This is a genomic window from Arthrobacter sp. P2b (assembly GCF_900168295.1).
Classification (GTDB): Bacteria; Actinomycetota; Actinomycetes; order Actinomycetales; family Micrococcaceae; genus Arthrobacter.
Genome location: NZ_FVZL01000003.1, coordinates 171930 through 287272, shown reverse-complemented (window position 1 = coordinate 287272; position 115343 = coordinate 171930). Strand labels below are relative to the sequence as shown.

General features: G+C 62.6%; 81 protein-coding genes and 3 tRNA genes (2 of these 84 cut by a window edge). 32 read left to right on the top strand and 52 right to left on the bottom strand.

The window, feature by feature from the left end; translation table 11 throughout:
- Positions 1-1083, top strand: the 3' portion of a protein-coding gene (gene asd / locus B5520_RS08450) for an aspartate-semialdehyde dehydrogenase (RefSeq protein ID WP_079596631.1). 48 nt of this gene lie to the left of the window's left edge; only the last 1083 of its 1131 coding nucleotides appear in the window; its start codon lies beyond the left edge, outside the window; the stop codon is at positions 1081-1083.
- Between the two features lie 67 nt (positions 1084-1150).
- On the opposite strand, the gene B5520_RS08445 is transcribed toward asd, so the two are convergent.
- Together B5520_RS08445 and B5520_RS08440 are read right to left on the bottom strand one after the other, a co-directional pair.
- Positions 1151-2119 (bottom strand): type IV toxin-antitoxin system AbiEi family antitoxin domain-containing protein, encoded by a 969-nt coding sequence (locus B5520_RS08445; RefSeq protein ID WP_079596630.1) that lies wholly within the window; start codon positions 2117-2119, stop codon positions 1151-1153.
- Between the two features lie 169 nt (positions 2120-2288).
- A complete protein-coding gene (locus tag B5520_RS08440) occupies positions 2289-3401 on the bottom strand; it encodes a winged helix DNA-binding domain-containing protein (protein ID WP_079596629.1) in 1113 nt (370 codons plus the stop codon).
- A 54-nt stretch (positions 3402-3455) separates the two neighbouring features.
- Between B5520_RS08440 and B5520_RS08435 the strand changes: the two genes are divergently transcribed.
- Positions 3456-3947: a hypothetical protein gene (locus B5520_RS08435; RefSeq protein ID WP_139386231.1), complete on the top strand. Its 492-nt coding sequence runs from the start codon at positions 3456-3458 to the stop codon at positions 3945-3947.
- On the opposite strand, the gene B5520_RS08430 is transcribed toward B5520_RS08435, so the two are convergent.
- The 9 genes from B5520_RS08430 to B5520_RS08390 all read right to left on the bottom strand — a co-directional run bounded on the left by B5520_RS08430 (position 3928) and on the right by B5520_RS08390 (position 12202).
- Positions 3928-4995, bottom strand: coding sequence for a UDP-N-acetylmuramate dehydrogenase (locus tag B5520_RS08430; RefSeq protein WP_079596627.1), 1068 nt, complete (start codon positions 4993-4995; stop codon positions 3928-3930). The genes B5520_RS08435 and B5520_RS08430 overlap by 20 nt on opposite strands.
- A gap of 50 nt (positions 4996-5045) precedes the next feature.
- Positions 5046-6323 carry an MFS transporter gene (locus B5520_RS08425; RefSeq protein ID WP_079596626.1) on the bottom strand — a complete coding sequence of 426 codons (1278 nt, stop codon included), beginning with the start codon at positions 6321-6323 and terminating at the stop codon, positions 5046-5048.
- Positions 6324-6330: 7 nt separating this feature from the next.
- Positions 6331-6768, bottom strand: coding sequence for a MaoC family dehydratase (locus B5520_RS08420; RefSeq protein WP_079596625.1), 438 nt, complete (start codon positions 6766-6768; stop codon positions 6331-6333).
- A gap of 2 nt (positions 6769-6770) precedes the next feature.
- Complete coding sequence (locus B5520_RS08415) at positions 6771-7232, bottom strand: FAS1-like dehydratase domain-containing protein (RefSeq protein WP_079596624.1); 462 nt, start codon at positions 7230-7232, stop codon at positions 6771-6773.
- A gap of 53 nt (positions 7233-7285) precedes the next feature.
- A complete protein-coding gene (locus tag B5520_RS08410; protein ID WP_079596623.1) occupies positions 7286-7510 on the bottom strand; it encodes a DUF3188 domain-containing protein in 225 nt (74 codons plus the stop codon).
- Between the two features lie 20 nt (positions 7511-7530).
- Complete coding sequence (locus B5520_RS08405; protein WP_079596622.1) at positions 7531-8472, bottom strand: DUF2797 domain-containing protein; 942 nt, start codon at positions 8470-8472, stop codon at positions 7531-7533.
- Positions 8473-8501: 29 nt separating this feature from the next.
- Complete coding sequence (locus B5520_RS08400) at positions 8502-9365, bottom strand: HpcH/HpaI aldolase/citrate lyase family protein (RefSeq protein WP_079596621.1); 864 nt, start codon at positions 9363-9365, stop codon at positions 8502-8504.
- A 166-nt stretch (positions 9366-9531) separates the two neighbouring features.
- On the bottom strand, positions 9532-10473 hold the full coding sequence (locus B5520_RS08395; RefSeq protein ID WP_079596620.1) for an aldo/keto reductase: 942 nt from the start codon (positions 10471-10473) through the stop codon (positions 9532-9534).
- Between the two features lie 16 nt (positions 10474-10489).
- Positions 10490-12202, bottom strand: coding sequence for a glycoside hydrolase family 13 protein (locus B5520_RS08390; protein ID WP_079596619.1), 1713 nt, complete (start codon positions 12200-12202; stop codon positions 10490-10492).
- A gap of 98 nt (positions 12203-12300) precedes the next feature.
- On the opposite strand from B5520_RS08390, the gene B5520_RS08385 reads away from it, so the two are divergent.
- Positions 12301-13506, top strand: a complete 1206-nt coding sequence (locus B5520_RS08385; RefSeq protein ID WP_079596618.1) for an ROK family protein — start codon at positions 12301-12303, stop codon at positions 13504-13506.
- On the opposite strand, the gene B5520_RS08380 is transcribed toward B5520_RS08385, so the two are convergent.
- The 5 genes from B5520_RS08380 to B5520_RS08360 form a co-directional block, all read right to left on the bottom strand.
- Complete coding sequence (locus B5520_RS08380; protein ID WP_079596617.1) at positions 13499-14158, bottom strand: SDR family oxidoreductase; 660 nt, start codon at positions 14156-14158, stop codon at positions 13499-13501. The two genes, B5520_RS08385 and B5520_RS08380, sit on opposite strands and share 8 nt — an antisense overlap.
- A 16-nt stretch (positions 14159-14174) precedes the next feature.
- Positions 14175-14732, bottom strand: coding sequence for a dihydrofolate reductase family protein (locus tag B5520_RS08375; protein ID WP_079596616.1), 558 nt, complete (start codon positions 14730-14732; stop codon positions 14175-14177).
- Positions 14725-15540: a membrane protein insertase YidC gene (yidC, locus tag B5520_RS08370; RefSeq protein ID WP_079596615.1), complete on the bottom strand. Its 816-nt coding sequence runs from the start codon at positions 15538-15540 to the stop codon at positions 14725-14727. Before yidC ends, B5520_RS08375 begins: the two co-directional genes overlap by 8 nt.
- A gap of 138 nt (positions 15541-15678) precedes the next feature.
- On the bottom strand, positions 15679-16626 hold the full coding sequence (locus B5520_RS08365; RefSeq protein ID WP_139386230.1) for a hypothetical protein: 948 nt from the start codon (positions 16624-16626) through the stop codon (positions 15679-15681).
- 439 nt (positions 16627-17065) lie between these two features.
- Entirely contained in the window at positions 17066-18208 is a 1143-nt protein-coding gene (locus B5520_RS08360; RefSeq protein WP_079596613.1) for a site-specific integrase, read from the bottom strand.
- A 325-nt stretch (positions 18209-18533) separates the two neighbouring features.
- On the opposite strand from B5520_RS08360, the gene B5520_RS22730 reads away from it, so the two are divergent.
- The 7 genes from B5520_RS22730 to B5520_RS08325 all read left to right on the top strand — a co-directional run bounded on the left by B5520_RS22730 (position 18534) and on the right by B5520_RS08325 (position 23831).
- Positions 18534-18692: a hypothetical protein gene (locus B5520_RS22730; protein WP_176156821.1), complete on the top strand. Its 159-nt coding sequence runs from the start codon at positions 18534-18536 to the stop codon at positions 18690-18692.
- Positions 18693-18944: 252 nt separating this feature from the next.
- On the top strand, positions 18945-19340 hold the full coding sequence (locus B5520_RS08350; protein ID WP_079596611.1) for a hypothetical protein: 396 nt from the start codon (positions 18945-18947) through the stop codon (positions 19338-19340).
- 410 nt (positions 19341-19750) lie between these two features.
- Positions 19751-19894 (top strand): hypothetical protein, encoded by a 144-nt coding sequence (locus tag B5520_RS22725; RefSeq protein WP_176156820.1) that lies wholly within the window; start codon positions 19751-19753, stop codon positions 19892-19894.
- An 8-nt stretch (positions 19895-19902) separates the two neighbouring features.
- Positions 19903-20187: a hypothetical protein gene (locus B5520_RS08345; RefSeq protein ID WP_139386229.1), complete on the top strand. Its 285-nt coding sequence runs from the start codon at positions 19903-19905 to the stop codon at positions 20185-20187.
- A gap of 531 nt (positions 20188-20718) precedes the next feature.
- Entirely contained in the window at positions 20719-21114 is a 396-nt protein-coding gene (locus tag B5520_RS08340; protein ID WP_079596609.1) for a hypothetical protein, read from the top strand.
- The gene (locus B5520_RS08335; protein WP_079596608.1) at positions 21081-21500 is read left to right on the top strand and encodes a helix-turn-helix domain-containing protein; all 420 of its coding nucleotides are present in this window, start codon (positions 21081-21083) and stop codon (positions 21498-21500) included. Before B5520_RS08340 ends, B5520_RS08335 begins: the two co-directional genes overlap by 34 nt.
- A 2073-nt stretch (positions 21501-23573) precedes the next feature.
- Positions 23574-23831 carry an HNH endonuclease gene (locus B5520_RS08325; protein ID WP_079596606.1) on the top strand — a complete coding sequence of 86 codons (258 nt, stop codon included), beginning with the start codon at positions 23574-23576 and terminating at the stop codon, positions 23829-23831.
- A 249-nt stretch (positions 23832-24080) separates the two neighbouring features.
- Here B5520_RS08325 and B5520_RS22720 read toward each other — a convergent pair whose 3' ends face one another.
- Positions 24081-24257: a hypothetical protein gene (locus B5520_RS22720; protein WP_176156818.1), complete on the bottom strand. Its 177-nt coding sequence runs from the start codon at positions 24255-24257 to the stop codon at positions 24081-24083.
- Between the two features lie 1269 nt (positions 24258-25526).
- On the opposite strand from B5520_RS22720, the gene B5520_RS08320 reads away from it, so the two are divergent.
- Entirely contained in the window at positions 25527-26408 is an 882-nt protein-coding gene (locus B5520_RS08320) for a hypothetical protein (RefSeq protein WP_139386228.1), read from the top strand.
- A gap of 804 nt (positions 26409-27212) precedes the next feature.
- Here B5520_RS08320 and B5520_RS08315 read toward each other — a convergent pair.
- The 3 genes from B5520_RS08315 to B5520_RS08295 form a co-directional block, all read right to left on the bottom strand.
- Positions 27213-30995: a Tc toxin subunit A-related protein gene (locus B5520_RS08315; RefSeq protein ID WP_217700323.1), complete on the bottom strand. Its 3783-nt coding sequence runs from the start codon at positions 30993-30995 to the stop codon at positions 27213-27215.
- Between the two features lie 18 nt (positions 30996-31013).
- On the bottom strand, positions 31014-39290 hold the full coding sequence (locus B5520_RS08310; RefSeq protein WP_079596604.1) for a neuraminidase-like domain-containing protein: 8277 nt from the start codon (positions 39288-39290) through the stop codon (positions 31014-31016).
- Positions 39291-40724: 1434 nt separating this feature from the next.
- Positions 40725-48632 carry a SpvB/TcaC N-terminal domain-containing protein gene (locus B5520_RS08295; RefSeq protein WP_079596601.1) on the bottom strand — a complete coding sequence of 2636 codons (7908 nt, stop codon included), beginning with the start codon at positions 48630-48632 and terminating at the stop codon, positions 40725-40727.
- A gap of 456 nt (positions 48633-49088) precedes the next feature.
- Here B5520_RS08295 and B5520_RS08290 point away from each other — a divergent pair, with 456 nt between their 5' ends.
- Positions 49089-50960, top strand: coding sequence for a CHAT domain-containing protein (locus B5520_RS08290; protein WP_079596600.1), 1872 nt, complete (start codon positions 49089-49091; stop codon positions 50958-50960).
- Between the two features lie 244 nt (positions 50961-51204).
- Positions 51205-55158 (top strand): CHAT domain-containing protein, encoded by a 3954-nt coding sequence (locus B5520_RS08285; protein ID WP_079596599.1) that lies wholly within the window; start codon positions 51205-51207, stop codon positions 55156-55158.
- A 91-nt stretch (positions 55159-55249) separates the two neighbouring features.
- On the opposite strand, the gene B5520_RS08280 is transcribed toward B5520_RS08285, so the two are convergent.
- Entirely contained in the window at positions 55250-55489 is a 240-nt protein-coding gene (locus B5520_RS08280; protein ID WP_079596598.1) for a hypothetical protein, read from the bottom strand.
- Positions 55490-56503: 1014 nt separating this feature from the next.
- Positions 56504-58036 carry an RNA-guided endonuclease InsQ/TnpB family protein gene (locus tag B5520_RS08275; RefSeq protein ID WP_217700322.1) on the bottom strand — a complete coding sequence of 511 codons (1533 nt, stop codon included), beginning with the start codon at positions 58034-58036 and terminating at the stop codon, positions 56504-56506.
- Positions 58037-58042: 6 nt separating this feature from the next.
- On the opposite strand from B5520_RS08275, the gene B5520_RS23245 reads away from it, so the two are divergent.
- A complete protein-coding gene (locus B5520_RS23245; RefSeq protein WP_079596597.1) occupies positions 58043-58354 on the top strand; it encodes a helix-turn-helix domain-containing protein in 312 nt (103 codons plus the stop codon).
- A 231-nt stretch (positions 58355-58585) separates the two neighbouring features.
- Here B5520_RS23245 and B5520_RS22910 read toward each other — a convergent pair whose 3' ends face one another.
- Complete coding sequence (locus B5520_RS22910; protein ID WP_217700321.1) at positions 58586-59020, bottom strand: hypothetical protein; 435 nt, start codon at positions 59018-59020, stop codon at positions 58586-58588.
- 453 nt (positions 59021-59473) lie between these two features.
- On the opposite strand from B5520_RS22910, the gene B5520_RS08260 reads away from it, so the two are divergent.
- Positions 59474-60151: a hypothetical protein gene (locus B5520_RS08260; RefSeq protein WP_079596596.1), complete on the top strand. Its 678-nt coding sequence runs from the start codon at positions 59474-59476 to the stop codon at positions 60149-60151.
- 1025 nt (positions 60152-61176) lie between these two features.
- Here the strand turns inward: B5520_RS08260 and B5520_RS22375 are convergent.
- From B5520_RS22375 to B5520_RS08245, 3 genes are all read right to left on the bottom strand, one after another.
- Positions 61177-61710 carry a hypothetical protein gene (locus B5520_RS22375; RefSeq protein WP_139386227.1) on the bottom strand — a complete coding sequence of 178 codons (534 nt, stop codon included), beginning with the start codon at positions 61708-61710 and terminating at the stop codon, positions 61177-61179.
- A gap of 384 nt (positions 61711-62094) precedes the next feature.
- Positions 62095-63093: a hypothetical protein gene (locus B5520_RS08250; protein WP_079596594.1), complete on the bottom strand. Its 999-nt coding sequence runs from the start codon at positions 63091-63093 to the stop codon at positions 62095-62097.
- A gap of 673 nt (positions 63094-63766) precedes the next feature.
- Positions 63767-67153, bottom strand: coding sequence for an nSTAND1 domain-containing NTPase (locus B5520_RS08245; RefSeq protein ID WP_079596593.1), 3387 nt, complete (start codon positions 67151-67153; stop codon positions 63767-63769).
- 153 nt (positions 67154-67306) lie between these two features.
- Between B5520_RS08245 and B5520_RS08240 the strand changes: the two genes are divergently transcribed.
- The 3 genes from B5520_RS08240 to B5520_RS08230 all read left to right on the top strand — a co-directional run bounded on the left by B5520_RS08240 (position 67307) and on the right by B5520_RS08230 (position 73612).
- A complete protein-coding gene (locus B5520_RS08240; RefSeq protein ID WP_079596592.1) occupies positions 67307-68047 on the top strand; it encodes a hypothetical protein in 741 nt (246 codons plus the stop codon).
- Between the two features lie 206 nt (positions 68048-68253).
- A complete protein-coding gene (locus B5520_RS08235) occupies positions 68254-69279 on the top strand; it encodes an ATP-dependent DNA ligase (protein WP_079596591.1) in 1026 nt (341 codons plus the stop codon).
- Between the two features lie 1390 nt (positions 69280-70669).
- Positions 70670-73612 (top strand): tetratricopeptide repeat protein, encoded by a 2943-nt coding sequence (locus B5520_RS08230; protein ID WP_254865525.1) that lies wholly within the window; start codon positions 70670-70672, stop codon positions 73610-73612.
- Positions 73613-73926: 314 nt separating this feature from the next.
- Here the strand turns inward: B5520_RS08230 and B5520_RS23240 are convergent, their stop codons facing one another.
- The 8 genes from B5520_RS23240 to B5520_RS08195 all read right to left on the bottom strand — a co-directional run bounded on the left by B5520_RS23240 (position 73927) and on the right by B5520_RS08195 (position 86262).
- Positions 73927-74154 carry an ApeA N-terminal domain 1-containing protein gene (locus B5520_RS23240; RefSeq protein WP_368483720.1) on the bottom strand — a complete coding sequence of 76 codons (228 nt, stop codon included), beginning with the start codon at positions 74152-74154 and terminating at the stop codon, positions 73927-73929.
- Positions 74147-77818, bottom strand: coding sequence for a YobI family P-loop NTPase (locus tag B5520_RS08225; RefSeq protein WP_139386225.1), 3672 nt, complete (start codon positions 77816-77818; stop codon positions 74147-74149). Before B5520_RS08225 ends, B5520_RS23240 begins: the two co-directional genes overlap by 8 nt.
- Positions 77819-77948: 130 nt before the next feature.
- A complete protein-coding gene (locus B5520_RS08220) occupies positions 77949-81152 on the bottom strand; it encodes a type ISP restriction/modification enzyme (protein ID WP_176156817.1) in 3204 nt (1067 codons plus the stop codon).
- 465 nt (positions 81153-81617) lie between these two features.
- Complete coding sequence (locus tag B5520_RS08215) at positions 81618-81845, bottom strand: hypothetical protein (protein ID WP_104443458.1); 228 nt, start codon at positions 81843-81845, stop codon at positions 81618-81620.
- Between the two features lie 588 nt (positions 81846-82433).
- A tRNA-Met gene (locus B5520_RS08210) sits at positions 82434-82507 on the bottom strand.
- 61 nt (positions 82508-82568) lie between these two features.
- Positions 82569-82640: transfer RNA gene (locus tag B5520_RS08205), tRNA-Thr, on the bottom strand.
- A gap of 437 nt (positions 82641-83077) precedes the next feature.
- Positions 83078-85201, bottom strand: coding sequence for a DEAD/DEAH box helicase (locus tag B5520_RS08200; RefSeq protein ID WP_079596586.1), 2124 nt, complete (start codon positions 85199-85201; stop codon positions 83078-83080).
- 404 nt (positions 85202-85605) lie between these two features.
- Positions 85606-86262 (bottom strand): MOSC domain-containing protein, encoded by a 657-nt coding sequence (locus tag B5520_RS08195; protein ID WP_079596585.1) that lies wholly within the window; start codon positions 86260-86262, stop codon positions 85606-85608.
- Positions 86263-86423: 161 nt separating this feature from the next.
- Between B5520_RS08195 and B5520_RS08190 the strand changes: the two genes are divergently transcribed.
- From B5520_RS08190 to B5520_RS08175, 4 genes are read left to right on the top strand one after another with little or no spacing between them, the layout of a single operon-like run.
- Positions 86424-87032: a Tat pathway signal protein gene (locus tag B5520_RS08190; protein ID WP_079596584.1), complete on the top strand. Its 609-nt coding sequence runs from the start codon at positions 86424-86426 to the stop codon at positions 87030-87032.
- Positions 87033-87034: 2 nt separating this feature from the next.
- Positions 87035-88246, top strand: a complete 1212-nt coding sequence (locus B5520_RS08185; RefSeq protein WP_079596583.1) for a glutathionylspermidine synthase family protein — start codon at positions 87035-87037, stop codon at positions 88244-88246.
- A complete protein-coding gene (locus B5520_RS08180) occupies positions 88243-89766 on the top strand; it encodes an APC family permease (protein WP_079596582.1) in 1524 nt (507 codons plus the stop codon). The genes B5520_RS08185 and B5520_RS08180 overlap by 4 nt, the downstream gene beginning before the upstream one ends.
- A gap of 7 nt (positions 89767-89773) precedes the next feature.
- Positions 89774-90973: an acyl-CoA dehydrogenase family protein gene (locus B5520_RS08175; RefSeq protein ID WP_079596581.1), complete on the top strand. Its 1200-nt coding sequence runs from the start codon at positions 89774-89776 to the stop codon at positions 90971-90973.
- Positions 90974-91072: 99 nt separating this feature from the next.
- On the opposite strand, the gene B5520_RS08170 is transcribed toward B5520_RS08175, so the two are convergent.
- The 6 genes from B5520_RS08170 to B5520_RS08145 all read right to left on the bottom strand — a co-directional run bounded on the left by B5520_RS08170 (position 91073) and on the right by B5520_RS08145 (position 96863).
- Positions 91073-91843, bottom strand: coding sequence for an SDR family oxidoreductase (locus B5520_RS08170; RefSeq protein WP_079596725.1), 771 nt, complete (start codon positions 91841-91843; stop codon positions 91073-91075).
- Positions 91844-91868: 25 nt separating this feature from the next.
- Positions 91869-93215 carry an MFS transporter gene (locus B5520_RS08165; RefSeq protein WP_079596580.1) on the bottom strand — a complete coding sequence of 449 codons (1347 nt, stop codon included), beginning with the start codon at positions 93213-93215 and terminating at the stop codon, positions 91869-91871.
- Positions 93212-93721 carry a winged helix-turn-helix transcriptional regulator gene (locus B5520_RS08160; protein WP_079596579.1) on the bottom strand — a complete coding sequence of 170 codons (510 nt, stop codon included), beginning with the start codon at positions 93719-93721 and terminating at the stop codon, positions 93212-93214. Before B5520_RS08160 ends, B5520_RS08165 begins: the two co-directional genes overlap by 4 nt.
- Before the next feature lie 117 nt (positions 93722-93838).
- Positions 93839-95002, bottom strand: a complete 1164-nt coding sequence (locus tag B5520_RS08155) for a cystathionine gamma-synthase (RefSeq protein ID WP_079596578.1) — start codon at positions 95000-95002, stop codon at positions 93839-93841.
- Positions 95003-95040: 38 nt separating this feature from the next.
- Entirely contained in the window at positions 95041-96426 is a 1386-nt protein-coding gene (locus B5520_RS08150) for a cystathionine beta-synthase (RefSeq protein WP_079596577.1), read from the bottom strand.
- Positions 96427-96443: 17 nt separating this feature from the next.
- Positions 96444-96863, bottom strand: coding sequence for a VOC family protein (locus B5520_RS08145; protein ID WP_176156827.1), 420 nt, complete (start codon positions 96861-96863; stop codon positions 96444-96446).
- A 151-nt stretch (positions 96864-97014) separates the two neighbouring features.
- Between B5520_RS08145 and B5520_RS08140 the strand changes: the two genes are divergently transcribed.
- The 3 genes from B5520_RS08140 to B5520_RS08130 all read left to right on the top strand — a co-directional run bounded on the left by B5520_RS08140 (position 97015) and on the right by B5520_RS08130 (position 99901).
- Entirely contained in the window at positions 97015-98013 is a 999-nt protein-coding gene (locus tag B5520_RS08140; RefSeq protein ID WP_079596575.1) for a DNA-3-methyladenine glycosylase family protein, read from the top strand.
- 113 nt (positions 98014-98126) lie between these two features.
- Positions 98127-99095, top strand: coding sequence for an ATP-binding cassette domain-containing protein (locus B5520_RS08135; RefSeq protein WP_079596574.1), 969 nt, complete (start codon positions 98127-98129; stop codon positions 99093-99095).
- Entirely contained in the window at positions 99095-99901 is an 807-nt protein-coding gene (locus B5520_RS08130) for an ABC transporter permease (protein WP_079596573.1), read from the top strand. Before B5520_RS08135 ends, B5520_RS08130 begins: the two co-directional genes overlap by 1 nt.
- A 70-nt stretch (positions 99902-99971) precedes the next feature.
- Here B5520_RS08130 and B5520_RS08125 read toward each other — a convergent pair whose 3' ends face one another.
- Positions 99972-101651: an AMP-binding protein gene (locus B5520_RS08125; RefSeq protein ID WP_079596572.1), complete on the bottom strand. Its 1680-nt coding sequence runs from the start codon at positions 101649-101651 to the stop codon at positions 99972-99974.
- Between the two features lie 99 nt (positions 101652-101750).
- On the opposite strand from B5520_RS08125, the gene B5520_RS08120 reads away from it, so the two are divergent.
- Positions 101751-102029 (top strand): putative quinol monooxygenase, encoded by a 279-nt coding sequence (locus B5520_RS08120; RefSeq protein ID WP_079596724.1) that lies wholly within the window; start codon positions 101751-101753, stop codon positions 102027-102029.
- Positions 102030-102094: 65 nt separating this feature from the next.
- Here B5520_RS08120 and B5520_RS08115 read toward each other — a convergent pair whose 3' ends face one another.
- Together B5520_RS08115 and B5520_RS08110 are read right to left on the bottom strand one after the other, a co-directional pair.
- Positions 102095-102517 carry a thioredoxin family protein gene (locus tag B5520_RS08115; RefSeq protein ID WP_079596571.1) on the bottom strand — a complete coding sequence of 141 codons (423 nt, stop codon included), beginning with the start codon at positions 102515-102517 and terminating at the stop codon, positions 102095-102097.
- Between the two features lie 102 nt (positions 102518-102619).
- Complete coding sequence (locus B5520_RS08110; RefSeq protein ID WP_079596570.1) at positions 102620-103174, bottom strand: acyl-CoA thioesterase; 555 nt, start codon at positions 103172-103174, stop codon at positions 102620-102622.
- Between the two features lie 67 nt (positions 103175-103241).
- Here B5520_RS08110 and B5520_RS08105 point away from each other — a divergent pair, with 67 nt between their 5' ends.
- The gene (locus tag B5520_RS08105; RefSeq protein ID WP_079596569.1) at positions 103242-103976 is read left to right on the top strand and encodes a potassium channel family protein; all 735 of its coding nucleotides are present in this window, start codon (positions 103242-103244) and stop codon (positions 103974-103976) included.
- A 364-nt stretch (positions 103977-104340) separates the two neighbouring features.
- On the top strand, positions 104341-105342 hold the full coding sequence (locus tag B5520_RS08100) for a LysM peptidoglycan-binding domain-containing protein (protein ID WP_079596568.1): 1002 nt from the start codon (positions 104341-104343) through the stop codon (positions 105340-105342).
- Between the two features lie 101 nt (positions 105343-105443).
- Here B5520_RS08100 and B5520_RS08095 read toward each other — a convergent pair whose 3' ends face one another.
- The 3 genes from B5520_RS08095 to B5520_RS08085 form a co-directional block, all read right to left on the bottom strand.
- Positions 105444-105869 carry a CBS domain-containing protein gene (locus B5520_RS08095; RefSeq protein ID WP_079596567.1) on the bottom strand — a complete coding sequence of 142 codons (426 nt, stop codon included), beginning with the start codon at positions 105867-105869 and terminating at the stop codon, positions 105444-105446.
- 314 nt (positions 105870-106183) lie between these two features.
- Positions 106184-106265: transfer RNA gene (locus B5520_RS08090), tRNA-Tyr, on the bottom strand.
- Positions 106266-106433: 168 nt separating this feature from the next.
- The gene (locus B5520_RS08085; protein WP_079596723.1) at positions 106434-106688 is read right to left on the bottom strand and encodes a hypothetical protein; all 255 of its coding nucleotides are present in this window, start codon (positions 106686-106688) and stop codon (positions 106434-106436) included.
- Between the two features lie 185 nt (positions 106689-106873).
- Here B5520_RS08085 and B5520_RS08080 point away from each other — a divergent pair, with 185 nt between their 5' ends.
- On the top strand, positions 106874-107365 hold the full coding sequence (locus tag B5520_RS08080) for a YajQ family cyclic di-GMP-binding protein (RefSeq protein ID WP_079596566.1): 492 nt from the start codon (positions 106874-106876) through the stop codon (positions 107363-107365).
- Between the two features lie 161 nt (positions 107366-107526).
- Here the strand turns inward: B5520_RS08080 and htpX are convergent, their stop codons facing one another.
- Positions 107527-108393 (bottom strand): zinc metalloprotease HtpX, encoded by an 867-nt coding sequence (gene htpX, locus B5520_RS08075; protein ID WP_079596565.1) that lies wholly within the window; start codon positions 108391-108393, stop codon positions 107527-107529.
- 131 nt (positions 108394-108524) lie between these two features.
- On the opposite strand from htpX, the gene B5520_RS08070 reads away from it, so the two are divergent.
- The 3 genes from B5520_RS08070 to B5520_RS08060 all read left to right on the top strand — a co-directional run bounded on the left by B5520_RS08070 (position 108525) and on the right by B5520_RS08060 (position 111258).
- Complete coding sequence (locus tag B5520_RS08070; RefSeq protein WP_079596564.1) at positions 108525-109010, top strand: Fur family transcriptional regulator; 486 nt, start codon at positions 108525-108527, stop codon at positions 109008-109010.
- Positions 109011-109017: 7 nt separating this feature from the next.
- A complete protein-coding gene (locus B5520_RS08065) occupies positions 109018-110499 on the top strand; it encodes a catalase (RefSeq protein WP_079596563.1) in 1482 nt (493 codons plus the stop codon).
- A gap of 123 nt (positions 110500-110622) precedes the next feature.
- Positions 110623-111258, top strand: coding sequence for a DUF2461 domain-containing protein (locus tag B5520_RS08060; protein WP_079596562.1), 636 nt, complete (start codon positions 110623-110625; stop codon positions 111256-111258).
- A gap of 37 nt (positions 111259-111295) precedes the next feature.
- Here the strand turns inward: B5520_RS08060 and B5520_RS08055 are convergent, their stop codons facing one another.
- The 5 genes from B5520_RS08055 to B5520_RS08035 form a co-directional block, all read right to left on the bottom strand.
- Positions 111296-111898 carry a TetR/AcrR family transcriptional regulator gene (locus B5520_RS08055; RefSeq protein ID WP_079596561.1) on the bottom strand — a complete coding sequence of 201 codons (603 nt, stop codon included), beginning with the start codon at positions 111896-111898 and terminating at the stop codon, positions 111296-111298.
- A gap of 72 nt (positions 111899-111970) precedes the next feature.
- Positions 111971-113536 (bottom strand): amino acid permease, encoded by a 1566-nt coding sequence (locus B5520_RS08050; protein ID WP_079596560.1) that lies wholly within the window; start codon positions 113534-113536, stop codon positions 111971-111973.
- A 175-nt stretch (positions 113537-113711) separates the two neighbouring features.
- Positions 113712-114119 carry a DUF779 domain-containing protein gene (locus B5520_RS08045; RefSeq protein ID WP_079596559.1) on the bottom strand — a complete coding sequence of 136 codons (408 nt, stop codon included), beginning with the start codon at positions 114117-114119 and terminating at the stop codon, positions 113712-113714.
- Positions 114119-115141, bottom strand: a complete 1023-nt coding sequence (gene adhP, locus B5520_RS08040; protein WP_176156816.1) for an alcohol dehydrogenase AdhP — start codon at positions 115139-115141, stop codon at positions 114119-114121. Before adhP ends, B5520_RS08045 begins: the two co-directional genes overlap by 1 nt.
- 43 nt (positions 115142-115184) lie before the next feature.
- On the bottom strand, positions 115185-115343 hold the end of the coding sequence (locus tag B5520_RS08035; RefSeq protein WP_079596722.1) for an acetaldehyde dehydrogenase ExaC. Its footprint extends 1368 nt past the window's final position; only the last 159 of its 1527 coding nucleotides appear in the window; its start codon lies beyond the right edge, outside the window — the gene reads right to left on this strand; its stop codon occupies positions 115185-115187.

Genomic DNA, 115343 nt, shown 5'->3' with positions numbered 1-115343 from the left:
ATGGTCGGTTCCGTCCTCATGCAGCGCATGCAGGACGAGGGCGACTTCGCCAACATCAACCCGGTGTTCTTCTCCACCTCCAACGCGGGAGGTGCCGCGCCGTCCTTCGCTGACGGTGCCGGCAAGCTCGAGAACGCGTTTGACATCGACACCCTCGCGAAGCTGCCCATTATTGTCACCGCCCAGGGCGGCGACTACACCAAGCAGGTCCACGGCGAACTCCGCAGCCGCGGCTGGGACGGCCTCTGGATCGACGCCGCATCCACCCTGCGCATGAACGACGACTCGATCATCGTCCTGGACCCGATCAACCGCGACGTCATCGACAAGGGCCTGGTCAACGGCACCAAGGACTTCATCGGCGGCAACTGCACCGTGTCCTGCATGCTGATGGGCCTCGGCGGCTTGTTCAAGAACAACTTGGTGGAGTGGGGCACCTCCATGACCTACCAGGCGGCCTCCGGCGGCGGCGCCCGGCACATGCGCGAGCTGCTCAGCCAGTTCGGCACGCTCAACTCCCAGGTCAGCACGGAACTGGACGACCCGGCGTCGGCCATCCTGGACATCGACCGCAAGGTCCTCGCCCACCAGCGCACGGACATCGACGCCACCCAGTTCGGCGTGCCGCTGGCCGGTTCCCTGATCCCCTGGATCGACGCTGACCTGGGCAACGGCCAGTCCAAGGAAGAGTGGAAGGCCGGGGTTGAGACCAACAAGATCCTGGGCACCTCCGAGGAAAACCGCGTGATCATGGATGGCCTTTGCGTCCGCATCGGCGCCATGCGCTCCCACTCCCAGGCCCTCACCCTCAAGCTCCGTGAGGACCTGTCCGTCGCCGAGATCGAGAAGCTCCTGGCCGAGGACAACGAATGGGCCAAGGTGGTTCCCAACACCAAGGAAGCCTCCATGGCCGAGCTCACGCCCGTCGCAGCCTCCGGCACCCTGGACATCCCGGTGGGCCGCATCCGGAAGATGGAGATGGGCCCGCAGTACATCAGCGCCTTCACCGTGGGCGACCAGCTCCTCTGGGGCGCCGCCGAGCCGCTGCGCCGCATGCTCAACATCGCCACCGGCAACCTGTAACACTCCAGCAGCCTCACAAGCGGCCCTGACCCGCATAACCGGTGCTGTCCAGCACCGCTCATGCGGGTCAGGGCCGCTTTTGCATGCCGGGCGTTCGGTCGAGGAAAGTGATCAGGCGCTCATTGAGCTCTCTCGGCCGGTCCAAGTGCTTCCAGTGCAGCCGGAGTACGCGCCACCCGGTTTCCACCAGGGCGTTTTCCCGCCGGCGCTCTGCGAGCAACACTTCTTCTGCTGGTTTGTAATCCGTGTACTTGGCTGTGCCATCGAACTCGATGATCACTCGGGACTCCGGATCGGCGAAGTCCGCCCGGAAGAGCCCTTCAGAAGTCGGAACCTCAACCTGCGGGGTAAAAGTCTGCAGGCCAAATGAATGCAGCATCAGCCTGGTCCGGGTTTCCCCCGCTGATTCCGACCGGCCGTCCAACACATTCAGCAGGTCGAGTGCTCGGCGGCTCCCCCGCTTGGCTGGGGTCTCGGACAGGAGTCTGTGCATCGCGTGCACCGAAGCTCCTTTGCGCAGCGCATGATCACCTATAACCGCGGCCTGGTCCAGCGGCAAAATGCGGGCACAGTCCAGCACCGTCCTCTCCAAACTGGTGGTGAGCATATCCCGGCCATCGGGCGTCCGGATCGTGGTCAATTCCCTGTCAGTCAGAGGAAGCCGATGAGCCTTGACGTCGCTTCCTGCGCTGCCCGGCGAATTCGCGTACTGGGTTGTCACATGGACCATCGGCCCTGCGTTCCACAGATAACAGGAGTGCAGCCGTGCGGCGCTGATGTGGCTGTACCGGGCCTGGCCGCCGGTCGATTCATAGTGCGCCGTAATCAGCAGCCGATCCCGGTCCCACGGCTTGAGGGTGTTCCAATACGCTCGTTGAACATATGCTCCGCGCCGTAGCCGGAGCAACATGCCGCTGCGCACACCCGCAGTCATTACGCGCTCATCGATTCCTGCCCTGGCCAATTGCAGAGTGGAGGCCACGGCCGTACCGGGCCACCGCTCGTCAATCAGGGCCTTCAATTTCTTGGGTTCCATGCTCCACAGATTGCCGGGACGCTTGGACCCTCGTCAGCGTCGGGATTGCCTATGTGGACAGCGTTAGATGCATGAGCGGCTCCACCCCGCACAACCGGCGCTGGACAGCACCGCTTGTGCGGGGCAGAGCCGGTTTTGCGTTGGTGAGCTCTTGCGTTGCGGCGTGCGTTCAGGTGTTGAGGAACTCCAGGTAGCGCTGGGCGGCTTTGGCGAAGGCAGCCTGGGCTGCCGGGCCGAGCGGCCGGGACGGGTCAAAGAGTTGGGGTACGACGGCGGCGCGCTGGCCTTTGCCCTCAACGGCCCAGGTGCCAATCACCTCTCCCCCGGCCACCAGCGTTTTCTTGAACACGCCGTTCCCGCCCGGAACGATCTTGTTGGCATGCTCCGGCGGGAGGACCAGGCTCCGGTCCGTGTACCCGAGCAGGAACTCGTCGAAACCGGGCAGCAGCAGGACCGAGCGCGAGCCCGGGACGCCGGTATCCAGCAGACCCGCCGTCTCATGCGACATCCAGTAGCTGGCACCCTCGAACTCGAGTTCCACCAGCCCGCCCCGGATCGTTTCGAGGGCAGCCCGGACCTCGGTCAGCGGAATCTGCGTCCACCAGGCGAAGTCACGGACAGTCGCCGGTCCGTGGCTCCGGAAGTAGCGGAGCAGGAATTCCGCGACAGCCTCCGCCCGGTTAAGACGGCGCGAAACGGGAATCCAGTCGTCGAAGGCCACGATCAGCTGCTGGTTCCCGGCCAGCGGTCCCTGCACCAGCCACCCGTGCCGGCACAGCGTTCCCAGGATGTGAATGCCCCGCTGCCCCTGGGTGGGCTGCCCGCCGTCGTCGAACACCTTGAACAAACCGCTGCGGCTGACCGGGCCTTCAGTGGAGATCGCGGCCAGGGCGATGTCACGGCACTTCTCAACGTCGGCCCACGTGATTCCCAATTCGCGGTGCCGGGCGGCGATGCCCTTGGTAAGGCGGTCCGCAGTCAGCTCCAGCATCCAGCGCAGGTCCTCCGGTGCCACCAGGTGCAGCGTGCCCCGCATCGGCCACGAACGCACGATCGTCCCCGCATTGATGGCAGCCCGCACGTCGCTGACACCGGAACCGGTGAGCCGCACGCCCATCGCCCACAGGGCCGCCTGCAGATCCTGCGCCTGCATCGCCGTCATCCAGCGCACCACGCCGCCTGCCGAGTCCGGCCGTTCCCCCGCACCAAGAAGCCCCTGCGAGGCCAGGCGCAGCCTGCCCAACACCTTGCGGTCAAGACGCTTCCCCACCTGTGCAGCCATGCCCTCATCCTAGGGTCGGGGCGGGGTCCGCAAAACGGCGGTTAGGGTAGGAGCATGACTTTGGGGAGTTTGTGGCAGTTGCTCGCGCGTAAAACCAGAACGTGGATGATCGGCGGGACCGTCTGCGTCCTGGCAGGAACCGCGGTGGGCCTGCTCTCCCTCGCGGCGTTCCTGGACAGCGGCCAGTCCGAGCCCCTGCTGCTGCTCCCCGCGCTCACGCTGAGCCTGGGCGGCGGATATGCAGTACTGTTCCCCGGCATCGGTGTCAGCCCCGGGGGCGTCCGCATCCACCGCGACTGGCGCCAGCACCCCCGTGCAGGCCAGGTCCTCTGGGTCCTGTCACTGGCCGTAGCCGTGGCGGGCCTGGTGACCTGCATCGTTTCGGGTGCATCCAATCCCCTGGCGCCAGGGCTGCTGGTCGGGCTTTTCATGGGGATCTACCTGGTCCTCACCGGGTGGGCCTCGGCCCTCATGGGAGCAGCCGAGGTCCTGCGGCAAAAGGAAGCCCCGGACAAGCCACTGGAGGCTACAGCTGCAGGCCGATAAGCAGCGGTTCCGGATGCAGCTCGATGCCGAAGCGGCGTACGACGCCGGCACGCACCTCGCGTGCAACGGCCACCACGTCCGCGGCGCTGGCTGAGCCGCGGTTGGTGATGGCGAGCGTGTGCTTGGTGGACAGCGAAGCCCGCCCCCCGGACACACTGTCCGCCGCCAGGCCAAAGCCCTTGGCGAAGCCGGCCTGGTCAATCAGCCATGCTGCGGAAAGCTTCACCAGCCCGTCAACACCCGCCGGGTACCGCGGCGCGGACTCCGGCAGCGCCTCGGCCACCTCGGCCGGAACGATGGGGTTGGTGAAGAACGAGCCCGTGGAGTAGGTGTCCCTGTCCGCGGAATCCCACACCATGCCTTTGGAGGCGCGCAGCCTCAAGACCTCGCGGCGCACGTCATTGGCGTAGGCGCGTTTTCCGGGCTCCACACCCAGCGAGCGTGCCAGCTCCGCATAGCGGATGGGGGCACTCATCCGGCCCAGGGGAAGCTGGAACTCCACGGTCAGCACCACGTAGCGGGGCGAGCCGTTGACGGTGGTCTGCTTAAGGATGGAATCCCGGTACCCGAACTTGAGCTCGGAGTTGGTGAACGTCTTCACCGCATTCCGCTCGCGGTCCCACGTGCGCACCGCGGCGATGGTCTGGGAAACATCGGCACCATAGGCACCAACGTTCTGCACGGGTGTGGCACCGGTGGAACCCGGGATGCCGGCCAGCGCTTCAATCCCGGACCAGGCGTGCAGCACCGCATGCTCAACCAGCTTGTCCCAGTTATGGCCCGCCTGGACTACCACGGCCACGCCGCCGCAGGAGTCCTCCGCATTCACGGTGAACCCTTCGGAGGCGATCTTCACGACTGTACCGGGGAACCCGTCGTCGGAAATCAGGAGGTTGGACCCGCCGCTGATGATCAGGACCTGTTCGCCTGCCGCATCAGCCGTGCGGACGGCGTCGATGATTTCGGCCTCGGTGCGCGCCTCGATGAAGGAGCCGGCAGGGCCTCCGACGGCGGACGTGGTCAGGGAGGAGAGCAGGGTGGAATTCACCGGAACTACAGTACTTGAAAATACTTATCTAACGCAGCACCTTTAAGTACCTAGGCAAGCTTCCGGGCCACCGGCGAGAGCAGGAAGCTCACCACCAGCATCACCATCACGGCCAGCAGGGAATGCAGGATGCCCACATGTTCTGCGAGCAGGCCCAACAGCGGCGGCCCGCAGAGGAACGCCCCGTACCCGATGGTGGACACCACCGACACCCGGGCAGCGGCCTTGGCGGGATCATCCGCCGCAGCGGACATGCCTACCGGGAAACCGAGGGACGCCCCCAGGCCCCACACCGCGAGTCCGGCAAAAGCCAGCCAGGGAACCGGCGCGAAGACAAAAACGCCGAGCCCGAACACGGCAAGGGCGGCGCACCAGCGCATCACCGGCACCCGGCCGAAGCGGTCCAGGACCAGGGTCCCGGCAAAGCGCCCGATGGTCATGAACGTGACGAAGAGGCCATAACCGGCAGCGCCGGCGGCGTCGGTCTGGCCGTGCCCGTCAGCCAGGGCCAGCGCCACCCAGTCCCCCGCCGCGCCTTCCGCCAGGGCGAGGCCCAGCACCAGCACACCCAGGAGCAGGGTCCGCCGGTCCCGCCAGGCCTGGGCGATCTTGCGTTTGTTGTCCAGCGGAGCGTCTTCCGGGCCAGCGCCTGCCGGAATTACGGGGATGGGGCCGGTGGTCGGATCCTCGAAGTTGTCCGGGGCGTAGGTCCGCTCCCCTGCCACGGGGGTGACGTCCGCGCGGAACCAGGCTGCCGCCGTCGCCACCGAGACGGCGACCACCACCCCGGCTGCGCCCAGATGCCAGGACACGGGAACGGACAGCGCGGCGGCTCCCGCGCCCAGTCCTGCCCCGGCCACTGTCCCCAGGCTGAAGGCGCCGTGCAGCCGGGGCATGATGTGCCGGCCAACGGCCCGCTCCACCGCGGCGCCCTCAACGTTGGACGCCGTGTTCCAGCTGCCGGTCCCCAGTCCGATGACGGCCAGTCCGATAGCAGTTGCCACCGGGCTGGCCAGGACCGAGGTGCCAAGCCCGGCCAGCAGCAGGCCGGTCCCCACCAGGATGCTGCCGGTCCTGATGGTCCTCTTGGATCCCAGCCGGAGCACGATCAACCCGGACGCGGAGACGGAGGCAAACGACCCCAGGGTCATGCACAGCAGGAGGACCCCGATGTTGCCCGGGGTGAGGTCCAGCGCGTCACGGATGGCCGGCAGCCGGGAGACCCATGAGGCAAACGCCAGGCCGCTGGCAGCGTAGGCCACCACCACGGCGTTGCGCCAGTGCGTCACTTCGGCGGTGGTGGCCCCTGTTGTTGCCCGTGAGGTCAAGGGGCGCTCAGGAAAGCTTGACGACGGCCTGGGCCTTCATCAGGACTTTTTGCCCGGCCGAGACCACGGTGAGGTCAACGCGGGCGGTGCCGGCATCGGCGTCGAGCTTGCCGATGGTGCCGCTGACCTCGATGGTGGCCCCCGGTTCTTTGGTCCCGGTGGTGTCGGTGACCAGGACGGGCTTGGTGAAGCGGGTCTGGAAGTCGACGACGGCGGCCGGGTCGCCGGCCCAGTCAGTGACCAGCTGGACGGCCGAGCCCATGGTGAACATGCCGTGGGCGATGACGCCGGGCAGTTCCACGCCGGTGGCGAAGGCCTCGTTCCAGTGAATGGGGTTGAAGTCGCCGGAGGCACCGGCGTACTTGACCAGGTCCGTCCTGGTGACCTCGATGGTGCGGCTGCCGATCTCCTGGCCGGCACTGAGTTCGTGGAAACTGGGGCTCATGGCTACTGTCCCTCTCCGCGGACCAGGATGGATGACGTGGTGGTGGTGACCGGTTCTTTGGAATCGTCGGCCGCCAGGGCAAAGATTTCGGAGCGGGTGGTGATCATCGCACCGCCGCCCATGGCCCGCACGCCGTCCACGTGCAGTTCGGCCACGAGCCGGTCGCCGGCGACGATGGGCCGGTGGTGGGTGAAGCGCTGGTCCGCGTGGACCACGCGGGAGAAGTCGATGCCGGCGTCCGGATCCTCGATGAGCTGCGCGTCGGCGCGCTGGGCGATGATGATCGCGAAGGTGGGCGGGGCCACCAGGTCGGTGTGGCCCAGGGCCTTGGCTGCATCCACGTCGAAGTGTGCAGGGTGGGTGGCTTTGACGGCGCGGGCAAACTCGCGGATTTTCTCGCGGCCAACGTCGTACACCTCTGCGGCAGGGTAGCTTCGGCCCTGCAGATCCGGATTGATAGTCATGGCTTCAACCCTATCGCCCGCCTGTCAGGGGGCAGAAAACCGGGTAGAAACAGCTACCGGCGCAGGTTCTTGCGGATGGCCTGGCCGCGGACCACGATGCCGGCGATGTGCAGGAGCAGGCCCAGCCCGATCAGCGGCAGCGAGGCGGTGGCCATTCCCTGGTTGCCGCTGGTGTTGCCCACCAGGTTCAGGATGATGCCGACGGCGATCAGGCCCATCGCGCTGAAGACCAGGACTTTGTAGCGGGTTGGCGCGGTGGCCCAGAATTCGTTCAGCACCGTCCCAGTTTACCGGCTGCCTAGAACAGGGCTTCCTGCACGGCCGGCACGTCCGAGGCGAAGTCGCCCAGGACGATGGTGCGTGCCGCCAGTTGGCCCAGGTTCACCACGAACTCAGCATCGGTCCCGTCCAGCCGGGCCAGCGCGTTGGGTCCGCTGAGCGCCGCAATATGGAAGCCGTGCCGCCCGCTGTCCAGCGGATACGGGTAGGCGTGGCGGGCCGCGGGGACGCAAAGGCGGGAGGCCTGTGCCGGACGCACCCACTGCTCGTCCACAACGGCAAAGCCCTCGACGGCGGCGCGCGCCAGCAGGCCGCGGACCCCGCCGGCATGCCGGGCGTTGAGGGCGTCCAGTTCGGCTGGCGCGAGCGGCTGCAGCAGCGCCTCCGACTTCGCGGCGGACCGCACCTGCTGCGCCAGCCCGGCTTCGGCCGTCACCAGGTCCTCCAGGATCCGCACCACGCGGCCGTCCTGTGCCCTGGCCACGTACCTGGCCGTCACGGCGCCCTGCTCTGCGAGCCGGTGCCATTTCCGGGGCCCGGACGCCGTTCCCACCTTGCTGCTGCCGCCGGCGAAGGTGGCCACATACAGCCAGTGCTCCTGCATCAGGTAGTCCCGCAAGCCGGGGGTGACGCGGCCGCCGCGGTGAAAGTCGTGGATCAGCCGGGACTCGTCGAGCATGAAGCAGCGTTCGCACTGCTTGCCCCTGGCCGCCGGGGCGCCGGCCGTACACAGGATATGGTCACGGCGCGTGGACGAGTGGACGCGAAGGTGCCCCAGGCAGGACCTGCCGTGCTCAATGACGTGGAAGCCGAGCCGGGCACCCGGGTGGAGGCTGAGCTGCCGGAAGTCTCCGGAAGGTGACTGAAGGCGCAGAACCGGGGCGCCGCCGTCGTACTCCGTTGCTGAAGCCGGCGCCCCATCCCAAAAGACCCCGTGGACCAGATAGCGGGTATCGGTCACGGGGTCTCCTGGAGTGAATAGCGGGGCGGCTACAGCGCCGGCTGCACGCCGAAGGCTACCGCGAGCTTCATGATCTTTTCGGCGCGGCCCAGGCGGGGCAGGTCGGAGCCGTCGCGGATGACGCGGCCGTTGGCTTCGAAGTCGGCCATGAAGTCGGTGGCCCAGGCGACGTCGGACGGCGTGGGGCTGATGACCTCGTTGATGACGGGGGTCTGGTCGATGGCCAGGCAGAGCTTGCCGGTCATGCCCATCATCACCGTGATGCCGGTCTGCTCGCGCAGGATGGGGTGGTTGGTGCCGACGGTGGGACCGTCGATGGGGCCCGGCAGGTTGCCGACGCGGCTGGCGACGACAAGCTTGGCGCGGGGGTAGGCCATGGCCTCGGCGGTGGCGGCCATGCCGGTGTCGCGGCGGAAGTCGCCGGAGCCGAAGGCCAGGCGGAAGGCGCCCTGGGCCTTGGCGATGTGGTTGGCTTCCTCGATGCCCAGGGCGGACTCCACCAGCGGGATGACGGGGGTCTTGCCGTCCATGCGGTGGAAGCTCTCGGTCACCTGGTCCGCCGATTCGGTCTTGGCGAGCATGACCCCCAGCAGGCCGGGCGTGCCGCGCAGGCCGGCGAGGTCGTCAGCCCAGAAGCGGCTGGTGGCATCGTTGATGCGGACCCAGGCCTTGCCGCCGGCCGTGAGCCAGTCCACCACGTTGTTGCGCGCCTGGTCCTTCTGCGACGGGTCCACGGCATCTTCAATATCCAGGATGATCGAGTCGGCGCGAGAGACTGCCGACTGGTCGAAGAGCTCGGGCTTCATGGCATTGACCAGGAGCCAGGAGCGGGCGATCTCTGCGGGGATATTGCGTTCGGGCCGTACAGTTTCGGCGGCGATGGTAGACGTCATGTATCTACCGTATCCGCCCGGCAAGCAGCACGTCGAAGAAAACGGCCGGCATGTGAGGTTCAATACGAACTAAACCCCATATGACTCAATCCTGATGAAAGGCAGGTAGCGGCAAGTGTCGTTATGGGGTTCCATAACGACACGTGCTGCCACCCGGTTGGGGAGGTCAGGGGATGTTGCTGCCCCGCGCCGTCACCCAGAGCCGGTACCAGTCGGCGCGCGTCAGCTCCCGGGCCACCCGGGAAGCGTCGGCACAGGCACGGATGCGCGCCGGGTTGACCGTCCCGATCACCGGGGCGATGCCCGCCGGGTGCTTCATCAGCCAGCCGAGCAGCACGGCCTCCCCGGAGGTGCCATGCTCCCCCGCCAGCCGGGCCACCAACTCGGAGGTGGCGGACTCCGCCGAGGTGGGGCTCTCCGGTTCCGCGCCGGTATAGAGCCCGCGGGCCAGCGAGCCGTACGCCTGCAGGGTAATGGAGTTGCGGGTGCAGTACTCCAGCGTGCCGTGCGGAAAGCTGTAGTCCAGGTGCTCGGGATGGTTGACCAGCACCTGGCTTTCCAGCCAGGCCCGCTTGAGCAGGCTCATCTCCAGCTGGTTTGCCACCACGGGCGTCTCCAGCCGGTCCTGCAGCACCTCGATCTGCACACCGGACATGTTGGACACACCCAGCTGCCGGACCTTACCTTCAGCCATGAGCTGCCCGACGGCGGACGCCACCTCCGCCGGGTCCGCCAGCGGATCCGGGCGGTGCAGCAGGAGGATGTCCACGTAGTCCGTCCGCAGCCGTTCCAGGCTCCCGTTGACGCGTTCAAGGATGGCGCCACGGCTCAGGTCGTAGTGCGTCTGCAGCCCGCGTTCGTTCAGCCGGATTCCGCATTTGGTCTGGAGCCTGATCCGGTCCCGCAGCCCCGAAGTGCCGGCCAGCACTTCACCGAAGACCGCCTCGGACTTGCCGCTGCGGTAAATGTCCGCATGGTCGAAAAGCGTGATGCCGGCGTCCAGGGCCGCGTGGACGGCGGCAGCGGCCTCATCCACATGGCTGCTCCCATGCGGCTCGTCGGACCAGCTGCCGCCCAGGCCCATGCAGCCATAAATCAGCTCCTGCAACGGATGACTTCCCGCATCAGCGCAGCCACGCGGTGGTGTTGGCCGGCAGCTTGCCGTCCTCGAGCGGGGCACTGCTGACCAGCACGGTTCCGGCAGGAAGGTCGACGGCGGTGTCCCCGAAGTTGGTCACTGACTGCCAGCCGTTCGGGCGGCGGAAGTGCAGGACCTCCGGGTTGCCGGCCTCGACCCATTCGAGTTCCTCGTCCGTCTGCAGTTCATGGCGCAGCTTCAGCGCGGTGCGGTACAGCTCCAGGGTGGAGCCTTCCGTCCCGTCCTGTGCCTCGACCGCGTACTTGCTGAACCAGTCCGGCTGGGGCAGGTGCGAGCCGCCCTCGCCGAACCCGAACGAGGTGCCCTCCACCTTCCAGGGCAGCGGCACGCGGCAGCCGTCGCGGCCGATTTCCACTCCCTTGTTGCGGAAGAAGGACGGGTCCTGGCGCTCCGATTCCGGGATGTCCGCCACTTCCTGCAGCCCGAGCTCCTCGCCCTGGTACAGGTACGCGGATCCCGGGACGGCGAGCATCAGCAGTGTGGCCGCGCGGGCCCGGCGTTCGCCGAGTTCAATGTCCAACTCCTCCGCGGGTCCGCCGGCGAGCAGCCAGTCCTTGCCGTCCTGGCCCTTGGTGCGCCCCTTGCCCTTGGACACCTGCGGCAGCCCGTAGCGGGTGGCGTGGCGGACAACGTCGTGGTTGGAGAACACCCAGGTGGACGAGGCGCCGGTCGCGGCCGCTTCTGCGAGGTTGCGGGTGATGATCTCCTGGTATTCGGCGGCATCGAAATCGGCCTGCAGCAGGTCGAAGTTGAACGCCTGGCCCAGGCCCTGCGGGCTGGCGTAGCGGGCGCGCCGGGTGGCGTGGACCCAGGCTTCCGCGACGGCCGTGCGGGGCGGGTTGTACTCGTTGAACACCTCGCGCCATTCGGCGTAGATTTCGTGGACTTCGTCGCGGTCCCAGAACGGGTGGGTGCCGTCGTCGAACCCGTCCACGCCGGTGTTGGCTGCACTCAGTTCGAGCTTGGAGAGCAGCGGCTCGGTGAGGTCCTTAGTGAGGGCGTGGGCCACGTCCACGCGGAAGCCGTCCACGCCGCGGTCCGACCAGAAGCGCAGGGTCTTGAGGAAGTCGTCCCGGATCTCCCGGTTGGACCAGTTCAGGTCCGGCTGCTCCTTGGCGAAAATGTGCATGTACCACTGGCCGGGGGTGCCGTCCGGCTCGGTGATGCGCTCCCACGCCGGTCCGCCGAACACCGAGTCCCAGTCCGACGGCGGGAACTCGCCGTTGGGGCCCTTCCCGTCACGGAAGATGTAGCGGTCGCGGGCCGGGGAACCCTTCGGGGACGCGAGGGCTTCCTGGAACCACTGGTGCCGGTCCGAGGAGTGGTTGGGCACGATGTCCGCGATCAGCTTGATGCCGGCGTCGTGCAGGGCCTTGGCCATCTCGTCGAAGTCGTCCAGGGTACCGAGCTTGGGATCCACATCGCGGTAGTCGTCAACGTCGTAGCCGCCGTCGGCGAGCGCTGACGGGTAGAAGGGGCTCAGCCACACGGCATCGATCCCCAGCGACTTCAGGTACGGGACCTTGGACGTGATGCCCTTCAGGTCGCCGATGCCGTCACCGTTCGAATCGGCGAAGCTGCGCGGATAGATCTGGTAGACGGACGCCTGGCGCCACCAGTTGGGATCGGCCGGACGGTCGGAGTCGGACAGGGTTGCCAGGGTGGCAGTGGTGGACAAGGGGTGATCCTTTTCTTCTGGTTCGGCGTATATTTATTTTGACTCTAAATTTACTTCCTCGAATATTATCTGGTGTGGTCCGCAGAAAGGTCAACAGCATGCCTGAAATGCCCCTTGCCACTCCCAGCCTGCTGCGGCGGGTCAGTGCCGGCGCCGTGCTGGAGTTCATGCGCCTCTCCGGCGCGGTGACGGTTACGGAGGTCATGGACGCGACCGGCCTAACGAGGGCAACGGCCATTTCCGTGTGCGAGGACCTGAAGGACCGAGGGTGGATCCGCGAGCTGGAAAACCAGCGGGCCTTCGGGGACTACCAGAAGGGGCGGCCGGCCCGCAGGTTTGAACTGAACCACCGCGCCGGCGTGGTCCTGGGCCTGGACATCGGCTATTCCAAGGTGACGGCGGTTGTTGCGGACTTGCGGGGCAAGACCGTGGCCAGGTTCAGCCGGCGTTTTGATGTCGCCGACCTTACTGCCGTCCAGCGCATCAGCTTTATCGACCAGGTGGCCATGACGGCGCTGGAGAGCGCTGCTGCCGGGCCGGAGGAAGTCCTCGCTGTCTGCGCAGGTGTTGCCGCCCCCGTGGACCGGCACGGCGACGTCCTCGCAACGCAGAAATTCTGGGGCCTGTTCGATATCGACCTGCGGGCGTCCCTGAAGGACCTTCGGGGCTGGACGGTGCTGCTGGAGAACGACGCCAACCTGGCGGCGCTCGGGGACCGCTGGCTGGGCGCGGCCGCCGGCGTGGATGACGTGGTGGTCATCCTCGCCAGCGAACGCCTGGGCTCTGGGGTCATCGACGGCGGCCGGCTGCTGCACGGCAGCCGCGGCAGCGCCGGTGAGCTGGCCTTCCTGGACCTGGTTCAGGGTGTGGGCGACACCTATGGCATCGCCCACCTAGCACGGACCTGGGCAGCGGAAGCCGTGACCGGCGCGGCAAGGACGTCCCTGCGCGCCCACGCCCGCGATGGCGCCGAGGCAGAACAGGTCTTCGCGGCCGCGGCATCCGGCGATGCCGTGGCACAGGACATCCTGGAGCGCCTGGCAGACAGGATGGCCCGCGTCATTGGCACCGTGGCCACCATGTACAACCCGGAGCTTGTGGTCATTGGCGGCGCGGTGGCCAACTCGGCCGGTGTGCTGCTGGACCCTATCGCCGCACGGCTGCCGGAATTCACGGCCACTCCCCCGCGCATCGCCGTCTCCCCGCTGGGCGACGCCATGGTGACTGTCGGAGCGGTCCGCGCGGCGCTGGACTACGTGGAGAAAAATTCCCTCGACCTGGAACTGTCCACAACGGTCAGTTAAGCGACTCCAGGGCGGCAGCAACCGGCAGCGAGCCGTCGCAGAACTCGATCGTCCGGCCCGCCGTCTCCGGCAGGTCCAGCACGGCTGCGGCCACGATGGCCGTGTTGCTGCGCGACGTTCCCCGTCCGTCCTCCCCCGCAGAGGGGTTGACCTTGATCATGCCCGTGCCGGGTTTATCGGTCAGGGTGCCCGGCCCCAGGATTGTCCACGCGAGGTCCGTCGCGCGCAGGTACTCATCAGCCGCGGCTTTCGCCTCGGCGTAAGCAAAAAAGCCGTTGTCCTCCGGCACCCCATGGTCCTTGCGCGCCCCGAGGTAGGACACCATCACGTAGCGGTTCACGCCGGCCTGCGCTGCGGCGTCCATCGACCGGATGGCCGCGTCCCTGTCCACGGCATAGGTCCGCGAAGGGTTGCCGCCGCCGGCACCGGCAGACCACACCACGGCGTCGTGGCCCTGCAGCGCGGCCGCGATGTCCGCCGTCGTGGCGTTTTCAATGTCAAGGACCGACGGCGATGCACCGGATTCCGCGACATCGGACGCATGGTCCGGGTTGCGGATGAACGAGGTGACGCTGTGGCCTTCCTCCGCGAGGAGGGTGGACAGGTGGAGGGCCACTTTGCCGTGGCCGCCGATGATTGCGATTCGGGTCATGGACCCATTCTGCCCCTCAAGCCAGGCAGCGGTAGCGCAGGTAGACCACGCCGTTCCGGAACGTGCGCTCATCCATGAGTTCCAGCCGGAGGTTCAGGCCGTCGGGCAGGAACCGCAGGCCCCCGCCCACCGATACCGGGTTGAGGAAGATCCGGCACTCATCCACCAGCCCGGCCCGGAGCGCGGCGGCGGCCAGGGTGGACCCGCCGATGCCGATGCTGCCTTCCGTCTTCTCCTTCAGGTTCCGGACGGCACCGGCATCGAAGGAGCGCTCGACCCGCGTCCTCGGAGCCGGCGGCGCGTCCAAAGTTTCCGAGTAGATAATCTTGTCCGCGTGGCGCCAGATGCGGGCGTAGTCCTGGATCACGGGCGGATCGTCGCTGCCGCCAAGGGTTTCCCAGACGGCCATGACCTCGTACATGCGCCGCCCCAGCAGGTACGTGGTGATCTCGCGTTCCAGATCGTTGACGAAGGCGTGCACTTCCTCATCCGGGGCGCTCCAGTCGAAGTTGCCGCTGCTGTCTGCGACGTAGCCGTCCAGGGAGGCGATGCCGGTGTAGATGAGCTCAGCCATGCGCCCCATTCTGCCCCGCCTGCCGGTCACTGACGAGGAACTGCTGCACCATGGTCCAGAGATTGGTGACCGTCCAGTAGACCAGGACACCGATGGGAAACAGGACGCCGCCCACAGCGAAGACGACGGGCAGCGCGTAAAGCAGCATCTTTTGCTGCTTCACAAGGGGGCTTTCAGGAGCCCCCGGGACCGCCGTCCGGGCCATGATCCTTCGTTGCGTCAAAAACTGCGCAGCGACCATCACCAGGATCATCAGGACGGTCAGCAGCGCAACGGCGGCCGGGTCACCGGCACCGCCATGAAGCACCGACGCGGTCAGGGACGCCCCGAAGATGCTGGATTGGTCAAACTGCACCACGTGGCCGGCGCTCATCGCCCCGATCCCCTCCCCCTGCCGCGCCCGTGTACTGATGCCGGAGAGGACCTGGAACAGTCCCAGGAAGAACGGGACCTGGACCAGCACGGGAAGGCAGGCCGAAAACGGGTTGGTCCCGTGCTCCCGGTACAGCGCCATCTGCTCCTGCGCCATTGCCTGGCGGGACAGCGGGTCCGTTTTGCCCTGGTATTTTTCCTGGAGCTTCTTCAGGTCCGGCTGCAGGAGCCGCATCCGGCGCTGGGCATCGAGCTGCTTCAGGAACACGGGAATCAGCGCCGCGCGGATCAGCAGCACCAGCCCGATGATGGACAGCGTCCAGGTCCAGCCGCTGGCTGCCGGCATGCCGGCAGCGCTCAGCCCGTCGTGGATTCCGACCATAATGACGGACACAAGCCACTGGAACGGAGCCATGATTTCGTCAAGAACGTCCATGCGGCGGTCCCCCAATGTCTGATGCCGCAAAGCTACGGCGAAACGGGGAACTTGTCACGCAACGAAAAAGCGGGGGCCGGCGAATATCGCCGGCCCCCGCAGGGCCACCAGTTGACGCTGGTGGCCATGTCCGTTTGGTTACTGCTGTACGAGCGTGTTGCCGTAGCCGGCATCGCACTTGCCGTCGTGGATGACTCCTGCCCCCGGTGCCACAACGTAGTTGCTGGCCGGGTTGAAGACGGCGGTGTTGACGTTGGTCACCTTGCTGGCGCAGGCGTTGGCGCCGTCGGCGCTCATGCTCTGGCCGCCGATCCACATGTCGATCCAGATGGTGGAGTTGGTGCCATGGACGTTGACGCCCTGGTGGCACGGGCCGCCCTGGGGATCGTTGCCGTCACCGCAGGTGTCTTCGACGATGAAGTAGCGGCGGACGTCCGGAAGGTAGATCCGCGTGCCGGCCGGGAAGTCGAGGACGTCCTCGCCGGTGGCGAGCGAGTGGCCCACGGCAATGGTGATGGGGTCTTCGTAGGTGCCGGTGCCTCCGGCGGTCTTGTGCAGGACCGGGTGGCTGATGGCGGACGAGCCTGCCGGGGTGTTGTCGTACCAGGTGTACGCCGTGGTGTAGGCGGTGGTGACGATCCGTTCGGAGGACGACGCCGGCAGGACAGGCGCGGGGGCCGCGGCAGGGGCTGCCGGTGCCGGGACAGCCGAGGGCACCGAGCGCACGGCCTGCAGCTTTTCAGCTGCCTTCTGGGCGGTTGCCGCTGCAGCCGCCTGAACCTTCTCGGCCTCTGCTTTTTCGGCTGCGGCCTTGGCGGCCTTCTCGGCTTCGGCTGCTGCCTGGGCCTTCTCGGCTACGGCAGCTTCCTCGGCCTTCTTGGCAGCAGCGGCCTTTTCGGCGGCAGCGCGCTGGGAGGCCCCCACCTCTGCGGACGACTTGTCGTGGACGGTGCTGGAGCTGGCTTCAATACCGGCGTTCGCCGAGGACTGTGCGGATGAGTTTGCGTCGCTGCTTACGCCGCTGCACGCCGACGTGGCGAGCAGGACCGAGAGCATGCCGACGGCCAGCAGATTGTTTCTGCGCATGGAAAACAAAGCCTCTTCATGGGAGTGCGGAACGGGCAGTCCCAGGGGGATCCTGCCCGGAGTTGGGTGCGGCTGCGGAACGCAAGGGCGCTGCCACCTGGGGGCTTACCACACGCAAGCATCAAGGACGCTCTTTGGGAGGCGTGTGCGCCAGCCGGTGACCTAAACGTTACCTTGGCCGCCGGGCAGGAAGCCAATCGGCGACACGCCGCCCCCGGGACCTGCACCGGGGGCAACCTATGAGGGAATTAAACAGGAAAACCCCTGGAATCACGGGGATTCCAGGGGTTTAGCCTGTAGCGGTGGGGAGGCTCGATCTCCCGACCTCACGATTATGAGTCGTGCAGTAGTGGCGCGTAGCAACAACGAATTTTTGTCACTTAACAGCCATTTAGCAGCCACACGCGTGGGCGCCTTGCCAACAGGCGACGCCAAAGGGCTACCCCCCGGCAGGATGTAATAGCGCGTCAACAGCCCTTGCAGACTCGTGGGCGTCATCTGCGAACAGCTGGGCATAGACATCAAGCGTAGTCACCGCCGAGCTGTGACCAGCGATCTGCTGGACCACTTTCACGTGTGCGCCGGTACTTATCGCCAGCGTGACAGCCGTCCTCCGCAGGTCATGGAAGACCATGCTGGGAAATGTCGGATCGGCTTTTTGACATATCTCTACGGCAGGCTGGAAGACGCGGCGAGTGAAATTTGACGAACGCAGGGCGGCTCCTGTTGGTGACGCGAACACATAGCCTCCCGAGTGATATCGTTCCAGGTACTCTTCGAGCAGCACTGCTACCGACCTGGGGATCGGAACGGTGCGAGGCTTGCGGGATTTGGTCGTCTCTTGAAAATGAAGACGCCCATCAACCGGTACCAACGTTGACCGAACGATGACTTGGGGCCGATCACCGAATGACAGGGCGTCGGGCAGAAGGCCCGCGATTTCTGACCACCGGAGGCCAGTTGTGCCAGCGAAGAGGATCAGAAGCCTGTAAACGTCATGTGATGCCTGGGCGTACCGCCCGCCCTTCGCAGCCTCGTCGGCGAGCGCATGGAGTTGCGCCACTGTCAACGCTGCGGGATCCCGGGTCGGTTCAGGATCGGGGACGTGATTGATGATTGCGTTGCGGGCTGGGTTTGTGGGTAGATACCCCCTTCCAACTGCATACTCGAGCATGCGCCCCAACTGCCGGTACGACCGTTGCCGCGCATCGTCCGTGGCAAACGTTTCGAGCCAGTCGTTGATGACCGTCAGTGTGATCGTGGCAAGAGCGCGGTACTCCAAGTGCGACCTCATGTGTGATTCGTAGATTCGCCGGTACCCCGCAACCGTGACGGGCGACGAAGGACGGGCACCCCGCGCGCCCACTTTTTCAATACGGGCTATCCACTCTTCGTACAGATCGTGAAACCTGATCTTGCCGCCCTTGCGGGTATCGATGAGGGTGCCGCCTGCCTTTGCCGTATTGATCTGCAGCTCATGGGCTTGTGCTTCAGCCTTTGTCCTGAAGCGCTTATACCGGCGCTTGCCGTCGACGCGGTAGTCGTGCTCGTACTTCCCGTTCGAAAGCTTCCTGATCGCCATGCCGCAAGACTAGCCTGTCAGTCGTATGTTCGCGAGGCCCATTTCACGGTGCACCGCACACAATGGTGGTATCGGGCCTTCTCCAAGACCCCCGGAGAATCCCTAAGCCACCGGAAGCCCGCCCGCAAGGCGTATTCCGGAGGCCTCGTCCCCTCATCGACCCTTCATATATGCGTTCGCGCCCTGATTGGTTGCGATACGCAATTCGAGCGGCTTTCAGTTTTGCCAACCTGCACCCTTACGACCTGGAGGTCCTTTGTCCGCTACCCCTGTGTGCACCAGCGCCACTGTTGAGCAGGCCCAACAAATTTCCAACTCTTTGTACATGAACCGCCGCACTACCGCAGCCTTCATGGGAGTTAGCGAGAAATTCCTTGCCACCCACCTGGTCGACGGCCCCAAGCGACTGCGCGTCGGATCCAAGATTGTCTACCGGCTGTCCGATGTCGAGGATTGGATGCGGCAGCAGGAAATGACCCGCTAAGGAGACTGCGTTCCGCCCAGCCGGACCAGCACTGGCCGGACGTCGGTATTGGCTACAGCACCGACACCACGCTCTACTACTCGACTGAATAGCGACCTATGGGGCCGTCCAACGGCTCATTACAGCGAGCCTGTTTGCAACCCAATGCCCCACTTCAAGGCAGCAGCGCACCCGCTCAGTCATCTTTTCAACATACCCATTAAGCACTTTCCTGCCTTTGTTGTGCTCTTTTACCAATTCTGGAGATATTCAATGACCCACCCGACCGCCCCTTCGTCGGCTCCAGTCCATGCTGTGAAGCAGACGGGCGAATCCCCGATTGCGGAAGAGATCGCCCACAGCCCAGCGTTCGCAGCGATCAACTCGATGAACCTGTTCTTGGTCCGCTGGCTCCACAGCATCGCCAGCGACGGCAGTTTGCCGCTGGAAGCGCTTGCGGTGGCAACTGTCATGGCGCATTCCGCCGGCATCGGCCGAGTGGCCTTCACGGACTGGCAGCGGATCAACGCCGCTCTCGGGCGCAATAGGAGGGATCTCGCCGTGTTCGAGACCATGTCAGAAATCGCGTTGGAGGGATACGTGGAGCGCGATGCCGACGATCTGTTTGTCTATGGCTGGACGCTCCTGATTCCGGAGGACGAGCTGTAAGCGTAAACCGGAGCCAGGGCATCGCGTCCTTTACTGGGGGTAGCAATTCGGAAGTCCCAGTTGCCGTCCGGAGTCAGGGCGCGTTGCTGGGCTTGGCGATTGCCACCTTTGCTCACAAGGACGCTGGAACGGCATGTTCCTTTGTCCGAAAGCGCGCGAGGCTCTCCGGTTGTCCCAACATCGTTTCCAAGTTTGGTTCGCGATGCCGTTACCGGCGCGACCATGTCATGAGCTGGACCCGCCCGCGGCGGCGAGCAAGAAGCTGCTCCCTAGCCGATTTCACCGAGGGCAAGTCCCGAAGGCTTCCGGTAACTCAACTTCCCGATAGTCCATGCAACCGCTAGGCGGAAGTTGACCGTCCAGTTCATCCCACCCCATGCCCTTTAGGGCAACCAAAATGAAGGAGATCCATGCATTCATTCATTCCAACGCACAAGTTGCGTCCAGAGCCCGAGTCGCCCCGGATGGCATCGAACCACATCAATTCCCGCCAGGAAAGCGGGCCCATCACGCAGCCGCTGCTCTGCGGCATTGCCGGCGCGGAGGCACTGTGAATCTGGCGATGAACACATACAGGGATGACTGGCTTAAGGCAGTCATCGCAGACAAGGCAGTGAGCGGCGGGACGTGGTTGGTGGCATCGGCCATTGCTTGCGCCATGGGCCCTGGGCGCCTCGCCACCACCGATTGGCAGACGCTGAACGCCTCGTTGAGGCGCGACAGGAGCAACCCGGCAATGCTCGCCAGCATTAAGGAGCTTGAGGATGCCGGGTACGTGGAGCGCTATCTGGGCGACGGCAGGGCCTCCACGCAGGGGTGGCGGCTGACGCGGCCCGGGAAGGAGTAGGAATGATTTCCGTTCCGGGTGTGCCGTCCCAGCCTTTGCAGTATCTGACGGCCGCCGTTGCCAACGCGGGCAAACGTCTTCAAGCACATTGCACGCGCTCAGGCCGCGGGGTATCTGCAGATGCACATCAGTCGCGCGATTAGCATCCCCGCGTTCTCATAGTCTGCGCGGCGGGGCCGACTTCTCTTCCCAGTCCACTCCGGGGTGGGTCAGAAGCGGCCCGGTGCGGCCAATGTCCGACAACGGCACTGAGCATGGCATCAAGGAAGCCTATGTCGCCTGGCAGCGTCAATCGATGCCCCTGAGCGCTGCGAGTAACCAAGCGAAGGGGTCGAGCCCGGCACTCCTGTGGCGTGGGATGAAAAGGTCCACCCCGGCCGGGATGAGCCAGCCGGATCACGGCGTGCAGTCCCCATCGCGAGTCCCTTCCCCTGACCAGAAAAGCTCACCGCCTAATCATCTCGATTCAACCCGACAGGGCACTGTCCTGCCTTTGTCGCGCCCTTTTTGACCGAACAAATGGAGGTATTCATGATTCCACTGACCGGACCGTCGGCTAAGGCCGTTCCTGAGAAGCAGGCGGGTGACCCGCCGAAAGCCGACGATCAAGGCGGCAACCGCTCCGCGCTCGTGGCAGCGAATCCGTTCCTGGCCGACTGGCTCGATGCAATCGCCAGCGACGGCAGTCTCCCGCCTGAAGCCCTCGGGGTGGCCCGGGTGATGGCCCTTTCTGTTGGGATCGGCCGCGCGTCCTTTACGGACTGGCAGCGGGTTAACGCCTCGCTTGGGCGGGACAGGAGGGACCTGACGGCATTGGAGATCATGTCAGAACTTGTGTTGAAGGGTTACCTTGACCGTAATTTTTACGACGGCATCGGCCGCCGCCGGTACGGATGGACCCTGCTGATTCCGGAGGAAGAGCTGTGAGCGTAGTACCGAGCCAACCGTCGCGTCCTTTGCAGTACGGGGTAGCTATCCGGGAGTCCAATCTGCCATCGGGAGTCAAGGCGACTTGTTGGGCGATCGCTACCTTCGCCAACAACAAGACAGGCCTGGCCTACTTAACTGTAAAAACGATCGCGAGGGCCGTGGGTCTCACCGAGGCAACCGTCTCGAAGCACACAGGGCTTGCCGAGGCAAGGGGATACCTGCGCAAGGAACGAAAGTTCAACAGCTCGATCGACTACTACATCACCGTCCCTGCTCCCGTCCTGGAAGAACCCCCGGCGCCACCGATCACCAGTACCGCGGAGGAGGCGCCGGCGTGGCCACTGCACTTTGAGATCTGGAGCGCAGACCCCGATTCTTACTAGACGCCCTTATCGGACAGCCCCAAAAATCACGGAGGTCGGCACCCCGGTTAAGGCTATGTAGGGATGGCCAGAAGCCCCGGGGGGCTACCCCAATAAAGTCGTCTTCCGGTACCCCTGGTTTTCTTTCCCGGGACCTTGGAAAAACCACTCCCTAACTACCTCACCAATAACTACCTCAGGTAGAACGACCTCAAGGAGTTCTACCTCAACAGCAACTACCTCTACCGGTCCGGCACTGTGCGGGCTGAATCCTTGGTGCCCCTTGCCCAAAACAAGGGGCACCCTTCCCGAAGGAAGGGAGAACCAGGCAACTCCATCCCTGGCCACCTATTTCTTGGCCAAGGAACGGGATGCCCCTTGCCTCGAGGGCAAGGTCATCCGCCCCGGTCCGCAACCGAACCATCGATTCGGCCGTGAAGGCCAGCGGAGCGCCGCGCAGCCCGGAGGGCGGAGCAAGCTCCGCGTAACTCAACGATTCCAAGCACTGCTCAGCGTCAATGCAACCAACCCGACAAACAAGAACCCGAGGTCACCATGAAAGCTTCCACGTCCCTCTGCGCCCAGGACCGGGTTGAAACACTCCGGCAGACAAGGACCTTTGATTCCACAAAGACCCACTATGTAGGTCTCGGGCTTTGCCGTGCTTGCGCCGCGCAGGCCGCTTGGGGACACCAACTGGGGTTCTCCAGGGTCACCAAGCAGCCCTGCGACGAGTGCCAGCCGATCGTTGATAGGTTTCCTCGCGCCAGGCCAGGAAAGTGGCGCTCCTACTCAATGCGTAACGGGGCAAAGTTCTCGCTCGGTGTCCCTCCGGCATGAGTCAGTAGCGGCCTTGTACGGGGAAATTCTGACAACGGTAGCCATGCACGGCTCCCACGACCCCGTCCCCGCCTGACAGCGTGAATAGAAACGCACAGGGACCCGGCGTTGAACAGTTGCAAAACGAAGGACTGGGCCGATGTTGTTCGGGCCCTTCGGGCCGTGTCCCTTCCCACATGATAGTGGCGAGCCACGATTCCGAGCATGCCGTCGCGCTCCAACGGCACAATAACAATGTTGCCGTTGGCGAAGCGGCTTCCAGGGATGCCTGGCTTGGTGGGGCCGGAAGGGATACATGTGCAGAGCCTCCAGCCAGGGGTGTCGGAGCCGCCCACCTGGCAGTGCCCGGACCCTCCTCCTGCGATCTCGTCAGAATCACACGCGCCAGACCGTGTGCGGCGCATCTCTGACACCGCTACTGGTCCATGGCAGCACGAGTCCGGCCTCGCTTGACGGCGTCATCAAAAGCGCCGCTGGGCGAGCTATTTATACGGGAAGCCGGACGGTTGCACGACCGGGGCCCTTGTCCATGCTGGGACGGTGCCAGGGCCTCTTCGTAAATACCGCGGTTAACTAACACGTTATTGGAAAGAAAGCTCCGTACGTTTCCCTCCAGCAGGCGACTACCGTATTGCCCATACAGGTCTGCCAGGACACTACCTGGAATCGATGGCCGATGACGATACGACGGCCAGGGCCGCAGCCCATGAGTCCGACAATTTACTGCCCCCTCAGTGGCGGTGATACCCACCATGATGTCTCCGCACCCTAAGGGTGCAGGCACATCCGACCTAGGCCCAACCCCAATCTGCCAGCTGAGCCGATCGGGAGCGCTTGGGTTGGCAAGCTCCGGCCGGCTACCTCCGCCGCTGTCCCTTTTTCCTTTTCACGTTTGAGGGTTCATCCCGCTTCGTGCGAAGAGCTGCGATGGCAGTAATCAAGCCGGCTACAGAAGTGATCAAACCAGAAACGGCTGTCACGATCCCAATCGCAGCAGGCGTAGTGGCAGAACCCTCGCCCTCCGCAGGATCCAACAAATAGTTGGGTTGCAGGACCATTAGGACCAGTCCTAACAGCAGAAGCGCTAGCCCCAAGATGAAAAGCCGCAAGCCCCATCGACGTCGTGGACGAGACGAAGTCATCTCGGTGTCATCCATTGCAGCCTCCGGAAGAGACGGGCACGAATAGTCCGCTCACCTTACAGCCATCCGATTCCTCTTCATAGGTACGAGCTCAACCGTCGAATGCGAGAACATGGCCACCTCACCCACTGGCACATCCCAGTACAAAAAGGCCCGCAAGAGACGGCTCCATCAAGCCAGGGCCCAGGGTACCGAGCGCTGCCCATGCTGCAAGGTCAAGCTCGACTACGACGTAAGCCTCAAGTCCAACAACGCCGAAACAGACCACGTCATCGCGTACGCAAGAGGCGGGCAAGACCACGTGGACAACCTCGCAGCGTGCTGCAGAGGATGCAACCAATCCAAAGGCGATAGACCAAGACGTCCATAATCCTCCCAGCTAAACCCGCGAAGACGAGCCGTCGATGGTGACTAAAGGAGGTGCCTCGCTATGCCAGGCACATACGAGCAGCAGCTCCCTGAGGATATCGCTTCGTGGGAGAGCCCTGGCTGGGCGTCGTGCGCGACAATCAAGGTTACAATAAATCATATTTAATTCCTTTGAAACCCGTACGCGACCCCGGGCGCTATGACGGCCGGGCGGAAGGCCCAAACCGGTTGGGGTCTACTCCCACCTCTTTTAATAGAGTCGCCGTCTCGGCTCCCGGTTGATTTCAAAAGACCCATGCGATCCCGAGAACCGCTCCGGGTACTTCGCTCTGTTCTCCCGGTTCCAGCGGCGAACCAGCGCCGCACACAGAATGACTAACGCCACGCCGACCATTGCCAGTACGATACCTGCTGTTACGGCGTCCATGATTCTCTTCCTCTCAACAGTTGTACCGGCTGATGCAATCGACAGGGCGGCTGATGACCTGCCCATCTATATCTACGTGCTGGCTATTCGCATCCTGGTATGGGTCATCCCAAACGACGATCCCGTTGGTCCTGCCGAATGCTACGCCCATTCCCAGCCTCATTGTTCGTGATTGAAACACCGGTTGTCTTAGTTGGAACGTGGCCACGTGCTTCCCGGGAAGCTGAGTTCTACACGGCAAAGGCCGCCGTCGCTGGGCTACCGACCCTGTGATGATGTCGAAACGAACATCGCGAGACTCCTGGCTGTACGAAGCCGCGGGGCGATATGTTCCTCGCGCGTAGGAGGCGGTCCGTGATGGTCGCGCCGAGTCACCCGCGTTGCCGCACACTCTTGGAAGTACCCCTTGGTCCCTGCTGGGAAGCCCTGTAATGCAAATTTTTGACCGCGCCGTGCTACATGAGCCCCAGGAAGCCGCGCCCCGTTCCCACGGCGTCATTTTTCCCGTCCATAGCAGCGTGACCCCAGGCTGGAAGACGCGCCGACACCAGAGATTTAATGGTTATCGCTCGGGACTACATAGGAAGTAGCGACATCGTCTTGCAAGATGCGGAGGTGCATCCACCACGAGCCTTCCGTTTGCGCAAGATACGGAGGTGAATACACGACGAGCCGAGCTTCCCCTCGCACAAGACGGGGAAGTGAAATACATATCAAGCCATGAAGGCACCCGAGAGGCAGGGTGAACTCCGACCGCCCGTTAGATCATAAGAGACGCGCGCGTTTGCTACCGTGAGGGTCCAAGATGTGTAGGAAAGTTTCGACCCACGTGCATCCCCAAGAGACACAGGTGCGCCGGATCCTCTATCGCATAGTGGCAAGAGACGCAGGTGCAAGAGCCACAGGTGTACGGGCCGGTCCACATGACCTACCATCCGCTGTTACTAGGTCAGCATATTTATCGGCCGGACCGATTTACCTAGACTAGCCGAATACCCGTGCCACAACCTTTTGAGTCTGTAACGCCGTAGTAACGCAGACGGGAGGATCCTCAGCGGATCAGGAAGTCAGTTTAGTAGAGGAGAACAGCGCGGTGGCCGACCGATTTCTTCCAGGTTCTATACTCGCTGTTGGGGAGCAGTTGGCTTCCAGTAACGGACGGTTTTTCCTTGCGATTCCAGGGGACGGAAACCTTGTTTTATGCCAAACGGGTGACGTACCAAAGCCATACTGGGCCACTAGATTAGCATCGCGCCTCGGGTTGCTGACATGACCGCAAATCTCTCTACTAGCACACGAGCGCATACTCATTTTGGCTGGCCGATTTTCTTTGCGGTGTACGACATCCTGTTGCTTGCATTTCTCTTGAGCCTCGCCCTTCCAGTATGGGACTGGTGGGATCTATTACGTGACATTAAGGGCCAAGAGGCTTTTGCCGGTTTCATCCCGCTGATCGCGCCATGGGGCGGCGCCTTGGGTGGTGTGATGATTAGTCTTGTTGGCGCCGCTGACCATTTTCACGACTGGAATAATAAGTGGAACGTTTGGCATTTCGCCAGGCCCTTCCTTGGCGCAACTTCCGGATTGATGGCGTTGGTAATTGTAGCCTTAGTGCTTAAGGTCGCCGAGACGGACGCTGTTTCGCAGGCTGGCGGAACTGCGGCGACGAGCCAATCGCTGTCACGCGAACCCGAGGCAATGGCGCTGTATTTCATCATAGGATTCGCAGTGGGATTCCGGGACTCAGTCTTTTTGGAACTAGTTTCCCGTGTCTTGAAAGTTATTTTTGCCAGTGGTGCTGCCGATAAAGACCTTTCCACTTGGAACGCCGACCCCAAAGAAGTCGAATTCCGCGGCGAGAACGGGAATTATGCTGTTCAGATGGTTAGGATAACTTTTGCAGACGCGTCTCTTGCGCCATCGCTGACGGAAGCTTCGGCCTACATTACGGAGCCTAAGACATCAAATCCTTTCCGCGTCGCGATTGTTCCGACCGAGGCGCAAAATCCGAACTATCGCGATGTAAAAATCTCTTATTTGCCTAGTACGCCCGGTTGGAAAGCAGCGTCAGATCCAACGAAGCCTGATGGGATATTGAGGCTCTCCATCGTGGGCAGGGAATCGGATATTCCCTTGAAGGTAATCCCGTGACTCGTCCCGTTTTTGGCGCTCACCTCGGATAGGAATGAGTCAGTGAAAGTTATGACGGTTGATGAAGTTGAGGGAAAAACGCCGCCTCATGTTGGGCATCTCATCGGTCCGCCTGCACGGAGTTAGTCGGAAGCCTTTGCAAGGTTTTGCTCGGCGCGTGAGCCCCTGCTAGTCACAACAAAAGCCAGGAAAAGGGTCCCTCAATTGCTCGGCATATTTCATCCTTTCCAATAGCGTCCTACGCGGTGCTCGGTCAATCATCGCCAAGGTGGTCCACAACCGCGGCGTCTCCCAGGCGCTGGGTTGATTATCAGTGCTAGTGGCCAGAGCCGTTGGCAGCACATCTTCGCCGAGAAAGTCGTGCAAATAGGGGTTCCTCGGGCACTAGTGCGGCAGTGCGAATAACAAGACCCCGCAAACGGCCACGCCCAGCAGCCACCTTGAGAACTCGAGGCCACACATTTTCCATGCCCCCTGCCAGTCGATCCACCCCGGCCTGGTTCCGCGGGAATCAACCAAATTGAGCGCCTTTTGCGGATGACCAATCCAGTTCCGTAAGCCGCGTGACGAGCAACTGTGCGTGCGGATGCTCAAGTTAAAACGAAGCATTTAAAAGACCTATTACAGTGCTACTCCCGCCGCAATGGGCGCGGAGTTGCAAAGGTGGAAATAAAAGTGACAAGCTCCGCCATTGCTAGCACCCCGGGCCAGCCCACAAGTTTACCGAATTCGGTAGAGGCACGGCTTCCTGCAGTTTCCCGGAACGCCACCGGATGAATCCAATTTGGGATTTCGGCTGGTCTATCACCCGCTCCATGTCACCGCCAGCCAGAGGTCATCGAGGTCCTTGTTGTCAAAGAAGAGCCGCAGGTCAGCCGTAGGTGTCGCTGGCAAGCTTATTTCTGTGAACTTTCCGATAAGCAGATTTCCCAGACTTGAATCCTTGGTGAGAGTATCGTGCTTCGTCGTGCCGTCTGTCTTATCTAGCCCGTCAAAAACATCAGTGGTCGCAGGCGCCGTCCCTTTGCTGCTACGAGCGATGACCTCTACCTTGGTCACGTTGTTCAGGCGACCTGTGCTCCAAAACGGGTAGTGTTCTTCCCGGAGCCCCAGTACGAGTGCAAAACGTTCATTGGCGCCGGGAACCTGCGCTTGGAACTTCGACCACTCGTTTGGAAACTCGTCTCGAACAGAAAACAGCCGAACGGACCCAGCCGCCTTCGCATCGCCGATCAGCGTTGTCAGATTGCCGATGGCTCCTTGCCGTAATAATGACCCGCCCTCGCGCGCCGTGTAGCGGATGTGTAGTACGACGTCGCTGATCGTTCCGTAGTCGAATTGGATGGGATCGCCCTTGCTCGGATTCCCAGGCAGTTCAAGCTGCCACTCACTGATGGCTCCTGCGTTCTCGAACGGCAGGTAGCGCTCGTCGCGCAGATTCGTCTCGAAAAGACCCCCATCGCCTTGCGCCGCGCTCGTTACGATTGATTGCAAACTCCCAAAGTAGTCTTCAAATCGGTCGTCCTCCGCATCCTCGCGCGCGTATGCGCCGTCGCGAAGCACCGGCGTTTTACGAATCCCGCTCTTGAGCAGGCTCACCGTGCAGTTGACACTCGCATACGGACCACTTAGGCAGGGAATGCTCAGGGCGACCGATCTGATGCGGCGGAAGTAATGCCCCGGGCCGTCCATGTCGAAGAGGGATTCAGGAAGTGTTACTGTGCAGCGCCCAGTCCGCCGCAGACTGAGCAGCGCGAACGGAGCCACCTGCAGCAGGCTCACGTGCTTGGTCATCTCGTATTCGCGCTGGTTCAGCTCTTGGTATGCAACCTCCATCCGCTTAACGTCAAGGTAGAGCTTCTCCCCCGCGAGGAGGCCTTCCTTCCCGGCGAGGTAACCGAACTGGAGGTACGTCAGCTCCCTGTTGCCGAGCTCATGCTGCAGCGCGCGCTCGGCTCGTTTGGACACGTCAAACGCAAACTGAAAGCACTGGGCGTATAGGCTTTTCACCTCCCGCTTCATCCATGTGTAGAGCGCTTTGTTCGTCTTTTTGCCGGGTTTCTGCGTTCCTTCCTCGTTCAGGAAAAGTTCAATCTCCGCCGCGTGGTCCATCTGCTTCCGGTGGCTCTTCAACTCCTGTTCCGCAATCGCCTCACGAAGCTGAGCAGCCCGGAGTTGCTTGAAGACTTGGGTGATTTCTCCGGCTGCCAAGTTGCTCTGGAACGCCCAGTCTTGTTCGCGACGACTGTATGTTCCAACGCGAGCAGTGGTGCCCGACTCGTAAGTCCGTTGCTCGGCGTTAGCTCGAGCAAAGCCGGCCCAGAACGACATCGCCCGCGACAATGCAGAGCCTCCGAAACTCAAGTTCCCGCCAATTCCCCAGAACTCAAACGCGACACCGAGTTCAGGCAACAAGCTTAGCCCTGCGCCGATCCTCTCCTTGCTGGAAGCCCCTTCGTTCAAGTCTCGGGCTTCTGCCAGCTTTGCAATTTCAGTACGCTCATGGCTGCTGACGATCCTGCCCCCGGAGTCATCGAGATCCCGGGCGATATCGATCTCGATATCACGCAGGGATATCTCGGGTTCCGTCATCGCGAACTTCATCTTCTCGAGAGTCTCCGCGTCCAAGTCTCCGGGCGCCTGAATCGCCTTCTCGATGTCGTCGGTTGTCTTCCCCAGCTGCCGTTCGAAGTAGGTATATCGCTGTACCGCGAGCGCGAGCGATTTGAGCAGTCCCTCCTTGGACTTGATTGCCTCCTGGAGCTGCGCGTACTTCACGTGCTCAGCCATTTCCATGATCAAGCGTTCATGCTTGGACCGGAGGATGGCGAGCGCCTCGCCATCCTCTTTCTCCATAGCGGACAGTAAATTGTTACCGAGTGACTTGACCTCCTGGACGATTTCACCGGCCTTTTGCACGAGGACTTGGAAGCGCACGAGCGGCAGCGGCTGATTAAGTCCGGTGACAATTGCTCCTACGTCCAAGCCCGCAGCAGCGGCTCGTGCCAGCATCGCCGGGTCAATGGGCGGCTCGAAGAGCGCCAGTTGCCGGAAAATGCCTTGGATGTTGAGACTGTTGCGAATCTTGAAGAGGCGGTCGGCGACTGTGTCCCAGTACCCGAGTAGCTTGTCGTTGCGTGGAACTCCGAAGTACAGAGCCTTGCCCAAGCTGCGCACTGTGGCCAAACGATGGCTCTGCGCGGAGGGCTCTCCCGGGAACGGCAGTAGGTCGAATGGTACATCCGCTTCGACGTCCCGCATGACCGTCCCGAATTGCTGGAGATCGCTTCTCAGATTCGCGTACGTCTGAGGACGGACAGCACCCTTTTTCGGGACCGCCTCGGGACGGGGTCCGAGGATGTTGGCAGCAAGCACGTAAAGCATCAGCGCCTCATCGATGGCCTCACCTGTGTCCTGACGGAACAATGAGTCGCCCCAGGCGATCAGGTTGTCTAGGTACGCCATTACGGTCTTGTACATGTACGCCTGCTGGCGGTACCTCGCGATGACGTGGGGTCGGAAGGGGGTGTCCTTCCAGGCATCGATGCTTTGTATGGTCTCGTTTCGAAGCGCCTCGTCGCCGCCGGTCGCGAGGTTCACAAGGATATCCTCGATCTGCTTCACGTCCGTATGTTGGAAGGGCCGAACCTTCCAGAAGCGTTCGGGTGTGGGACCGTCGCTATCGTCGGTGGGGTCGAATAGGAAGTGAAACCAATGTTGCGCCTCTGCGAATCGCTGGTTCTTGCTCAAATGGATGGCAATAGTAAGCGGGACGTGAAAGAAAAGCTCCCAGTTGTAGAGCGAATAGGCGCCGCTCGAAGTAAAGTCCAGGTCCTTGACAGGGTAGGGCTGCGTGACGAGCGCTGAGGGGTTGTAGCTCGTCGGCGAGAAGATGCCGGTGTAGAGAACCGGCAGTGGCCTGCTCCTGACGAGGGTGGCCGGTGTCCCATTTGCAATGATGAGCTGCGCAGCGTTGGACAGGACGACGGAGGTGCCGGCGGGAAGCGTCGCTGAGCTCCCGTCATGAAGCTCGATTTTCGTGGCTAAGTGCAGATTTATCTGCGCGTCACCGAGGAGCACGGCTGCCTCGTCCTGCGACACTGTGAAGGATGAGCCCGGGAGCGGTGTCGCGCTCATCCCGTCGACGAGCGTCGCTGTCGATCCGTCGGGCAGGGCCACGGACGCGACATCAGCAAGCTCAAGTTGCATGTCGGCGGAAAGTGTGACAAGTCCTCCAGCAGTTTGGACCTCAACATCGGCGCGCAGAGAGATGCCGGAGCCAGCCGCTACAGTGATGGTGGTGCTCTTCGCCAGCGCAATTTCGACGCTGCCCGGGAGAGACACGCTGCCGGCCACGTACTCTGTGTCCGCCGCCTGAAGACCGGGAGTACCCTTGCCAAGCAGCCTTTGGGCGAGCTGCCCGACGTAGGGGTGGAAATGTGGGTAGAAGCGATAGTTCACCTCGCGCTCCTGGATTACGAAGTACTTCGTCTCCTCCGTGTTGGTGGGGCGTCGGGGGATAAACACGGTCTCGATGTCGAGGTATCCGTGAAACTTCTGGATCTGGGCGGTGGTCGTGAGTTTCATGGCTGTATCTCCAGCAGTTCAGCGGCCGATGGGGCCAGCACCGATAGTGTTCGGGTTCCCGGCGAAGCCGGAACGGGCGAGTGCGTCGACGTTCTGTACGAGGGTCGAGTTCAGGCCTGAACCGCCGATGACGTTTAGCCCGCCCTGAACCTGCTTCAGACCAGCCTGCTCGACGCTGCCGGTGCTGAGTAGGACGGAGGTGGATCCCGAGCCGATGCTGCTTCCCGGATGGACATCGACCGTCAAGCCGCCATCGGCGAGGGCAGTTCCGACGTCGGCGGCCGATAGAATTGTCGCGTCCACCCGGCCTCCTGGTCCGACCAGCTCTCCGCCGAACATGAGGACCGTTGCGGGGTTGACCAGCCAGTCTTCGCCAGTTCTCACTTTCACGAGCGATGCGGGATCGATGCGATCAAACCAGGGCGGGTTGCCTGGTCCGGCCGGCAACTTCCTGGGAATCTCCGCCTTGACCGGTATCTCCTTCCACCATTGGGAGTCGGTCCATCCCCGTTCTGGTTGAGGCGACCGAGTGATCCACTCCTGCCACTCCTCAATCGTCCGTTCGATTACATTCGGCTCGACGAAGAGCGTGTGCCTGTTGTCTTGGTAGAAAAGCGGCTTGCTCAGCGATGCAATTTCAGCGAGCCCGCTCTCGATCGAGGCTTTGACCGCCGCCGGGTCGCTGGCAGCGATGGAGCCGACGTCGGGGGCGCCGAAGGTGATGTTGTTGTTGCACGGCAGGATCGTGTACGAGCCAGCGTTCTGGTCGAGGATGCTTGGCGTTTCGGGGCTGGGGCTTGAACCTGATTGGCCCGTTGTGATCCGCCTGTTGAAGGTGACCTTGAGCCGCCCGCTTCCGGCGTATTGGGTGGCATTCACGGTGCTCGCGCTATACGGATTTGCTGGGGCTGAACTGAACGTGGCCTTCACAGGAATGCTGTTCCGGCCGGCGAGATAGAAGGCTTGGTTGAAAGGCCCGCTCAGATGCACGTATACGCCGCGCTCTTCGCCGTTCTCGTAGGGCTCCTTTGAGACGTGGACGAACACCGTCCTCGGGTCCGTCGACCTGGCCTTGAGCCTCTGCATATCCGGCGGGTTCAGGGGCCCAGACTCCCGCGTGGTCCATTCGCCCTGAAGGTATTCGCTCCAGTGTAATTGGGCTTCAAGTTCGGACTCCGCAGCCGCAACGCTCACTGGGTCCTCAACTTTGATAGTTCTCGCTTCGCCGCCGGTCTGCTTCGGCTTTTCGAGGAATGTCACCCAGAAGATGTATAGACGGTCGCGCCACACTATAGGAGCGAGATGGTCCCCTTCAACATCCGCGGTGATCGGCTCCCAAGCTGTCCAGATACGGTGTACATAGCGGCGGTAGAAGTATTTGTGCGGTTCGGCGTGTGTTCGGCCGATGACGTGCAGCGTGTTCTTCGCCGGGTCCGTTTTGTCCTCGAAGTGCATGGCCACGATGTCCAGCCGAGCGAGCTCCTCGAGCTTTCTCAGGTATGTGAGGAACGCGTCCTCGACGAGGTCGTTGGAGACGTCGCCTTGGAGCAGCGCGCCTTCCAGTTCGGTGAACAGGTGAGACTTGTCGTCGCGGAACTCGGGCTCCAGCCAATTTTCGGGGAACAAGAAAATTTTTCGGTTCGCTTCCCAGACTCGGTAGCGCTTCATCCACTCCCATTGCCCTGCATTGATAATCGCAGCCGGCGGGACGTTTGGTTCGAGGTTGAGCAAACACCGCTGGATGAACAGTTGCACGGATCCGATCGCCAACCGGATTCGCGATGTCTGCACAACCGGCTCCATGCCGGGGTCGATGAGGAAGTACTCGTAGAGCTGCTCCACGCGGGCAAAGCCGTGCTGATGCTTCACGTGGTTTACCAGGGCGTCACGTTGGCGTTGGCGAAGCTTGTCGAAGATCGGCTGTGCCACGCGCTGCCACGTCCCGGGCTCGAAGCGCGCTTTGACGGCTTCCTTCAGGTCCCGCGCGATCGTAAAGCGCTGCGTAGGGCTCGCCCCAGCACCGACAATCCGCGTCCAGCTAGCCACTGACGCCACCGGGACGCCGAACCGCTCGATCACCTCGAGAGCGTCCCACAAGCGGCTGAGGGGGGCATCGCTGGAGAAAGCGGGAGCGGTGGCAATGGCCTTCGCAGTGGCCTTGACGGTGCCTTCATCCCGGCGGGTGAGCTTTGCGATCGCCGAGTAAACCTTGTCCTTGTTGATGCCGATGGCCTGATTAGTCTCGAACACGCCAATAAGGTCATCTGTTCCTTCGGCTATCGCACTCCTGACCCTCACGTAGTCGTGCAGCCGAACGAACTGCGCGAAGAGGACAGTAGCCCCAGCCAGAGAGTCATCTTCCACGCCAGTGGGCAGCATCTTGAGGTCCAATTCGCCGAAGTCACTGGCGTGGGTCAGCAGGTAGCGCAGTTCACGATCACTCAGATTAAGGCGCTGCGCGAGAGCCACGCCCTTCGTAAGCAACGTCACCGCGCGCTCCGCCCCGCTGAGCGTAGTGAGCGGGTAGAGCACAAGCTGGGACAGCCTGTCCTTCGGGTTAGCTTCCCCCTGCGCGAGAATCCGCGCGTCGCCGCCTCCCAGATTCCGCAGCTTGACGCTGAATCGGTATAGGACGCCTGGCTTGAGATCGATGTACTCATTTGGCTTGTCACCCAAGACCGTATGATCTGCGGGGGCCTCGCCGCTCCAGAATAGGCCCCCGGGTAGTTGCTCGAAATGGACCTCGGCCGCTGCGTTCTGTTTGTCAAGCGCTACGAAGAAGCGGTATGCACCAGCGGCAGGCACTTCAAGGTAGCCGTCGAATGTCGCGCTCCTTGCCGCCTGGGGGCGAATCAAAGTGTTGTTCATATCCCTTAGCCCGGTATCGGCGTCTGCAAAGACTAGCGAAGCGAGGACTGCTCCGGTCCCGTCGGTCGAGGCGAAGAAGTCCGCGCTTAAACCGCGGTCGCCGGACGCAGCCAGAGCAGCGAGTAGGGACTGGGTAGTGCCGCCTCCCGAGGGAATCAGACCGAGAAGGCGCACGTCTGTCAGCAGCGATTCGGCTAGCACCGGATCGGCTGCCGTGTGCGCGGTCAGCGTCTGAACCACGAGCTGTCGGATCAACTGCTCCTGCAAGAACGGCAAGAAGGCGTTCGCAAGCCGCGTGCGTTGTTGCCGAACCCGGTCTTGCTGCTGCGCCTCAGTCGAACCGGCTGGTGCCGGTGCGAACAGCAATGGAAAATCCGCAGCATTGAGGAATCCGGTCGCGGGCTGAACGTTTGCGGCCTGCTTTTGGAGGTGCTTTTCGAAGAAGGCGCGGGCCTGCTCCTGCACGTCGTCCAGCAGGTCGCTGAGAACCGCAGACGCTACGTGCGGGTTCGGCGGCACGGGTTTTGGCAGCCGGTCCAGCAGCGCTGCCTTCTCGTCGGGATCGAGCAGCACGCCGCGATATGTGAGCTTCTGCTCTTGCCGCGCTGCGCTGTAGACGAGCTCTTTGAACGCAGATTCGCCACTAAATTCCTCGGCCTTGAGCTGATCGGCGGGTGCCACTGACGACTTCGAGGCTGTGAACTCAGCGGTGCCGTTCATCATCGCCAGGAAGCGTTCAACTACATCGGGGGGCCGGACGAGGCCGAGTTTCTGTCGCAGCACGTCCTCGCCCAAGGCGCCGGGGTCAGCGGGAAGCGCATTTTCTGAACGTATAGTTCGGATGCCGTCAGAGAGCCTCTTGAGTAGCGTCAGTGTGCTTTCCCGGTTGGGGCGGTACTTGCCGGTCTCGTCGAAGCGGTGCCTGAGCAGGTATTCGAGATCCTCCAACGTGAACGTCGTGGCCTTGACCTTCTCAGCGACCTCTACGAACCGCAGGGTTTGGGTGAAGGGGTAGTCCTCCTCCAGCTTCGTCAGCGGATCGGGGTGCAGGGTCTTGAATGGGTCAAGGCCGGAGAGTTGTTTAAGGGCAATCAGCTCTCCCACCGAGAGCTTTAGTCCTTTGGCGAGAAACCCATAACGGTAGAGAAGCGAAACGTGGTCGAGCGAGAGCGCAGCTGTGTCCAGTGACTTCCCAATATCTTCAAGAATGCGTCGCACGTCATCTGCGGTGAGTCCCAGCCCGCCCTGTAGCGCCAATAGGTGCCCCTTGATGAGCGTGAACTCCTCGCCCTTCGTCTGCACGGCATCGAGCAACCTGGGGAGAACGGGGTTCGGCGACAACGCGATCAGCACCGCCTTCTCGTCTTCGGTGAGCACACCTTGGAGTGACAGGTGCTGAACCTCGTTCAGGGCGTCGTAGGACATCTTTAATCTCGGCTCACCTGCGAAAGGTGCCGGATCGATCTCATCCACCGCTTTGACGTTTTCGAGTTGTACTTCGAAGTGCCGCTTCTGCGCTGCCGCGGCGATCCAAGCCGGGGACAGGTAGTGCCCGAGCGGATGATCGAACACGTCGTCCGTCTGCAGAACGGCGCGGTTCAGGAACAGTTGTTCGTAGAGCGACTTCTTGCCGGTCGTGGGTAGATTCCCCCACAAGGTCGCGAGCTTCACTCGGCTCTGCTTGCCGACGCGGATTCTCTCATCTAGCGTCTTCAGATGTGCGAGGTAAATCAGCGCCGTAAGGAGAGGGCGCTTTCCGAGCCCGGCTTTCTGAAAGGGTGCGTTCGCTGGGACGAAAGCATGAAGGGCGCAATCGGTCTCCTCGATGGTCCACCCAAGCTTGCGCCAAAGTCTCACGATCAGGTTGAGCTTCAGGAAGGCGATGTCGTCCGCCGCCTGACCGTCTGAGTAGCGCAAAATCGTGGAATTGAAGTCGCAACCGGCGTCCGGGTCCGCCAGCACCAATATCTGCTCAAATGGGATGCCTTGCAACTCCGCGTTAATCTGCGCGAGGGGCAGAGCGAACTTCTTGCTGAACTCGTCAAGTCGACCCTCGAAAGCCTCGATCTCGTTGATCGTCTGCCAGTCGTCCCCCGACAAGGCGTCGAAGCGCGCCTGATCGCCAGCGGACAGCGCGGCCCGCTCTCTGGGGAGCCGATGCCCGAGCGGCAACGCGGGATCGAGCAGATCTTGGTTCTGATCGTAGAGAACTTTGTTCTGCGCGTCACGGCAGAACCGGACGCTAGTGATGCTGACGCCAAGCTTCTGCAGGATCGAGAGCTGATTCAGCTTCGGGTTGACGAAGGCCGTCTGCACTAGTTCGACGAGTTGCTTGTACGTCACCCCCAGCCGGCGCGACAAGGCCTTGGCCGAGTTGAGGTCGATCCGCTGCTTCGTGCTGGCATCGGTTGCTGTCGTAGTCGCCTCAGCCTCATTCGTGAATCCGTAGAGCTCGTACCACTTGGCGAGAGGATCAGGACTCGCGAACAGACCGATCTCGGTAGGCGATAGCCGCAACGATTCCAGGAAAACAGCAGAGCGGTCGTAGATTTGCGCTGGCGAAAACAGTTCGTCGCTCGCGCGGAGCACCTCGAGCACTCGCGACAGAGGCGCGTCGAAGTAATCACAGAACGCACGCACCGTTTCGATCCACAGATCGAAGGGCAGCGTGAGCGGATACCGCGCATCGCGGACCTTGTCGTACGCTTCCCGAAGGATATTCTGCGGCTCAGCAAGGAGCTCTGGCGTGGTCGCTTCCCCGGTGTCGTGCGCCGCGGCGGCTGCCAGCTTGTCGTGGGCAACGTAGTACTCGAGGATCTCATTGACGAGATCGATATACGGGAGCGCGGTGTTTGTATTCTCACAGGTGAGTGGGATGCTTTGGATGTCGGGCCGACGTTCCATCAGCGCGTCGTACGGCTTCTTGTACTTCGCCGTGTAGTCCTGACCACCGTGCGTGCTCTTCCATCGTTCCAGAAAGTTCTTCCACACCTCCGGCTCGACATCGACGAATTGAAGAAGATCCACGAGATATGCGGCAGGACTCAGGACGGAGCGGCAATGCTCGCATTCGCAGAAATCCATCGAGCCGAACAGCGACTCCATTGTCGGAAAATGCCGGATCAACTCGTTCATGGCGGTCTCGCGCACCAGCGCCGGTGCGGACATGCCGAACACCGGCAGTTCGCTGTCGAGCTTCCTGGCGATGCTGAACAGGTTGTAGGTCACGCTGCTTACCTGCGTCGCCTTCCGATAAACAAGCCGAGACAACCCTTGCGTAGGCAGTACTTTGTAAAGCTCCAGATATTTGGCATCGAAGAGCTCCATGAACTCCGATTCGGCGAAGGCCATCACGTCGTAGGCCGAAGTCATATCCAATGCCCAGAGAACGGCCATCGCTTCATTGTCAGGCGTGACCTGGTAGACGCGCTGGAGCGCAGTGACGTGCTTCTCGACGATGCCGAACTCGGGATCGGTCAGGCCCGCCCGCGCTCCAGGGTGCGTCTTGAAGAACGACGTGACGGGTGTCTGCCCCAGCCGGAAGCCCTGCGATGCGGCGCTCTTGAGGAGCTTCACAGTGTTGTCCCGCGCGGTGCCGAGATTGAATGCATCGTTCCCGTCGCGCTGGATCGTACGCGCGACCACTTGGGTCGGGTAAGCTACACGCACCTTGCGAGCCATGTCCTCCGCCCAAAGATTGCGTCGTGCTTCGACGGTAGGAGCGGCGAACGCGGGCGGAATCAACGCCTCGAGCTGCTGCATCTCGGCCTGGGTCAGGAGGTTGTCGCGACGGTTGGCGGGGATCCCCGCGGCAGCGTGTATCTCATCGATCCACGCGCTAGAGCGATCGAGATCCTTCTCGGCGAGCTGAGCCGGATCGCTCTTGTCCAAAGCTTGCTGTATACGAGTCATGAGCTTTTCACTGCTGCCCGTGAGAAACGACACTTTGCCCTGGAGCTGGAGCTTACGGACTTGCACGTCATTCAGACCGGCCTGGTGTACGCTCTTCCAGAGGTCGCCAGGCGAGCCTCGATGGTCAAGATATGCAGTTGCGAACTTGGCTTGATCTTGGTCGTTGAGCCCGGATGCCTTGAGCATCTCCTTGTACGTTGACTTCGACCCAGGCACTGCCACGGACAGGCGCACCTTGTCCGCGAAACTGGTGAACTGCTGCTTGAACTGCGCCACCGCCTGGTCATCAAGCGATACGATTCCGGCATCGCGAACCGTCTTGAGCGCAGCCTCAGCTACGTCGGGAGCCACGTAGGCGAGCTGCATCTTGTCCGACGGCAGGCCTGCGCGGAGGAGCCCATAGAGAGCCTCCACTGGCAGACCCACGTCTCCGTCCGCTCCCAGCCGCTGTGCCGTAGCGGCGCAGGCCAGCAAGCGCGCGTCCCAGCCAGTGGCACGGTTCAGAACCGTGAGGTCCTGTCGCTGAGCATTCTCTTCTGCATTGGCGAGCTTCTGCAGGTCGCCAACCAAAGGCGTTACATCCTCAGTGAGCCGCTTGTACTCCGGTTCCAACGGCTGCAGGGCATCGGGTGCCGCTAGATTCAATGCTGGCCGAGCCACTCCCAGGAGATCGTTCACAGGTCTTGAGAGCGGTACCTCGTTGCCGGCGTCATCGACCGTGCGGACTTCGAGACTCAGCACCTTTCCCCCGGAATCGTACGAGAACGCGAAACGACCCCCCGCAACAGTTGTAGTTTCGGCAACCTTGGTAGCGGCGCCTCCGAAATCGCGCCGGTAAAGAACGAGAGGCAGCTTCTCTGCGGGGCGGCCACTCTCGAACACGACCCGGCCCCCAAGTGGTGGGGAGGAAGAAGGCGCCGCGATGGGCACTACGATATCGATGATCTCTAAACGCTTCGGCCCTCTTACGACATCGGTGCCTGCGAGCATATTGCCGTCTTCACCGATCGCCCAGACTCGCAATTCGAGGCGACGAAGCTCTGGGAGGAGGTCGTAGCGAATCGTGTAGCGACCATCGCCGTCCGTTGTATCGTCCCCTAGACGAACGGCGTGACCGTCGATATCGTGAACAGCTCGGACTCGGACACGCCGCAAGGGCACGCCGTCCTCCCGACGGACCTCACCGCTAACAACGTGAGTCGTAAGTCCGTTTCCCTGGTCGAGCACCCCCCAGGCGCTCAGGACAGCATTCAGGGCGCCAGCCGTCGCGGCATCGACGACGCCGCTTGCCTCGATGCGCCTCGCTTTCTGGAAAAGAGCAACGACCTTGCCTGTGGCGTCTCCGAAGGTTTGCGTCTCCTGCTCTCGCTGCAGGGCGGTCGCGAGGTCCCGGCGAGCCCGTTCATCATCACCAAGAACTGCGCCTCGCTCTAGAAGCAGCCCTAGCGCCTCTTGAAGATCGGCCACGTCGGGACCCTGCATTTGCGGCTCTAAAGGAAATTTAACAATGTTCATGACTTGGTCGCTCCTCTCGGAAGCTCTCGCGCTGCTCGCACTCGCAGCAGGTAGTGCAGTCCGTTCCCCTGAATGTTCTTCTTTTCGTCGTGCAAATCGAGCGGCCGCTCCGCGCGAAGAAGCCCTCTGGCAGAGACAGTTCGCAACCCTGCATGGCGAGCGCAACGGGGGTCGCGGATGCCGTCAGGGCTGCGCGCACGTCTCCCGCTGCGCCCACGGGAATGCCAGCAGCCTGGAGAGCCCTTGGTTGTCGCGGTGTCGAAGTCGGCTTGCCAGACCTTTGTGCCGTCAGCTGGCTGTAGGAGTTCCAGGACGATCTTGGTTCTAAACTCGTCAACGAAGTCTGCGCTCCAAAGCACGGTCTCAATGCGCCTTTCAGCAGCACAAGAAACTCGCAAACATCGGCGAGGGTGTTCCGATCCGGCTGCCGGTATTCGAAGACCTCCACTTGCGGTAGTACAGGACGTAGGAGAGGTCAACTGCCCAACCACGAGCCAAGCGCCAGCAAACGCGCGCGCCGTGAGCTTGTCCTGGTCCCGGCTGGAGGTCACCTGGCTGGTGGGTGGGTACTTCATGGATCGCTCCTGCTTATCAGCGAGGACTTGGAGGTTATATGGATCGGTGGCGATCGGGGTGGAGGCCGTGTCGAGGAGACCCGAGAAAAGGGCCCGGTAGACCACGCGGGCTCCGCCGGGCGCACGAAGAAAGGCTGCGCGGTGCGCACCGTTGTCGCCGTACCTCTGGCGGTGCGCGTCGAATGTACGTCCGCGTTTAGCATGGTCGCAGGAATCGCGGGGATTCACGACGGCTTGATCTCTTAATTGCCCTGAGCTCTTCACCAACACGCGCGCGAAGCCTCCCGTTAGGTGGCGGATCGCCTGATTGATCTGCCGTCGCTGCTGAAGCTTGGCGAGCACGAGGGTCCACCGCTGCTTGCCAGTGGCGCGGGTCTGGGCACCGCATAATACGAGAGAAGCGTGATCGATCGTGTCGCGGCTGTCGCGGGCGAGATGTCTATCGCCGACCATCGCCCATTTCGCACTGACGGGATCGAAAAGGACTAGCTTGCCGAGGCAGGGTGCCGCTACATCCAGTACCGGGAGACGGCTGTTCGCTAAGGCTGCGTAGGAGTAAAAGATTTGGCGGTCCATAATAGTGCCGATGATGTTTGAACGATTATTGCGGAGCGTAAAGCGCGTTCAGCGGTTCGTGGATTTCGCCTTCCAGAATAAGTTCGCCTGTCATCATCCCGGAAAGCAGATCGGTGCCCCTCCCATACGTCACTATTCCTACGACTTTGACCTTGGCGCCACCTGTACTAGACGTCTCGAGAGCGTCACCTAAGTTCACATCCAAGTAGGCTCGGCCTGCGACACACCAGTGCCCATCATCCGTTCTTTTGATTGACACAACCTCAAAAGCCTGTTCGCACATTTATCTCCCTCCAGCGATGACGCGGGCTTCTTTAATAAACAGGGTGATCTCCTCATCAGTCAGTCTGGCTGTGGTTCCCAAAGTGTGAGTCACTCCGGCCGGTCCTCTGATTTGCGCCGGCAGTGCGTGGCCCATTCGTTCAAGAATTCCTCGAGCTTCGGCTGCGCCGATCTGGACGCCGGCGCGCTCAGCGAACTGGAACGGCGCAATCTCAACAGCCACTTCCCTCTCCAAGGCCGCGAGGTAATTTCCCTCTGAAATTGCGACACCTTCGAGATCTGCACGCGTGGCGATCTGTACCACGCCCCGACCGTAGCTTTCCGATTCCGTGGCAAAGACCGTTGCGACCAAGGGATCCTGTGATGCAGGCGTGACGCCAACTCGTTGAAGACCTGGGCTCCCTGCAAACCCCTCCGAGGTGCCGCGGAACAAGGCTCCAGAAAGATCATCTCCAGCCTGAGCAACACCTTCCGCAGCGATCCTTGGGCCAGCGCGACCGAGTGCACCGACGGTAGCGGGGCCGACGGACATCAACACGTCTGCGCCGACCCCAACCCAGTTCGCGGTTTGCGGCGAGGCGCCAGCGCTCGCCGCGACGGCAGCAGCGGTGTCATGAGTCACCGTGTGGGTGACTTCCCCAGTGTAGAGAGTGCGCGCCCCGGCCTGAAGCGTGTCCAAGCCATGAGCGCCGAGAACGGCTCCTCCCGCTTTGGTGGCCATTGTTGGCTCCGGCGTAGCAAGCAATGCTCCGGCACCGACGAGTTCAAGAACACCACCAATAGCCTGAACTGTCCCCGCTACACGTGGAATCGCCAGCACCCGCATTGCCAACCTGCCAAGTTCACGATTTCCCTCGTGAACTTGGCGCGCGCCTTCTACCGTGGCGAATTGCCGATCTAGGTACCGGGTATATACGGTGTCTTGCTCCCCGTCGAGGTCCACGAAGGCCAGAGGATTACCCGCCATCGCCGTGAAGGGATTGACTAGGACCCGGATGTTGCGGCGAGTTCCAGGTTCTTCTCGGAATAAGCGCCATAAAGCTGGGTCAGGCTGAGTCCAGCGAGCCAGCGAAGCGGAGTAGTACCTAGCCCCGTGGTAGGACAGACCGGTCTCGTCATCGCGCTCTTTGCCCGTATATCGATAGCGCTTCAGGCTCACCTCGGCAGCACTGCGTCCGGTTTGGAATGACGTCGTTCCGTGCGGGTGGTACTCCTCGTACGCGATCAGGGCGCCGCCCTCGTCGAGCTCAACACTGGATGACCCGAGATGGTTTCCGAGTTGGTACCGTTGCTGCGGCACCGGACCGTTGATTGCGTTTCCGTTGTGGATGGTTTGAGTCTCGACCAACGCGATGCGCTGCTGATCGTCGAGGACGTGCAGCGATTCGCGCTCGAGAGTGATGCCGGCGCGATTGTATTCGCGATAGATCTCAAACCCACCGAGGTACAGCCGCTCCTTCTGTCGCGCGCCATGTTGCGACTCGATGACTTTGCGTAAGCGCTGACCAGCGCCGTCATAGACGTAGTAAGCAGTACCGCCGCCTCCGAGATCGGCACGTTGCAGCTCGTCCTTGAAGTCCCAGAACACCGCCGCGAGATGGGGCATGGAGGTCATGTTGCCGTGGACGTCGTGTGTATAGGGCTCGACGTGGTTGAGCCCGTTGCCCACGGTCGTTCTCGTCAGCTGATTGTTCTTCTTTCCGGTCTCGAGCATGCTGCTCTCTTCATACTCGTAGTGGCGTGTCCAACCAGCGCCATTGAAGCGGTGGGCGAGCGCTTCGAAATTTCCGACCACATCGTATTGGTACCGCTCCGTGTAATTGCGGATCGCCTGCAGGTCATTGGGATGGGCGCGATGGCCGAAGAATGGAATGTCGCGGTAGTTGCCATTCGGCGGATCGAAGTCGAACCCGTTCTGTCCGATGTGCTCGCGCCCCAACGCTTCGATGAGGCGGTAGATGGCATCGTATGTATACCCGTTCACAGGCTCGACTTTCTGCCCGCTCCGGATGATTGACTTGAGCGCTAGGTCTTCGATGCGCGTGATATTTCCGATTGGATCGTACGAGTAGCGCAGGTCCTGTACGACCAAAGGGTCTTTGAAGAGCTGCGATGCTGTCACGTCGGTGATGGCGGACCGGGTCGTCTGCATACGCGAGAGGCGAAAGGTGAGCGGGTCGTACTCGTACTTAGTGGTAGCCCCATTCTTGTATTCGATCTTCTCGCGCCGCCCTTTAGCGTCATAGTCGACGTTCGTCACGAAGGCCGTGGCTGCGCCAGCACCGCGAAGCTCTACTTCAATCTTGTCGAGATGGTTGGCCTCATTGAAGGCGGGCCGATAGACGCTGTCGTCTGGTGACGTGACCGTGAGCGGGCGGTTCAGCGCATCGAATGTGGTGCTGTTCGTGAAGTTGCCGTCGCTAGCCGCGGGGTTCTGCAGCCAGTTCACCATGACCTTGTAGTCGGGCAGAAACTCGCGCCGCTGCGCCAGCAGATTTCCCTTAAAATCGTAAGCAACGTAAGTGATCACGCCGGCGCCGTCGTAGCGCTGAAAGATCCTGCCGCGGTGGTTGGAGGCGTCTCCCTGGCCTTCGCCGTAGACCATCCGCTCAGCAAGCCGCTCGTCGCCGTTCTCTATGACGAAGAGGCCCGTCCGTCGGCGGAGCTCGTCGTACGCTAGACGCCGCAAAACGAACCGGCTGTCCCAAGCACGAATGGGCTTTCCAAGTGCGTCGCTCAGCATCCAGCGCTCACCGGCCTCCATGCTGGCCTGATGTATGCGGTTGCCGAGCAGATCGTAGTCGTATCGCATGACGATGCGTCCGAGCTCGTCGACCATTTCGCTGCCTTGTGCGTCGGTCATTCGCTTGACTGCGTCTCGCACCGCACGCTGGTTACCCTCGATATCGAGTTCTACTCGAGTCGCAATCCGTTCTTCGCTGCCGTCCAGTGCGTGACCGGGACAGACCGTCTTGTTGTGCCCGAGCGTGATGAAAACCCGGCCGAGCACATCCAAGTGTGCCGTGGTTGGCGTGTTTGCGTGCGCTTCCGCTTTCTTGGCCGCGTCCCGCTCACCAGGGTCCAGGGTGTTGCCGCTTCGCTGTGCGTGCCAGGTATCCCAGTTTACGGGCTGGCTCTTGAAGTACTCATGGACGTAACCCGCGATATCGGGATCCGTCCGTGGATCGCCGGTCTGGTTTCGCGTTGCGAATGCGGGCTTGCCCTGTGCTGCGGCGACCGTATCGTTTACGTCGAAAATCGTTTGCGTCCAGGAGTCGAAGATCACTTTCTCGTATGTATGATTCGGATGCAGCGTGGCGATAACCCGTTCGACCGGGTCGTAGAAGAGCACAGGGCTGACACCGGTATCCGTAACCTCGCGCTCGCTTTCGTGAAGGTGCGTCGCGCTGAAGAAAGGCTCGTATTGCTTGACGGGCTTGCCCTTGTTGTTGAAGACCGTCCGACCCGACCCGACCCATCGCTGAGGGGCATTTGCTACTCCCGGCTCAAGCTTGCCGGGGCCAATGTCGCCCGAGGGCAACGGCACGGCGTTCTGACGCTTGCGGGCTATCCCAGGCTCCGCTTGAATCTTTCTCTGGATCTCACGACCGAACCCGTCTGAAAAAGTGAAGGTGAGCTGCATCTTGGTCTGACCGTCGCGGCCCGGCTCAAAGTGCGTCTCACGCGCAAGCGTGGCGACGAACGGTGGTTGAGCCGCTCGCTTGTAGCGATCCAGATCGTAAATAATTCGGGTCGTCGCCTTGCCCAGGAGCGATGCCGCTCGGCTCTGAGGATCTGCGGTAAACGCACGGAGTTCGAACAATGTCGGATCTGCGGTATGACCCTCCAGCAAGTCACCCAGCGGCTCCCCCTGCTTTCCCATCACAGCGGTCGCGACCACCATCCCGAGCGCGTCGAAAGACGACCCCGAGCGATTGCCGTTTGGATCCGTGACCTCTCGGGGCTGGAGAACGCGGTAGTCGTTCGTTGCCGCGACTGAGTTGCCGAGTGGGTCGGTCGTGTGCATAACGAGCAGGTCATGGTCGTCGTAATCGATAGCCGTGGTGTTACCGAAGGCGTCCTCAACCTTCCGCGGAACGAAAAAGTGCGCGCGTGCTGTGCCTACTTCGTTGGCGGCCGTGATCGCCGGATTGCTTGTGTTTGCTGCTTGATCGAAGAAGACCTTGCCGGACGGTACCCACCAGTTGCCGTCCCAAAGGACGTAACCACCTTCATCGTTTCCCTTTTTTTCGAGCAGCGCGCTGGGGTCGGCTAACAGAGCCTCGTCCGGCTGACCCGCTTGCTTTCGCATGAAGACTTGAGCAAGGAGCGAAGGCGTCAGCGCTAACGTGTAAGCCTCGCCCGGCAGCGCCTGGGACTCAACCTTGCCAAGCGGCGACAAGGTGCTCATATCGTCCTTGCGATAGAGCGTGCGCACATCCTCGATGAGTCGCCTCTGCATCTTGGTGACGTTGGCCTGGACCTCATATGGAATCTCCAGAGCCGACGCGAGCAGCGCAAAGTCACTCCGTGACCATTCCGCAAAGCTGAACCGGGCACCCTTCTCGGGGGTAAAGCCCGTCAACTCGTAGCTTCGAGCCTCGGCGGGGATTGGTACGCGGTGATGCCCGGTTGCCAGAACAGCCGGAGCAATCTCGTTTTGCGTATAACTGTTCTCGGTGAAGGTAATCAGCGGCTGTGATTGCTTTGCTTTGTCTTCCGCTGTTAGCGCCGGATCAGTCGAAGGGTTGCGACGGCCATAGGCAACAGCGAGAGACTTCAGGACGTTGCCGAAGGGGTCAACGTCCAGCATGAGGGTGTGGCCGATCCGCGAGTCGGCTGGATTGCGCTCAAGATGGTTGCTGAGCACCTCGCGGGGATGAGCAAAGAAGACTGCATGGCGATTGTTTAGCCGCGGCTGTAGTCGCTGGATTGTGAAGTTCTGCTCGACGACAGTGTAAGGAGTGGCAGCCCGCTTCTTGACTTCGGGTGATGAGGTTCCGGTTGCGTCAAGAGCGTACACCTCCTGGCGCAGCATCATGCCCTTGAGCGCGCGGCATGCCTCGCGCTCTTCCTCGAGGGTCAGCCCGTCGGGGAGAACCGTGTCCGGAAGCAGTCGCTCCCTTGCCTGATCATCGGTGAGCCCAGGTTCTCGGTAGTACTCGCCAACGTCCGTATCATTCAGTAAGCCCGCAAAGAAGTCGGAGACATGGTCGCGAGCGATGTATTTACCAGTATGGAACCACGTTTTCGTCAGCACAGGCGGCACGTGCGATGCCGCATCAACGTTGGTGGTCCCGGCGGGTGCTCCGGCGGCGAATGCAGCAAGCTCCTCACTGTCCCGTTGCTCGACCATTCCGAAGCCGCGGAACTCGCGCTCGACACCGTCGAAATGGCCATGATGGTACGTGTACGAGCTGACAAAGCGGTTGCCGCTTATGCGATCCAGTGTCGTCACCCGCCCAACGACGTGCACCGGAAATGGCAGCCGCGTAATCCACGGCTTGCCCGCGTCTCTGTCTTCGAAGTAGAACTTCGTGGAAGCCACATAATCCACTTCGGTCTCGGCACCGAGGTTGTTCGTGGAACGAACGAGCAAGTGGGGCTTTTGTCCTCCCATCAAGTTGATGTAGCGGATGGGACGTGCTGAGTCGGCAGGTAGCGGAGACGACCAGACGAGGCATGCGGTGCCATTTCCGAGCAGATCGGCTGTCGACACAGACGACAGATTGTCGATGCGTGGGAATGTCGGAAGCTTGCGCGGATTGCTCAAACGGTTGCCCGACTGATTGAAGTAGATGCACACGCCGTCACGATGCAGGTAGATGACGTCGGTCGTTCCCGAGCCGTCGATATCGGCTAACCGAATCCGCCGCTGTTCGAACTGGTCAGGGTTGTCGAACCATGGCGCGTTATCCATGTTGATCTTGGCGCCAAAGCGGCCATAGCCCAAGTTCGGCCAGTAACAAACTTCGCCGTTCCTAATTCGAACCAGATCGGTAAGGCCGTCACCGCAAAGATCGGCAAGATAAACGGACTGCGTCTGGTCAGAGAGCACCAGGCGGGGCCCTCGCTCCTCGTCGCGCGGCTGATGGACTTTGCGCGCTAAGCTAAACCCATCTTCCCCGATAGATGAATACCAAGTGAAAACGTTGTCCTCGGTGATGATGACGTCGGAGTGGCCGTCGCCATCCAGATCTATAAAGCGAACGTTGGGGTCGCTCCAGCGGATGTTCGGTAGCTTGCGGAATGTGCGGAAGGTCTCCCAGCTCTTGTCTTGAGTCCGCTCGTAAAAGCCCGGCGTTGGACCGTCGAAGGAGACGACGTCGAGTTGGCCGTCACCGGAAAGGTCGAGGAGCTGCGTCGCGCCGGTCGCCATCGCTGACAGTGCCGGCTTGGTGCGAACGACCTGCAGCGGTCCGAAACGCCCTTCTCCGAGATTGGGCTTGTAAAACCACGTGCCCGCTTGTTCCGTGAGGATTCCTGAGGCGCCTTCGCCCTCCAGATCCACCCATTTGTACGTGGATCCGTCTACGCCCGCGGGCACATCCTCTGCAACGGCACTGAGGTGGAGGACCTCATCTTGGATCTTGACCTTGCTGTACTCGAATTCGAGCGGCGGAAGAGCCCGCCTCAAGTAAGCGATGTATTTCACTTCGCCCCGGTCATCGACTGCTTGGCCGTCATCACGTGTGAAACCGGATTGGGTGATGGACTGGATGAAGGACGCAAACCGAGTGCTTCCTTGGTGGCCGAGTTCGATCTCGATCGGCGGAGTTATCGAGTAGTCGAGATCCTTGTACGAAAATTCAACGGTGCGAACCAGGTATGGCTCGTCACCGAGCTCCCCAACGCGGTCCTGGTTCAACTCTGGGAAGCGGTGAAACATCAGGACGCGACGGCATCTGCGATAAATACGAATTTCGAAGCCGGCTCGATGCGAGGAGAAGGCATCAGGCCTCACTGTCCAGATGCCGTCCGTCTTCCAAGCGGCACGAACGTGTTGGTGTTGCGTGTCTTCCGGTTGGGCGAGAGGAACTTCCTGATAGTGGCCCTCGTCGTAGTCGAACACCACCTCGAAAAGCCAGTTCGCAAGGGAGAGGTCTGGCTGAACGAGGCGCGAGACGCGATTGCCATATTTGACACGCTTCAGATAGCGATTGGCCGTGCGGGTGCGATTGCGCTCGTTGGCCAGCGTTCGGTCGATTCCCACGTCGTTCTCGGACGCGTACTCGTAGAGGATCGCGTTGCCCCGGTCGTCGTAGCTCTCGCAGATGAGCCATGAGAAGATGCGCGTTGGATGCGCTGGATCGGGGCCCGACGGATCGAATATACGAGAGTTGTTGTCTCGGCCATAGACGCTCGTAACGTTGTCGCGTGATATTGAGCGCCAATGGATTTCTTGGGTTGCTCGGTTGGTCCATCGCTCGATGCGCGCGAAGAGTCCCTCAATCCTCGGGCGATAGCGATGGATCGTGAATCCATTAGCGCTAACGTCGTCCTTACTTCGGCTGCCGTCCGCTTCTAGAACGGGCACGAGATCTTCGGCTCCGGAGAGGACGTAGACGTCAGATTCGGCAACGTCATCGTACTGGGGCAGGCCCCTGTCGGTCTTGCGCCTGACAGACGGGAGAGAGAGCGACCAGCCGAAACCAAAGGGACCGTTGCCGGCCCCGGAGTCGTACGAGAGGGAGAGCTGCGGCGCGAATCCCGCGCGGCCAGGGGGCATCGGAAACGGCACCGTCATCGACCCTGTGCCGCTGACGGGATTGGCGGCGAATTTCTCTCCCATGCCTTGGATGGCTCCGCCACCTTTGGGCAGATTGAGTACAGGGACGAGGTTGGACGAGGGTTGCGAATCTAAGGCATTATCAGACTCAGATTGCGCCGAGCCGCGCGCTTCGAACATTTCCGCGCCTCCCAATTATTCACGCGTATGCAACAGGAAGTTATGCCGATACAAAAAGCGGCCGCATAAACAAAAGTCCGCAAGGGAGCAAGCCCGGGGGCAGGTGCATCTAGGACGGATCCACGGGTTCCTCGGCCAGCGCATTTATTGTCACTGCCTCACCGAAAGATTACTGCCGCCTCTTCAAACTGTCTCTACCTAATCTGACCAACCATGGCTGAAGTAAACGCTAAGTTACGTCGCGGGCCTGTTTTCGGCGAGTTCCTATTGGGCTGACCAAGGCTATACGAACACGGAACCTATAGCGAGAATTCGCCATAGTAACGCACGAGTAACGCGTGAGTAACGCGCTCGTGCTTCACTACTACCACCGACGCTGCAGCCGGCATCCCTGTGTAGCGGAACAACTTTCTCGACCAACATCAAGCGGCTGTCTCCACCAATTAAGGTCGACCAATGAATTTAGAGTCTATTGCTTCAACTGATTTCGTACTATTGCAAGCGGACTGGCCCGTCGATCAAGCACGCGATCTCGTGGAGGCCTTGCTGCCGGCCCGAGTCATTGTTCAGCGACGGGAGGGCAACGAGGAATACTTTTACCTGCGATCACGCGATGAGACACTCGCGCTGCTACAGCCATCAACAGGGGTGAGCGTGCGGGAGGCGATGGGCCTCCACGAGGGGGGGGCTGTTCCGGCAATTGACGCGTTGAGCAGTGCTGATAAAGCGCCAGACTATTGCGTTCTACTCGTAGCCAATCAGGTTGTTGGCTATTTTGACGTCGACGAGCATGTTCCATCACGGACACGTGGTGGAACCATACCGGGTACTACTACGGCGACACCGGAAGAGCCTTCCGAGCGTTCAATTGAGGCGGAGTTTCCGAACACCATCCGGCTGAATGAAATGGCATCCTTGACCGTCTCGGTTGTGGACAGTGCCAGCGCGGACTCCGCCTCAGGCGACCGTATACCGTTGGCGCTATCGGCTGGCTCGCTGATCGACATCTTAGTTCAACCCAAGCGCGGCTTCGTCGTTGAAGGCCCGGCTGAGCGAAGTCTCACGATTTCGGGCGCGGCAGAAACGCTGCCAGTTCAGTTTAGGTTGCGCGCGACGGAGTCTGGAGCGGGTCAGATACGCGTGCTCGCCTTCAACGGTGGTATTGCTCTCGGTGCGCTCACCCTTGTGCCGACAGTTGTAGAGCCAGACCAGGAGACAGGGCCCTCGGGACGGGAGGCGCATGCGACAGCTCTCGCTCCGATCAGCGTCCGCCTTCCCGACCTGTCGGTGCTAATTGAAGAAACACGCGTTGACGGGGTTCGCGGCTTCTCCATGCGCATCACAGCTTCCAATGCAAGCACGAATCTCAACTACAAGAGATACGGTCCAATCTTTTTCCAAACGGATCCAGGAACGTATTTCGAAAAACTCTACACGGATATTGAGAGATATTCCCTAAAAACCCAGACGGACCGAGCGATCGCAGTCCGACAGTTGGCCGCGAAAGGCTCCCATCTCTTCGAGACTATTGTGCCTATTGAGGCACGCCAGAAGTTGTGGGAATTACGGAACAGTATCTCGACAGTGATTATACAGTCTGAAGAACCGTGGATTCCGTGGGAGCTGTGCAAACTTGTTGGCGAAGAGCAAGGGGCGGTGGTAGAAGGTCCCTTCCTGTGCGAAGCATTTGCTCTGACTCGCTGGATCCCCGGAACCGGGCTTAAGCCATCTCTGACGCTTAACAACATTGCCCTCGTAGTACCGCGCGACAGTGGGCTTCCGTATGCAGTCCAAGAAGGTGACTTCATAAAGTCCCTTGCCACAGGCGGTCACGAAGTAACGTCAATATCAGCCGATTTTCTTAAGCTGCACGAGGCCTTGGCCTCGGGTGAGTACGATGCATGGCACTTCACAGGGCATGGCGGATACCGAGACCCTGATCCAAATAGGTCGGTAATGATTTTGGAAGACAGTAAGACGTTTAGCCCTTACAACATCGCGGGAGTTGTCAAGAATCTGGGAAAGGCCCGACCGCTGGTATTTCTTAATGCTTGCCAAATCGGCAGAGGAGGAATGACACTCACCGATATTGGCGGATGGGCCAAGCAATTTCTGCTCGCCGGTGCCGGAGCCTTCATCGGCGCCTACTGGTCGGTGTACGACGAGCCCGCCTATAACTTCTCGCGAGGACTATATCAGCGACTGCTGGATGGCAAACCAATCGCTCAAGCAGCCAAAGAGGCCCGATTGGCAATTAGGAGTTCAGGTGATCCTACATGGCTCGCGTACACGATCTTCGCCGATCCACTCGCGACAGTCCAAACCTGAATTAGCCCGCAAGCCGCCTAACGCCAATACGAGGTGCGGCTGGCCAACCTCCACGCGATAGCCGAGATTCACGACCTGCTTGTGCCCCCTTTCGCGGCGTAGTCCGTCGTCGGAAGGCAACGGCTGCCGAGCGCAGTGCTGGCAACTCAAGGAGGCCAGCACGGGTTTCGGGACGCAACAGTCGTCAAGTCCGGGCCAGCATCACTGTTTTGTATTCGGCCATAGGAACAGAGATGAGGAGATCATGACAAACTCTTCAGCGGAACGTATAGAGAAGCAGTGCCCGACGTGTGGTGCGACGGCCGTCGCAGATGTCTGGCTTATTGTCGATGAGAGTGAGCGGCCAGATCTAGTCCGATCTCTCCGCGATGATGTCCTGCATGGCGTTAGCTGTACGAACTGCGGTTCGGACGTCGGCCAGATCGATGCGCCTGTTGTTCTATATCGCCCGCAGCGGGAACCCGCAGTGCTGTTTTTCCCAGCCAAGCAAACGAGCGCCGAGGAGGACCACGAGAATGCGTTCTTCCTGCTGACCAAACTACGCGACGCGCTCGGCGACACGTGGCGGGACGAATGGCTTCAACCGCTCAATTCCGTTTCTCAGGAGATGGCCAGGTTCATCCTTTCGGAGGCGGCCGAGTCGCTTCATCCGACGGAGGTGGGGGCGCTCTTCCACACAGTGCTCCAATTCACAAATACGAAATCGTGGAACGATGCCCGCGCACTGATCCAAGAGCACCCGGCCCTGCTGAGTCCCCTCGCCGACGTGATTCTCGCCAAACTGGCATCGGATCAACCCGACCCTCTGGCTCGGATCCATAGCGACGACGATCGTGCCTTCCTCGAGCGGTGCAGAGCGGTCGGGCTGGACCAGGCCCTCACCGAGCGGACCGGCGTGGATCGCGCACAACTATGGCCGGATGAGCTGTTTGAGACCCTGAGGATGTTCCTTGACTCGCCGACGTGGAGCGGAAGCCGCGACGTGCTGGAGGCGAATTCCGCCGTCCTGCTCAGCCCCATAAGCGACCTTGCAATAGCCCGCACCATGGACGGGCTCACCAAAGATCCTGCCGGGTTGGACTTCGTTTCGCGCCACCGCCAGGTGCTTGACTTGGCCCGTCGATCCGGAATCGACGCGGCGTTCGAGGGTTTGAGCGGACTGAAGGTCGCAGCCGATCAGTCTTATCAGATGACTAAGCGGCAACCTTCGGAGGTGGGAGGGCGGGTGGACGGTCCTTCAGCGATAGGGCAGGAGCAAGCGTTGCTGCATCACATTACAAAGACGGATCCCGACGGACTCGTCGCCCAAGCCATGAAACTCCTGTCTCGCTCCCGCGCAACAGATGCTATAAATGCAGCCGACCGAGTCGACGTGATGGACAGGGCCCGACACCTGATCGACAGGGATAGGCTTCCGATGGTATGGCAGGCGGTGACCTTGGCTGGCGCGGAGGCCCTCGTTTACCAGTCACGCGCTGATTTGACCACCAGTGTCGAAAAGGCAATAGCGCTGTGTGAGGAGGTCGAGCAGATCGCTGACCGGGACCAATCACCGAAGCTGTGGGGCTTGCTGCGTAGTATCCAGGGCGAGGCTTACCGCCACCGTGCGCTCGGCGACCGTGCGGACAACCTCGAACGGGCAATCGCATACGCAGACCAGGCCCTGCAGGTCCGCACACTCGATGCCGCACCGGAGCAATGGACGGCAACTGAGCACAACCGGGGAATCGCCTACCTCGAAAGGGTGCGTGGCGAGCACGCTGACAACGTCGAGACGACCATCACCTGCCTTCGACGGGCGCTACAGATCCGGACACGTGACCGTTACCCGGCTGCGTGGGCCGACACTCAGGTGGTCCTCGGCAACGCTTACCTGGACCGGGTCCATGGCAGCGAGGCGGAGAACGTCGAACAGGCCATCGTTTGTTACGGTCGGGCACTGGAAGCGGTGGGCAGACAGTCCGAGGCTGATATCTGGGCGCAGGGGATGCACGGTCTCGGCATTGCCTATCGAAGCCGGATCTTCGGTGAGCCGGCCGAGAATCTCGCTTTTGCGATGAACTGCCTTCAACAGGCCCTGCAGGTGTGGACGCACGAGGACTACCCGAGGAACTGGGCCATGGCTCAGATGAATCTAGGAAATGCGTTACAGTCGGCCCTCGACCACGATGGCCGCCAACGGATCGAGGAGGCGATTGCGTGCTATCGCAATGCCTTGCAGGAATACACGAGGGACCGCGCCCCGGATAGATGGGCGGTGGTTCAGATCAACCTCGCCACTGCTTGGCTTGACCGCATCGACGGTGACAGCCACGACAATCGGCGGCTGGCCGTCGCCGCACTCGAGTCAGCGCAAACTGTATATACCCGCGACGCATACCCTGAGCGATGGGCAAGCATCGAAAGAAACCTCGCCGCGGCGTACACCCAAGACGATGAAACTGACGAATCGTTGGCCGCCGTGGATCACCTCCGGCAGGCCCTCACCGTTTATACGGTCGATGCTTTTCCTGCCGTTCATCGCATGATCTCAGGCAAGCTCGGCGGCTTGCATTTCGACGCGGGCCGCTTCGACGAAGCGCATGCCGTGTACAACACGGCCATCGCCGCCGGTGAGGCCGCATATCAGGCTTCCGACACCACAATCGCGGGCCAGACAGAGTTGGCTGAGTTTGGCCAAGCCGTGCCGAATGACGCGTATTGCCTGGCCCAGTCTGGCCGGTTCGCGGCAGCGGTTGAGCGGCTTGAGGGCGGCCGGGCCCGTGCCCTCGCCGAGGCGCTGGCCTTCGAACGAGTCAGCATGGACGCTGTCGTGGCAGGAGACCGTCGCGCGCTCGGTGCGGCACGCGAGCGGATCCGCGCATTGGAGTCAGCTGCTCGCACGGCCGCAATGGGGCCCAATAATGCTGGAACAGGCAGCTTTCCGGGCTATGTCGCTGCCTTGCGCGCGGCCCGAGGAGAACTGGCTGCGGTCGTAGACAGGATCCGGGGATATGTTCCTGATTTCATGCCGGTCGGGACCGGGATTGACGTGATCGCCACGTCAGCCGAGCCGCTGGTGTATATAATCACGACTCGGCGGGGTAGCCTGGCGTTGATCGTGCCGCCGGGGGTGACCAATCTTGACCAAAGTCATTGTGTGTGGCTGGACGGATTCCGGTCCGCTGATCTTATGCAGCTGTTAGGCATAGACCTCGCGCCCGGGTCTGGTAAGGGGTACCTGGTCGGTCAACTTACCGGTGAGCCGGAGACGCTTCGAGCGTCCCTCGACCGAGCATTGCCGGTGCTCACCACCTTGCTTATGAGTCCGCTGGTCAAGCGGCTGGCGGACCTTGACATCATCCAAGCCACGGTGATAGCCGGCGGACTTCTAGCGCTCCTGCCATTGCATGCCGCGGTCGGAGACGCGGTCACGCTGACGTATGCCCCGTCGGCCCTCGTACAGCACGCGGCGCGGGGCGTGGCTGAGCGGCGCGCCGGCCTGCCGCTGCGGCTGGTCGGGGTTGCCGACCCCCGTCCGGGTCCGCGGGCGTTGCCTTTCGCGCACCTGGAAGTCACGGCCATTGCCGCATCAGTGCACGGAACCTCGCCGCGCTTACTCAGCGGCAAGCACGCGACGCGCGCGGCAACGATGAGGGCCATCGTAGACGCGACCCACCTGCATTTCGCTTGTCATGGGCTGTACAAGTTCGATCAACCCCTGGCGTCGGGCTTGCTGCTGGCCGGCGATCAGATGCTGACCCTGGCGACGCTGATCGACGAGGTTAGCCTGACGAACGCGAAGCTCGCCGTGCTATCGGCGTGCCAAACCGCAATCACAGACATGCGTCACGTGCCGGACGAGGCGATCGGGCTACCGGCGGGCTTCCTGCAAGCGGGAGTGCCGGGCGTGATCAGCAGCCTGTGGTCGGTCGAAGATCTGTCGACCGCCCTGCTGATGGAGCGTTTCTACCAGCTGCACTTGAATGGCGATGGTGGCCCCCCGCTTCAAGCAGCGTCTGCCCTGCAGCGGGCGCAGTGTTGGCTACGCGATGCCAGCGCAGGGGAACTTGCCGAACGATGCCAGGGGATCACTCGTATCACTGGGATGAACCACCCGTTCATCTACCGCACGATCAGATACTTCCGGGCGCACCCGGACGATTTTCCGTTTGCTCATCCCTATTACTGGGCGGCGTTCACCTTCTCAGGAGCCTAAAGCTGAGTTACATCTGGGCCAATGGGCATAGCGGATCTGGAAAAACGCTATCTGGCCCGAGAGGCTGACAAGCCGCATCCACCCCCAGGGGTCAGTGCTCGCCTGACGTGAGCCGCCGTCGCTTGCGTTGGAGTACCTTCCACCCAATGACCAAGGCGCATGCCGTGAGACCCGTTATTCCTGCGCCTATTGGGGTGATGCTATTGGTGAAGACAAGCACCGCAAAGACGAGCATCAGCACCACGTAAAGCACTTGGAGTGTTGTTATCGCGTAGTCGATCACCGAACCGTGCAATTCAATCACCTGCCAATCCGGTTCGACTTGCTGCACGCTGCATCGTCCTGCCAAACGGTCCTGTTCGGCCTGCCCATATGCTACGCCAGCTCCCAACCTTCTGGCCCGTGATTGAAATCCCGGTTGTTCTAGTTGTGAAGCGTTCCAGGGCACTCCCGGAAGCACGCTTGTGCGGCGACCGGCCAAAAGCGCCGTCGCTGGAAGTGGCGGTGCGTGATGGAGCGACACGGACATCGCGAGACCCTGTATGTACGTAAGCCTGAGGGCAGTATGTCCGTTACGCAAGGCTTAGCTGGTCCGTGATGAGTCGGCCAAACAGCTGTCCGTGCCGCACACAGTGAGAGAAGGCCCCCTCCCTGCTGGAGGCCCTGTGATGCAAGTTCTTGACGACGCCGGGTCACACCAGGCCCGGAAGCTGCCCCCCCCCCCCCACGGTGTCATTTTTCCTGCCGTAGCAGCGTAATCCCAGGCTGGGAGACGGACCAGTGCCATAGATGTGAATGCTTGAATGCTTCAGATATATATGGCAATGCCGGATATCGCTCTGCAGGAGCCCGCCGGTGAACCAACAGCGAGCCTTGTGCGCGCGCAAGACGCGGAGGTTACCCGTAACGACCTTGTCTTTAGGTCGGGTGAGCCAGCTAGCAGGTGGCGCGGGACACGCGAATGTCTCCTTGCGCCATGCCGCATGCACGAATTCACCCTGTTGACCTCGTACTGCGATAGGGCCTGCTGCAGCGCCCGCACGGGTGCCGCATGCTGCGCCCTGTTGACCCCTTCCCGGTGAGGTCGCCTCTGTTTGGCCACCTCACCGGTGCAGCGGTGCTGTATGCGACTTCACTAATGCGGCCCTGGCACCCCGCCAAGCCGTGCACGTTGATTTTTCGACAACGCCTCGCATTACCTCGGCCCCATGTCGGGCAGGTTCCCAGCGTGAAATTTCCGCATGCCAGCAGAGGCGGTCAAAAGGCCTGTGGGCACGATGCCCTCCCATGAAGGAGAGAGGCCGTTGATCCGAGTGCACCAGGACACCAAGGTGAACGCTTCCTTCTAAATGGCGTGTATTTCAATGAACAGAAGCACAGGATGTGGCCGATCACTATGGGCCGGATACTCATACACAGGATGCGGACGTGGTTCGCGACGAGCGAGGAGGTACGGCTGCTCGGTAGAAAGAAAGAGAGGTCGATCTGCTTGTAGTGGCCTAGCCTCGTGAGGTCTTACGGCGAGGCCTTCCCGCTGTGACTTCGCCGTAATTCGGCTTCTCGTGACCACGGCTTGCGTCGCGTCCCGCAGGGCCAGCCCGGCCCTTAGTATGTTGATCGCCGCGTTGATGTCGGCGTCGTCCCGGTGCCAGCACGAAAGGCAGACAAACATCTTGCCGCTCCGGTTGGTCGCATCCCTATATCCGCAGGCGCTGCAGGTTTGGGAGGTGTAGGTCGGGTCGACTTGAATGAACTCACGCCCGGCGCTTTCAGCCTTGGCTCGGATCACATCCAAGAAGTGTCCCCATCCCGCATCGAGTATGGACTGGTTCAGGCCAGTCTTTGCGCTCCCTCCGTTTGGTTTGTAGCCTCCGGTCCCATCGGGCCGGGGTGCGGGGCGCCGGACCAGGCCGGCGGTGTTGAGCTTTTCCGCCACGATCACGTCGTAGCGTGAGACTAGGCGCTTTGCTGCCTTGTGCAGGTAGTCCTGCCGCTGATTGCGGACCTTGCGGTGGACGTTGGTGACCCGATCCCTGGCCTTGTTTCGTCGTTTAGATCCCCTTTGGCAGCGAGCTAGCGCCCGTCTGGCATCTGCTAACCGTGACCTTGAAGCCTTGCCGTAGGCCGGGTTGTCTATCCGCTCTCCGAGGGAGGTATAAGCAAGTCCGTTGGAGCCAGTGGCAAGGTCAATCCCGATCATGGTTCCGGTCTTGGGTAGCGGTGATGGCAGTTCCTGTTCTGCGGCCAATACCACGAACCAGCGCGCCCGGCCCTCGCGTTTGATGGCGACAGTCTTGACTCTGCCTGTTACAGGGCGGTGCTGCCTAACCTTGATGTGGCCGATGCCCATGATGTAAACCTTGGTCACCACCGAGTGCGGGATAGTGCCCCACTTGGCACCGTTCCCGTTGCGGTGAATGACCGTGTCAAAGTGGCCCACCCCCTTGAACCGCGGGTAGCCCGGTTTCCCTGCGCCAGCCCTAACCCGACGGAAGAAGGCCTGAAAGGCCGCTTCCAGCCGGCGAAGTGTCCATGCTAGGCCGTCGTATGACCAGCGCGCATAGTCCGATTCGTCGGCCCGGACGTCCTTTAGCTGGGAAGACTGGGTAGCAAAGCTAATTCCAGTCCGTGCACGCTTCCACGCTTCTCTACGCTCCTGCAAAGCAGCGTTGTAGAGGAGCCGATGATCGTCCAGCATCGCCCGGAGCAGGTCTTCCTGCTTCGACGTCGGATACAAGCGGAACTTGTACGACCGGATCATGGTATCCAGTGGCGAGGTTCCAAAGTCCGCACCGCCAGTCCTTCTGTCTTCGGGATGCATCTTGCAATTGCATGTATCACTAGTAGAGCAGACAAAACTGCTCATGTCAGCTGACATGGATCAATGCCAACCCGCCCGCACCAGTCCTCCGAGGAGCAGACTCGCCGCTGGGCTGAACGCAGGGCATCTGTCGGGGCGCGAATACGCGAGCTGCGCCTCGAGCAAGCGCTCTCACAGGAAGCGTTGGCTTTAGAGTCGGGACTAAGCCGGAACATGATCATCGGGATCGAGTGGGGCAAGAAGAGCGTCGCTTACGAGCGACTCTGGGATATCGCCGACGTGCTTGAAGTGCCTGTGAGTCAGCTTTTGCTTCCGCCAGGTTCGGCGGCAGGAAGCTCGCCCTACCGAGGCGGCCGGCGACCCATGGGCGCGTAGCCCAGGTTCCTTACCCGCCAAGGAAATCGAAGCGGCCCTGGCCTGCTCAACTTGATCGACGCACACCTGACAGGTTGCTGTGCTACCCACCCGTTGGGAGACCTTATGGCGCACGTCCCAAGGCGAGGCGCCGGATGACTGCTTCTCGGGAATTGCGCGAAGATCCCGGTACCGCTGTAGGAAGCCTTTAGTGTGCTAGTTGCCAGTCGGTAGGCGGAATCTCGCGTACAACTAAATAAATATCTCGAGGTTTGGCTTCGTCAGTGCCAAGCTGGAAAGGTGTCTCTTCAGCCTCGCGCACATCGCGGAATAGGTTACCCAAGTAAGGCCGCCGGATAGGGCGGCACCCACGAAAGGGACGAACTTAGCGATTCCTGCGGCAAACACCTGCTTGGTCATGTCAACACCGAGGCGGGTCGCCACCGTCTTCACGACTGGGTAGACAACGCCCTTGGTAAGCGCCTGCTGCGGCAGCTTGCGGAGAACCTGACTGGCCACCAAATCAGCGACCTTCGCGACGCCGTTGTTTGCTGCCTGCGTGCCAAACATCACGCCAATAAAGAGAGTCAACACTCCCTTGGTCGCATCGTCCATTTCATCGCCATCACTGGAGAACAGATCCGGCCAGCTATACAAGTAGGCGAGCTTTTGCGCTATTCGGATCATGTGGGCAAAGCACCATGTCCGCGGGGACGGTGCCCAGCACGGCTAGACCACCGGGTATTCCCGCAGCAGCAGAGAGCGCAGCGACCTTGGCGGTTTCGTACTTGATGGAATCAGCCGCCACCTCGTCAAGGACTTCGAGAGGGACACCCGCTGCTGCCGGAGTCTCTTCCAGTGCTCTGCGTATCTGTTCATCCGAGCAGTGCCGCGCCAGCGCTGCCCGGAGATATGGGTTTCTATCGATGCGCACCAAAGGAACTCTTGCAGCACTACCCAGCACTCCATTGAAGAATGCTTCAGGGTTCTCGGTCACCGCGCTAATTGCCATAGTGGGACCAACAGTACCCTGCGTGCTTTTCTCTCCCGAGTCATTGCATGCTCAGAGGTCGGAAGCCGTAAAGGCTCCCGCCGGCACGTCCCGTCATCGAGGCGGCCGTTTTCAGCGATGATGGACCCGTGACCAGCGCTGAGCAACCAACTTTCAGGGTAGTTACGGTACCGGACTCCGCAGACGCCCGACTGTTTGTCGAGCTGTCGAGTTATGGGGCGGATCTCGCTGAGGCTCGTCATGCCCTCGATCTCGCGATCGAATCCCGCGGCGAGGGCTCTCCACTCGAGGACGCAACAGCCTATCTGATCGCCTTCGCCGTCGTCGCATACTGCCGCACGTATTTTCCATCGAACATCAGAAAGCCGTTGACCGACCACATAGACATCCCCGACGAACTCTCGGAAATACACCAGCTGGTAGGGGCATTTCGGAACACCACCATTGCGCACTCCCAATCCAAACTCGCGACAACCTTCCCGTTGGGAGTCCTCGATGGCGAGACGCTTCGCGTGCGGGATGTGACGGCAGCGACTATCTCGCAGACGCTGCCTCCCCCGCTGGTCGATCGTTTCCATAAGTTGGTCACAGCAGCGGACGACCTCCTTTACGAGGCGACCGAGCAAATCCGGCAGAGTCTTATCGAGGACTTGAGAGGATCCGACATAGAGACGATGGTCAGGCAGGGCGCACAGCTACAGACAGTCGATGCCATGGATGCAGACTTTAATCCACGGACCAGGCGACCGCCCTATCCGACCTCACACACCGTTTACTGGTCGTCGACTTCGCTGCCAGGCGACTGACCGGCGGGTGCTACATGACGGTTGCACGATGCCATGAGGAATCCACCCAGGCGCTGAAGTTCAAAGTGCTCGAATGGCAGCAAAGAGTCCTGGATTTGGGCGACCCGTGCCCAGCTCTTGGTTCGCGCCGAAGCAAAGTACTCCCCGCTATCATCCCGGCTTCCCGGGCTACTAGCGTAAATCCGGGCCTCGCCGCAACATGTTCATTGGTTTAATCGGGACAGCGGCGTGAAACACGATTGTGGCTTTGCTAGGGCTTGACGGTAACAAGCAGAACGGTCTATCTGTTTCTAAGGCCTCTCGGAAGCCAGAATCGAGCACTGGCGCCGCCGCTTTGACTGCGGGGTGAGCCCTGCGTTCCCATCGACTCACCCCTAATATTGCAGGGCTCCTACATTCACGGGTCATTCACTGGGACGCCCCGCCATGTACAGTGTCAGCGTCCACGTCGCCACTCAAACTGCTTGGATTTCTTGGACAGGGTTCTGTGGAGGGGCGTCGTCCTCACCGTCAAAATCCGGAGCCGAGGAACTGCGAGTCTTAGCGGCTTGGTGGATGTTTCAGGAATTTTCCCGAGTGTGAAATTGCCGCTGACACAGGGTCGGGCCGGCGAGTGCGAAGGAGAACGCTCAGTAAGCCCTAGAAACGCCTCAGCGTGTGCATAGCTTAGGGCCATGGACCACACAGCCGGGCTACCGGCCGGACTCGCCCCGCCCGTGAAAGCCGCGCTGGCCCGCGCCATCCCAAAAATGCCACGCGGTGACGCATCGCACGGAACCCTGCTGTTTGAACCCAAATGGAACGGGTATATTCACTGAACGCTGTCAACCCGAGCGAAATAAGAGCCCATTCTGCGTGCAGCGTTTAGGGCACCTTCACGGGGCAGTTTTGCGGGCGGGGTATACGGGCACCTCAAACTTCACCCCTTCAAAACTGCACTGTCAGTTTCCGAAGTCGGCTGCACAGAATGTCCAAAGCCGTCTGCGCAGCCGCCCGCTCTCGGCGTCGACCGGAGCCTGACTGGCTCAGGCCAGTTCGGCGCAGATATCCCTGCTCGTTCCGGTGGTATCCAGTGATTCGAACGTGGAGCCGTCGGCGGCCAGGGTGTACACGAGACGGCCGTAGTACTGGGTGCTGCTCGGTCCTTCGGGCGTGTCGCCGGGAAACAGTATGATACCGGCTGTCCCGGTATCGGTGACAGTGAAAGTTCCATCTGCGTTTTCGACAATACGGCGATTGGAGCCGGTGGGACGAATGGTCACGGATTCCAAGGTCAGCAGGTTGGTGTACGTCAGGGTGTAGCCCCTGCCAGTCTGGAGAATGCGCACCACCTCGCCTTTTTTGTCTTTGAATATTCTGACGGTCGCATTCGAATCGGTTCCCTCAATCCGCAGAGGAAAGTCTTCACAGGCTTCTCCTGCGGGCAAGTCAAATGGCCCGAGATCCGGAACAGGGTCGCCCTTCTCCGGAGGGACCGCAATTGCTGCCGGAGATAGGGCCAGCAGCGCAGCGGTGAGCAGAACGGACGGTGTGATTCGACGGGTTGTGGCGAGTTTCATGGGTATCTCCCCAAGTGATTGTCGGCCGTTTTTGGCCGCGGGGTAGTACGGAAAGATGCGTACCAAAGAGGTCCGCTTTTCGTCGTGCGTTGCGGCCGCTGTACTTCTTCGCGGGCCGTAAGAAGAACTAAATTACAGGGCGGTCTTTCGAATGAAAAGGTCATGAGCCCCCCTTTTATTTACTGCCCTTCACATGGTGTTGTTTCTTGTCCTTTAGGGAACTTCGCACCCGACGCTGAGTAGCCAGGTAACTCACGGCAGGTGGCGCTTTGTGCAGGGGAGTTAAACGCCAGACGTCCCAACCGAATGCACAACTCCCGTACTTTCGGGGCAGTTTGTTCAGTCGACTTGGGAAAAGGACAGGCGCCTATATGTAAAGCTGGGTCAACGGTAGTTCAAGGCGTAGTTGTGGCTGGCCGGGTCAAACTCGTGCCCTTCGTCGCCGCGAGAAGAGCACCGACCCAAAATTGGACCGTGCTCAAAGAACAGCCCGTAACAGGCGTCGCATATACGCCACGAGTCCTGCTGACGCAGGGCTAGCTGGCTATGGTTGCGGTAGGGCACCAAGTAGCCCAAGCGATCGCCGCTATGCCCGCCTCCCCCAGGGCAGGCACCCTTCTGCGGGCTCCCGTCATAGAACAAAGCGAAGCACTTGGTGCAGCGGCACCACGGAGCCGTTTGATTGTTGTTCGGCGGGGGGCCGACGGTGGCACTGTGGGAGAGGAAGTATTCGAAGCCTTCCGCTCTATGCCCGAGCGATCCCGGTATTGGTTTTCCTCCACCTGGTCCCCGTTTTAATCCTCCACCGGGGCCAGTGATTATGCGCTCCATAAGCCTGGCTGGGCACGAACCTTTGTCAGCGACTCCGTCAAAGTACAACGTTTGGCAGTCCCGGCAGCTGCGCCAGGACCCTTCTTCAGGGATCTGAAAAACAGTGTATTCGAATTGCGCCTTTTCATTGCCGGCGCCAGCGACCGTCCACTCCCGGTATCGTCCGGTTGAACTGTGAATGGCGGTGACCGAGGAGTTTTCCCCTGCCCAGGGGTTGTTCCAGTCAAAAAAGGCGGTGAGACCGTCGCCCTCATAGTGGACGGTGCCGACCGCGCCAGTGAAAAGCGCGCCTGAGCGGCTCTGGGATCCGAAGACCCCACCACTTCTCGGAGCGATAACCTGCGGCGGAGGGGGCCAGAAGTCACCGCTTTCGTGCTCTTGAAAGCTAGCAGTCAACGTAAGATCTGTATTGTTAATAATTCTCGCTGCCACGGACCGAGCAGTGTTGAGCTGGTCGAGGATTGCCTTCAGGTCGCCCAAAGTCTTCCTGATAGTCTCGACCTGTTTCTGAATATCGACCGTCAGTCCCTTGCTTTCCTTATCGTCCGCCATGCTCCTCGCTTTCTGTTCTACAAGAGGCAACATACCGACTACTTTTCGAGTCATTGTTAGTCCGTCGCGGAGGACTCTAAGCACGTTGTCATTTACTTTCACGCCAGTACATCGGCGTTCCCGTTACTGATGCGTTACTGCATAACGACGTATCGGAGCATGAGACAGTTTGAGCGCAATGCCAGCGCCGAGGAACCTCACGCTCACGCTTCTCAGCCGAACTAGGCTCGGCTGGCCACGGTTTCTTGCCGCCGAAACCTCGCCGGCAGGCTACTGGCACAGACGAGGGTGAGTGGCAAGGGAGGATGTAGGCATGAGTTCACAAATGCCGGTTGCCATCCGAGCCGCTGTCTCATGGAAGAGGCGCCGTTCGTTGAAGAGCCGTTACCGCAGTATTCGGTATGACGCGTGCTTCGCCGACGGACGCGAGGAGCACGGCGTCGAACTGAACGCCATTCTTCAGGGAGCTCGCTTCCCCGCAGACTACTGGTCCAGCTGAATCGGTGCCGACCGTGTATGCCCAGAAGAAGGAACTGGGCCATGGGTGGACTACCCCTACGGCCGGCCGCTCTAGTCTCGAAACCTTTGCGCCTCGAAACTCTAGGGTTTTGAGCGGCACTGTCACCCTGACACTGATTCGATCGTATGGGGCGTCTCGAACGGACAGCCGCGGTCACTCCCGGCATGCCGGGGCATAGGGCCGAGCCCCTAAGAGCTCCCCCCACTCCTGCTGGGTCAGTATTCGTCCCGCGATCCGACACGCGCGCTCCTCCCACGCCCTCGGCTCGGCGACGATCACTTGAGTGTTCCCGTCAGTCTGTTCGAGCAGGAGCCTGCCCTCGTCCTCCTCTTCGAGGAACGTGCCTTTGCTGGTGAAAGTGTCGGTGCGAAAATTCGCCGACCAATCGCCGAGGTCCCACGTCACCATCGCGCCGTCTGCTCCGGCCGTCACCAGCTCACCGGTCGACCGGTACTCGGCTGCGGTGACCCCGCCCTCGTGAGTGCGAAGATTCTCCGCGACGTTGCCAGTCCCGGTGTTCACGACCACCACGCGGGTGCCGGCTGGGATGGCGATTTGATGGCCGTCAGGACTGAAGTCCGCCACGGTTGGAGTCGCTGGCAATGGGACCGTGATAGGTGGCGTTGCCCCGGAAACATCGACGATGCGGACCGCGAGTAAGCCGTCCCGGAGTGCAATCCGACGGCCGTCCGGGCTGACGGCCAGAAGCCCGTTGCCGGCTATCTGGTCGATCGCCTTTCCCGAGGACGTATCAAACACCATGGTGGGTCCTAATCGGCTGGCATACAGCCGCGAGCCGTCCGGCGCAAACTTGACCGCGCCGAACTGTCCGACCCACCCGGAGGGGCCGGGGTCAGAGCTGTTCACGTCCAGGTCCAGTAGCATCGGGTCCCCAGCGCCGGCACGCCAGAGGGCGACGCTCCCGGACGATTCAATCCAGGATGTCGCCTCAAGCGCTGCAAAGAGAAATCCGTCGGTGGAGTATTCAACGTCTGCCGCCGCCTCAGCCAAGCCCTGGTAGGTCTTCAAGCCGGCGCGACCCCCGTTAGCCAGATCGAGCGTTCCCGTTCGTCCACGATCGCAGGGGAGGGCGTTGCAGAGTCCCAATGTCTGGCTGAATGCAACAGTGCCCGAGACAGGGTCAACGGCGGTTGCCGCCACCATTCCTCCGAAGGGTGAGTATTCGCCGAGCTGGGATCGATTGGCGAGATCGAATAGCCGTAAATCGTCGTCACTGTCGATCACTGATGCTCGGGTTCCGTTCTTTGCGAGCGACATGCTCGCAGGCGTCACTCCGTCTTCCTGGATGCGGGTGATGCTCGTGACCCGGGGTGCCCGCGCGAACACCCGCACGAGGTTGGTACGTGTTTCGGTGCTGTCCCAGATCTGGATGGCCTCCACCGCGAGCAGCAGCGCTCGATCGAAGTCCGGATCCTCCAGCGCGGTCGCGGCAACGCGCCGTGCCTCTGCGACCGTTGCACGCTCGCCGGCGAGATTTGCCTGGAACCCTGCCACAAGACTCGTCGTGATAGCAACGATCGTGAGAGCCGCTGCGCCGGCCGACACCCAGGACAGTCGGCGCACCATGCTGCGCTCCTTACTCAGCTGTCTCTGGGTGGCCGCCAGTCCTGCGGTTTCAGCCGCTGCGCAGGCTTCTAGGAACTCTCGCTCAACCACTGTGAGCGCGGGCTTGACTGCATCCCGCCACTGCTGGGCCGCCGTTTGGCGGCCGCCGCGATAGAGCTCGCCGTTTGGGCGTCCCATCGCATCCCAGGCGGTGGCTGCGGAGCCAAGATGCCGCATGATCCGTTGACCCTCGATATCATCGGCGAGCCACTCCTTCAACCGTGGCCATTCCCGTGCAACCGCTTCGTGGGATAGCTGAACCGACTCCTCATCGGTGGTGAGCAGGCGGGCATCGACCAGTCGATCGACGATCTTGGCATGGTCCTCGTCGATTGCGATCCGCGTACGCTCGATCCGACGGGAAATCACCACACCGTCTGCAGATGCTTCGACGAGACGGAGAAGGATGTCGCGCAGCAGCCGCGCGCCCTCCGGGGAGAGCGCGCCGAAGACCTCTTCCGCGGTCTTCGCGACGGCACCGTCGATCTCACCGGATGCCCGATACCCGTCGACGGTCATGACGCGGCCCTCGCGCCGTAACCACACTTGGTGCAGGGCGTGGGACAACAGTGGAAGGTTTCGCCCGTCGGCGTCGCGGATAAGGATCTCGACGAGGCCTGGTTCCAGTATGAGTCCAGCCTGCTCTGCAGGCTTCTCGATCACGGCACGGAGTCCGTCGGGGCTCAGCGCGGTGAGCATGAGCATGTGCGATTGGATGATGTCGGCGAAGCCTTTGTGTTCAGCCAGGTCTCCCAGACGGTCCGCGCGGATGGTGACGACGAGCATCCCGCGGAAAACCTCTCGCGACAGAGCGTCGAAGAACTTCATGATCTCGGCGGGGTCGTCCGCGGCGAACGCCTGTTCGCATTGATCGACGATGAGCAGCGAATCCCCGGGGCGTCGAACTACGTCTCGAAGGGCCTCGAGAGGACGCTGGCCGGGCGTTACTATGACGACCTGCGTGCCGCGTGCGGTGAACTGGGCGCCTATCCCGGCCCTAACGAATGAAGACTTGCCGACGCCCGACGCGCCGGCGATGAGGAGCACGCCGTGTTCATCAAGCGCCCGCAGTGCTCCGGTCAGCTCCTGCTCGCGACCGAAGTACCACTCGGCATCCGTAACGCCCGCGGGAGGCAGGCCGAAGTACGGACACTCGGGGCTCCCGGCCCGGAATACCTGGTCGGACAGTAATGAGGGATCCTGCCTGAGAATGGCCTGCTCCAGCTCGGCGAGCTCTGTGCACGGATCCAGTCCAAGATCGGCAACAAGGAGTCCCCGCGCCCTGCGCACCGTGGCTATCGCCTCCGCTTGCCGGCCCTGGCGGTACTGCGCCACGCTCAGCATGACCCATCGCCGCTCGCGCAGCGGAGCTTCGGCGACGCGGGTGCGCGCTAAGACGGCGACCTCCTGAACCTCGCCGGCTTGCAGCCGTGCATCGAGGAGTAGCTCCTCGGCCCCCAGGCGGATCTCCTCAAGACGGCCGGAGGCGATCTGAGCCGGCCCCCAGTCGATGAGTTCGACGAACGCCTCACCCCTCCACAGCGCGAGGGCCTCCGAGTATGAGTGCGCGGCACGTTCCGGCTCACCAAGCTTCAGCTGTTGGGAACCCCGACTGACGAGCCGCTCGAACTGGTCGGCGTCGACCTCAATGTGGTCCGCGGTCAGCCGATACCCGAACGGGGTCGTTTCGATCCGTGCAGGCGCGATGAGCCGACGCAACCGCATGATGCAGCCCGGAATCACCTTCGACCATGAAGCCGGCAGATCATCGCCCCAGAGCGCCTCGGCGAGGGATTCGACCGACAAAGATGAGCCCAAGCGAACCATGAGCGCACCCAACACCACACGATCGCGCGGTGCCAACGGAATCCGATCGTCATCGAGCGTCAGCGCTCCAAGAACGCGAACCTCCATGAGGCCACCTTCCGCCCTGACCCCACATCCGTCAAGACGGCTGATATCGGGACGATACCGCGTTTTTGGGCGCCGGTATCCTGCTGATACCGGCGTGTTCTTCACTGGTGGAACAGCCACGGCGCTGCATGGATCGAAAGTAAAGGACTTGACATGTGGACTTCAAACCGGCGCTCCCGCGCCACTCACGGCGGGCGCTCACACCCGATCGGTGTCGCCGTCGCAGTGCTGGCGTGCAGTGGCCTCTCGGCGTGCACCGCCGCCGAGGCGCCGTCCCCCGCATCGACTACGGAGGCTCGCACGGTCGCACCGTTCCCGGAGAGCGGCGTCATCGACGCCGGCACCTACCTCGTGACCGGCTACCCGGTGCCCTTCGAGATCACCGTCCCAGACGGCTGGGTGACGTACGACGGTTCGGGCCTGGGCAAGGACGACCCGGATCTCCCGGATGAATGGGATGTCGCCGTGACTTTTTGGCCCGCCACCCATGTCCCGACGGACGCGTGCGCCTGGAGAGGCGCGCTCGTCCAGGTCGATCCGACGGCCGAGGCGTTCGTCGATGCGATGACGGCGCAGGCGTCAACGGTAATCACCCCTCCCGTCAAGGTCATGGTGGGCGACTACTCCGGCTTCGAGTTCGACCACGCCGTCGAGAGCGACGTCGACATCACCGACTGCGACGGCGGCAAGTTATGCATCAACTCGAATTTGGCGCAGGACTGCGACGGACGCGGGTACCGAAATGTGGGCGAGCGCGAAACCTACCGGGTGGTCGACCTGAACGGTGAGCGCGCCGTGATCACGATGGGCCAACCCCACGAATCGATCGATCCGGCACTGACGAGAGAGGCACGCGCCATCTTCGACTCGATCGTGTTCAGGTCCGGCGAGTGACCGGCTGATGCGATAGGCGATCCCGCCTGCGGGCGTCGGCTCCTTCTCTGAACCCACCTGGTGTCTCATAGCCTCGGTGTTTCGAAACGCTAAGGTTGTGAGATTCCTACTCCAATCGGAGCAAGCACACACGACGATGAATTGAGCAGCGTTCAGGTTCGTCGGGGTGCCCCTTGCATACTTACAAAGAGGCCTATTCTGGGGGCATGGCAGAGCCCGGTGAGCTGATTCCTCCGTCGCTTCAACCGCCGCTGGAGGTGATCTTGGCTAAGGCTGTGAAGGGCGTTCCTCCGCCTGCAGCGTTGCCTGGTCAGATGCTTTTCGAGCCGAAGTTCGACGGCTACCGGGTCCTGATTTTTCGGGACCACGACCGGGTGAGCATATGGTCTCGCCAAGGCAAAGAGCTGACACGATATTTTCCGGATTTAGCGGAGGCGGCAGCGTCCATGATTCCTCCAGGTTGCGTGATCGATGGCGAAGCTGTGGTGTGGTCAGATGGCAGACTGAATTTTGAGGCTCTGCAACGGAGACTGTCCGGGGGCAAGGAGCGACTGCGGACCATCGCCCTGGCACAGCCCGCGAGCTTCGTCGGCTTCGACGTCCTGGGAGTCGCCGGCCAGGACGCAAGGGACATGCCCCTCTCACAACGCCGGGCCTTGCTGGAAGAGTTGGCCACGATCTGGGCTCCCCCACTCTCCCTGTCCCCTCAGACGACCGACCGGGACCTCGCACAGCAATGGTTCGAGGGCCTCGCCGGAGCCGGGATGGAAGGGCTCATGGCCAAGAGCAGCACCCAAACCTATACGGGTGGAAAGAGGATCTGGCTTAAGTCCAAGCACATCTCTGAACTGGACGTCATCTGCGGAGCCGTGATCGGTCCGATAGAACGGCCGACCGAAATTGTTGCAGGGCTGCCCATTGACCATGAGCTGCGCATTGTTGGCCGCAGTTCCCCCCTGAAAGCCGCGGACAGCAGAGCCCTCGCCCGCTGGCTAACGTCTCCTACAACGATCCACCCCTGGCCAACCATGGTGAAAGGAACCACCCTGGACCGATTCAACCGCGACGCCTCACCAACCCAGCTGACACTCGTTGACCCTGTCGTCATTGAAGTCCTGACAGATGCAGCCTGGTCAGGCCAGTCGTTCCGACACTCCTTACGCTTTCGCAGAGTCCGTCCTGAACTCGAGCCAGCCGACGTCGAGGTCCCGCCACGCCTGACCCGCAACTGACAAGGAACGCTGACCGCAGTTTGCTTCGCCAACGCCGCCCCGCCACGACACATGACCAATCCACCCTGAAGCCGCGCTTGGTGACGCACCGCCTTAATGCAGATAAGGATGAAGCTCAAGCACCGGGAACCCTGGACATCATCTGCGGCGCAGTGATCGGGCCCATCACCCAACCCTCAGAGGTCGTCGCCGGTCTCATCCCGGGCGGCGACCTGCGGATCGTTGGCCGATCCATGCCATTGAAAACGAGGGAAGGCCGGGAACTGGCGCGATGGCTTCAGCCCCCCACTGGGTGAGCATCCTTGGCCAGCTATCGTGAAAGGCGCATCAGGTCGAATTCCAGTCAGACCTCTCGCCACGGTACGGTGTCGAGCAATTCGAGAACCGCGAGTGAAACGTTGACGAGAGCAGCCAAACCAAGCACTTCGAAGGAAATAGGGCTTGCTCCTCAATCAGGTTCTTCTCATCAAAAAACCGATGAAACCTGTCGCGACGCCCGAACGGCAACCTTTCGGCGACTTCATCCTCCAGTTTTGCCGCTTCGATAGAAAACGCCTAGGGCTGTCCAGTTGCATGCGTTCGAACCTTGTTTTCGTCTCAGGTGCGGCATCGACGCCGCATCTAACAGTCGTTCCGCGCGGCGCTCACCCAAGCATCTGCCGCATCAACCGTCAACGGAATCGGGATCACCCTGTTATGTGCACACCCATGAGGACCCATCAAGTGTTTCTTTCGCATTTTTCGGCCTAGATATTTCCCCAGACGATTACACGTAAGGCTGCCGACGGAGCAGACGATGTGCCAATCGGATGGCGAGACACAGTAGCCCACGAGTAGCGGTCATTGATCAGGCTGCTCCTGCAGTCGCTCAATTCAATTCCTCATTTCCGCGCTAGGACACCACGTCCCGGGCCAGTGACCCACCCTTTGGGTTCCGCGCACACGACGGACGCCCATGACAGTTCACTGTTCAAGATCGGTGTTGCGTCGCCTAGCCCGTTTGGACAGCGCGAAAACGGCTCCGACGACAATCAGCACACCGGCTGCCAAGGCAAGGACGACCGTCCTCGCTGTTATCGGGCAGCGGCGGGATCAAGGTTGGGGCCGGTGTCGCCTGGCAGCAGAAGTCGCAGCGGAGTTAAATTGGGACGGAAGTCACGGGTTCAGCAGTTGAGGCCATCGCGGCTGCTGCCTGTTGGGCGAGGTCTTGGACGGTAGCCTCATGCCACTTAGACGTCGTGGTCTGACGGTAGACGGGACACCGGGCGGGCGTTGAGATTCAGGGCCTCGATGGCTGCCCAAGAAAGTAAGTTGTTTTCCTCATTCCTGTATCAGGAACTTTGTGCAAAGGTAGCCATATTCTGCCGTACAGCATGATGGGGTGGACGGGATGACAAATGGCGATACACAGCAACGGCAAACCTTGTGGGCTGTACTTCTGAAGAAGTGGCCTCGGCAGTCGTTTGGGCGGTGGTCTGTTTACATTCCTGGGATCGTAGTGTTACTGATCCCGGTTTTCATGGACAAGGCCTCGCCTGAAGCCCTGCGGTTATCCTCCGCGTTTGGGATCTTAGCTTTGCTTCTGCCTGCTTGGATGGCCCGCCACGTCGCTTCGAAAGACAAACATGAGTCCCTGCTGAAAACACGTGATGACGTACTGGATACCAGCCTCAAGCTCGATCCACCAAAGACACCTTCCCTCGATTGGTTGGCGCCCCGTTATTCTCAGTCCATTGTTTATGCGCGCCAAAATGTGGATAGAAGGTTGGATGCATGGCTGAAGTCTTCCGAGCCAATCATGATCATTGACGGCGGGCCGCTGGTAGGCAAAAAGAGGATGGCGCTTGAATGGGCCGACAGCTTGGGCCCGGAGTGGGAGAGGGGATGGCTCAAGGACCACAAAGGCTCCGAAGCAGTAGAACGTATTGCCGGGTACGGCAAGGACACCGTCGTGGTGGTGGACGGGGCTTCGTCCCATTTCGCAGACCTCGTACTTGACGTAGACCGCCACAAAACACCGCCGCAGATACGGGTGCTGATGACCGTGCGTGATGTGCAGGGGCTTCGCATCGCGGACCGATATGCAGCAGCAGTAATTAAGGACGTGAAACCCCTCCATCTGAAGCCGACCGGGGACACTGGGGACCGTGAGCGCTGGTTTGAGGAATTGTGCAGGCATTATGCGGACAGGATGGGGGTCCCTGTTCCTTCTCATCCTCCCGGGTTTATTCGGGAACTGGGTGTTGTTCCGATCGGGGTGCTGCATGCAGCAGCATTTGCCGCTGCCCGGGCAGGAACCGTGCCACTCCGTAGTAGAGAAGTTGAAGAGATCATGTATGAACTGTGGCAGGAAGAACTGGAGTCGTGGCGGGACATGCCGGGTGTTCCTAGCTCAGGACGTGAAGGAGTGGGCGATGCTCAGCTTGAACGGCTGGGACATGCCGTGGTGGCGCTGTCTCTGCTGAAGCCCGCCAACCCGGAGATAGCCGTCAAAGTACTGGAAAGAATTCCGACCCTGAGCGGGACAGACGCAGGAACACAGAGGGACATAATCGCTTGGGCCACTAGAATGTTCCGTCCTCCCGGCGACACCGCAGGTGGTCCCTCCGTACCGGAATTCAGTCCGGGCATCATTGCGGTCGCCGCGTTTTTGCACACTGCGGGCAACGACTCCAACTTTGGACACAAGCTGCTAAGTTTCCTAACTGACGTGGAGGCCTTTGCCGTATTGAGGCGGTTAGTAGAAGCAGCGCCGCTGCTTCCTTCCGCCGGAGCCTGGGCAGGAGTCGTCATCGGCAGCAATTTCACGAGGCTTACGAACGCCGTTGAAATAACGCTGGCCACAAGTCCGGCCAATGGCGCCCTAGACAGGGAATTGGCCCGCTGCGCCAGCGGATGCGACCTTGATGAAGAGCGAACTCTTTTGCTACTTGAGCTCATCCCACCGGGATTACTGCCGACGATGAAGGTGGCACTTGCGGAATTGAGGGTTAAGCAACTGCGGGACCGGGTCCAAGAGAACGCCGGGAAATACGAACAGGACCTGGCCAGGGCACTATGTACCCTTTCTACACGGCTCGGTGGAGTCGGGGGCCGCAGCGCCGAAGCCCTAGACGCCACTCAGGAGGGTGTGGCCATGTTCAGGCGGTTGGCTACCGAGAACCCGGGATTGTACGAACCTGACCTCGCCGTGGCGCTGAACAATCTAGCCGTTGACCTCGGTAAATTCGGTGGCCGCGATGCCGACGCCGTAGGCGCAGTACAGGAATCCGTTACCCTCTACCGGAGATTGGCCGCCAATTACCCCGTACAACATGAGCCTGACCTCGCCCGGGCGCTGAACACGCTCGCAGAACGTCTCGGAGATACCGGGGGCCATAGCAACGATGCCTTGCGCGCTGCCCAGGAATCCGTCATTATCTACCGGCGGTTGGCCGCCGAAAACCCCACGCAGTACGAATCCGACCTTGCCCTTGCGTTGAATAACTTGGCAACCCGTCTCGGTAATGCTGGAGGCCGCGGTGCCGAGGCTGTAAACGCCGCCCAGGAAGCTGTCACTATCTATCGGCGGCTAACAGCCGATAACCCCGCACTTCACGAGCCCGCCCTCGCCTCGGCACTGGACACCCTGTCCGTCCAGCTAGGTGAGGCTGAAGGGCGTGGCGCCAAGGCCGTCGATGTCGCCCAAGAATCGGTTGACATATATAGGCTGTTGGCCGCCCAGAACCCTGCTCTATACGAACCAAAACTTGCCCGGGCGCTGAACAACCTAGCCGTCAGCCTCGGTGATACCGGGGGGCGCGGGGCCCAAGCCTTAAACGCTGCCCAAGAATCCGTCACTATTTACAGGCGCCTAGCCGCCGCTAACCCCGCACTGCACGAACCCGACCTCGCTGCTGGGCTAAACAACCTTGCTATCCGGCTCGCTGCGGCCGGGGCACACCGAGCTCAAGCCTTAAAAGCTACTAAGGAATCCATCAGTATTCATCGGCGGCTAGCCGCCGATAATCCCGCACCATACGAACCCGCCCTCGCCGCGGCACTGCACAACCTAGCCATCGACCTCGGTGAGGCCGGAGGACACGGCGCTCAGGCCGTAGAGGCGGCGCAAGAATCCGTCACAATCTACAGGCGTCTGTCCTCTGGGAACCCCGCTTTATACCAACCCCGCCTTGCCTTGGCGTTGAACGCCCTGGCCGCTAACCTCGATAGGGCTGGTATGCAAACAGAAGCCAGCGTGGCTTGGAGAGAACTAGTACATGTTTATGAAGGGCTGGCCCGTCAGGATCCACAATACAAAGCGGCTTTAGCCCGCGTACAACATTCTCGATAGACGCTGCTTGTCGCCGCCCGGATTGTGTCGGTGGCGCAGGTGACCTGTAGCCGTCCTCGAGGTTGGCCACGGTGCAGTTCACCGTAAACCCCTGCGCGAGAGGAATCAGGGAGTTCCGCCAGTTCCGTCGTTGGGACTCCGGAACTCGCCCTGCCTTCGGTCTCACCAAGAGATCCTTTATCAAGGCCGGGCGAGAGCTCGTCGTCAAATATTTCCGGAGCTCTAGCTTCCTGCCACCGTTCCGCACGCAGCCTAGGAGGCTGATCTCACGCTGTTCTGCCACGCCGTGGATCACGTCCCATGTGCGGCTTCCTTCATGGAGCGTGGTGACACCCGGGCGTCTCCGACATGATGCGATCCTCAAACGCCCCGATCATCGAAACCGTCAAACCGTTATCCGGCTCGTATCGCAGTACACCGGGGATTTGATCCCCCGGGGCGTCCGGCAGCCACCATATTTCCGCCCCATTTCTCCTACCTCGTCGAGGTTCAACAGGCCACCCATTGCCACGCTCGCGCTTCTCCGCCCGGGTCTCATACAAGGTTTCGGACCTTCCTTCCGCGCCCGATGAGCTTCTGGACGATCGCAATCCTTCCGCCGGCTTCAAGACGCCTGAACAGCGTCTCGTTCGACGATCCTTTAGGCAGGTCAAATTCTGTTCCTGGACCTGCCACCAGCATGTCGTATGGGTGGCCGAGCAATGCGAGGATATCGACCAGGTCGCTTGGACTGACGTCTCTAGCCTGCACCAGCTGGGGCAGGACTGCCTTCGGAGCCCGCGTGACCCGAGCGATGCGACGAACCTCCCGAAGGGGCAGCCAGACCCGGTTGTCGCTGGCGAATCGTCCCGCGGCACGAAGGGCTCTCGCGTCGTCACCGGGCACGTAATCGCCAATACTGTCCACCACGATCCGTCGCAGCGCTTCGGGGGTCCGCTGGCCCTCCAGGAACTCTCCCACGAAACCTGTCACGAGCTCTGGCGCCATGAATTCCGAAGCGTTCCCGGACACCGCGAACGCCTCCGAGACAGCTTGCCAACCGCCCTTCGCGAAATGGGCGAACGTTTTGAAGGTATCCGGCAAGAGCTTCGCCTCCAGCGCTCTGGCGAGGACCTGGTCGGGGCTCGGAGTCACCTGCGTCAGCTCGATCGCGGACTCGAGATTCAGCTGCTTGACGAGCTGGACCCGGGCGTGCGCCGTAAGATGCGTTGAAGCGTTCAGCAAGCGGACCGCGAGAACGTTTCGGTCCTCATCCGCGACCTTCTCGACGTCCCGCAGCTCGACCGCATCGACCCCGTCCGCGGCCAGAAAACCAGACAGATGTTCGTCCACCCCATGAGCCTGCACATAAGCCCATACGTTGGAAACCGTCGGAACCATGAGACTCGCACCCACGATCATGTGCCAGGTGGACTCCGGGACGTCCTCAATGTCCTCGATCGCGGCGGAAGCGGCGCTCCCATCGAGGACGTCGCTCAGCTCGTCCTCCGTCCATGACTCATGCTGCTCGCTGATAACCTCGACCAGCGCCGACTCCGTGAGCACAATCCGCCCAGTCGGATCGGCGGCCCGCATCGCAGCGAAATACTCAGCGATGTGCGTCCTACAAAACTCCCACACGCTTGGCTTCTTGCGCACCTCGTCAAGCGTCGGGGCGACGTTGGCTTCAAGTGCCAGCCGCAGATTCAGCTCGCTGATCTTGTACATGTGCGCAGCTACCACCTGGCCTCGGAGCGGCTCACTCAGATCACCGAGGTCAGTGATGATCAGCTCCGCGGCCTCCATGATTGAGAAGATCCGGCCAGTCTGCAACGGAGCCTGGTACTCGCTGACGGCAGTTAGTTGCTGGTACGACGACTCAAGCAGGGCCCTCGAGGACTCGCCGATCTCGTAGGCGTCAGCCTCAAGCGTGTTGAGAAGCGCTGCGTCGAACAACCTAAGTCGAATGTCTTCGTCCGGGACACCAGGGTGACCTGCCACGTATTCGAACACGTCACGCCACGGATGCATCGTCAGTTGCTGGACGAGGAGCTCGCGCGGAGCATCGGGCGTATTGAGGAAGGCATCAATGAACGCCTGGACGTCCTTGCTGTCGTGATTGACGGCGTACGCGACGAGTCGCTTCGCATCCGCGGGCCTGTCAACGAGCAGATAGGAGGCGACCTGGACGTTCAGCGCGCTCACTGTGCTTGTGAAGTCTGCAGGGACTTGCTCGAGCAAGTTGCTAATCGCGTTCTCGGAAGTGAACTCGTAGTCGAGGTACATCTCGTTCGGCTGGACGCTGTGGTTGTAGAAGAACGCGACGTCGACACCGACGAATTTGCCGTAGAAGATCGCGGAGTACTCGGCATAGTTGCTTGTGATGAAGCCTCGCCGCACGAGATCACGTGCCAGCTCTGACTCGAGCACGTCGGTGATGCGCTGGTCGAACCTTATCCGGCCCTTCGGCACTCGCTCGTAGCGGGCCAGCCCGGCGAAGTCCGTACCCCTCAGTGTCGCGATGTCCTGGTCGTACTCCTGAAGCAGTCGCGCGAGCTCGGCGGAAGTAGGTTCATGCCACTGCTCCGACTCGACCTCCGGGAAGATACGAATGAACTGGGCCTCGGTTGGCGTGACCGTGCCCTGGCTGTACTGCTGGACGAGAGAGATCGACTTCGTCCTGGCGACGCGCTCCCAGAATTCCACCGTGCCAACGGCATTGAACGCAAAGCTTTGGCCGTCGACCGTGACGGAGACGTATGAATAGCCGTTCGAGGGAGGGAACATGTCCTTGATGTCGCGGAGCCTGTTGCCCAGCTCCACCGCGGTGGCCTCTTTCCGCTTGCGTTGCTCCTCGGTCCTCAACCGTTTGCGTCGCTGCGCCTGCAGGCCCTCGATCAGGCTCCTGACCTCGTCGCGATGGAGCCGCTCGAGTTCATCGAGTGTGCTCGTGCGCTGCGAGATGGCTTCGAAATCTGCGAGGTGGAAGTTCTTGTACGCGACGAGTGCGAAGAGATGGTCCGCTGTCATGCCGGGCGCAGGGTTCTCCGTCCACAGCAGGTGCTCTGCGAATACCGCGAACTCGTTGCAGATGTTTTTCATCAGGCGCATATCTGTGGTGTGGCGAGCGATTAGATCGAGCAGCGGCCGCGACACGAAGTCCTCGGCAAAGCCTAGCGACACCATTGCCTCGACGAGGTGGTCGCGCGCGTTGCGGTGCGATATGAACGGGACCATAGGAATGACCAGTTCGAAAAACTTGGTCCGGTTCGCGCGACGGACTGCTGCAACAGCCACATCGAGCCGCGGCTTCGCGCCCTCCCTGGAACCGCCTTGAACCCCCTTGTCTCCGGCCTCTTCACCCTCGGATTTGGCCTCCGCGCCGAGCTGCTCGAACAGGCTGTCCTTGATGGCGTAGATAAATCGAAGCGGCTCCTCTTTGGCCTGCCAATGCGAAGAGGCATTGACGAGTGTGTTGAGCTCGCGGAGCGAGTCGAAAATCTGTGGGTCATCGAAGCGGTCCAGATCCTCAAAGATCAAGTACTTGGGCTCGACTGCGTCGAAAAATGCGACGATCTCGTCGAGGAAGCTGTCGAAGTAGGTGGTCGGTCCCTCGCCCAGCGCGATCTTGGTGCCGGCCGTCGTAACTTCCGAGACGATCCGATCCCCGATGACCCAGCGGACCGCCCAGAGGGAAAGCAGGACTAGGACGAAGAAAAGCACCGCCCAACCGACAAAAGCGGCCGTGTCCGCGGCCGGGTCCGGCCAGCCGGCCCCGGGGCGCACCCCGAGCAACCACAGGAGGCCCAGTCCGACCACGCTCGCCCCAAGAGCCTGAACGAATGCCCTTCCTTGGGTCAGCGGCTTGGGTCTAGCGAATCTGGATCGACGGATTTGGCCCGGCTTCAGTCGGTAGACGAGTTGCTTGACCAGTTCCTTTTGGATCCGGTTGGTCAGGTCCTCGTCGTCCTTAGCGGGACCAAGGGTGTTGATGCTGATGCGGACCGTCGATTGCGGGTGCTTCTTCTCGAAGTCATCCAGCACGCTGGATTTGCCGGCACCGTAGCGGCCGGTAAGAGCGATGTTGCGGTTCTTCTTGTTTTGGACAGCGTCTTCGAGATGCCCCACATAGATGCTGTGGTGGGCTTTGACATACTCAGGCCCAAGTGAGCGAAGGTAGATACGCCGCCCCAGTGGCGCTTGCTGTTCCGGATCTTCCTCGGCCACGTTCACTTTTCCCCCAACAAGTCCTCGACGTGATCAGTGTTTAGCTTCAGAGGCTCCGATAGAGCGCTCGGGTCCATAGGACATGTCTGAGGCCTCGGCCTACTTTATCCCTTGATTTACAGTGGTTAGATCAATCGAACAGCCCGCCGCTTAGGGGGTATCGAACCGAGCGAGAGGTGCTCCCCTTCGCGTCTATCGGCCAGTCGACTCCCAGAAGCGAAAGCTCCTCCATGCTGAAAAGCTCCGAGGAAGCGATGTCATCCAAGAGCTTAGCCTGTAACTCTTGAGCCTCCACGAGCTGGGTCAGAGCGCTGAGCACTTGCAAAAGATGCTCAGTCCATTCTGACTCCCAGCGATCCGGGACGATCTTGTCTAGTTCCGAAGTGATCTTGCCGTTCGGATTTTGCTTGCGGTAACCGAACCACTGCCTGAGGACGTTGACGCCACCAACCTGATACTCGTACACGTCCTTGGAGACCCCTCCGAACCTGCCTGTCCCTACTTTGAGCACATTCGCTTCATCGTCATGATCCATGACATCTGGCATTCCCTTCACTGTCTCCAGATACGTCGGATGGCTGAGGCCACTTCGCTGGCGGATATCGGCACCGCGGTCCTTATCGACGTCCACGAACCTGCTGCCAAAAGTGTGCAGCCATAGAATCTCCTCGCCCAGTTCCACCGCATTCACCCAGAGACCGGCGTCCTTCGTTAGGGGGACACGAATGCCCGGCGTCCGCAAATCCTCGCTGTAAAGCTCGATGAAGTGCGGGTTCGCGGTAACCCCGGCGATGTAGCTGAGCAGTTCTGAAGCTGACACTTCGCGCTTAAGCACCTTTGCGAGTGCGGCAAGTAGGCCCGGTGCGGCATTGGGGCTGCCGTCGGGATGAAACAGTGGCAGCGTCCTCCCCCCACGATTGTTGAACGAGTGCTGATCCGGCATGAGGTTTGAGAACACCATGCCGGGGCCTGCGCCAGGATGATGGCTGTGCTGCTCAATGGCGAAAATTTGCCCATCAACGCTCCGAGCATGCCAGAGTGAAGGACGCGGACGATCCAGCAGACGGGCATCAGCAATGACGTACTGACGGTCAAAGGACCGGTATGCCAGCAGCACCTTCTTGGCCTCCGCGGCCATGATCACGTTAGTCAACGGCACATTCGTCGCTTGCTCAGTGTCCGAGACTCCGTTCACCACGAGCGCAGGGAAAGGTGCCTTGGTCTTGTGGATGGTGGATGTGTCCGTGGTCTTCAGCAGGTCCGCTTTAGTCTTGGCGTCTGGCTCTTGGGTCAACCGCTTGAACCGCTCATCAAGCGTGGACGCTGACGGGCTGTAAACCCATCCGCGGTTGGAGGTTACGCCGGTTATATACCAGGGCATTAGGTCGCTGATCGCAGGATAGGAGTCCCAAGTCCCCGCTGGGGCTGGAGTGAAGGGTGCCGTCCACGCGTCCCTCACGGGCGTCCATCTGGCATCATCCAACGTCAGAGTGGACAGTGTTGCCATTTTCTCCGGGTATGTCCCTTGCAGGGTTGTGTGCTGAATGACCGCCGGAGTGGTTGTGTCTGTCCCGCTGGTGCGGATGAACATGGCTATGACTACGGGAGTCTCGATGTTGAAGACTGCATTTCCCCGTGGGGGCCTTTTACCTTCTGGGCTGACGTCGATAATCCATCCATGGGAGCAGGTTTCCCGCAGATATTTCCGCATACCGCGGAAGCCGGGTCCTGTGAGATATCCGTTAGCTGAGATGTAGCAGATGATTCCTTCATCGCCGTCAGGCATTTCTGCAACAGATGGCGTGGACTCGAAAACCTTCCACATCGCCCAACGCCAGAAATACACATAGAGATTCTTCAGCGCCATGCCCTCGTGCCGTCCGTTGCCGGGCAGCTTGAAGTCGTCCAATGGGACAAAATCGAAGTTATGAGCCAGGTCGCCCTTTTCAATCCACCCACCCATACCGGCCGCCCGCTCCTCGTACGGAGGATTGCTTATGACGACCTGAACGTTGCGTTCGCGCTTCATAGCGTTTGCACGCTGGCGCTGCACGGCGATCAGCTGTTCCGTGAAAGAGAGCTGGTCTGCTGAAGCTGACCAAGGGGACTCCAGAGTATCTGCGACGAACAGGTTCAACCCCGTTGCAGGAAGGTCTGCTCCAGCCTTCTTCAGTTCCCCGGTGATCCGTAGTTCGGCGACAGAGAACGGCCCGGACTGCAGTTCGAGGCCATAGATCCGGTTGGCTAGCGAAGTGAGGGCCTCCGGCACGGCGCCCGGTCCGTATTCCGCTCTCGCTTGGTCACCCGCCCGTTTCAATACTTCGAGGGGGTACGTCCCCGTTCCCATGGAACCATCCACAACCGCCACGGACGGATCGCGGAAAGCCCTGGTCTTGCCGAAGTAGCTCCGCAGCGCTTCCTCAGTTAGACGGACCATGTCCTCTACCACTTCGGGCGGGGTGTAGTAGCTTCCTGTCTTTTCCCGCAGCTCCGGATCATAGTTTTCTAGGAAGTCCTCGTAGAGGTGGAGGTAAACGTCTTTGCTTCCCTTGGACAGAGTGTCCCATTCGACGGACGAAATAACCCTCGTAAGCAGGTCAATGGCGGTGCTCACCGGCCCTGTTGCATGTTTTGTGAGCAGCTCAAGAGCCCTACCCATCAGGGAATGAGTTGAATCCAGCAGTTCACTAATGTCATGAAGCTTCGCTTTTCGCAACTCGAGCCCTTCTGCCCGGGCCAGTAAGAGAGCGAAGGTGACAGTCTGGGCGTAGCCGTCAGCGAATTGGTCATCGCGGGCCGCGGGCATCAGTAGTCGACGCCAGGACTGGGCAGCCCCGAGAAAAGGCTGGAGATTCTTATCGGCCCCAGAACTGATGGCCCGGCGTTCGGCTCGCAGTGCTTCGGCGACTTCTTCCCGCAGCACGCGTGCCAAAGGTGCAACCTGATCGACCAATTTCTTTACACTGGTGATCGGAGCCGGCTTCCAGCTTAGGAAGTCCCGAATCATGGCATCAAAGGAAGCGCTGGCCGTAAGGGCCTTCCCAGCGGAGACAATGGACGAGGCGCCTAGATAAACGTCGTGCTTGAGCTCTCCGCTCCTCCATAAGCGCCACTGAAGACCGTTGGTGTGAAGAAGATTGGGAAGCTCTTTCAGCCGCTGCCACTGAAGATAGTTGTGAGTCGACTTGCCGTATGTTTCCGGATCGAGGGAGACGCCGGGTGCTTTCAACTCGATGTGCCCAGACAACTCGCTGTTGATGGAAATGGCGAAGTCTGCACGTAAGGCCCCTTCCATCTCACGGACTTCGTCGTGCGCCGTTACGACCAGGTCCATTGAGTGCCCTAGAGCAGTCAGCAAGTTACTTACCGGCCCGGAAAGAAGAGCCTCTCGTTCTCCTGGGCCGGCCAGCTTGAGTTTGCATTGCGCCCCAAAATCGGCAATGTGGTCCCCGAACTCAGACCCGCCGGCAGCTGCCCCCATAGTTACTACTCCCCTATTAATTGCCTTAGTGCTTCCCTGAGACTACCCAGTAACCACAGTGCCCAAAAACGGAGTGGACAACGCGGCCGAGAACCACGCCCGTGCTATGAGTTGTTCGCATGGCCGCTGCTGGGTTGCTCTGGCGGTGGCTGCAGTGGCCGTAGTTATGACTTCTGCGGGAAAGACGCATTTATCAGTCACTGCATCTTTTCCAGCCGCGGGTCGACTTCGACGGAAGACTCGGTCTGTGCTTGTTCCTCCGACGTTGCCGCGTCGGCCACGAGTTGGTCGATGCGTGCAGAGTCAGCTTTTGCGGCTTTAGTGCGTCGACGTGTTGGACGGTGCCGCTAGGGCTTTCTCTGCCTGTTCAGTTGGCGGGCAAGTGTTGAGGCCCTCGATCCCGGTAGCCTGCAGCAGGTCCGGGCGCAGGTAGCGCTGCACGACGTATTTTTCCGTCAATGAGTTGGCGATGGGTGTTGCCGCGGCTCCGGTGATCACGCCCTGTCCTTCGCTTTCGCACAGGAACCCGACCTTAGGTGGAGGCATCCCCCTCCGGGAAGTTTGGAGGCCAGCTTGAGTCGCCGTCCACAAGCGTTTCCAACGCCCTACCTACCAAGGGAATACCAAGGGTCCGTACCAAAACCAGGCTGATCCAAGCTGATTTATGCAAAACTGCCCGACTGGCGAAACAACGAAAGAACCCCGCCGTTCCCCTTGTAAACACTGGGAACTACGGGGTTCTAGCTGGTGGCTCCGACCGGCGTCGATCCGGTGACCTTTCGATTTTCAGACGGAGGTTCTACTTCAACTGCTCAAGGCAGAACTCCTGGCTGCAGTAGGAAGTTTTAGCGACGGGACCGCTATCCCCTGGTGGGTCCCTCTAAGCCCGCCTGAGGCCCTGATGGGCAGCAGGCCAGGACAAGACGACCCGGCGGAGCTTCGAGCCCCAGAGGGCCGACAAGGGCCTTCCTGCGCCCGCACAGCCCCGCGCAGGGCTGCGAGCAGCCATTTAACAGCCACCTCGCGGAGAATGTGGCTCTCTTTTAGGGAATTCCAGAGACAAGTCTTCTACACGGGTAGGTCCGGTAAAAAGGAAAACCCCCGGAATCTCGGGGATTCCGGGGGTTTAGCCTGTAGCGGTGGGGAGGCTCGATCTCCCGACCTCACGATTATGAGTCGTGCGCTCTAACCAACTGAGCTACACCGCCACGAATGAGAAAAACCTGCGTCAAGCCGGTCAAAACCGCCTTGACACAGGCCCTCATTCAGAGCCCCCCACCGGAATCGATCCGGTGACCTCGTTCTTACCAAGAACGCGCTCTACCACTGAGCTAGGGGGGCAACGAGTAAATACTCTACCGGAAGATTTTCCCACCAACAAATCGGCTCCGCGGGCGGAAGGGAAGCGGCGCAACAGTTGCGATTCTCCCCTTCATGGGGTCGCTTTTCCGCGCCATTACAGGGATTCCGGGGCCACCAGCCAGCACCTCCCGGACGCCAAGGGCCGCGCGCAGACCCGCCAGATGCGTGAAGTGTGGCGAGTCCCACACCGAAAAGTTTTTATCCGCTCACGGCATCAATGCGGGGTCACTTCCGGCCCAATTCCAGGCGCGGCACGGGCCACGAGTGACCCCGCGTTGTCCTGGGCCGCCGGCGACGTCACCCGCTGCGGGAAAGGCAAGGACCGGACGACGCCGGGGGCCACCCGCCGTCGTGCGTTAAATGCCGATGGGCCGGCTCGAAAGCCGGCCCATCGGGGATGTCAGACTACCTGACGGTTACCACTTGCCCTTGCGGTTGAAGTCGCGGTGTCCGCCCTCGTTGCCGCGGGGCTTGCGGGAGCCGTCGCCGTGGCCGCCGAAGCGGGAGTCACTGGACTGGCCACGGTCGCCGAAGGAGCGCTCGGAACGTTCGCTGTAGGAGCGGCCGCCGCGGTCCGCGGAGGTGCGCTCGCCGTCGTTCTTGCGGAACTCCTTCTTGAACCCGCCGCTGCCCTTGAAGTTGCCGCCACGGTCGCCGCCGCGGTTGCCCTGGTAGGCGCCGCGTTCGCCCGAGGGCTTGCGTCCGTTATCGAGCTCGAGGTGGATCAGCTCGCCGCCGATCCGGGTGCGGGACAGGGCACGCAGCTGCTCGGGGCTCAGGTCCGCGGGCAGCTCCACCAGGGAGTGGTCCGAGCGGATGTCGATGCCGCCGATCTGCGCCGAGGAGATGCCGCCCTCGTTGGCGATGGCGCCCACGATGGAACCGGGCATGACGCGCTGGCGGCGTCCCACGGCGATCCGGTAGGTGGCGTTGCCCTCGGTGAGCGCACGGGTGGGGCCGCGGGAGCCGAAGCCGTCCTTGGAGCGCTCGCGCTTCTGGAACTCGGGAGCTGCGGGGAGCTCCTTGACCAGCAGCGGCTGTCCGCCCTGGGCCATCACGGCAAGGGCGGCTGCGATCTCCGAGGCCGGAACGTTGTGCTCTTCCTCGTAGGACGCGATGAGGTCGCGGAACGGAGCCACGTCCTCGGAGGCCAGGGTCTCCGTGATGCGCTCGGCAAACTTGCCCAGGCGCAGCGTGTTCACGGTCTCCGCCGTGGGCAGGTGCATCTGCTCCACCGGCTGGCGGGTGGCCTTCTCGATGGAACGCAGCAGGTACTTCTCGCGCGGCGTCATGAAGAGAATCGCGTCACCCGAACGGCCTGCACGGCCGGTACGGCCGATGCGGTGCACGTAGGACTCGGTGTCATGCGGGATGTCGTAGTTGATGACGTGGCTGATGCGCTCCACGTCAAGGCCACGGGCTGCGACGTCGGTGGCCACGAGGATGTCGATGCGGCCTTCCTTCAGCGCGTCCACAGTGCGTTCACGCTGCTGCTGCGGGATGTCACCGTTGATGGCGGCCGCCTGGAAACCACGGGACTTCAGCTTGTCGGCGAGGTCCTCGGTAGCCATCTTGGTCCGCACGAAGGCAATAACGCCGTCGAACTCTTCAACCTCGAGGATGCGGGTCATCGCATCGAGCTTGTGCGGGCCCATGACCTGCAGGTACCGCTGGCGGGTGTTGGCGCCGGTGGTGGTCTTGGACTTGACGGAGATCTCGGCCGGGTTGTTCAGGTACTGCTTGGACATGCGGCGGATCTGGCTCGGCATGGTGGCAGAGAACAGTGCAACCTGGCGGTCCTCGGGCGTCTGCTGGAAGATCTGCTCAACATCGTCCGCGAAGCCCATGCGGAGCATTTCGTCAGCCTCGTCCAGCACCAGGTACTGGAGCTCGGACAGGTCAAGGGAGCCCTTGGCGATGTGGTCGATCACGCGGCCGGGGGTACCCACAACCACCTGGGCGCCGCGGCGCAGGCCTGCGAGCTGGGGGCCGTAGGCGGAGCCGCCGTAGACGGGAAGGACGGTGAAGTCGTCGATGTGCTTGGCGTAGGAAGTGAAGGCCTCGGCAACCTGGAGCGCGAGCTCACGGGTGGGAGCCAGCACCAGGGCCTGCGTCTTGCGGGACGGGCCGTTGAGGTCGTGGAGCTCTGCCAGGCGGGACAGTGCCGGTACTGCGAATGCTGCAGTCTTACCGGTGCCGGTCTGGGCGAGGCCCACAACGTCGCGGCCTTCAAGCAGCAGCGGGATGGTTGCTGCCTGGATGGGGGACGGCTTTTCGTAGCCGACGTCCTGCAGGGCGGCCAGGACGCGGCCGTCGATGCCGAGGTCGGCGAACTTGATGCCTTCTTCATCGTCTTCCTCAACCTTGGCGGCGGGAGCGGACGTCTCTGCGGCGGGTGCGGCGGGTTCTGCTGCCGGGGCAGCGGCTTCTTCAGCGGGCTCTGCTGCGGGGGCAACGGCCTCGGTGAATTCGACAGCCGCGGTGGGGGCGTCGTTCACGGTGTTCGGGGTGTCGACGGAGTCGTTGTAATTTTCGGGCATAGGGAAATATTCCTCATCCATAGGGGGCCAGGCGGCACTACCCGAGGTGAGCGGAGCCGCAGTACGTGTGCCGTGGATGCCGGGCAAACATTGACCGGCCGGTCACAGAAGTCCGGCGCTTTCGCAATCCCGTGGCAGGACTTCGCGCTGCATCTCTTGGCTGCTATCCCAGCAGTCTGTACAGCGTTTTCTTTAGCCGGCTCTCCCTATGAAAATGCCCGCATCGCTTGTGCGGGCCCCAACACTTGCCAGTCCTGCCTCAAAAATTGGGCAGGAATAAGGGATTTCCGGAGTGGGGGATGTTTCAAGTGTACGGTACGGAAGGTGCGCACCGGAAATCAGGCGGCCGACGGCGGCGGTGAGCTTGCGCACACGGTGCGCCTCCGCCGTCGTACTTTCCCCCGCTAGCCGCGGAGCTGCCGCTGGAGCGCCTCGAACTTCTTGGTGAATTCCGGCTGCTGCAGACGGATCTCGCCGTCGGCGTCAGCATCCTTGAGCGCTTCCATGGCCTCCACGTCCGGCTCGCTGAACCACCGGCCGATCGTGACGCCGTGCCGGGGAACGAAGGTCCGGTGGATATGGTCGCCGGCCTGGATGGTTCCGGTGCGGATCACCCGGAGGTAGGCGCCCACCCTGCCCTCATCGGTGAAGCGTTTGACGAATCCGCGCTCCCCCAGCCGCCGTTGGAAGGTGGCGCAGGGGGTGCGGGGGGACGTGACTTCCAGTTCGACGCCGAGCCCGATCTTCCAGCGCTCTCCGATCACGGCGGAGGTGGCGTCGATGCCTGTTACCCGGAGGTTCTCGCCGAAGATGCCCGGCGGCACGTCACGCTGGAGCTCGGCGGCCCAATAGTCGGCGTCGGCCTGGGAATAGGCGTAGATGGCCTGGTCCGGGCCGCCGTGGTGGACCCGGTTTGCCTGGATGTCTCCCTGCAGGCCCAGCCGGTGCACCTTGATTGGCCCTTCCACGGGTCGCTTGTCAATCGCCGTCACGCCCACGTTCGAAGCGTCGGGCAGGAGCTGGTGGACACGGCAGACGGCAAGCACGGACGCGGTTTCCATGGCTCCAGTGTAGGGTCCCGGACCCGTGCCGGACCGGATGGGCAGCGCTCCCCCGTTTCCCGCTCGCAGCCCCGGCCGGCAAGGACTACGCTGAATTGAAGATTTGCATTTGGGGGTGCAGCGCTGTGCCCAATTTCCGTGGACAACAGAGGGGGGACACCGTGGACCCGAACACCGGGGATCCGAAGGATCCGGAGCGCGAGCCGGGCAGCGCCCAGGGCGCCGGCGGGGGCAGCAGCCCCAAGCCTCCCCCATGGCAGGTACCTAAACCGGAACTCCGCCCGGAACTGCTCAACGAACCCGTCACCCCGGTGGACCCGTTTGCCCGGGACCGGGAGAAGCAGCTTAACGAGGCGGCGGCCCGGAAGAAGCGCTCCCAGCGGCGCACCGTCGTCGTCGGCCTTGGCGTGACCGCCCTGCTGGCCGGCACCATCACCGCAGTGGTTGCCAGCAACCAGGACGAACCCGAATACGCGCAGGTGTGCTTCAACGATGAAACCGGCGAGCGCGTCGAGGATGCCAGCTGCGACAGTTCTGCAGGGAGGGCCGGCGGCATCTACGCCTGGTACTTCTTCTCCCGTGGCGCCTACGTTCCGGCAGTGGGACAGAACCGGTCCACGGCTCCCAACTACACCCGGACCGTGCCCAGCGGCGCGAAAGCCTCAACGGGCTACACCACCCAGGGCGGCACCGTCAGCAGGGGCGGCTTCGGCACCAGCGCCAAAAGCGGAACCAGCGGTGGCGGCGGCGGCAAAGTCTCGGGGGGCTGAGCGTGAAGCGGTTGCCCTCTGAACCCAGGCCGGGCTGGAAGCAGAAGATCGAAGAGCAGGGCCTGGTTTTCTCCACAACCACCATGGATGACGGACGGAAGATCGAATACTGGAACGAATCCGCCTACTACGAGTTCACCATGGACGAGGTGGAAGCCCTCGAGGAGACAGCCGAAGAGATGCACCGGATGTGCATCGAGGCGGCAAAATTCCTTGCCACCGGAGCCATGGGCACCATCGGCATCGGTCGGCAGGCATTGGAGCTGGCCGCTGAATCCCTGCAGGCCGGCGACGTGGACGTCTATGGCCGGTTCGACTTCATCTACGACGGGCAGGGCGGCCCGGCGAAGATGCTCGAATACAACGCCGACACCCCCACCGGCCTGATCGAGGCCGCAGTGGCGCAGTGGTTCTGGCTGCAGGACGTCTTCCCGGAGAAGGACCAGTGGAATGGCATCCATGAAGCCCTGATCCGGCAGTGGAAGAAGTTCCAGTACCGCACCGGCATGAGCACCCTCCACGTGGCGCACTCGGAGGTGGAGGAATCCGGTGAAGACTGGATGACCGCGGCCTACATGCGGGATGTCGCCAGCCAGGCTGGATGGACCACCATCGGGATCAACATGTCCGATATTGGCTGGGACCCCAACCTCAACCGCTTCGTGGACCTGGACAACTTCATGATCAGCACCATCTTCAAGCTGTATCCGTGGGAGCTGATGATGAAGGAGCCGTTCGGGCACCGGCTGCTGGAACGCGCGCACAACCCCCGCTGGGTGGAGCCTGCCTGGAAGATGCTGCTCTCCAACAAGGCCCTCCTGGCCGCCCTCTGGCACCTGTACCCGGAGCACCCCAACCTGCTGCCCGCCTACCTTAACGAGCCGGGGCCGCTGAAGGAATGGGTGGCCAAGCCACTGCACGGCCGTGAAGGCGACAACATCAAGATCCACGCCGAAGGCATCAACCTGGAACAGCCGGGCGGGTACGGCCGCGAGGGCTGGTGCTACCAGCAGTACCACCCGCTGCCGGACTTCGACGGCAACCATCCCGTCCTGGGCCTGTGGGTGGTGGACGGCGAATCCGTAGGCTGCGGCATCCGCGAATCGGACGGCCCCGTCACCGACTACTTCTGCCGCTTCGTGCCCAACACCATCGACGCGCCGGCACCCCTTTCGGCTGCGGCCTCCTCCAGCAAAGCAGGTATCCAACTATGAGCACAGACACCACGACGGCGGGCGGCCAGGGCGGAGCGCCCGGCACCCCGGTCCCCGCCAAGGGACTGCGCGCCGGAATCCTGGACCTTGGTGACTCCGTCATGCTGGGCCTGGCCTCCACGGCGCCGGTGTACTCGCTTGCCGCTACGCTGGGCCTCATCGTGGCGGTCAACGGGAACTACACTCCGCTGATCCTGCTCATCGGGTTCATCCCTGTCCTGTTCATCGCCTACGCCTTCCGCGAGCTGAACAGCGCCATCCCGGACTGCGGCACCACCTTCACCTGGTCCCGCCGCGCCTTCGGGCCCTGGGCCGGCTGGCTGGGCGGCTGGGGTGTGGCGCTCGCCGGCATCGTGGTCCTGGCCAACCTCGCGCAGGTGGCCGGCCAGTACCTCTGGCTTCTGGTGGGCGACGGGGCGCTGGCGGAAAACAAGATCCTGGTCACCGCCACCGGCGTGCTGTTCATCGCCGTGATGACCCTGGTCAACTACCGCGGCATCAGGCTGGGCGAGCACGTCCAGCGGGTACTGACCTACGTGCAATACATCGCCCTGGGAATCTTCGCGCTGGCCATCGTGGTCCGGATCGTCGGCGGGGCGCCGGAGGGGCAGGCATTCGACCTTGAATGGTTCAACCCCGCCGGCGCCTTCGCCGATCCCGGGGCGGTGGTGCACGGGGCGCTCCTGGCACTGTTCATCTACTGGGGCTGGGATACCTGCCTGGCCGTGAACGAGGAAACGGAGAACCCGTCCGTCACGCCGGGCCGCGGTGCCGTCATCTCGGCCTTTGTCCTGGTAGCCATCTACGTCTCCGTGGCCCTGCTGGTGATGATGTACGCCACCGTGGGCAGCGAGGGAATCGGCCTGGGCAACGAGGCCAACCAGGACGATGTGTTCGTGGCCATGAAGGACGTCGTGCTCGGCCCGTGGGGCTGGCTGATCGTCGTCGCTGTCCTGGCATCGGTGCTGTCCTCCACGCAGACCACCATCCTGCCCACCGCCCGCGGAACGCTGTCGATGGGGGTGCATGGTGCGCTGCCTGCCAGGTTCGGCAGGGTCCATCCGCGGAACCAAACCCCCGGCTTTTCCACCCAGGTGATGGGCGCGGCAGCCATCGCCTACTACGTGGCCATGAGCTTCCTCAGCGAAAACCTGCTCTCGGATTCCATCAGCTCCATCAGCCTCTTCATCGCCTTCTACTACGCCCTCACCGGTTTCGCCTGCTTCTGGTACTTCCGGGGCACCCTGCGCGAGTCGGCCCGTAACCTCTGGTTCCGCGGGATCCTGCCGCTGGTTGGCGCGCTGCTCCTGACAGGCGCGTTCTTTGTCTCGGCCGTGCAGATGTGGGACCCGGCCTACGGCGATACCGAGATCTTCGGTGTCGGCGGGGCGTTCATCAGCGGTGTGGTGTTGCTGGCGCTGGGTGTGGTGCTGGCCGTCGTCTGCCGGTTCCTGCCCTCCACCCGCGGCTACTTCACGGGCAAGCCCACGGCCGTGACCTCCGCCGCGACCACGGCATAGGCCCCTGATGACCGACGCAGCCGAACTATCAGCCAGTCCCGACCCGTCCGATGTCCTGGACCTGGATGTACTCCTGACCGCGGAAGAATTGGCAGTGCGCCAGAAGATCCGCGACTTCACGGACCAGCGGATCCGGCCCGGGATCGCCGCCTGGTACGACGCCGCCGTGTTCCCGCTGGAGCTTGCCCCTGAACTTGGCCGGCTGGGCGTCCTGGGGATGCACCTGCAGGGCTATGGGTGCCCCGGGAGGTCCGCCGTCGAATACGGCCTGGCTGCGATGGAACTGGAGGCGGGCGATTCCGGGATCCGCACGTTCGTTTCGGTGCAGGGTTCCCTGGCCATGACCGCCATCCACAAGTGGGGTTCCGAGGAGCAGAAACAGGAATGGCTGCCCCGGATGGCGGCCGGCGAAGTCATTGGATGTTTTGCCCTGACCGAACCGACGGCCGGTTCCGACCCCTCCTCCATGACCACCGTCGCCCGCCGTGACGGCGCCGGAGACCAGGCAGGCTGGGTGCTGGACGGCGCCAAGCGTTGGATCGGGCTGGCGTCAGTGGCGGGCGTCATGGTGGTGTGGGCCAGGACCGACGACGGCGTTCGCGGCTTCCTGGTCCTCGCCGGCACCCCGGGCGTGACGGCCACTCCCATCACGCAGAAATTGTCCATGCGGGCCTCCATCCAATGCGATGTGGTGTTCGACGGCGTCCGGCTGGGACCCGAGGCCCTGCTGCCGGCCGCCCGTGGCCTGGGCGCTCCGCTCACCTGCCTGAACGAGGCACGGTACGGCATCGCCTGGGGCGCGATGGGGGCTGCGCGGGATTCCTACCAGGCGGCACTGGCGTACTCGCAGGAGCGGCTGCAGTTCGGCAAGCCGCTGGCCGGATATCAGCTGACCCAGGAGAAGCTGGTCAACATGCTGGTGGAGATCCAGAAGGGCACGCTGCTGGCACTGCACCTCGGACGGCTCAAGGACGCGGGAACGCTGAGGCCCGAGCAGATCTCGCTGGGGAAGCTGAACAACGTCCGGGAGGCGTTGGCCATCGCCCGCGAAGCCCGCTCCATCCTGGGTGGCAACGGCATCACACTGGACTACCCGCCGCTGCGGCACGCCGCCAACCTGGAGTCGGTGCGAACCTATGAGGGCACCGACGAAGTCCACACCCTGATCCTCGGCCAGCACATCACCGGCCTCGGCGCCTTCCGCTGACCCACCCCAAGTAAGTAGCGCTATCTGTCGTTTTGAGTGGTCAAAACGACAGATAGCGCTACCTAGTTGGGCGGGAACCGTGGAAGGTGGGCCGGGCACCTAGGCCGAGAAGCCGCCGTCGGACTTGATCAGCTGGCCGGACACCCAGCGGCCTGCCGGCGAGAGCAGGAAGGCTGCGGTGCCGGCAACGTCAGCGGGAGTGCCCAGCCGGCCGGTGGGCTGGCGTTCGACGACGGCCTGCCGGATGTCGTCCGTCATCCAGCCCGTGTCCACCGGACCCGGGTTGAGGACGTTGGCGGAGATGCCCTGCGGACCCAGCTCGCGGGCCGCCGCGATCACGATCCTGTCCAGCGCGCCCTTTGACGCGCCGTAGGGAAGGTTGAACGCTGTGTGGTCACTGGTCAGCGCAACGATCGCGCCGCCGTCGTCCGTTGCCTGCCGCGCGAACGCGGCAATCAGCTGCCAGCTGGCCCGGGTGTTCACGGCGAAATGCCGCTCGAAGGATTCCAGGCTGGTGTCCAGGATTCCTGAGTCCACGGACTCCGCGTGGCTGAGCACCATCCCCTGCAGCGGTCCCGCAAGCGAAACGGCCTCCGCTACCAGCCGGTCCGGGACGCCGGGGTCCTGCAGGTCGGCGGACAGGACGTGGACCCGGGCGCCGATGGCTTCGAGCTCGGCGGTCAGCCGGATGACGTCCTCGGGTTCACTCCCCCACGGCATCCGCTCGTCGTACTCCTGCCAATAGGACAGGACCAGGTCCCAGCCGTCGGCCGCGAGCTGGCGGGCAATGCCGGCGGCGATGCCCGCCAGCCGTCCGGCACCCGTGATCAGGGCAGTGTTGCGCACAGCGCCTTGCGAAGGGGTTTCCATGGCACCAGCGTAATAGGCCATTCGCCTAGGGCACCGGGACCGGCTCTTCGCGCGGGGCGGCATGCCGGCGGATCGTGGCGCTGATGACCGCCGCGATGGTGCACATGGCCGCCGCGCCGAACCACGCGTACGTGTATTGGCCCGTCGCGTCCCGGATGAACCCGGCGCCCAGGGCGGCAGCGGCCGCTCCGAGCTGGTGTGCCGCGAAGACCCAGCCGAAGACCACGCTGCCGTCCGCTTCGAAGGTTTCCCGGCAGATGGCGGCCGTCGGCGGGACGGTGGCAACCCAGTCCAGGCCGTAGATCACCACAAACACAATCATGCTGGGCTGCACTTCGGCGCTCAGCAGCAGCGGCAGCACCAGCAGGCCGATGCCCCGGAACTGGTAATAGACGGCAAGCAGGATGCGTGGGTTGAAGCGGTCGGTCAGCCAGCCGGACGCGATGGTCCCCACAATGTCAAAGATCCCGACGACGGCAAGCAGGCCCGCGGCGGTGGTTTCCGGCATGCCGTGGTCATGGGCGGACGGGATGAAGTGGGTGCCGATCAGCCCGTTGGTGGTTGCCCCGCAGATCGCGAAGCCCGCCACCAGCGCCCAGAAGGTCCGGACCCGGCTGGCCCGCCGGAGTACCTGCAGCGCGCGCATCGCCGCATTGCCGCGCGGGGCTGCGTCTCCGGAGGTGGCTTCAGTGGCCGGCGCTGCGGCGGCTGGTTCCGCTCCGTACGGCAGGACGCCGACGTCGGCCGGGGAGTTCTTGAGGAACTTCAGCACCAGCGGGACTACTGCCAGGGCACCTGCGGCGATGAGCAGCGAGGCCTGCCGCCAGCCGGGATCCTGCGCGAGCACCGCGATGAACGGCAGGAAGACCAGCTGGCCTGCCGCGCTGCCGGCCGTCAGGATGCCGATCACCAGCCCCCGGCTCTTCACGAACCAGGTGTTGGCGATGGTGGCGGCGAAGACCAGTGCCATGGACCCGGTGCCCAGCCCGATCAGCAATCCCCAGGTAAGGAGGATCTGCCAGGACTGGTTTACCAGCACGGTCAGGGCACTGCCGGCGCCGATCAACACCAGCGCCGTGGCCGTGACCTTCCGGATGCCGAAGCGTTCCATCAGGGCAGCGGCAAAGGGTGCCGTGAGGCCGAAGAGGACCAGGTTGATGCTGACCGCCGCGGACAGCACGGTGGTGGACCAGCCGAACTCCTGCTGCAGGGGGACCATGAGGACGCCCGGGGCGGCGCGGAACCCGGCGGCTCCCACCAGGGCGAGGAAGGCCACGCCCGCCACAATCCAGGCAGGGTGCAGCCGGCGCCGCGGGCTTGGGCGAACTGTTGTTTCGTCCGGCACACCGGCTTCATCGGGAAGGGTGCTCATGCTGCAGCTTCCTTCCGGACCGCGGCGGTCGAGAGCGGGACGGGCTGCTCCGACCTGGACTGGCTGTGCCAGCTGGTGTTGGCGGCGGTGAGCCGCTCGCCGCACCCGGTGCAGGTGTCCGCGGAGCTGGTCCGCTTCCCGCAGCCCGAATGGATCACGTACATATGGGCCTTGTCCGAGGGGGCCGGAAGATGCTTTTCCGCCCAGATGGTCACGGCATTCAGGACCGGCAGGGCATCCTCGCCCATGGGGGTGAGGACATATTCCTGGCGGGTGCGGCCGCCGTCGTCGTACGCCTTCTTCTCCAGGAGCCCGGACTCCACCAAGCCGGCCAGGCGCTTGGTGAGCACCGAGTCCGCAACTTCCAGGCGGGCCTTGATGGCGTCAAAGCGCCCGTTGCCGAAAAAGACTTCGCGGAGGACAAGGATGGTCCACGGGTCGCCCAGGATGTCCAGGCCCCGGGCCATACTGCACGTACGCCGGGACCAGTCAGATCGAAGTGCCATACGGGCACCCTAGCTGACTTCTTTGAAGAAAGCCAGGCACTCGCCGAAATGGCACTTCGCGGCAATCTCTGCCGGAAACATTGCCGTGAAGTGCAATCTCGCGGTGTCGGACACGACTTACGGGATGGAGGTGAAGGCCTGCTCCAGGTCCGCGATCAGGTCCTCCACGTCCTCGATGCCGCAGGACAGGCGAAGCAGGTTGACGGGAACGGCCAGCTCGGTGCCCTTGACCGAGGCGTGGGTCATCTCGGACGGGTAATTCATCAGGGACTCGATGCCGCCCAACGACTCCGCCAGCACGAACACGGACGTGGACTCGGCCACCTTCCGCGCCGCCGCCTCGCCGCCCTTGAACTGGACGGAGACCATGCCGCCGAAGCTCCGCATCTGCTTCTTCGCGAGCTCGTGGCCGGGGTGGCTGGGCAGCCCCGGGTACAGGACCGCCTCCACCTCCGGGCGTTCCAGCAGCCATTCGGCAACGGCCTGGCCGTTGAGGCTGTGCCGGTCCATCCGTACACCCAGGGTCTTCAGGCCGCGGGTGGTCAGGAAGGCGTCCATGGGGCCGGACACCGCGCCGACCGCGAACTGGACGAAGCCGATCTTCTCGGCCAGCTCCGCGTCCTTGACCACCACGGCGCCGCCCACCACGTCGGAGTGCCCGCCGATGTATTTGGTGGTGGAGTGGACCACAACGTCGGCACCCAGGGCGAGCGGTGTCTGCAGGTAGGGGGACGCGAAGGTGTTGTCGACCACCAGGAAGGCCCCGGCGTCGTGCGCTATGTCCGCGAGCGCGGCGATGTCGGTGATCTTCATGAGCGGGTTGGACGGGGTTTCCACCCACACGAATCGGGTCCTGTTGGCGGCGACGGCCTGCCGGACGGTATCCAGGTTGGCCATGTCCACGGGAGTGTTGCCGATCCCCCAGTCGCCGAGGACCCGGCTGATGAGCCGGTAGGTTCCGCCGTAGGCGTCATTGCCCAGCACGATGTGGTCACCGGGCCGGGTCAGCGCGCGGATCAGCGCATCCTCCGCCGCGAGACCCGAGCTGAAGCTGTAGGCGTGGGTGCCCAGCTCCAGGGCGGCCAGCTGTTCCTGCAGCGCGTCCCGCGTGGGGTTGCCGCCGCGGCCGTACTCATAGCCGTCGCGGAGTCCGCCGATGCCGTCCTGCGCATAGGTGGTGCTGAAGTGCAGCGGCGGCACCACTGCCCCGGTGCGGGGTTCGAAAGCCTGGCCGGCGTGCACGGCTCGGGTGTTGAAACCTTGGTTTTCAGAGGCGGACATCATGCTCCTTATCGGGTGAGCAGTTCGGGGAAGCAGGTTCAGTTGCTGAGGTAGGCCAGCAGGTCGTGCCTGGTGAGGATGCCCACCGGCGCGCCCACGAACGTGACCATGACGGTGTCCACATCGGAGAGGAGCTCCCTGGCCGCGGAGATGGTTTCCAGCGATCCGATCACCGGCAGCTTGGGCCCCATGTGTTCGGAGATCTTGTCCGTCAGCTTGGCCTCGCCGCGGAAAAGCTTGGCGGTCAGGGTGCGTTCGTCCACCGCGCCCAGGACCTCGCCCATGACCACCGGCGGTTCCTGCGACAGGACAGGGATGTGGCTGACGCCGAACTCGTTCATGATGTTGATGACATCGCGGACGGACTCGTTCGGGTGGATGTGCACCAGGTCCGGCAGTTCGCCGTTCTTGGACTTGATGACCTCACCCACGGACGTCTCTTCCCCGCCGGAGAGGAAGCCGTAGGAGCGCATCCACTGGTCGTTGAAGATTTTCGCCAGGTAGCCGCGGCCGGAGTCCGGCAGGATCACGACGACGACGGCGCTCTCCGGCAGGTCCCGTGCCGCCTGCAGCGCGGCCACCACGGCCATGCCGGAGGAGCCGCCCACCAGCAGGCCTTCCTCACGGGCGAGGCGGCGGGTCATGGCGAAGGAGTCGGCGTCGCTGACGGCGATCACCTGGTCCGGGACGGACTTGTCATAGTTCGCCGGCCACATGTCCTCACCCACGCCTTCGACGAAGTACGGGCGCCCGGTGCCGCCGGAGTAGACCGATCCTTCGGGGTCGGCGCCGATGATCCGGACCAGGCCGCCGTCGGACTCCGGCCTGTCGGCCGAGACCTCCTTGAGGTAGCGGCCGGTGCCGGTGATGGTCCCGCCGGTGCCGGCGCCGATCACGCAGTGGGTGACTTTGCCGTCGGTGTCGCGCCAGATCTCCGGACCCGTGGTGCGGTAGTGGCTGGCCGGGGCGGCAGGGTTGGAGAACTGGTCCGGCTTGTAGGCGCCGGGGGTCTCGCGGACCAGCCGGTCCGAAACGCCGTAGTAGCTTTGCGGGCTGTCCGGTGGCACCGCGGTGGGCGTGACCACCACTTCGGCGCCGTAGGCCTGGAGTACGGCGCGTTTGTCCTCGCCCACCTTGTCCGGGACCACGAACACGCACTTGTAGCCCTTCTGCTGGGCCACGAGCGCCAGGCCCACTCCGGTGTTGCCCGAGGTGGGTTCCACGATGGTGCCGCCGGGCTGCAGCCTGCCCTCCCGTTCGGCATCCTCAATCATCTGCGCCGCAATGCGGTCCTTGATGGAACCGCCCGGGTTCAGGTACTCCAGCTTGACCAGGACGGTGGCCTTGACGCCGTCGGTCACGTGGTTGAGTTTGATGAGCGGGGTATTGCCGATGAGGTCCAGGATGGACTGGGCGTACTTCATAGGTACAAAGCTACCGCTTACTGCCCGGTGGCCTGCCCCGCCTGCCCTGCCTCCTCCGGCGGAAGGTTTTCCCACAGGCCCATCACGTTGCCCTCGGTGTCCTTGAAGTACGCGAAGGAGCCCATCCCGGGAATGGTTTCCCTGGGTTTCACCACGGCTCCGCCCATCGATTCAACGGTTTGCAGGGTGGCGTTGATGTCCGGCACGTCAATGGTGATGACCGGGTTCTTGAGGTCCGGTTCCCGGGCCATCAGGCCTCCGTTGATGGCGCCTGCTTCCGTGGGCTGCCCGGTGGACTCGTCCATCGGAGTAGTGACCACCATGTTGTAGTCCATGCCGGGGACGGGATCGATCCGCCAGCCGAGGGCCTCCTGGTAGAACTTCCTGGCCCGCTCCTGATCGTCCGCGGGGATTTCGAAATGTACCACTGCACCCAATGCGCTCACCTGCCGGATTGTAGGAAAGGCGCAGCGATTCCGCGCCACACGCTGGAGTCTAGTCCCGGATGGAGCGTTGGATAAGGGTGTTTTTGCCGGTTGCCGGAGCACGTCCGGCAGCGTTGTCGGCCCCGCGTGGGACGATGGAGGCATGACCATCGCAGAGGCACCTCCCCGGCTGGCCGCTGCCGCCGACGTCTCCCTGCGCTGGTATCCGGGTGGCCCCTTCAGCCTGGGCCGGACCCTCGGACCACTCCTGCGCGGCACCAGCGATCCGTCGTTCAGTATCCAGGGCGATGTCATCTGGAATGCGTATACAACGCCGGACGGTCCGGCCACGCTGCGGCTCAGCCCGGCGGGCGGTGGCGACGGCCCCAGTGCCGTGGCTGAACCTTTCGTGGACGTCCAGGCGTGGGGTCCGGGTGCTGCCGCCGCAGTGGAGGCAGTCCCACGGCTCCTGGGGGCTGACGATGACTGGCGCGCCTTTGACGAGCCCGCCTTCCACGCCACCCTCCCGCTCATGGTCCGGGAAGCACGGCGCCGGAGCCTGGCCCTGCGCCTTCCCGCGAGTGGCCGCATGGTGGACCAGCTGGTGCCCATCATTCTCGAGCAGAAGGTGACGGTGATCGAGGCGAGGCGGGCCTACCGGTACCTGGTGCACCGGTACGGCACACCGCCTCCGCGGGCCGGCGCCTCCACCCCTGCCGGCCTGGTGGTTGCACCCACCGCCGCGCAGTGGCTGCAGATCCCCAGCTGGGAATGGCACAAGGCAGGTGTAGGACCCCAGCGCTCGGCAACGGTCATGCGCGCGCTGCGTTCCGCCGTCGCGCTTGAACGCCTGGCAGCCCTGCCGGCCCGTGAGGCCTCGGCGAAGATGCAGACCATCCCCGGCATCGGCATCTGGACCGCCGCGGAAGTGGTGCAGCGGACGCACGGCTGCCCGGACTCCATTTCCGTGGGTGACTACCATCTGGCCGCTTATGTGGGGGCGGCTTTGACCGGGCGCAGGACTGACGACGCCGGCATGCTCCGGCTGCTGGAACCGTGGACGGGGCAGCGGCAGCGCGTGGTCCGGATGATCCAGAGCACCGGCTTCCGCAAACCCACCTTCGGCCCGCGGATGACCATCCAGGACCACCGCCGGCACTAAGGCCCGGCAGAACGTCCTGCCTGGACGGGAATGCGTGGACGGGCACGTCCTGCGGGAGTAGCGTGGCGCAAGGAGCCCGTCCCGGAGCCCCGCCCCGCACCTCTGGAGTCAGCATGATCCACACGGAAAAGCTCACCAAGACCTTCACGGTGAAGAAGGAAACAGTAGAAGCCGTCAAGGGCGTCAATATCGATGTTGCCCGGGGCGAACTGGTGGCCTTCCTGGGTCCCAACGGCGCGGGAAAGTCCACCACGCTGCGGATGCTCACCACCCTGCTTCGGCCCACCTCCGGCATGGCCACCGTCGCCGGCGTAAACGTCACCGAGGACCCGGCGGGAGTGCGCGCGCGGATCGGGTACATCGGCCAGGGCAACGGCGGAGGGCACAGCTTCCGGGTCATTGACGAGCTGGTGATGCAGGGCCGCTTCTACGGGATGAATTCCGCGGACGCATCGGCCCGCGCGCAGGAGCTGTTGAAATCCCTCGATCTCGCCGACCTCGCAAAACGCACTGTGGTGAAACTGTCCGGCGGCCAGCGGCGCCGGATGGACGTGGCGCTGGGCCTGATGCATTCCCCGCAGCTCCTGTTCCTGGACGAGCCGTCCACCGGCATGGACCCGCAGAACCGGGCCAATCTGTGGGAGCACATCATGCGGATGCGCGAGGAGAACGGCACAACCATCGTCCTGACCACGCATTACATGGACGAGGCGGATTCGATGTCAGAGCGGGTGATCGTCATAGACCACGGCCAGATCATCGCCGATGACACCGCATCCCGGCTGAAGGCCAACCTGGCAGGTGACTTGCTTGCGGTGGAGGTCGCCGCGGACGCAGCGCCTGACGTGCGGGGGCTGCTGGGGCGTGCTGCAGCGGGCGGCGAGGTACAGGAAAACCGGCTCGACGGCGTGGTGACGTTCCGGCTCCGCCTGCCGGAAGGTGCCCGTCTGGCACCTGCGCTCCTGAAGGAAATGCACGACGCCGGCGCTCCCGCCCAGTCCCTGGAGCTGAAGCCGCCGACCCTGGACGACGTGTTCCTGGAACTGACCGGCCGCAACCTGAGGGAAGGGGCGAACCGCTGATGACTTCGCTCGCCGCGTCAGAGGTCCGGGAGAAGCCCGGCCTCGGCCGGATCCTCCGCGACACCAAATACGTGTTCTGGCGCGAGATGCTGCTGCCCCTGCGGGACCCGTTCTCGCTGATCTTCTCGCTGATCCAGCCGCTGGTGTTCCTGGGGCTGTTCGGTCCGCTGCTGGGAGCGGCCGTGGGCGCGCCGGCATTCGGCGGCCAGTCCACGCTCCAGTGGTTCCTGCCCGGCGTGGTGGTGATGATTGCCCTGTTCGGCACGTCCATGACCGGGTCCAACCTGCAGTATGAACTGATGACAGGCTCCTACGAGCGGATCCTGGCCACGCCGCTGTCCAGGTCGTCGCTGATGATCGGCCGGGCCCTGAAGGAGTGGGCGCCGCTGGTGGTCCAGGGGCTGCTGATAGCGCTGGTGTGCATTCCGTTCGGTTTCGTCTTCTACCCCCTGCACGTGCTGATCGGCCTGGTGATCCTGGGGATTTTCGGGATCGGACTGGGCGCCCTTTCCTACGCCCTGGCGCTCGTGTCGCAGAACAAGGAGTGGATTTTCTGGGGCGTCCAGCAGACACTGCTGTTCCCGCTGATGATCCTCTCCGGCATCATGCTCCCCATCGAAGCCGGGCCGGCCTGGATGAAGACCGCAAGCCTCTTCAACCCCTTGACCTACCTGGTCAACGCTGAACGGGAACTCTTCGCCGGCAGCTTCGGGACGGACACCCTCCTTGGCCTGCTCGCCGCCTCGGTGACGGCCGCCGTCGGACTCGTTGTTGGCGTGAAGGCCATCAACCGGAACATCAAGTAACCACTTCTTAAAGCAACGCGGGGTCACTCCTGGCCCAATAAACCCTCGCAGAATCATACGGTCGTTGCAGTTAGAGCCCCAGCCGTGCCACGGCTTCCTCGCGCATCTCCACCTTGCGGACCTTTCCGGACACCGTCATCGGGAAGCTGTCCCACACCTCGACGTAGCGCGGGATCTTGTAATGCGCCAGGTGCCCGCGGCAGAACCCGGCAACGGCATCGGAGTTCAACGGCTCTGCCCCGGGCTTGAGGATGATGCAGGCCATCAGCTCCTCGCCGTACTTGTCGTCCGGGACGCCGATCACCTGCACATCCCTAATGGCCGGGTGCGTGTAGAGGAACTCCTCGATTTCCCGCGGGTAGATGTTTTCACCGCCGCGGATCACCATGTCCTTGATCCGGCCCTCGATGATCACAAATCCTTCATCGTCCATCCGGGCCAGGTCTCCGGTGTGCATCCAGCCGTCCGCGTCGATCACTTGGGCGGTCTTCTCCGGCTGGTTCCAGTACCCGGCCATGACCGCATAACCGCGGGTGAGCAGTTCACCGATCTGCCCGCGTCCCAGGACCTCACCGGAGGCAGGATCCACGATCTTGCTCTCCAGGTGCGGCATGGTCCGGCCCACCGTCTCCGTCCGGTGCTGCAGCGTGTCCCCCTGCCGCGTCATCGTGGAAACCGGCGACGTTTCGGTCATGCCGTAGCAGATGGCCACATCCTTCATGTTCATGTCGGAAATGACCCGGTTCATCACTTCGATGGGGCACAGCGAGCCCGCCATGACGCCGGTGCGGAGGGTGGACAGGTCGTATGAGGCGAAGTCCGGGAGGGCGAGCTCGGCGATGAACATGGTGGGCACGCCGTACAGGGACGTCCCGCCGAAGTCCTGCACCGCCTCCAGTGCTGCCGCCGGCGAAAATCCCCGCCCGGGAATGATGGTGGCCGCGCCGTGGCTCAGCGCGTTCAGATTCCCGATCACCATGCCGAAGCAGTGGTAGAACGGCACCGGGATCACTACCCGGTCATGCTCGGTGTAGCCCAGCAGTTCCCCGATGACGTAGCCGTTGTTCAGGATGTTGTGGTGGGTCAGGGTGGCGCCCTTCGGGAAGCCTGTGGTGCCGGAGGTGTACTGCAGGTTGATGGGGTCGTTCGGGCTCAGTTCCGCCATCCGGGCCTTAAGTAGGGAATGCCCGACGCCGTCCGCCCTCTTCAGCAGTTCGGCGTACGTCAGTTCCGCGTCAGTGAGTGGTGTCGCGCCGTCGTCGCGCCCGTCGCCTCCTGGCCCCGGGAGAAACACGAGTTCGCGCAGCCCGGGGCATTCGGCAAGCACATGGCGGGCCATGCCCACGTAGTCGCTGTTCCGGTCCGACGGCGCCGTCACCAGCATCCGCGTGCCGTTCTGCTTCACCACGAACTCGAGCTCATGGCTGCGGTAGGCGGGGTTGACGTTCACCAGGATGGCGCCGGCCTTGGCAGTGGCATACTGCAGCAGCGTCCACTCGGCGCAGTTGGGGCTCCAGATTCCCACCCGGTCCCCTTTGGCGATGCCCACGGCGAGGAGCGCACGGGCCAGCCGGTCGACGTCGTCGTTCATCTTGGCGTAGCTCCACCGCCGGGCGTCCGCACCCGGCACCGGCCCCGCCTCGATGAGGGCGTCGTGGTACGGAAACCGTGCCACAACCCGCTCAAAGTTCGCGCCGATGGTCTCTTCGAGCAGTGGAACGTCAGTGTCCCCGGCTGTATAAGCACGCATGGTGGCACGCTACCAACACGTCCCCGGCAAAAGAAGCATTCAGGCTGGCCCGGCGCAACAGAACCTGGGCAGGGGCAGGAGGCCGGTATTGTGAAATCCATGAGTGCACCCATCGACCTGCAGGCAACGTTCATCCCCAACGACGGCGAGTTTTTCCGCGTGAAGCTCGCCCTGGAAATCGCCATCGACGAGGTGGTGAACGAGCCGGGCTGCATCCGCTACGAACTGACGGAAGCCACCGAGGAGAAGCTGGTCCTGACCGAGCAGTGGGCCTCCGAAGAGGATCTGGACAAGCACTCCAAGGGCATCGCCGTGCAGGACCTGAACGAATCGTTGAGCGCACTGCTCGCCGAGCCGGTCAAGGTGGAACGAATCTAGCCCGGTTTAAACAAATGCGGGACCTCCCCTGTGGGAGGTCCCGCATTTGTTTGTGTCAGAAGAAATCAGGCGTCGGGGATCTGGGAGCCGTCCTGCGGCCCGGCCGGCTTGCTGGCGGCTGCGGCTTCCTCCCGCTGGCGTGCCACGTGGGCGTGGACTTCTTCCATGTCCAGAGCCTTCACGGCGTCCACCACCTGTTCGAGCTGCTGGGCGTTCAGTGCGCCGGGCTGCGAGAACACCAGCACCTTTTCGCGGAATGCCATCAGCGTGGGGATGGACGAGATGCCGGCCTCGGCGGCGAGCTGCTGCTCAGCCTCCGTGTCCACCTTGGTGAAGAGGACATCCGGGTGCTTCTCAGAGACAGCCGAGTAGGTGGGGCCAAACTGCTTGCAGGGACCGCACCATTCAGCCCAAAAATCGACCAGGACAATGTCATTGCCTTCGATGGTTGATGCGAACTGTTCACCGGTGATGTCAAGGGTAGCCATGAGTCAACGGTACGCGGGACGCCCCGTGATTGTCGCGGCTGTTCGCTGCCCGCGTCATCGGGAATAACCCCGGCCGGGTCGTATACACGCCGTGGCAAACCCTCAGGCGCTGCTCCCCCAAGCGTGCGGCGCCGGCGTCCGGCTGCCCGGCAAAGCACTCGCAGCCCGCCACTCGTGGATCCATTCCGGCAGCACCAGATCCAGAGGAGGCTCGCCGAACTCCTGAAGGATTTCCTCCTGGCTGACCGGCCCTGCCTTGGTGACCAGGCGGGTGGCGATGTAGGCACGCGCGTAAATTTCGCCGTCGGACACCATCCGCTGTTCGAAGTAGATGGCTTTGGCGTCCAGCCCGATGATGCGGGTCTCAATGGTGTACTGCTGCCACAGCTGCAGTGACTTACGGAAGGCGATGGTTTCAGCCGAAACCACCGGTCCCCAGCCGCGCCGGCGCATCCGCTTCCACACCCCGCTGCGCACCATGAGGTCGAAACGGCCCAGGTCCATCAGCGACAGGTACATGCCGTTGTTGACGTGCAGGGCGATGTCGATGTCCGTGGGCAGGACGCGCAGGGGAAGCGATGAGCTGTCCCAGACAGCCAGCGGCTGCCGCCGGGCCGAACGGAACAGCATCAGAAGGGTTCTCAGGAGCAGGTGCATCCCCCAATGCTACCCGCCGGTAACATTGGCCGGCAGGCGGCAGGTCCGCCCGCGTAGGATTTCCTGCATGACGCAACAACGCTACCGGGACCGGGCGGACTGGCCGCTCACGGTCACTGCGCTCGTCTTCCTGGGTGCCTATGCGTGGCAGGTGATCGGCCGCGTCGAAGGCAGCGCGGCATTGTGGCTTGAGGGCGTGATGTGGGTGACGTGGGGCATCTTTGCCCTGGACTACGCAGCCAACCTTTGGCTCTCCACCGACCGCTGGGACTGGTTCGTCCGCAACCTGCACGAACTGCTCATCGTGGCCCTGCCGCTGCTCCGCCCGCTGCGGCTCCTGCGGCTGGTGACGCTGCTGTCCGTGCTGCACCGGACACTGGGCGATACGCTCCGGGGCCGCGTGGTCACCTATGTGGCCGGTTCCGCGGCGATGCTGGTGTTCGTGGGGGCACTCGCCGTCCTGGACGTGGAGCAGTCAGCGCCGGACGCGAAGATCGTGACTTTCGGTGATGCGCTGTGGTGGGCCATGACCACCATCACCACTGTTGGCTACGGGGATATGTATCCGGTGACACCCATCGGCCGGATGGTCGCCGCCGCGCTCATGATGAGCGGCATCGCCGTCCTGGGTGTGGTTACGGCATCCATCGCGTCGTGGCTGGTTCAAAGGGTGGAGGACACCGCCGAGACCACCGCCGACGCCATGGAGGAACCGATCCGGGAGGAAGTGGCAGATCTCGTGGCCGAAATTACCTCGCTTCGCCGGGAAATTGCAGAGCTTAAGGAACAGCGCGCACTGTAGCCCGCTTCCTTGCCGGACCAGCTCCGGGGGGCAGGTATGTGCGCCCTGCGTGCGTGAGTAGCAGCTGCGGCGCCACCAAGTACCGGCTAAAAAAATTCGGGTAATTCCTACTGGTGCCGTGCCCCAGGCCCGCTTCCTAGACTCGGGACTCCTAGGACCGAACACGCACTGGCGGGTCCCCCGGGTTGGCTTCCGGAGGTTCCGCTTACTCGCGGAGCCTCCGTATTTCTGGGTATGCGGATGCCTCCATCCCGCGCTGCCTGCGCGGCCCCGGCATCTGCCTGGGCTGCCGGCACGCTGCATCTCGCTCCGTCCTGCCGGCCCGCTTTCGCGCCCGGCCGGACCGACCCCGGATGGGCCACCCATGAACGAGCCTTACCTCACTACACCTGAAGCCGAGAGCAGAAGCTTCGCCACTGACGAACCCCGTACCGACCTGACCACGGGCCGGCCGGCCATCAGCAACAGGCTGTGGGCCGGAATGGCCACCGCCGCCGTCGTAGCAGCGGTAGGCGTGGGAGCCTTGGCAGCGCCGCCGGCTTCCCTGAACCAGGGCTCCGTCAGCCAGGGCGCGACGGCGGCTGGCCAGGTTGCCGGCGCCGCGGCACCTGCCGGCGACGGCACCACCGTCGAGGCCGGCGGCGGTGCGGTTCCCGGGCAGCAGCCTGCCGCCGTCCCGGCAGCAGAAGCTCCGGCGGCAGTTGCCCCTGCGGCATCGGAACCGGCACCCGTGGAACCCGCACCGGCTCCGCCGGCCCCCGCCCCTGAACCGGCACCGGCCGGCGACCCGAACCTCTACACCGTGGTTCCCGGCGACACAGTGGGGGCCATCGCGGGCAGGCACGGCGTGGACATGAACGCCATGCTCGCCGCCAACGGCCTCAGCCCCTACAGCGTGATCGTGCCTGGCCAGACCCTTGTGCTGACCGGACCGGCAGTGGCAGCGCCCGCCCCGGCAGCTGCACCGGTGTCCGCGCCGGCCCAGGCCGCGGCTCCGGCACCCGCTCCGGCCCCCGCCTTTGTTCCGGCTGCTCCCGCCGTGCGGACCATTTATGTTGCGGGCGCCGGCGGGCAGGAAATGGTGGACGCCTGCATCGGCCCGATCCACTACACCCCGGGCGACGGGTATTCGCTGTTCATCACCGAGCATGATTTCTGCGGCGGCTGGGCACGGTTCTCCGGGATCGGGGTAGGGGAAACGGTAAGCATCCCCGGCTACGGAACCTACACGGCAACGGCCCGCGGACAGGTTCCCAACCCGGGCACCACCAACGACGTACTCAACGTATTCGGTGGGTTCCCCCGCGCCATTCTGCAGACCTGCATTCCGGGCACCAGCCAGATGCTCCTGATTGCGCTGAACTGATTCCCCGCCTGCTTGCGGGGTGTTAAAGCTTGTCCGCGGGTCCGAACCTGGTAGGACGGGATCCGCGGACAAGGCCACGTGGTTGCGCTGCCGTAGTGGCGCTACACCCGATGGCGTTCTGAAATATGCTCCACGAGTTCGCCCACACGCTGCTCCGAGTAGTTGCGTGCGATGTCACCCTGGCTGATGATGCCCACCAGCTTGTGGTCGGCGATCACGGGAAGCCGCCGGACCTGGTGCTTTTCCATCATCTCGATGGCAGCGTCCACGTTGGCGTCGGCATCAATCCAGTGGGGGCGCCCGGCGGCGAGGTCCCGGGCCATCATCTGGCCGGGATCGCGGCCGGCGGCAACGCACTTGAGAACGATGTCGCGGTCGGTGATCATGCCCTTCAACTTGCCGTCATCACCACAGATCGGCAGTGATCCGCAGTCCAGGTCCATCATCATCCGGGCTGCATCCACCAGGGACTGGTTTTCCTTAATACATCGTGCATCCGTGGTCATGAATTCACGTACAGCACTCATTGAATCCTCCTTTATCGATGGATGTATCGACGCAGGGCATCGGGGCGCGTGCGCCGATAACTGCCAGACTACGCCCGGGCCGGTATGGTGTCGACGGCGATTTCGGCGCCCCATGTCCCCCCGAGAATTCTCCCCGTCTGATGGACTACTCCCCCTGAAACGCCGCGGGGAATAGACCATCAGGCGGGGAAAACTGACTGCTGGCCGGCCGCGGAGCCGGGGGTAGCCAATGAAGCGGGACGGGCCCGGCCGGCATCAATGCCGGGACACGAAAAAGCCTCCGGAACCATCAGGTTCCGGAGGCTTTCCTTGGGTGGCAGATGAGGGATTCGAACCCCCGTAGGCGTTGCCAGCTGATTTACAGTCAGCCCCCTTTGGCCGCTCGGGTAATCTGCCGAACTTCACAAGAAGCTACCCTCGGCTGCAGTCTTTGGAACGTCCGTTTCCGGGCCGTTCCGCTTCCAGTAACCGCGGGCAAGACAACTTTACAGAACTTCCGCCGAAGAATCGAATCGAGTCCCGGGCGGGAGCAAAATCCCCGGAATCACGCGTAAATGTAGCCCGTCAGGCCTCGCTCAAAATCCTCCCGGCCAGCTTCGCCTCGAACCTCAGGGCCTGTTCCTCGGTGATTTGGTTCAACTGGACGGCCCGGAGCAGGTCTGCGTGCACACCTTCCAAGCGGGAGGACGCGTCCGCCACGGGACTGAAAATGATGGAGGCAGCAACTGCGGCTGCGGCCACCGATGTTGCCGCCGTTGCCACCGCCCCGGCCGCAGCGGTGGTGGTTTTCGAGACATAACTGACGGCTTTGCGGTGCATGGCGTTCCCTTCGAGCAACAATCCAACACGTACAACTCTCCCCAGCACTCCTTCGTTCCCTCCGTGCGTCCGCTGAGAGGGAACTGTGAATTCCTCCACTCCACCGGGTGGGCATCCGTATTAGGCTTGAACGCAGTGATCCATGCCCTGTCCGCGCACAGGGCTCCCACCAGCGAAGGAGAGTCATGGCAGGCGAGTCAACGTTCGACGTCGTAAGCAAAGTAGACAAGCAGGAAGTGGCCAACGCACTGAACCAGGCGCAGAAGGAACTGGCGCAGCGCTACGACTTCAAGGGCGTAGGCGCCGAGGTGGACTTCAGCGGCGAAAAGATCCTGATGAAGGCGAACTCCGAGGAACGCGTCCTGGCCGTCCTGGACGTCCTGCAGTCCAAGCTGATCCGCCGGGGCATCTCGCTGAAGTCCCTGGACACCGGGGAGCCCTACGCCTCCGGCAAGGAATTCCGGCTGGAAGCCTCCATCAAGGAGGGCATCGCCCAGGACCTGGCCAAAAAGATCAACAAGCTCATCCGCGACGAGGCCCCCAAGTCCGTCAAGTCCCAGATCCAGGGCGACGAGCTGCGGGTGACATCCAAGTCCCGCGATGACCTGCAGGCCACCATGGCGCTGCTGAAGGACTTCGAGGAAGCCGACCTGCAGTTCGTGAACTTCCGCAGCTAACGGCACGGCGCCGTCGTCCTTCGACGCGCAATAGACCTGCCGCTGCACAAGAGGCCGGCGCACCCGGAATATCGGTGGCGCCGGCCTCTTTGCATGTCAGCAGGGAGTTTCCGCGCCACGCCGGGCCTCCCTGGCGGTTAAGGAACGACGGCGGCACGCGCCTACCGCAGTGGCCCGCCCGCCATGCGCTCCAAGCGGGCGATCCTGTCCCGCATGGGCGGATGCGTGGCGAACAGCTTGTTCATCGCGCCGCCGCGGAACGGGTTGGCGATCATCAGGTGGGACGCGTTGACCAGCCGCTGGTCCTGCGGCAGCGGCGCGATACTCACGCCGCGCTCGATCTTGGCCAGGGCTGAGGCAAGCGCCAGCGGATCGCCGGTCAACTGCGAGCCGTCCTCGTCGGCGTCGTACTCCCTGGTGCGCGAAATCGCCATCTGGATCAGGGACGCCGCGAAGGGTGCCAGCAGGGCCATGGCCAGCATGGCCAGCGGGTTGGCGTTTCGGCGGTCGCTGCCGAAGAACAGCAGCATCTGGCCCACCGAGGTGATGACGCCGGCGACGGCGGCCGCCACCGACGAGGTGAGGATGTCCCGGTTGTAGACGTGCATGAGCTCGTGGCCCAGCACGCCGCGCAGCTCCCGCGCGTTCAGGAGCTGCAGGATCCCCTCCGTGCAGCAAACGGCGGCGTTGCGGGGATTGCGTCCTGTGGCGAAGGCGTTCGGATTCATGGTGGGTGAGAGGTAGATCCGCGGCATGGGCTGGTTGGCGCGGACCGACAGCTCCCGAACTATTTGGTACAGCTGCGGGGCCTGGGCCTCTGTGACGGGATAGGCCTGCATGGACCGGATGGCGATCTTGTCACTGTTCCAGTAGCCGTAGGCGGTGGTGGCCACGCCGACCAGCGCCATGATCCAGATGGGCGCGGAGCTGCGCGTGCCTGCACCTATCAATGCGCCCAGGCCCAGCAGGACCGCCCACAAGACGCCAAACAGCGCCGCTGCCTTCAGTCCGTTGTAGTGCTTGTGCACGTCTCCTCCTTGCTCACTGTGGGAACGGCTTTCCGTGCAACACGGTTCCATGACGGCGCTTACTGGCGGGAAATTCCGAGGTTAGCCAACCCTTATTGTGAGATATTCATAATAAGTGTTTCAATGGAGCCATGACGGAGCACACAGGCGGCCACGAGGACTGGGCTGGTGCCCTGCGCGCTCACGGCCGCCGGGTGACCAAGCAGCGGCTCGCCGTGCTGGCCGCCGTGGAACGCCACCCCCACTCCCCCGCGGAAAGCATCCTTGCTGCGGCGCGCGCCGAGCTGCCCGAGCTGACGGCCCAGTCCGTGTACGTGGTGCTGGGCGACCTGACGGACCTGCACATGCTGCGCAGGTTCGAGCCGCCGCACTCCCCGGCCCTGTACGAAACCCGGGTGGGCGACAACCACCACCACGCCATCTGCATCAGCTGCGGCCGGGTAGAGGACGTGGACTGCGCGGTGGGCCATGCCCCCTGCCTCACGCCCCACTGGGATGAGAACGCCAAGCCGATGACCATCCAGATCGCCGATGTCATGTACCAGGGCATCTGCCAGGACTGCCAGCAGTCCCAACAACTTCCTTCCAATCGTCCCTCGCAAGAAATAGAGAAATAGGAGAACAATGACTGCCATTTCGACAACCCAGTCAGGTGCCCCCGTCACGTCCGACGCCCACTCGAAGTCAGTTGGTGCCGACGGTGCCATCATCCTGACCGACCACTACCTGGTGGAAAAGCTCGCCCAGTTCAACCGCGAGCGGGTTCCGGAGCGCGTAGTGCACGCCAAGGGCGGCGGCGCATTCGGCACGTTCAAGACCACCGAGGACATCTCGGCCTACACCAAGGCAGCCTTCCTGCAGCCCGGCGTCGAGACCGAGATGCTCATCCGCTTCTCCTCCGTCGCCGGCGAGAACGGCTCCCCGGACACCTGGCGCGACCCCCGCGGGTTCGCCGTGAAGTTCTACACCTCCGAGGGCAACTACGACCTCGTGGGCAACAACACCCCCGTCTTCTTCATCCGCGACGGCATCAAGTTCCCGGACTTCATCCACTCCCAGAAGCGCCTCCCGGGCACCCACCTGCGCGACGCCGACATGCAGTGGGACTTCTGGACCCTGTCCCCCGAGTCCGCACACCAGGTCACCTGGCTGATGGGTGACCGCGGCCTGCCCGCCTCCTGGCGTGAAATGCAGGGCTACGGCTCACACACCTACCAGTGGATCAACGCCGCAGGCGAACGCTTCTGGGTCAAGTACCACTTCAAGTCCAACCAGGGCGTGAACTCCATGACCGGCGAGCAGGCCGAAGCCCTGGCCGGATCGGACGCGGACTTCTACATCCGCGACCTGTCCGAAAACATTGAAGCCGGCAACTTCCCGTCCTGGGACCTGCACGTCCAGGTCATGCCCTACGAGGACGCCAAGACCTACCGCTTCAACCCGTTCGACCTCACCAAGGTCTGGCCGCACGCTGACTACCCGCTGATCAAGGTGGGCACCATGGAGCTGAACCGGAACCCGGAGAACTACTTCGCGCAGATCGAGCAGGCCACCTTCGCGCCGTCGAACTTCGTGCCCGGCATCGCCGCGTCCCCGGACAAGATGCTGCAGGCCCGCATCTTCTCCTACGCCGACGCGCATCGTTACCGCGTGGGCACCAACCACGCCCAGATCCCGGTGAACCAGCCCAAGAACCAGGTCAACAACTACAGCCAGGACGGCGCCGGACGTTACCTGTTCAACGCTCCCTCGGTTCCGGTCTACGCTCCGAACACCTTCGGCGGCCCGGCTGCCCTGGAGCCGCAGAACCCGGCCGGCGGCTGGGAGAACGACGGCGAACTGACACTCGCCGCGCACTCCCTGCACGCCGAGGACAGCGACTTCGTCCAGGCCGGCGCGCTGTACCGCGAGGTCTACGACGACGCAGCCAAGGCCCGCTTCCTGGACACCATCACCGGTGCCGTGGGCGGCGTCAAGCGCTCCGACATCAAGGAACGCGCCATCCAGTACTGGACCAACGTTGACGCCGAACTCGGCGCCAAGCTCCGCGCCAACCTCGGCGCAGCATCCCTCTCCGACGCTGAGGCAGCCAACAAGATCGGCTGATTCCGCCCGGGTTTGCATCTGAAACCACCCCGCCACGGCTGCCGTGGCGGGGTGGTTTTTTGCGCTTTCCACATAGCCGCCGGCGCCGTAGCCGCGGCCAAGCGCGCTCCCTAGGATCGCTGTATGACAACTTTCCAGGGCATGCCCGCCGGTGCTTTTGGCTTCTATGCCGAGCTGCAGGACAACAACAACCGGGAGTGGTGGCTGGAGCATAAGGACAGCTACCAGTCGCTGGTCCGGGATCCGCTCGCGTCGCTCCTCGAAGAGCTCGAACCCCGGTTCGGGCCAGGAAAAATTTTCCGGGCCAACAGGGATGTCCGCTTTTCACTCGACAAGTCCCCTTACAAGACCGCACAGGGTGCGTTTGCCTCAGGCCAGGAGGGCGTGGGGTACTACCTTCAGATCAGCGCGGCGGGCCTGCTGGTGGGCGGGGGCTACCATTCCCATTCGCCCGCACAGCTGGCAAGGTACCGGAACTCGGTTGACGCCTCGGGCACCGGGGAGTCGCTGCGGCATATTGTGGAGGCCGTGACTGCCGCCGGGTTTGCCGTGGAGGGTGAGAGGCTCAAGACCGTGCCGCGCGGTTACGCCAGCGACCATCCGCGGGCCGAACTCCTCAAACACAAATCGCTGGCGGCAAGCGTTGATCTGGGCCAGCCCGAATGGCTGGAGAGCCCCGCCGCTGTCCCGGAAATCGCCAGGCTGTGGGAGGAGCTGCGCCCGCTGGTGGACTGGGTCACCCGGCACGCAGCCCCGTGATACTGCCGGCAGCAGGCGGGACCGGGCTGCCTGGTAGTCAGGCGTCCTGGACGGCGGCCAGGCGGGTTTCGAGGTTGTTGAAGAAAACGGTCAGCATCAGTTCGAAGGCTTTGGTGGCCGCCTCCGGTTCGTTCATGACCACGAAGTCGAACTGCAGCCCGTAGAAGGTGGAGGTGAAAAGCCGTGCGTCGGTATCCGCATATGCTTCCGGGATCCCCTGGACCATCAGCCAGTCGCGGGTCTTGTGGTGAAGCATCCGGAAATGCTCCTGGGACGTTCCGCGCGGCTCGACGGCGACGATGTCCTGGGCAGTGGCCTCGAATTCCAGCCGCGTCAGGTGCCGGTTCCGCTGAGCCATGGTCCACTGCCAGGAATCCAGCAGGAACTCCCGCCAGGCGGCACGGTCAATGTCGTGGACATCGGTGTTTCGCATGCGGTCCAGCCGGGATTCGATCGAGACCACAATGTCATTGATCAGCTGGTCGCGGCTGCCGAAGTGGTACACCAGCACGTATGCGCTCATGCCCAGCCCCTCCGCAAGGCTGCGGAACGTCAGCTCCGCCAGCGTTTTATCCATTAGGTAATCCAGGATGGCGCCCAACAGCTCGGCTTTTCGTTCGGGTCGTGTGGGTCGTGCCATGAATCCATCCTAGGAGCCGGACATGCAAATGCCCGCCCGGTATGGCCCGGGCGGGCATCAGCAGCGGGACGGTCAGGCGCGGGTGAACTCGTCCTCGTCGTCGCGCTCGGTGGCGGCAGCGGTTGAACCACCCGCAGCAGGGCCGTTGACCGAGGCGCTGGCAGCGCTGAAGCGCTCGTTCAGGCGCGAGTGGCGCTGGCCGTAAGCGAAGTAGATGGCCAGGCCGATGATCAGCCAGATGGCAAAGAAGATCCAGGTCTCCACGGCGAGGTTGGTCATCAGGTAGAGGCACAGCAGGGCGGACACAACCGGCAGGACCTTGCCGAACGGGACGCGGAAGGCGGGCTTCACGTCCGGGCGCTTCTTGCGCAGCACCAGGATGCCCAGACTGACCACAACGAAGGCGGACAGCGTGCCGATGTTGATCATTTCCTCGAGCAGGTCCACGTTGGTCAGGCCTGCTACGAGGGCTACCGCGGCGCCGCAGATGATCTGGAGGCGGACCGGCGTCGAACGCTTCTCGCTGGTCTTGGACAGTGCCCGGGGCAGGAGGCCGTCGCGGCTCATGGCCAGGACCACGCGGGACAGGCCCATCAGCAGGACCATGATCACGGTGGTCAGGCCCACCAGGGAACCGAACGCGATGATCTTCGCGGCGGACGTGTCGCCGACGGCTTCGAAGGCCGTGGTGAGTGTCGGGTTCTCGGCCTCGGCCAGCTGGGTGTAGGACACCATGCCGGTGAGGGCCAGCGACACCAGGATGTACAGCAGGGTGACCAGGGCGAGGCCGCCGAAGATGCCGCGCGGAAGGGTCTTCTGCGGGTTCTTCACTTCCTCCGCGGAGGTGGCGACCACGTCGAAGCCGATGAAGGCGAAGAACACCAGCGCGGCACCTGCGAAGATGCCCAGGGTGCCGTACTGGGCGGGGGCCGCGCCGGTGAGGAAGCCGAAGAAGGACTGCTTCAGGACGTCAGCGGCGCCGGTGCCGCCGGTGGGCTCGGCCGCAGGGATGAACGGTGCGTAGTTTTCGAACTTGACGTAGGTGAAGCCCACCACGATCACGAAGAGGACGACGCCGATCTTGATCAGGGTGAAGATGTTTCCCACCCGGGCGGACAGCTTGGTGCCGAGCACCAGCAGCACGGTGAAGACGGCGACAATCAGGAACGCGCCCCAGTAGAGGTCAACGCCGCCCAGCGAGACGGCCGGCGGAATGTCCGCACCCATCAGCGCGAAGACCTTGCTGAGGTAGATGCCCCAGTACTTGGCGATGACGGCCGCGGCGGTGAAGAGCTCCAGGATCAGGTTCCAGCCGATGATCCAGGCAAGGAGCTCACCCATGGTGGCGTAGGTGAAGACGTAGGCGGAGCCGGCCACCGGGATGGCGGTGGCGAACTCGGCGTAGCACATGATGGCCAGGGCGCAGGTGATGGCGGCGATGGCGAAGGACAGGGTCACGGCCGGGCCGGAGAAGTTGGCGGCAGCCTTGGCACCCACGGAAAAGATGCCGGCGCCGACAGCGACGGCGACGCCCATGATCATGAGGTCCCAGGTGCTGAGGGAGCGCTTGAGCTTGCGTCCGGGTTCATCGGCGTCGGCAATCGACTGCTCGATGGATTTGGTCCGGAGAAGGTTCATTGGGGATCACAATCCTGATTTGTGAAGGAAACGGACCTATCCACGATAGTGTCCATCCACTGGACGGCCCCAATTGTTCCGAATGGTGAGACGGCCCTTCTGCCAAACTTTATTCTGCATCAAGCGCTTGAGGCCCTCCGGATGGAGGGCCCCAAGGGCGACTTATCCGAACGGGCTAGGCCGGCCAGTCCATCAGGGTGGACCGGATCAGGAAGCGCTTGCCCTCCGGCGCTTCCACCGAAAAGCCGCTCCCCCGCCCGGGAACCACGTCAACGGTCAGGTGGGTGTGGCTCCAATAGTTGAACTGCTCCCGGGACATCCAGAATTCCAGCGGTTGCGGTTCCGGCCCATCCGAGAGATCGAACAACCCCAGGAGGACGTCGGAATCACCGGTCAGGAAGTCCCCCACCGGATAGCACATGGGCGAGGATCCGTCGCAGCAGCCGCCGGACTGGTGGAACATCAGCGGCCCGTGCCGGACCCACAGCGAGCGCAGCAACTCCACGGCCGGCGGCGTGAGCGCCACCCGGGAAAAGTCCTCCCCGGGCAGCGTCACTGCAGCATCGAGGCTGTCCAGGGCCATCAGAACCTCAGGACCACGCGGCCGTCGATCTTGGCGTGCTTCATCTCGTCGAACACGGCGTTGACCTCCGAAAGCTCCCGCACGGATACCGTCGGGTGGATTTTTCCCTGGGCGTAGAAGTCCAGCGCCTCCTCCAGGTCCTGGCGCGTGCCCACGATCGAGCCGCGGACGGTCAGGCCCTTGAGCACAATCTCGAAGATCGGCGCCGGAAAGTCGCCCGGCGGCAGCCCATTGAACACAATCGTCCCGCCACGGCGGGCCATGCCGATCGCCTGTCCAAAAGCTGACGGGTGCACTGCGGTGACCAGGACTCCATGGCAACCTCCGGTTTCACGCTGGATCACTTCCACAGGGTCTTCGTGCAGGGCGTTGACGGTCAGTTCCGCACCGTGCGCCTTGGCCAGGGCGAGCTTGTCGTCGGCAATGTCCACGGCCGCGACCCTCAGCCCCATGGCCACGGCGTACTGCACGGCAATGTGCCCCAGCCCGCCGATACCCGAGATGGTGACCCACTGGCCCGGTTTGGCTTCGGTCATCTTCAGGCCCTTGTAGACGGTGACGCCGGCACAGAGCACCGGCGCCACCTCGACGGGGTCGGATCCCGCCGGAATGCGGGCGGCGAAGCGGGTATCGACGAGCATGTACTCGCCGAAGGACCCGTCCACGCTGTAGCCGCCGTTTTTCTGGACCTCGCACAGGGTTTCCCAGCCGGTGCGGCAGTACTGGCAGTCGCCGCAGGCGGACCAGAGCCAGGCGTTGCCCACCAGATCGCCCACCGCGAGGTCGGTGACGCCCTCGCCCAGTACCACCACTTCGCCCACGCCCTCGTGGCCGGGAACAAAAGGCGGTGAGGGTTTGACCGGCCAGTCGCCCTCGGCGGCATGGAGGTCGGTGTGGCAAACGCCGGTGGTGAACACCTTGACCAGGGCTTCCCCCGGGCCGGGGGTTGGGATGGGGAGGTCCTGGACCTGGAGCTCCGTGCCGAACCTGTTTACTACTGCTGCTTGCATTGTCGTCGTCATTGGCGAAAATCCCTGCGTCGTTGTAGCGATGGTGTGCGAAGGCTTAGAAGAAGCCCAGCTTGTTTTCGTTGTAGCTGACCAGGAGGTTCTTGGTCTGCTGGTAGTGGTCCAGCATCATCGAGTGGTTTTCCCGTCCGATGCCTGAGGACTTGTAGCCGCCGAACGCGGCACCCGCCGGGTAGGCGTGGTAGTTGTTGACCCA

What these genes read in the sequence shown, in the direction of transcription:
- B5520_RS08445 (WP_079596630.1), bottom strand. Translation starts at nt 2,119, where the DNA reads ATGGAACCCAAGAAATTGAAGGCCCTGATTGACGAGCGGTGGCCCGGT.
- B5520_RS08440 (WP_079596629.1), bottom strand. Translation starts at nt 3,401, where the DNA reads ATGGCTGCACAGGTGGGGAAGCGTCTTGACCGCAAGGTGTTGGGCAGG.
- B5520_RS08435 (WP_139386231.1), top strand. Translation starts at nt 3,456, where the DNA reads ATGACTTTGGGGAGTTTGTGGCAGTTGCTCGCGCGTAAAACCAGAACG.
- B5520_RS08420 (WP_079596625.1), bottom strand. Translation starts at nt 6,768, where the DNA reads ATGAGCCCCAGTTTCCACGAACTCAGTGCCGGCCAGGAGATCGGCAGC.
- B5520_RS08415 (WP_079596624.1), bottom strand. Translation starts at nt 7,232, where the DNA reads ATGACTATCAATCCGGATCTGCAGGGCCGAAGCTACCCTGCCGCAGAG.
- B5520_RS08400 (WP_079596621.1), bottom strand. Translation starts at nt 9,365, where the DNA reads ATGACGTCTACCATCGCCGCCGAAACTGTACGGCCCGAACGCAATATC.
- B5520_RS08385 (WP_079596618.1), top strand. Translation starts at nt 12,301, where the DNA reads ATGCCTGAAATGCCCCTTGCCACTCCCAGCCTGCTGCGGCGGGTCAGT.
- B5520_RS08380 (WP_079596617.1), bottom strand. Translation starts at nt 14,158, where the DNA reads ATGACCCGAATCGCAATCATCGGCGGCCACGGCAAAGTGGCCCTCCAC.
- B5520_RS08375 (WP_079596616.1), bottom strand. Translation starts at nt 14,732, where the DNA reads ATGGCTGAGCTCATCTACACCGGCATCGCCTCCCTGGACGGCTACGTC.
- yidC (WP_079596615.1), bottom strand. Translation starts at nt 15,540, where the DNA reads ATGGACGTTCTTGACGAAATCATGGCTCCGTTCCAGTGGCTTGTGTCC.
- B5520_RS08365 (WP_139386230.1), bottom strand. Translation starts at nt 16,626, where the DNA reads ATGCGCAGAAACAATCTGCTGGCCGTCGGCATGCTCTCGGTCCTGCTC.
- B5520_RS08360 (WP_079596613.1), bottom strand. Translation starts at nt 18,208, where the DNA reads ATGGCGATCAGGAAGCTTTCGAACGGGAAGTACGAGCACGACTACCGC.
- B5520_RS22730 (WP_176156821.1), top strand. Translation starts at nt 18,534, where the DNA reads ATGAACCGCCGCACTACCGCAGCCTTCATGGGAGTTAGCGAGAAATTC.
- B5520_RS08350 (WP_079596611.1), top strand. Translation starts at nt 18,945, where the DNA reads ATGACCCACCCGACCGCCCCTTCGTCGGCTCCAGTCCATGCTGTGAAG.
- B5520_RS22725 (WP_176156820.1), top strand. Translation starts at nt 19,751, where the DNA reads ATGCATTCATTCATTCCAACGCACAAGTTGCGTCCAGAGCCCGAGTCG.
- B5520_RS08345 (WP_139386229.1), top strand. Translation starts at nt 19,903, where the DNA reads ATGAACACATACAGGGATGACTGGCTTAAGGCAGTCATCGCAGACAAG.
- B5520_RS08340 (WP_079596609.1), top strand. Translation starts at nt 20,719, where the DNA reads ATGATTCCACTGACCGGACCGTCGGCTAAGGCCGTTCCTGAGAAGCAG.
- B5520_RS08335 (WP_079596608.1), top strand. Translation starts at nt 21,081, where the DNA reads ATGGACCCTGCTGATTCCGGAGGAAGAGCTGTGAGCGTAGTACCGAGC.
- B5520_RS08325 (WP_079596606.1), top strand. Translation starts at nt 23,574, where the DNA reads ATGGCCACCTCACCCACTGGCACATCCCAGTACAAAAAGGCCCGCAAG.
- B5520_RS22720 (WP_176156818.1), bottom strand. Translation starts at nt 24,257, where the DNA reads ATGGACGCCGTAACAGCAGGTATCGTACTGGCAATGGTCGGCGTGGCG.
- B5520_RS08320 (WP_139386228.1), top strand. Translation starts at nt 25,527, where the DNA reads ATGACCGCAAATCTCTCTACTAGCACACGAGCGCATACTCATTTTGGC.
- B5520_RS08315 (WP_217700323.1), bottom strand. Translation starts at nt 30,995, where the DNA reads ATGAAACTCACGACCACCGCCCAGATCCAGAAGTTTCACGGATACCTC.
- B5520_RS08310 (WP_079596604.1), bottom strand. Translation starts at nt 39,290, where the DNA reads ATGAACATTGTTAAATTTCCTTTAGAGCCGCAAATGCAGGGTCCCGAC.
- B5520_RS08295 (WP_079596601.1), bottom strand. Translation starts at nt 48,632, where the DNA reads ATGTTCGAAGCGCGCGGCTCGGCGCAATCTGAGTCTGATAATGCCTTA.
- B5520_RS08290 (WP_079596600.1), top strand. Translation starts at nt 49,089, where the DNA reads ATGAATTTAGAGTCTATTGCTTCAACTGATTTCGTACTATTGCAAGCG.
- B5520_RS08285 (WP_079596599.1), top strand. Translation starts at nt 51,205, where the DNA reads ATGACAAACTCTTCAGCGGAACGTATAGAGAAGCAGTGCCCGACGTGT.
- B5520_RS08275 (WP_217700322.1), bottom strand. Translation starts at nt 58,036, where the DNA reads ATGTCAGCTGACATGAGCAGTTTTGTCTGCTCTACTAGTGATACATGC.
- B5520_RS23245 (WP_079596597.1), top strand. Translation starts at nt 58,043, where the DNA reads ATGCCAACCCGCCCGCACCAGTCCTCCGAGGAGCAGACTCGCCGCTGG.
- B5520_RS22910 (WP_217700321.1), bottom strand. Translation starts at nt 59,020, where the DNA reads ATGATCCGAATAGCGCAAAAGCTCGCCTACTTGTATAGCTGGCCGGAT.
- B5520_RS22375 (WP_139386227.1), bottom strand. Translation starts at nt 61,710, where the DNA reads ATGAAACTCGCCACAACCCGTCGAATCACACCGTCCGTTCTGCTCACC.
- B5520_RS08250 (WP_079596594.1), bottom strand. Translation starts at nt 63,093, where the DNA reads ATGGCGGACGATAAGGAAAGCAAGGGACTGACGGTCGATATTCAGAAA.
- B5520_RS08245 (WP_079596593.1), bottom strand. Translation starts at nt 67,153, where the DNA reads ATGGAGGTTCGCGTTCTTGGAGCGCTGACGCTCGATGACGATCGGATT.
- B5520_RS08240 (WP_079596592.1), top strand. Translation starts at nt 67,307, where the DNA reads ATGTGGACTTCAAACCGGCGCTCCCGCGCCACTCACGGCGGGCGCTCA.
- B5520_RS08235 (WP_079596591.1), top strand. Translation starts at nt 68,254, where the DNA reads ATGGCAGAGCCCGGTGAGCTGATTCCTCCGTCGCTTCAACCGCCGCTG.
- B5520_RS08230 (WP_254865525.1), top strand. Translation starts at nt 70,670, where the DNA reads ATGACAAATGGCGATACACAGCAACGGCAAACCTTGTGGGCTGTACTT.
- B5520_RS08220 (WP_176156817.1), bottom strand. Translation starts at nt 81,152, where the DNA reads ATGGACCTGGTCGTAACGGCGCACGACGAAGTCCGTGAGATGGAAGGG.
- B5520_RS08215 (WP_104443458.1), bottom strand. Translation starts at nt 81,845, where the DNA reads ATGCCTCCACCTAAGGTCGGGTTCCTGTGCGAAAGCGAAGGACAGGGC.
- B5520_RS08200 (WP_079596586.1), bottom strand. Translation starts at nt 85,201, where the DNA reads ATGCCCGAAAATTACAACGACTCCGTCGACACCCCGAACACCGTGAAC.
- B5520_RS08195 (WP_079596585.1), bottom strand. Translation starts at nt 86,262, where the DNA reads ATGGAAACCGCGTCCGTGCTTGCCGTCTGCCGTGTCCACCAGCTCCTG.
- B5520_RS08180 (WP_079596582.1), top strand. Translation starts at nt 88,243, where the DNA reads ATGAGCACAGACACCACGACGGCGGGCGGCCAGGGCGGAGCGCCCGGC.
- B5520_RS08175 (WP_079596581.1), top strand. Translation starts at nt 89,774, where the DNA reads ATGACCGACGCAGCCGAACTATCAGCCAGTCCCGACCCGTCCGATGTC.
- B5520_RS08170 (WP_079596725.1), bottom strand. Translation starts at nt 91,843, where the DNA reads ATGGAAACCCCTTCGCAAGGCGCTGTGCGCAACACTGCCCTGATCACG.
- B5520_RS08165 (WP_079596580.1), bottom strand. Translation starts at nt 93,215, where the DNA reads ATGAGCACCCTTCCCGATGAAGCCGGTGTGCCGGACGAAACAACAGTT.
- B5520_RS08160 (WP_079596579.1), bottom strand. Translation starts at nt 93,721, where the DNA reads ATGGCACTTCGATCTGACTGGTCCCGGCGTACGTGCAGTATGGCCCGG.
- B5520_RS08155 (WP_079596578.1), bottom strand. Translation starts at nt 95,002, where the DNA reads ATGTCCGCCTCTGAAAACCAAGGTTTCAACACCCGAGCCGTGCACGCC.
- B5520_RS08150 (WP_079596577.1), bottom strand. Translation starts at nt 96,426, where the DNA reads ATGAAGTACGCCCAGTCCATCCTGGACCTCATCGGCAATACCCCGCTC.
- B5520_RS08140 (WP_079596575.1), top strand. Translation starts at nt 97,015, where the DNA reads ATGACCATCGCAGAGGCACCTCCCCGGCTGGCCGCTGCCGCCGACGTC.
- B5520_RS08135 (WP_079596574.1), top strand. Translation starts at nt 98,127, where the DNA reads ATGATCCACACGGAAAAGCTCACCAAGACCTTCACGGTGAAGAAGGAA.
- B5520_RS08130 (WP_079596573.1), top strand. Translation starts at nt 99,095, where the DNA reads ATGACTTCGCTCGCCGCGTCAGAGGTCCGGGAGAAGCCCGGCCTCGGC.
- B5520_RS08125 (WP_079596572.1), bottom strand. Translation starts at nt 101,651, where the DNA reads ATGCGTGCTTATACAGCCGGGGACACTGACGTTCCACTGCTCGAAGAG.
- B5520_RS08120 (WP_079596724.1), top strand. Translation starts at nt 101,751, where the DNA reads ATGAGTGCACCCATCGACCTGCAGGCAACGTTCATCCCCAACGACGGC.
- B5520_RS08115 (WP_079596571.1), bottom strand. Translation starts at nt 102,517, where the DNA reads ATGGCTACCCTTGACATCACCGGTGAACAGTTCGCATCAACCATCGAA.
- B5520_RS08110 (WP_079596570.1), bottom strand. Translation starts at nt 103,174, where the DNA reads ATGCACCTGCTCCTGAGAACCCTTCTGATGCTGTTCCGTTCGGCCCGG.
- B5520_RS08105 (WP_079596569.1), top strand. Translation starts at nt 103,242, where the DNA reads ATGACGCAACAACGCTACCGGGACCGGGCGGACTGGCCGCTCACGGTC.
- B5520_RS08100 (WP_079596568.1), top strand. Translation starts at nt 104,341, where the DNA reads ATGAACGAGCCTTACCTCACTACACCTGAAGCCGAGAGCAGAAGCTTC.
- B5520_RS08095 (WP_079596567.1), bottom strand. Translation starts at nt 105,869, where the DNA reads ATGAGTGCTGTACGTGAATTCATGACCACGGATGCACGATGTATTAAG.
- B5520_RS08085 (WP_079596723.1), bottom strand. Translation starts at nt 106,688, where the DNA reads ATGCACCGCAAAGCCGTCAGTTATGTCTCGAAAACCACCACCGCTGCG.
- B5520_RS08080 (WP_079596566.1), top strand. Translation starts at nt 106,874, where the DNA reads ATGGCAGGCGAGTCAACGTTCGACGTCGTAAGCAAAGTAGACAAGCAG.
- B5520_RS08070 (WP_079596564.1), top strand. Translation starts at nt 108,525, where the DNA reads ATGACGGAGCACACAGGCGGCCACGAGGACTGGGCTGGTGCCCTGCGC.
- B5520_RS08065 (WP_079596563.1), top strand. Translation starts at nt 109,018, where the DNA reads ATGACTGCCATTTCGACAACCCAGTCAGGTGCCCCCGTCACGTCCGAC.
- B5520_RS08060 (WP_079596562.1), top strand. Translation starts at nt 110,623, where the DNA reads ATGACAACTTTCCAGGGCATGCCCGCCGGTGCTTTTGGCTTCTATGCC.
- B5520_RS08055 (WP_079596561.1), bottom strand. Translation starts at nt 111,898, where the DNA reads ATGGCACGACCCACACGACCCGAACGAAAAGCCGAGCTGTTGGGCGCC.
- B5520_RS08050 (WP_079596560.1), bottom strand. Translation starts at nt 113,536, where the DNA reads ATGAACCTTCTCCGGACCAAATCCATCGAGCAGTCGATTGCCGACGCC.
- B5520_RS08045 (WP_079596559.1), bottom strand. Translation starts at nt 114,119, where the DNA reads ATGGCCCTGGACAGCCTCGATGCTGCAGTGACGCTGCCCGGGGAGGAC.
- adhP (WP_176156816.1), bottom strand. Translation starts at nt 115,141, where the DNA reads ATGACGACGACAATGCAAGCAGCAGTAGTAAACAGGTTCGGCACGGAG.